The organism is Pseudomonas sp. UBA1879 (assembly GCF_002338065.1).
Lineage (GTDB): Bacteria > Pseudomonadota > Gammaproteobacteria > Pseudomonadales > Pseudomonadaceae > Aquipseudomonas.
In genome coordinates, this window is sequence record NZ_DDHJ01000004.1 from 113809 (window position 1) to 201920 (window position 88112).

The window sequence follows — 88112 nt, forward strand, 5'->3', positions numbered from 1 at the left end:
CAGTGGGGCGGCCTGATGCTGACGTTGGTGATCGCCACGGTCGGTATCGCTGGCGCGCTGCCGCTGGGCGTGATTCTGGCACTGGGGCGTCGTTCCGATCTGCCGGCGATTCGCGTGCTCTGCGTGACCTTCATCGAGTTCTGGCGCGGCGTGCCGCTGATTACCGTGCTGTTCATGTCGTCGGTGATGCTGCCGTTGTTCCTGCCCGAAGGCATGAACTTCGACAAATTGCTGCGCGCGCTGATCGGCGTGATCATGTTCCAGTCGGCCTATGTGGCCGAGGTGGTCCGTGGCGGCATGCAGGCCATTCCGAAAGGCCAATATGAAGCGGCTGCGGCCATGGGCCTGGGCTACTGGCGTCGCATGGGCCTGGTGATTTTGCCGCAAGCCCTGAAGCTGGTGATTCCGGGTCTGGTGAACACGGTGATTGCGCTGTTCAAGGACACCAGCCTGGTGATCATCATCGGTCTGTTCGACCTGCTCAACAGCGTCAAGCAAGCCGCCGCCGATCCGAACTGGCTCGGCATGGCCACCGAGGGCTACGTCTTCGCGGCCTTGGTGTTCTGGATCTTCTGTTTCGGCATGTCCCGCTACTCCATGCACCTGGAGCGTAAGTTGGACACAGGCCACAAGCGTTAGGAGTTATGAGATGAGTGAAGCGATCAAAAAGCCCCTGGGCGCCGAAGGCATGATCCGGATGGAAGGCGTACACAAGTGGTACGGCCAGTTCCACGTGCTGAAAGACATCAACCTGAACGTGCGTCAAGGTGAGCGTATCGTTTTGTGCGGTCCGTCGGGCTCGGGCAAGTCGACCACCATTCGCTGCCTGAACCGTCTGGAAGAGCATCAGCAAGGTCGCATCGTGGTCGATGGCACTGAACTGACGTCGGACCTGAAGCAGATCGAAACCATCCGCCGCGAAGTCGGCATGGTGTTCCAGCACTTCAACCTGTTCCCGCACCTGACCATCTTGCAAAACTGCACCTTGGCGCCGATGTGGGTGCGCAAGATGCCGAAGAAAAAAGCCGAAGAAATCGCCATGCACTACCTGGAGCGCGTGCGCATTCCAGAGCAGGCGCATAAATACCCGGGTCAACTGTCCGGCGGTCAGCAACAGCGTGTGGCCATCGCCCGTGCCCTGTGCATGAAGCCGAAAATCATGCTGTTCGACGAACCGACCTCAGCCCTCGACCCGGAAATGGTGAAAGAGGTGTTGGACACCATGGTCGGCCTGGCGGAAGAAGGCATGACCATGCTCTGCGTGACCCACGAAATGGGCTTTGCCCGCACCGTGGCCAACCGCGTGATCTTCATGGACAAAGGCGAAATCGTCGAACAGGCCGCTCCGAACGACTTCTTCGACAACCCGCAAAGCGACCGTACAAAGCTGTTCCTCAGTCAGATTCTGCACTGAGTTAATAGCGGCTGTACCTAGAAACCCGGGCCCTGTGCCCGGGTTTTTTTATACAGATGGAAAGCCGTAGTCGGCGTTATGGTCTACTACAAATCTGTTTAAAGTGTTCAGTCTCCTGATGTGGCCTTTACTTGTGGTCTGCCAAGAGAGCGGTTTTAACCCAGTGGCGTTGTCTTAGTGATCTTAGTTATTTGTTTTTGAGAAAGCTCCCACCGGATTTGCGGAAACGTCTCGTTGTGGCGCGTTTTATTGATATTTAGTATGTCAAATACTATCTGGATCAATTAGCCCAAGGAGGGTGCTATGAGTAGTGGAATTACGTTGCCGGCGCTGACGGTAAGTGCGGTAGGTCCTGTTTTTTCTTCGAATTCTCTCGGGGGAGCAGCTGCTTTTCCAAATCCCGGTGCCTTCATTGCTTCCATGCATCCTAAGAGGTTGCATAAGTACGGTGAGGGGTATTGGAGGGAAATGATGCTTATGCACTTGGAGGAAGTTAACAGGCAAATCCAAAATGGATGGAAATATGGTCTCACCGCAGAGCTTGCGTTTGATATCTCTAAGATTCCGCTAGCTGATAAATATATGTGCCTGAATCCCCATGCTCTCTCGGCAGACGCAATCAGGGAAGCCATATCGGGATGGGGATTTCGGCGACCGATCTCTGAGGCTCGCGAGCTGTCGGGACGGATCCTTACGCCGTTTTCGGCTTGGTCTCACTACTTAGACGGAAGCGGGGCAGATGTAACGACAAATATAAATCGTTTAGGACTGAGTCTATCAACTACAAAGATCCCAGCTCTCGAAAGTGCGCTTGCTTCTGCGGGGGTTGGCAGTTCACCAATAAATATTCCCCGGACCTCCTATAATACCAAACAAGATTCGTGGATTACTTGGACTTGGTTGGGGCATATTACGCTGAAAATTGAAGGTGTGGTGAACAAGTCGCACGATGGCAGGCTTACATTTAGTGGTATTGCAAGGGCGTATAATGATACTTACGATTTCAATGCAAGCACCCATCGCTCCGAGGTTGGGGAGGCAGCGACAGCTGGTGGTCGCTACCTGGGTGGTGCAAAAGGAAAACCTTATCAGATCGTTATTCAGGGCGAGGCTCCAATATCCATTCAAAGGTAATCTCGGATTTCCTATCAGTTTTGTTTGGGGGATACAATGGCCGATAATAGGTCTGTAAGTGAAAGTCGGATCATCATGTCAATTTTTTTGTTCAGCTTACTGCCCATCGCGCCATGGATAGCTGCTTTTTGGGATGGTTCAGGCGCAGTCTATGTTGATGACGGACCCGCTGCCTTTGTCTTGCTTGCCGTGTCAGCTATAGGAACTTTACTCGCTCAGTCAGCATACTGTGGTGCGATGTGTCTACTTTTTAGAGGTTCGAGCGATCGCAGATTGACGTACGTAGCGGTATTTCTCATCTGCTTGGTGCTTGTATTTTGCGTAGGCTCGTGCCTCCTATGGGCAAAGGTGGGCATGGACGGAGGACTGCTGTTTGGTTTTGCTGCAGGACTTTACGCCATATACTCAGTGAAGTTAGTAAGAGATATGATCCGCTGCTTATCCCCGCGCGGCATGTAGGTATGAGAAACCCTCGGCGTTTCCAATCTTATATTGGTCGCCCATCATCGAACTCACCGCTGGTCTAACCAAGAACCCGGGCCTCGTGCCCGGGTTTTTTGTTGGCTGATGGTGGTACTCAATCCCCTGAGCAACGCTGAATCTGTGGGAGTCAGCTTGCTCACAAAGAGGGCGTTACTTCCAATCCAACTCCCGCGTCTGAAAGCCGGTATTCGTTCGATGGCGGCCCCGAGCAAGCTCGCTCCCACACGTTTATGCATGCCCTCAAATAGGATCATGGGCTTGTTCGCAATCCCCCCAAAACTTGTGTTCTCTGCCGATCTCCACCAGGATTACGGCTTTGCGCAATGCGCTGTTACACATCCTGCCCTCACGAGAATCCCATGACGACCAAGGCGCCACTGGCGAGCGACACGCTGTCCCCTTCCCGAACACCCCATGAAATCGACGAACTGCTGATCGACGCGGAGGCGGATGACGACGAGGTGCAGCAGCACCGGCCTGTCCTGAAACGCCCGTGGTTTCTGCTGTTGGGGTTGGTGCTGGTGGCGTTGAACCTGCGTCCGGCGTTGTCGAGCATGGCCCCGTTGCTCAGTGAGGTGTCGAAGAGTCTGGGGCTGTCGGCGGCCAAAGCCGGTTTGCTGACGACCCTGCCGGTGCTGTGCCTGGGCCTGTTCGCTCCGCTCGCGCCGATACTGGCGCGGCGCTTCGGCAGTGAACGCGTGGTGCTGGGGATTCTGATGACGCTGACCTGCGGCATCCTTCTGCGCAGTTCGTTCGGACAAGTCGGGCTGTTCACTGGCAGCGTCATGGCTGGCGCCAGCATCGGCATTATCGGCGTGCTGCTGCCGGGCATCGTCAAGCGGGACTTTGCCAAACAGGCTGGCACCATGACCGGCGTGTACACCATGGCCTTGTGCCTGGGTGCAGCAATCGCCGCGGGCTCAACGGTGCCGCTGAGTCAGGTGTTTGGAGACGAGCAGGGCGCCAGTTGGACGATGGGCCTCGGGTTCTGGGTCGTGCCAGCGGTGCTCGCCGCAATCCTCTGGTGGCCGCAAACCCGCCACCGTCAGGGGCAGCATCAGTCGGGCTATCGTGTTCGCGGGCTGCTCCGTGATCGGCTGGCACGGCAGGTCACCCTTTACATGGGCCTGCAATCGTCCTTGGCCTACATCGTCTTCGGCTGGTTGCCTTCCATTCTCATCGGTCGGGGTCTGACGCCGACGGAAGCGGGGTTGCTGCTCTCGGGCTCGATCATGGTCCAGTTGCTCAGCTCGCTCACAGCCCCTTGGCTGGCCACGCGTGGCAAGGACCAGCGCCTGGCGATCCTGCTGGTCATGGTACTGACGCTGGGCGGTCTTTACGGCTGCCTTTACGCGCCGCTCAATCAGCTGTGGTTCTGGGCGGTCGTGCTGGGGCTGGGCCAGGGCGGCACGTTCAGCCTTGCATTGACCTTGATTGTGCTGCGCTCCCGGGACGCTCACGTGGCGGCCAATCTGTCGAGCATGGCCCAGGGCTTCGGGTACACGCTGGCTTCGCTCGGTCCGTTCGCGGTCGGCGTGGTGCACGACTGGACCGGTAACTGGAGCGCGGTCGGCTGGATCTTCGGCATCATTGGCGTCGGCGCGATTCTGGCGGGCATGGGCGCCGGGCGCGCGCTGTATGTTGGCGTGACCAGCGAGAAAATCTGACTCGAGGTATTTGCCCGGCGAATGTCCATGGCAAAACGCTGCGCTGCCGCTTATCGTGCAGGCATCTTTTCCCATGGACGAATGCCGTATGAGCGACCTCAGCCCCAGCCAACATAACAGCGCCTTGATTACCCGCTTCTATGAAGCCTTCAATCGTCTCGACGCTGACGCCATGGCCGCGTGTTACACCCAGGACGTGCTGTTCAGCGACCCGGTGTTTGGTGAGCTGCGTGGAAGCGAAGCCGCTGACATGTGGCGCATGCTGACATCGCGGGCCAGGGAGTTCTCGATCCGATTCGACAACGTGCGCGCCGACGAGCGTTCAGGCGGCGCGCATTGGGTGGCGACCTACCTGTTCAGCCAGACGGGCCGGACCGTGATCAACGATATTCAGGCGCGGTTCGTGTTTCGCGACGGCAAGATCTGCGAACACCATGACAACTTCAATCTGTGGCGTTGGTCCCGCCAAGCGTTGGGTGCCAAAGGCGCGCTGCTGGGCTGGACGCCATTCGTGCAGAACGCCATTCGCGCCCAGGCGCAGAAGGGCCTCAAGGCATTTCGATCGGGGCGGTGAGGCTCTGCTAGAATCGCGGCTTCTGCGTTTTCTACCTTCTCTTCCCATGACCGATACCGCTGCCGCCATCGACCCCGTGCCCGAGACCACCACGCCCAAACCGTGGTTCGTGTACCTGGTGCGCGCGGCCAATGGCTCGCTTTACTGCGGCATCAGTGACGACCCCCATAAGCGTTTCGCCAAGCACCAGAGTGGCAAGGGCGCGCGCTTTTTCTTCTCAAGCCCTGCGGTGGCTCTCGTTTATGTCGAGTTCTGTCGTGATAAAGGGGAGGCGCTGCGTCAGGAAAGACTGATCAAAAAGTTGCGCAAGAGCGCCAAGGAAGCGCTTGTTGAAAGTTTTGTCCTGTCGCGGTTTGGGCTTTGCCCCAGCGCTCCGTAGGCTGACGGACGAGGTTGTGTAGGCTGGTCTTTCTCGGCACGTGAGAAAATTCGCATGTGAATTACTTGTTTGATTTTGTCCATATGTGTACTAGCCTGTTCATCAGATTTGATGAGCAGGAGTGACATACATGACCGCCTTGGCAATCACTCGCAATGACGGCGTTGGCGTCGACACGCCCGAAGCCGGGCGCGTAGCACTGACTTTTTTCTTCAACCTCATGGCGCATTGGGAATGTTCTGTAGAAGACCAGCGAACGTTGCTGGGCGCTGTGAGCAACACCACTTTCTACAAGTACAAGCGCACTCCCGACATCCGGTTGCCGCGCGATACGCTGGAGCGCATCTCGTATTTGATGGGCATCCACAAGGCCCTCAGCATCATCTTCAGCAATCAGTTGGAGCGTGCTTATGAGTGGGTTTCAAAACCTAATACGGCGGCACCTTTCAACGGTCAATCCGCGTTGCAATACATGTTGGCTGGCCGGGTGGTGGACATCGCGGACGTGCGTCGGTATCTGGACGGAGTCCGTGGCTGATGAAGCTTCCGCAGACTGTGATTCCGGCATGGGACGCCGCGTTCAGGATGATCAATAGTGCCTTTCCTCCGATCACACTCTTCGAGGATGTGCTGAACCCTGCCGACCTCGAGATGGCGTATGCGCTTGAGGCGATGACCAATGATCGTCTGCTGGATCAGTGCGGCGTTCTGCGCAGAGTCCCTGTCGAGGACCGCGTTTCTGGCCCCGGATCTACCCCTGTGATGGCGGCGTTCACTCATATCGGCAAGGCCAGCCGTTTTACCGATGGGACTTACGGTATCTATTACGCAGCCAATAGCCAGGCGGCCGCTATTGCAGAAACACGCTTTCATCAAGAGCGCTTCCTGGCGGCGACGAATGAACCGGATATCGAGCTGACCTTGCGCACCTACGTGAATCAGGTCGTGAAGCCGGTGCACGACGTGCGCGCGGACTTTCCTGAATTGCATGACCCTGACCCTGCCCGTTACGGAACTTCGCAAGCGTTCGCGAGCGCGTTGCGGGAGGGCGGGTCGTGGGGGATCCTGTACAAGAGCGTGCGCCTTGGCGGGCATGAATGCGTAGCGGCGTTCCGCCCTCCGGCGCTTTCGCTCCCGGCGCAAGGAAAGCATGTTCGATATGTCTGGGATGCCAAAAGCCAGACCATTTCTCATGTGCTCGAAATCAGCCTCCTCTAAATCCGTCTCCAAACTTGGCCTGTTCGTCACTTGTGATCATCAGTGGCAACGCTCAACTTAAGCCACTGTCTGAATTCCATAGCCGGGGTGCGACGTGAAGTCGTCATGCCCGGAGTCAATGCATTCGTCCCTGAGGTCGAAACATGAGTGAGCTGATCCTGCATCATTACCCAACGTCGCTGTTTTCCGAGAAGGCCCGGCTGATGCTGGGTTTCAAGGGACTGTCATGGCGCTCGGTGATCATCCCGGCGATCCTGCCGAAGCCTGACGTCACAGCGCTTACGGGTGGCTATCGCAAGACGCCGGTGTTGCAGGTGGGTGCTGATATTTACTGCGACACCGCGCTGATCGCCCGTCGTCTGGAGGCTGAAAAGTCGTCGCCGAGCTTTTATCCCGAAGGTCAGGCGTTTACCGCAGAAAGTCTGGCGAACTGGGCGGATACCGTGTTGTTCCTGCATTCGGTAAGTCTGGTGTTTCAGCCCGCTTCATTGGCCGTGCGTTTTGCGAAAGTGCCGCCGGAAGCCGTGAAGGCATTCGTGGCAGATCGTTCGACATTCTTCGATGGCGGCAGCGCCACTCGGGTGCCGCTGGAGTTGGCACAGCATCAGTGGCCGACATTGATGGGGCGTCTCGAAACGCAACTGGAGCGCAGCGGCGATTTTCTGCTGGGCGTGCCTTCGATTGCCGATTTCTCGGTCGCACACACCCTATGGTTCCTGAAGCAAACGCCGGTCACTGCGCCGCTGGTGGACGAATACCCTGCCGTGTTGGCGTGGTATCAGCGCGTCATCGCTTTTGGGCATGGGGCGGCAAGTGAGCTTGGCTCGGCAGACGCCATCGAGATTGCACGCAATGCCGAACCCGCTGCGCTGCCTGATGAAGTGTTCAGGGATCCGAACGGCTTCGAACCGGGCCAGCAGGTCAGTGTGTCAGCGGTGGATTACGGGGTGAATCCCGTCCAAGGTGAATTGATGTTTAGCGGAAGTGAGGAACTGATCATCCGTCGCGAAGATGAACGAGCAGGTGTGGTTCACGTTCACTTCCCGCGTTTCGGATTCCGCATCGACAAGCGCTGAGTCACTTCAACGCGGCAAGAATCTCGTCCGGCGAAAACCCCCTGATCAGCGTGCCGTTCACGTCGATCAGGGGAATGCCGCGCCCACCCAGAGCTTCGTAAGCTTTGCGGCCCTCCTTGGATTTCTCGATGTCGTACTCGGTGTAGGGAATGCCCTTGCTGTCCAGAAAGCGCCGCGTCTGTTTGCAGTAGCCGCACCAGTCTGTCGCGTAGAGCACGACCTTGGCCTGCGCCTGAGTCTGACTCGACACCGCCTGAGCCGGATTGACGAAGTGCTCGATCTTGCCCCAGTTCTGGTACACGACGACCACCAGCATGATCAGCACGAACTTCTTGAGGGTACGCCCGAGCATGGCGATCAGCGCCTCTTCAACTGGTCGGTCAACTGCGTCGGCAAGCCTTTGATGATCAGCGTGCCCTTCTCTTCGTCATACTCGATCTTGTCGCCCAGCAGGTGCGCTTCGAAGCTGATCGACAGGCCTTCGGCACGGCCGGTGAAGCGGCGGAATTGATTGAGCGTGCGTTTATCTGCAGGGATTTCCGGCGACAGGCCGTAATCCTTGTTGCGGATGTGTTCGTAGAACGCGCGAGGTCGGTCTTCGTCGATCAGCCCGGAGAGCTCTTCCAGCGCAATCGGCTCGCCCATTTTGCTTTGGCTGCTGGCGTAATCGACCAAGGCTTTGGTTTTCTCCCGGGTGGATTCTTCCGGCAGGTCTTCGCTCTCCACGAAGTCGCTGAAGGCCTTGAGCAGAGTGCGCGTTTCGCCAGGGCCATCGACGCCTTCCTGACAGCCAATGAAGTCGCGGAAGTATTCGGAGACCTTCTTGCCGTTCTTGCCTTTGATGAACGAGATGTACTGCTTGGAAGCCTTGTTGTTCTGCCACTCAGAGATGTTGATGCGTGCGGCCAGGTGCAGTTGGCCCAGGTCGAGATGCCGCGACGGGGTCACATCCAACGCTTCGTTCACGGCCACGCCTTCGCTGTGGTGCAGCAAGGCGATGGCCAGGTATTCGGTCATGCCCTGTTGGTAATGGGCGAACAAGACATGGCCCCCCACCGACAGGTTGGATTCTTCCATGAGCTTTTGCAGATGCTCGACCGCCACGCGACTGAACGCCGTGAAGTCCTTGCCCTCGTCGATGTATTCCTTCAGCCAGCCGCTGAACGGGTGCGCGCCGGATTCGGCATGGAAGAAACCCCAAGCCTTGCCTTGTTTGGCGTTGTAGCTCTCGTTGAGGTCGGCCAGCATGTTCTCGATGGCCTGGGACTCTGCGAGTTCGGAGTCTCGAGCGTGGAGGACTGCGGGCGTGCCGTCGGGTTTTTTGTCGATCAGGTGAACGATGGCATGACGGATCGGCATGAATTTCTCGGCTGCTGAAGTGGAACTGAACGGGTGCAAGCGTGGCCCGTGGGAAAGTCGGCAAGTGTACCGCAGACTGGGACATGAACGCGCTGGCGAGTCCGGAAACACGGCGGCGCGCCCATTAATATGACTTTTTGCGGCTTAACGGCGATAAAGCTGACCAAATGGCTAGGTAGAGGCGGATATTTGCGTGGCTCTGTGCTAGTTTTGCCCGGTCTTGCGCGTCGAAGCGCGCCAAGCACGCAGTTTGTGGGCGTTCGGCCGAACCAAAGGCCGGTTTGGGTATCTACATTTCGCGCCTGTACACACTCTGCAAACCATCTGAATTTGATAGGGAAGGAACACCACCATGGCTCTGACTAAAGACCAATTGATCGCCGATATCGCAGAAGCTATCGACGCGCCAAAAACCACCGCGCGCAACGCTCTCGACCAATTGGGCCAAATCGTCGCTGACCAACTGGAATCCGGTAGTGAAATCACTCTGCCAGGCATTGGCAAACTGAAAATCACCGAGCGTCCAGCTCGCACCGGCCGTAACCCTTCGACTGGCGCTGCCATCGAAATCGCCGCCAAGAAAGTCGTCAAGTTCGTTCCAGCTAAAGTGCTGACCGACTCGATCAACAAGTAAGCGAAAACGCTCCTTGTAGGAAACCGTGTGGCGGAGTGATCCGGACACGGTTTTTTTGTGCCTGTCATTTCGGCACAGGGTTGCAGCCAGCAGCCTTCGCCTCTGCGTCGGAAACCAGCGGGCGAAAGGGCTCCAGGTTCCAGTCAGCCCTGCCGGGGTAATTGCGGATGATGCAGGTCAACTGACTTTCCATGCTGCCTGGCATCTGCTCTTCATCTTTCCATTGAGCGTCCGCACCGCGGTATTGTTGCAGCTCAAGGAAAATGGCTTTCAGGTCGTTGGCTTGATAGGTCTTGCCTCGGGCTGTGGGGATTACCTTCAGCGACCATACCTTTCTACCGGTCGCGTTGTCAGTGAACTGCGACCACGTCGCCGAAGCGATGTACCGACGCGGTACACCACTGCCTTCCCCCAGCCAGACGAACTGATCCGCCGGGTTGTAGCTGAATCGCTGCTCGGGCGGTTTTTTGAAATCGATTCGCAGGACGGGCACGGCATAGCCCTCTTGATACAGCTTCAGCTGAAAGCGCCGGGCGTTGTCGACCCCGCTTTGCTGCACGGTGGCTTTGCCGTTGTCGCCGCGGACGTTGAAGTTTTCCGCGCCGGCTGGCTGGTAAATGAACGCCGCAATGTAGCGCTTCATCTGGCTGCCGTCGCTGTCGGGCAGGTTCTTGAGCATGAATTCGTTGAAGTATTTACGTTCGGCGAAATAGTCAGACGCTGGCGTTGTCGCTCTGGCTTCGTGTGCCGCAATCATGGCATCCCATTGCGCGGGCACCTCAGCGTTCCAGGAGCATTGGCTGGTCTGGATCGGCTGTTGGGGGCCGCCGGGATATTTCTGCCTCCATTGCTCGGCGCTGTTGACGTTTTGCAGCGCGCAGGTGCCGAACGCCCATTCCTCGTTTTTGTTCCGCGTGGAAGGTTGGGCAGGCGGGGCGAAGGATGTGTCGTTGAGGGGCCCGCAGCCATACCAGTTGCGATCGGGACCGGTGAGGCCGTCGAAGGTGTAGATGCAGGTCCAACCCTGATCCAATGCTGGCAGACCGCGTGCCTGAGCGTCCGTGGGCGGGTTGAGGACGAAGCCGGCCGGGTGCGCCAGCACGCTGATGCTCAGGTCTTTGCGGATCCACGTCCAAGAGGTTGCGCCAGTCTGCAGGGCATACGGGCTGTAGGTCCACGGGAGAAACGGTCCGTCATTGACCATCCGCAGGGTCACGCCGCTGCAATAGTAATGGCCGCGGGGCGCGTCCGTGTCAGGTTCCTTGCAATCATTCACGATGCGGTTATAGCTGTCGTTCAGACGTTGAGCGGTTGCTTGGGGGCTAGGGTCAACCACCAGGTCCAGAGCGCAGGCCGCGCTCATGGACACGATGAGTAGCGCAATGACGCAGACGATGCGGCGCATGGCTGGCCTCCCTGGCACACGATGCAAGAAGGTTCCAGATTATGGGTCTGAGAAAAGGCCCGTCTACTGTCAGAAATGACAGTAGAGGAGCAGCGTCACGCTCGCGCCTGAGGCCAGCGCTCGTCCTGCCAAGCCTGTTGCTGTGCCTTATCGTGGAAAGTCCAGGCAACGAAGCGGCTTTGCTTCTGCCCCTGTGACATCTCAACGACGCGGCTTTCAATCGCGCCCGCTTTTTTCAGCGTGCTTTGAATCAGCGGCAGGTTGGACGCCTTGGACACCAGCGTACTGAACCACAACACTTGCGTCGGCACCTGAGCGCTTTCGCTAATCAGCTGCGTTACAAAACGCGCTTCGCCCCCTTCGCACCACAGCTCAGCGGCCTGGCCACCAAAGTTCAACACTGGCAGTTTGCGCTTCGGATCGGCTTTGCCCAGCGCCCGCCATTTGCGTTGGCTGCCGCGCAACGCTTCCTCGGCGGAGGCGTGGAAGGGCGGGTTGCAAAGGCTGATGTCGAAGCGTTCGTCGGCCTGCAACAGCCCGAGCAGGATGTGCTTGCGATTGCCCTGCTGGCGAAGGCTGATGGCTTTATTCAGCGCATTGGCCTTGACGATGGTGCTGGCCGAGGCAAGCGCGACGGTGTCGATATCCGAGCCGACGAAGTGCCAGCCATATTCGCTGTGCCCGATCAGCGAATAGATGCAGTTGGCGCCAGTGCCGACGTCCAGCGCCTTGATCGATGCGCCTCGGGGGATCGTTCCGCCAGTGTGTTCAGCCAAAAGATCAGCCAGGAAATGCAAGTAATCGGCGCGACCGGGAATGGGAGGGCAGAGGTAATCCGCCGGAATGTCCCAATGCGCAATGCCATAGAACGCCTTGAGCAGCGCGCGGTTGAAGACCCGCACGGCGGCAGGGTTGGCGAAGTCGATGCTTTCCTTACCGTAAGGGTTGGTGATGACGAATGTACCCAGCTCGGGGCTGCTCTTGATCAGTCGCGGGAAGTCGTAATGCCCCTGATGGCGATTGCGCGGGTGCAGGCTGGCCTTCTCCCGTGGTTCGGCCAGACTGGCTGACTGAGCGGGTTTGGGCTTCTTGCGGGGTGGTTTGGGGTGCTCGGAGTGGGCCATTACGATTCGGTTCCGGTTGAAACGCAAAACCCTGAAGGCGTGAGCTTGCTCGCGATAACGGGGTGTCAGACAACAATACTGTGGCTGATACGGCGCTATCGCGAGCAAGCTCACGCCTACAGGGTTTGGAGGAGTCAGCCGGCCCGATGATCGGACTGGCTGACTCGGTTATCACAAGCTGGCGATTCGTGCGTGCTGCTCGGCCAGTTTGCCCAGGGCCTGTTCGGCTTCGGTCAGCTTGGCGCGTTCCTTGGCGATGACATCAGGCGGCGCCTTGTCGACGAACGCGGCGTTCGACAGCTTGCCACTTACGCGTTGCACTTCGCTTTGCAGGCGCTGGATTTCCTTGTCCAGACGTGCAAGCTCGGCGCCCTTGTCGATCAGGCCGGCCATAGGCACCAGCACTTCCATCTCGCCAACCAGCGCGGTGGCGGACAGCGGTGCTTCGGCGCCCGCAGCCAGGACGGTGAACGACTCGAGCTTGGCGAGCTTTTTCAGCAGGTGCTCGTTCTCGTTCAAACGACGCTGATCTTCGGCACTGGCGTTTTTAAGGAACAGCTGCAGCGGCTTGCCGGGGCCGATGTTCATCTCGCCACGGATGTTACGCACGCCCAGCATCAGGCCTTTAAGCCATTCGATGTCGCCTTCGGCAGCGACGTCGATGCGCGCCTCGTTCGCCACCGGCCACGGTTGCAGCATGATGGTCTTGCCTTGCACGCCCGCCAGCGGCGCGAGGCGCTGCCAGATTTCTTCGGTGATGAACGGCATGAACGGGTGCGCCAGACGCAGTGCCACTTCCAGCACGCGAACCAGCGTACGACGGGTGCCGCGCTGACGTTCGATGGGTGCGTTCTCATCCCACAGCACCGGCTTGGACAGTTCCAGATACCAGTCGCAATACTGGTTCCAGATGAACTCGTACAACGCTTGCGCAGCGAGGTCGAAACGGAACTGATCCAGCTGGCGGGTCACTTCGGCTTCGGTACGTTGCAGCTGCGAAATGATCCAGCGATCCGGCAGCGACAGCTCGACGTCTTCGCCGTTCTGGCCGCAGTCTTCGCCCTTGTCCAGCACGTAGCGGGCGGCGTTCCAGATCTTGTTGCAGAAGTTGCGATAGCCTTCCACGCGGCCCATGTCGAACTTGATGTCGCGGCCGGTGGACGCCAGCGAGCAGAAGGTGAAGCGCAGGGCATCGGTGCCGTAGCTGGCGATGCCGTCGGCGAATTCGGTGCGAGTCTGCTTCTCGATCTTCTTGGCCAGTTGCGGCTGCATCAGGCCACTGGTGCGCTTTTGCACGAGGGCTTCGAGTTCGATGCCGTCGACGATGTCCAGCGGGTCCAGGACGTTGCCCTTGGACTTGGACATTTTCTGACCCTGACCGTCGCGCACCAGACCGTGCACGTACACGGTCTTGAACGGGATCTGGGGGGTGCCGTCTTCGTTCTTCACCAAATGCATGGTGAGCATGATCATCCGGGCGACCCAGAAGAAAATGATGTCGAAACCGGTGACCAGCACGTCGGTCGGGTGGAAGGTTTTCAGGAATTCGGTCTGCTCGGGCCAGCCCAGGGTCGAGAAGGTCCACAGACCCGAACTGAACCAAGTGTCGAGAACGTCGTTGTCCTGTTGCAGCGCCACCTCTGGACCAAGGTTGTGCTTGGCGCGCACCTCGGCTTCGTCGCGACCGACATAGACTTTGCCCGACTCGTCGTACCAGGCCGGAATGCGATGGCCCCACCAGAGCTGGCGGCTGATGCACCAGTCCTGAATATCGCGCATCCACGAGAAGTACATGTTTTCGTATTGCTTGGGCACGAACGCGATGCGGCCATCTTCGACGGCCGCAATGGCGGGCTCGGCCAGCGGCTTGGTGGAGACGTACCATTGATCGGTCAGCCACGGCTCGATGACGGTGCCGGAGCGGTCGCCTTTCGGCACTTTCAGGGCGTGATCGTCGACGCTGACCAGCAGGCCAGCGGCGTCGAACGCGGCGACGATCTGCTTGCGTGCTTCGAAGCGGTCGAGGCCGGCGTATTCAGCCGGCAGGGCGGTGTCGATGCTGTCGTTCAGGGTGCCATCAAGATTGAACGCCTGAGCGGCGGCCAGCACGTTAGCGTTCTTGTCGAAAATGTTCAGCAGCGGCAGATTGTGGCGCTTGCCGACTTCGTAGTCGTTGAAATCGTGGGCCGGGGTGATCTTCACACAGCCGGTGCCGAATTCAGGGTCGCAGTAGTCGTCCGCGATGATCGGAATGCGACGACCTACCAGCGGCAGCTCGACGAACTTGCCGATCAGGGCCTTGTAACGCTCGTCGTTCGGGTTCACGGCGACGGCGGCGTCACCGAGCATGGTTTCCGGGCGAGTGGTGGCGACGATCAGGTAGTCCAGACCTTCAGCGGTCTTGGCGCCGTCGGCCAGCGGGTAGCGCAGGTTCCACAGGTGGCCTTTCTCGTCATGGTTTTCCACTTCAAGGTCGGAAATCGCGGTGTGCAGCTTGGTGTCCCAGTTGACCAGTCGCTTGCCACGATAGATCAGGCCGTCTTCATGCAGGCGCACGAAGGCTTCTTTAACGGCTTCGGACAGGCCGTCGTCCATGGTGAAGCGCTCACGGCTCCAGTCCACGGACGATCCGAGACGGCGGATCTGACGGCTGATGTTGCCGCCGGACTGATCCTTCCACTCCCAGACTTTTTCGAGGAATTTTTCACGACCCAGATCGTGGCGATTCTGACCCTGAGCTTCGAGCTGACGCTCGACCAGCATCTGGGTGGCGATACCGGCGTGATCGGTGCCCGGCTGCCATAGGGTGTTGCGACCCTGCATGCGGCGGAAACGGATCAGGGCGTCCATGATCGCGTTGTTGAAACCGTGGCCCATGTGCAGGCTGCCGGTGACGTTCGGCGGCGGAATCATGATGGTGTACGAGTCGCCCGCGCCTTGCGGAGCGAAATAGTTTTCGGACTCCCAGGTCTGGTACCAGGAAGTTTCGATGGCGTGCGGCTGGTAGGTCTTGTCCATGCGCGGCGGGAACCTGATCTGCTTTCAGTCGGAAAAGCCGGGAAGTATAGCTTTTCAGAGCAGCTGCAAGCTACAAGTGGGGGAGTTTCAAGCGCATAAGCGAGGGTGACAGGACTGACGCCCGCATGGCTGTGGGAGCGTGGCTTGTCCCGCGATCGGCGACGCCATCGTCGTGAAACCGTCGAACGCAGGGTATTAGATAAACTGGATTGCATGGTTTACGACTGCTGCGCAGCCGATCGCGGGACAAGCCGCGCTCCTACAAACGTCGTCCTGTCAGCTGTTGTACTGACTCAACAACCGCTCCAGCCGCGCTTCAAGACGACGCTTGATTTCGTTCTCGATGTGCGGAGCGAAGTCGTGGATGACGTCTTGCATGATCAATTGCGCGGCGGCGCGCAGTTCACTGTCGAGGTGGAGCAGGTCATCCGGGCTGGGGGTGCGGGTGGGTTCAGGCGGGGGCGCGGCGGGTGTTGGCGATGCAATCGCGGCCACCGGCTCGGCAGTCAGCACCGGAATGTGTTCGGCGCTGGCCTCGTGCTCTTCGGCGGTCACGACCTTCCCGGTCACGACGTCGAACAACAGCGGAATCTGGCTTTCACTGTGGACCGCGTCGGTCAACAGCGGTGGTTGCAGGGAATCGTCGCCGAGCAGCTCGCGGATCGACTCGAGGTCGTCCAGCAGATGCGCGGGGTCTTTCAGGTTTTTTGAAGTGTCCATCGTGTGCTCAAAGACGCTGCAGTCGGTGATCCTGCAGAGGATAGCCCTGTTCACGGTAGAAGCGGAAACTCTCTCGCGCCGCCAGCCGGATGGACGGTTCCTCCACCACGATCTCCGCGATGCGAGCGAAACGTTTGAAGAATTCAGGGATGCGCAGGTCCAGATTGACCAGCAAATCCTGGTGAGGGCCGGGATCGTCGCCGATGCCCAATGCGACTGGGGCGTCGTGATCATCCTCGACCGCGCCGTGGGGCACGAACGTTTCGCCCTTGAAACGCCACAGGCGGGCGTCCAGTTCCGCCCGTTGCTCGGCGTCGCTGCAATGCAGGTAGACCCGATGCCCCAGGCGCCAGGCCTTGTCCGTGAGTTTGCAGGCGAAGTCCAGGCGCGCGAGCGGGTCGGCGCTGGGCAGGATGTAAAAGTCGACTTGGGTCATGAACGTTCCAGAGCATGAGCCCCGCCGAGGCGTTTCGAAAAAGGCATCGGCGAGGTTCGGGGCGCGTTAAACGCCAGCGCGGTCGAGCAGGTATTGAGTCAGCAGTGGCACCGGACGGCCGGTGGCGCCTTTGTCCTTGCCGCCGCTCAGCCAGGCGGTGCCGGCAATATCCAAGTGCGCCCACTCGTACGATTTGGTGAAGCGCGACAGGAAGCAGGCCGCCGTGATGGTGCCGCCTTTCGGGCCGCCGATGTTGGCGATGTCGGCGAACGGGCTGTCCAGTTGCTCCTGGTATTCGTCGAACAGCGGCAGTTGCCAGGCGCGGTCGTCAGCGCGTTTGCCGGCTTCCAGCACCTGATTGATCAGCGCGTCGCTGTTGCCCAGCAGGCCGGACGTATGGCCGCCGAGGGCCACGACGCAGGCGCCGGTCAGGGTAGCGATGTCGATCACAGCCTGTGGCTTGAAGCGTTCGGCGTAGGTCAGTGCGTCGCACAGCACCAGCCGGCCTTCGGCGTCGGTGTTGAGGATTTCGACGGTCTGGCCGCTCATGGTCTTGACGATGTCGCCCGGGCGAGTCGCATTGCCGCTCGGCATGTTCTCGGCTGCGGCGATGATGCACACCAGGTTGATCGGCAGTTGCAGTTGCAGCACAGCGTTCAGCGTACCGAACACACTGGCGGCGCCGCACATGTCGAATTTCATTTCGTCCATGCCCAGCCCCGGCTTCAAGCTGATGCCACCGGTATCGAAAGTGATGCCTTTACCGACCAGCACATAGGGCTTTTCGCTTTTCTTGCCGTTGTTGTATTGCATGACGATCAGGCGCGGCGGTTGAGCGCTGCCTTGGCCCACGGCAAGGAAAGAACCCATGCCCAGGTCGGCGATTTTCTTCTCGTCGAGGACTTCGACCTTCAAGCCTTTATTCGCTTTACCCAGCGCCTTGGCCTGTTCGCCCAGGTAGGTCGGGTGGCAGATGTTTGGCGGCATGTTGCCCAGATCACGAGTGACGGCCACACCGGCGGCAATCGCTTGTGCATGCTTGGCGGCGCGCTCGACATCGGCCACGGTCGCCTTGGCAGTGAGCAACGTGATTTTCTTCAAGGCGCGCGGGTCGGCTTTCTGGCTTTTGAATTTGTCGAACACGTATTCGCCATCGACCAGCGTCTCCACCAGCAGGCGGTTTTTCCCGTAAATGTCGCGGTGCTTGACGTTCAGGTGATCCAGCGCGAAGGCCGCATCGGTGCCGCCCAGGCTTTTGAGGGTGTTCAGCACGCCGCTGACGAGCTTGCGGAATTGACGGTCGCCCAGCTCGGGCTCTTTGCCAGTGCCTACCAGCAGAACGCGGTCGGCCTTGAGGTTGGGCAGGCTGTGCAGCAACAGGCTCTGGCCGACTTTGCCAGCGATGTCACCGCGTTTGAGCACGGCGCTGATGGCGCCGCCGCTCAGGGTATCGATGCTTTGCGCGATATCGCTCAGGGTACGGCCTTCACCGACAGCGACAACCAATGTGGCGGTCTTCAAGGTTTCTGCACTGACGCTCTTAACAACCAATTCCATGTCGGGGTCCCCGAATAAACTGTGGGTTATCGCAAATGAATGCGCGACGCGACGGCTGCCAATGCCTTGCTGCACGGCGCTCGCGACAAAGCCCGCAGTTTGACCCCGCTGACGGACCGATGACAACCCCGTTAACTGCGCCCATGTCAGCTCGGGTTAAGGAAGTATCCGGCGCGCTCAGTGACAGACACGCCCAATCACAGGATAATGCCGCATATTTTTTCGCTGGTTCGCGGTCGCGCGTCCCATGATTGACCCATTTCCTTGTCAGGCTGTCAGAGCGTGACGACCCTGGAGTGTCTGGTTTGATTGTCTTCCGTTACCTGTCCCGAGAAGTGCTGGTTACCTTGAGCGCTGTGAGCGCCGTGTTGTTGGTAATCATCATGAGTGGCCGTTTCATCAAGTACCTGGCCCAGGCCGCCTCTGGTGCGCTTGATCCGGGCGTGCTGTTTTTGATCATGGGTTTCCGCCTGCCCGGGTTCATGCAGTTGATTTTGCCGTTGGGCCTGTTTCTCGGCATTCTCCTGGCCTACGGCCGCCTGTATCTGGAAAGCGAAATGACCGTGCTGGCCGCCACCGGCATGAGCCAGCAGCGCCTGCTGTGGATGACCCTCGCGCCAGCCGCGCTGGTTTCGTTGCTGGTGGCGTGGCTGAGTTTCAGCCTGGCGCCTCAGGGTGCGACCCAGTTCCAGTTGCTGATCAACAAACAGGACGCGATGACCGAGTTCGACACGCTAGTGCCGGGCCGTTTCCAGTTGCTGCGTGACGGCAGTCGCGTGACCTACACCGAGACCATGACCGACGACCGCATCAACCTCGGCGGCGTGTTCATCTCCGAAAAGAAGCTGGAAGAGAAGAAAGACCACGGCATCACCGTGCTGGTAGCAGAGAAGGGCAAGCAGGAAATCAAGCCTGACGGCAGCCGTTACCTGATCCTCACCAACGGCTACCGCTACGACGGCAATCCGGGGCAAGCCGATTATCGCGCGATCAAGTACGACACTTACGGTGCCCTGTTGCCGAAGCCTGATATCAGCGACGAAATCACCGACCGCGACGCGATTCCGACCACCGAGTTGCTCACGGGCGAGAGCAGTCTGCGAAACAAAGCCGAGCTGCAATGGCGCATGTCGCTGCCCATTCTGGTTTTCATCGTCACGCTGATGGCCGTGCCGCTGTCGCGCGTCAATCCGCGTCAGGGCCGCTTCCTCAAACTGTTGCCAGCGATTCTGCTGTACATGGCCTACCTGACCATCCTGATCGCCGCTCGCGGCGCGTTGGAAAAGGGCAAGATTCCCGGACCTCTGGGCCTTTGGTGGGTGCATGCGATCTTCCTCTTCATCGGACTGGGATTGCTGTACTGGGAGCCGTTGCGCTTGAAAATGAAGAGCCACCGCGACGCGTCGGAGGTGGCCCATGTCTAAGCTCGACGGGTACATCGGCAAGAGCGTATTCATGGCTATTCTGGCCGTGCTGGGCATCATTCTCGGTCTGGCCTCGCTGTTCGCGTTCATCGATGAAATGGCCGACATCAGCGACACCTACAGCTTCTGGGACGCGGGCAGCTTCGTGGTCATGACTGCGCCGCGTCGTCTCTACGACATGCTGCCGATGGCGGCGCTGATCGGCTGTCTGATCGGCCTGGGTGCGCTGGCCAGCAGCAGTGAGCTGACCATCATGCGGGCAGCGGGCGTGTCCATCGGCCGCATCGTCTGGGCGGTCATGAAGCCGATGTTGGTGCTGATGGTCGCGGGCTTGTTGATCGGTGAGTACGTTGCGCCGGTCACCGAAGCGTCTGCCCAGGCCGCTCGCTCGTTGGCTCAGGGCACGGGCGATGCGCAGAGCGCGCGTCATGGCCTGTGGCACCGTCAAGGCGACGAGTTCATCCACATCAACACCGTGCAACCCAACGGTTTGCTGTACGGCGTGACCCGCTACCGTTTCGACGATCAGCGTCACATGTTGAGCGCCAGTTTCGCCAAGCAGGCGAACTACAAGAAAGAGTATTGGCAACTCAAGGACGTCTCGACGACGGTATTCCACGAGGGGCGTACCGAGGTCGTGAACACACCGGAAGAGCGCTGGGACATCGCCCTCAGCCCGCAGCTCTTGAGCACGGTGGTGCTGCCGCCTGAATCGCTGTCAATGACCGGACTGTATGGCTATGCACGTTATCTGGCCGATCAGGGCCTGGCGAACGGGCGTTACTGGCTGGCGTTCTACACCAAGATATTCCAGCCGCTGGTGACCGTGGCGCTGGTGTTGATGGCAATTTCCTTCATTTTCGGTCCGCTGCGTTCGGTGACCCTCGGTCAACGGGTGTTCACCGGCGTGCTGGTGGGTTTCACCTTCCGCATCGCACAAGACCTTCTGGGGCCGTCAAGTCTGGTGTTCGGCTTCTCGCCGCTGTTCGCGGTGCTGGTGCCGGCTGGCGTGTGTGCGTTGGCAGGGGTGTGGTTGCTGCGCAGAGCCGGTTGATTGCAGCCTTGCTACTAACAAAGCCGGCCCGAGGGTCGGCTTTTTTGTGGGCAGCACTTCTGACTCGCAACAGGAGCGACCTTGTATTTGATGATGCGCGATCTACCGTTGGAGCCAGCTTGCCGGCGAAAGCGGCGTGTCAGTCGCTTGATATTTAGCTGATTCACCGCATTCGCCAGCAAGCCCGCTCCCACACACGTGAATCATGGTGATGCTCAGGTCTTCTTCTGCTTCGGGATCCGCACCAGTTGCGTTTCGGAATACAGGTCGTGCCAGCTGCGGTTTCGCTTGTCGATCAGGCTCCAGAAGAAGCCCAACCCCAGGCACAGCCATGATGCGATGGCGACCACGAAACGCAGTAGCGCCTGCCACAGACTGATGGCCGTACCGTCGGCGTTCTGCACGCGAATGCCCCACACCTGCATGCCCAGGGTTTGCCCGGCATGGGTCCAGAACGTGGCGAAGAATGTGAAGAGGGTGAACAGCAGCAGGGTCGAGAGCAGCGGGTCGCCGTCCAGTGCACCTGATTCAGACAGTTGACGCAATTTCTCCTCGCCGACAATCCCCATCCAGATCAGCTTATAGATGAAGGTCGTGACCATCAGGAGCGCGACGCACAGCAGCCCGTCATAGCAAATCGCGGCGAAGCGACGGCCCAGACCGGCAGGGGGAAAATCGCCTTGAGGATGCAGCTGAGGTCTGGGCACAAGCAGCGCTCATTCGCCGGGATGTGGCCAGTTTAATGAAACCCAGGCATAAAAAAGCCCCTGATGGTGACATCAGGGGCTTTTTGCTTCGGCGATTCAGGCTTCCGCTTGAACTTCGTCAGCCTGCATGCCTTTCTGGCCTTGCACAGCAACGAAAGTCACTTTCTGGCCTTCTTTCAGGCTTTTGAAACCGTTGCCTTGGATAGCGCGGAAGTGGACGAACAGATCCGGACCGCTCTCTGGAGTGATAAAACCAAAACCCTTCTCGTCGTTAAACCACTTAACGGTACCGCTCTGACGTTGAGACATTTTCTTATTCCTTGGAGCATAAATTAATGACAGTCACTTTCACTTGAAAGAGTACTGGGCTGGTTGCAGGAAGAAGAAACGTAGAGCGGGTGTAGCATTGCTTTTGGCGCTACTGCCCAGGTCACGATCCCAGCGACCTATGCAAACACAGTCGGGAAACTCTACGCTAACTTCCGTAACAAAAACAAGCCCCGGATAAGCCCGGTTTTAGGGGGGGTTCGGCCGTTTTTTAAAAACTTTTACCAAGGGCGGGGGATCGATAGTTTTTACTGTTCGCAGCATTCCATATGTGCGTTTTTTGACAGTTTGGTTGCTGTTTGAAACGCCTCAGACTGCGGCAGCCGAGCAGTGTTTTGCACTGTTGCGGTGCCACAGTTTTTTTGACGAGAGCGTCAGCCTCGGAAGTAACGCGGCGCAACGAAAGGCATTTTGCTGACCAGCAACGGCACTTTCTTTCCGCGAACGATGGCCCAGACCGGCGTCTCAAGGGCGCTGAATGCTGCATCCACATAGCCCATGGCCAGTGGTGCGCCCAGAGTCGGACCAAAACCACCGCTGCACACGCTGCCGATGACCTTATCGTCGGCGTCGACGATTTCAGCGCCTTCGCGAACCGGGGTGCGTTCCTGAGGCAGCAACCCGACCCGCTTGCGAGCTGCACCGCTTTGGTGCTGGGCGAAGATGTGCTCGGCGCCAGGGAAGCCGCCCGCGCGGGCGCCATCGGCACGACGCACTTTGGAAATGGCCCACAGCAGGCTGGCCTGGATCGGTGTGGTGTCGGGGTTCATATCGTGACCGTACAGGCACAGACCCGCTTCAAGGCGCAGCGAATCGCGGGCGCCCAGGCCAATCGGCGCGACTTCGGGTTCGGCCAGCAGGCGACGCGTCAGCGACTCGGCCTGATCGGCAGGGACGGAAATTTCGTAGCCATCCTCGCCGGTGTAGCCCGAGCGGCTGACGTAGCAATCAATGCCGTCGATCTGGACAGTGGTGTACTGCATGAACGTCATCTTCGCCACTTCAGGGGCCAGGCGTGCCAGTGCGGTCACGGCCTGAGGGCCTTGCAGGGCGAGGAGGGCGCGTTCTTCGAACAGCGGCGTGATCGTGCACTGATTACCGATGTGCGTGCGCAAATGCGCCAGGTCTTCGTTCTTGCAGGCCGCATTCACCACCAGCATCAATCGGTCATTGCCCAGATTGGCGACCATCAGGTCGTCGAGGATGCCGCCCGTTTCGTTGGTGAACAGCGCGTAACGCTGCATGCCGACAGGAAGGTCGATGATGTCCACCGGCACCAGCGTTTCGAGTGCCTTGGCGGCATTGGGCCCTTCCAGCAGAATCTGCCCCATGTGCGACACGTCGAACAGCCCGGCCTGGTCGCGGGTGTGCAGGTGTTCTTTCATTACGCCCGCCGGGTACTGCACGGGCATGTCGTAGCCTGCGAATTCGACCATCTTGGCGCCCAGTTCCCGATGCAGGGCGTTGAGCGGCGTTTTCAACAGTTCTGTGGTGGACATCGTTGACTCCTTGAATGCGTTGCCGGGCTCGTGACGCTAACTGCAGTGAGCCCGATGAGTGAGGCTGATATCAGCACTCGATAATGTTCACGGCCAGCCCGCCTCGCGCGGTTTCCTTGTATTTGCTCTTCATGTCGGCGCCGGTCTGGCGCATGGTGCGGATCACTTTATCCAGCGAGACGAAGTGCTGACCGTCACCCCGCAAGGCCATGCGCACGGCATTGATCGCCTTGACCGAACCCATCGCGTTGCGTTCGATGCAGGGCACTTGCACCAGGCCGCCGATGGGGTCGCAGGTCAGGCCGAGGTTGTGTTCCATGCCGATTTCTGCAGCGTTTTCGACTTGATGCACGTTGCCGCCCAGCACCTCGCACAGGGCACCGGCCGCCATGGAACAGGCCACGCCGACCTCGCCCTGACAGCCCACTTCGGCCCCGGAAATCGACGCGTTTTCTTTATAAAGGATGCCGATGGCGGCGGCCGTCAGCAGAAAGCGCACCACGCCGTCTTCGTTGGCACCGGTGATGAAGCGCATGTAGTAATGCAACACGGCCGGGATGATGCCCGCCGCGCCATTGGTAGGGGCCGTTACCACGCGCCCGCCGTTGGCGTTTTCTTCGTTGACCGCGAGGGCGTACAGGTTGACCCAGTCCAGCACGGACAAGGCATCACGCAACGCGGCTTCAGGGCTTTTGCACAATTGTCGGTGCAGCGCCGCCGCACGCCGTTTGACCTTCAGTCCGCCTGGCAAGATGCCTTCGTTGCGGCAACCTGCTTCGACGCAGTCCTGCATGACCTGCCAGATGGTCAGCAAGCCGGCACGGGTCTCGGCTTCCGGCCGCCAGGCGGCTTCGTTGGCGAGCATGACCTGGCTGATCGACAACCCGGTGCTTGCGCAATGGGCCATCAACTCCTTACCGGTCTTGAACGGATACGCCAGCGGCGTGCTGTCCTCGACGATACGGTCAGCGCCCGCCGCATCCTCATCGACCACGAATCCACCGCCGACCGAGTAGTACTCACGGCTGCGAATCTGTAGGCCAGCGCCATCGAAAGCACGGAAGATCATGCCGTTCGGATGGTAGGGCAGGGGTTTGCGAATCATCGCCAAGTGCTGCTTTTCGATGAATTCGATGCTGTGTTCGCCCAGCAGGTTGATGCGGTCGCTGCTGCGAATACGCTGCAGGCGTTCAGCGACGTGCTCGGTGTCGACGGTGTCCGGGTGTTCGCCTTCCAGTCCTAGCAACACAGCTTTGTCACTGCCGTGGCCTTTGCCGGTGGCCCCGAGCGAGCCGTATAGCTCGACCTTGACGCAGGCGGTGGAGGAAAGCAGGTCATCACGGCGCAAGCCCTCGACGAACCGCGCAGCAGCGCGCATCGGGCCCACGGTGTGGGAGCTGGAGGGGCCGATTCCAATCTTGAACAGGTCAAACACGCTCAGGGACATGGTCAGGCTCCGGGAGGATTCTTATTAGAGTGGGGCGCGTTTTGTAGGAGCCGGGTTGCTGGCGTAAGCAGTGTGCCCGACGCATCGGCGGCAGTGACCCACCGCTTTCGCCAGCAAGCCGGCTCCTACAGGTTTGGCGCTCCTATGCAATTGCATCGGAGCGCCTCAGACGCACGTTACGCGTAGTCTTCAATTGATGGGCATGCGCAGACCAGATTGCGGTCGCCGAACACGTTGTCGACGCGACCGACCGGAGGCCAGTACTTGCCTTCGATCAGCGAGGCAACCGGGTATACGGCCTGTTCGCGGCTGTACGGGTGAGTCCACTCGCCCACCAGCTCGGCGGCAGTGTGCGGAGCGTTCTTCAGCGGGTTGTCGTCTTTGTCCAGCGCGCCGCTTTCCACCGCGCGAATTTCTTCGCGGATCTTGATCATGGCGTCGCAGAAGCGATCGAGCTCTTCTTTCGACTCACTTTCAGTCGGCTCGATCATCAGCGTACCCGCGACCGGGAACGACATGGTCGGTGCGTGGAAACCGAAGTCGATCAGGCGCTTGGCAACGTCGTCGACGCTGATGCCGCTGCTGTCTTTCAGCGGACGCAAGTCGAGGATGCATTCGTGCGCCACCAGGCCGCTGGTGCCGGTGTACAGCACAGGGTAGTGCTCTTCCAGGCGGCGCGAGATGTAGTTGGCATTGAGGATCGCCAATTGCGACGCGCGTTTCAGGCCTTCGCCGCCCATCATTCGGATGTACATCCAGGTGATCGGCAAAATGCTCGCGCTGCCGAACGGTGCCGCACAGACTGCGCCTTCCTTGCGCGCCATCTGGCCGTGACCCGGCAGGAACGGCGCCAGGTGCGACTTCACACCGATCGGGCCAACGCCCGGGCCGCCACCACCGTGAGGAATGCAGAACGTCTTGTGCAGGTTCAGGTGGGACACGTCGCCGCCGAACTTGCCCGGCGCGCAGAGGCCGACCATGGCGTTCATGTTGGCGCCGTCGATGTACACCTGACCGCCGTTGTCGTGGACGATGCCGCAGATTTCGCGGATGCCTTCCTCGAACACACCGTGGGTCGATGGGTAGGTGACCATCAGCGCCGCGAGGTTTTCGCGGTGCTCGATGGCCTTGGCGCGCAAGTCTTCGATGTCGACGTTGCCACGGGAATCGCACGCCGTGACGATCACGCGCATGCCGACCATATTGGCGGTGGCCGGGTTGGTGCCGTGGGCCGACGATGGAATCAGGCAGATGTCGCGATGCCCTTCGCCACGGCTGGCGTGGTAGGCGCGGATAGCCAGCAGACCGGCGTATTCACCTTGCGAACCGGCGTTCGGTTGCAGGGAAATCTTGTCGTAACCGGTGGCGGCGCAGAGCATCGCTTCCAGCTCGTCCGTCAGTTGCTGGTAACCGGCGCTCTGTTCGGCCGGGGCGAACGGGTGCAGGTTGCCGAACTCGGCCCAGGTCACCGGGATCATTTCGCTGGCGGCGTTGAGCTTCATGGTGCACGAGCCCAGCGGGATCATGGTGCGGTCCAGCGCCAAGTCCTTGTCGGCCAGGCGACGCAGGTAACGCATCAGCTCGGTTTCGGAGTGATAACGGTTGAACACCGGGTGGCTGAGGATCGGCGACTGACGCTTCAGTTCAGCGGGCAGACGCGCTTCGACGCTGTTGGCCAGCGCGGCGAAATCAGGCAGGGCCTGGCCGTCGGTGGCAAAGAGGGTCCACAGCAGCTCGACGTCGGCTTGCTGGGTGGTTTCGTCCAGCGAAACGCCCAGACGCTCGGCGTCCACTTCGCGCAGGTTCACCTGCTGAGCACGGGCTTTGGCGTGCAGCTTGGCGGTTTTCGCGCCGGTCTTCACTGTCAGGCTGTCGAAAAAGAAAGCTTGCTCGACGTTCAAACCCAGTTCGCTCAAGCCCTTGGCGAAAATCGCGGTCAGGTGATGCACACGGTTGGCGATGCGGGTCAGGCCAACAGGACCGTGGTAGACGGCGTACATGCTGGCGATGTTGGCCAGCAGCACTTGCGCGGTGCAGATGTTGCTCGTGGCCTTTTCGCGACGGATGTGCTGCTCGCGGGTTTGCATCGCCAGACGCAGGGCTGTCTTGCCGAAACGGTCGATGGACACGCCCACCAAACGGCCCGGCATGTCGCGCTTGTAGGCGTCTTTGGTGGAGAAGTAGGCGGCATGCGGACCGCCGAAGCCCAGCGGCACGCCGAAGCGTTGGGCACTGCCGATAGCCACGTCGGCGCCAAATTCGCCCGGTGGGGTCAGCAAGGTCAGGGCCAGCAGGTCGGCGGCGACCGCAACCAAGGCGTTGACCGCATGGAAGCGCTCGACCAATTCGCGGTAGTCGATCACATCGCCATTGCTCGCCGGGTACTGCAGCAGAGCGCCGAAGAACTCGCTGACGTCGCCCAGGTCGCTTTCATCGGCCACGACGACTTCGATCCCCAGTGGCTCGGCGCGGGTCCGCAGCACGTCCAGGGTTTGCGGGTGGCAGTGGGAGGAGGCGAAGAATTTCTGGCGGCCTTTGTTCTTGCTCAGGCGTTTGCAGAACGTCATGGCTTCGGCAGCGGCGGTGGCCTCGTCCAGCATCGAGGCGTTGGCGATTTGCATGCCGGTCAGGTCGCTGATCAGGGTCTGGAAGTTCAGCAGCGCTTCCAGGCGGCCTTGGGAGATTTCAGGCTGATAAGGGGTGTACGCGGTGTACCAAGCCGGGTTTTCCAGCAGGTTGCGCAGGATCGGCGCTGGCGTGTGAGTGTTGTAGTAGCCCTGGCCAATGAACGTTTTGAACAGCTGGTTCTTCTGGGCAATGGCTTTGATGTCAGCCAATGCGTCGGCTTCGCTTTGTCCTGCAGTGGCGCCCAGCACGCTGGTGCCCTTGATCGTCTCTGGAATCACGCTGGCAGTGAGGGCTTCCAGCGAGTCGAAACCCAAGGTCGCGAGCATGGCGTGTTCGTCATCGGCACGTGGGCCGATATGACGGGCGATGAATTCGTTAGCGGTGCTCAATTCGATGCGATCAGTCATTACGCGTTCCTCAGGCTTCGGCGTTGGCTTTGATCAGACGGTCGTAGGCGTCCTGATCCAGCAATTGGCCGACGGCAGCGGCGTCGGAAGGGATAAAGCGGAAGAACCAGCCTTGGCCCAATGGGTCTTCGTTGACCAATTCGGGGTTGGCGTCCAGCGCGGGGTTGGTTTCGACGATTTCGCCGGTCAGTGGCATGTACACGCCGCTGGCGGCTTTGACGGACTCAACGGTCGCGGCTTCTGCGCCACGGTCGTAAGACTGTAGCTCAGGCAGTTGAACGAAGACCACGTCACCCAGCGCGTCCTGTGCGAATGCGGTGATGCCGACTGTGACGCTGCCGTCTGCCTCGGCGCGCAGCCACTCGTGATCTTCAGTGAAACGCAACTCGCTCATGGAAACTCCCCTGAATGAAAACTGCCCGTCGTTGGCGCGGGCATGATAGGAGGCCTGTAGCAAGATCGCGGCCAACCTAGCGCCAGGCCTGTAAATCAAGGGTTTCAACGGTGTTTAAAGATTTTCAGGAGCAGCAGGTGTAGCGAATTCGCTACAAATATGTGGCATTTGAAAACCGTTGCTGGATCAAGGCCTTGCAGAACGCGTTGATGGGCATTATGGAACGAAATCATTCCACCGTTACGAAATCGTTCCGCGGCTTGGGCTACGCTGGCTCCCGCAAGATCGTGCATGGTCATAAAGTCTGTGGCCGAAGCCGTGGTGTGGGAGCCGGCTTGGGGCGGGCCGCGATCGCACGAAAGCGGCATGTAGCCAATAGAGAGGTGAATGACACCACGCCTTCGCCAGCAAGCCGGCTCCCACAGGATTCACGGCCTGCCAGGTGATTCAGATTTTCCCGGGAATCCCGTACTTGCGCAGCCGGTGGGCGATGGCAGTGTGAGACGTGTGCAGGCGCGCCGCGAGTTGTCGGGTCGAGGGGTAGTGGTTGTAGAGCTTTTCCAGCAGCGATTTTTCGAAGTCTTCGACAGCGGCCTCCAGGCTTTCGATCTCGCCATCGCTTTCCCGGGCCACAGAGGTGCCCGCAATGTCCAGATCGCCGATGTCCACCAGCGCGCTTTCGCAAATGGCGGCGGCGCGGAAAATGACGTTCTGCAACTGCCGCACGTTGCCCGGCCAGCGGTTGCCGAGCAGCGCCGGGTAGGTGCCGGGTGCCAGGCGGCAGACGGGACGTTGAATCTGCGTACAGGCCTGTTCCATGAAATAGCGGGCCAGCAGCAGAATGTCCTGACCCCGTTCACGCAGGGGCGGGACTTCCAGATTCAATACGTTCAGGCGATAGAACAGGTCTTCGCGAAACGTACCTTCGGCCACCATTTTTTCCAGATTGCGATGGGTCGCGCTGAGAATGCGCACGTTGACCTGCACTTCCTTGTCACCGCCCACGCGACGGAAGCTGCCATCGTTGAGGAAACGCAGCAATTTGGCCTGCAGATAGGGCGACATTTCGCCGATTTCGTCGAGAAACACCGTGCCCTGGTTCGCCAGTTCCATCAGGCCGGGTTTGCCGCCTCTTTGCGCCCCTGTGAAAGCGCCGGGTGCGTAGCCGAACAGTTCGCTTTCGGCAAGGCTCTCGGGCAGTGCGGCGCAGTTCAAAGCCAGAAACGGCGCGCTGTGCCGGGCGCTCACGGCGTGGCAGGCGCGGGCCACCAGCTCTTTGCCGGTGCCGGTTTCGCCCTGAATCAACAGCGGCGCATCCAGTGCGGCCACTCGCTGGGCGCGGGCCTTGAGGGTGCGGATGGGCGTGGAGTCACCGAGCAAGGCGTCGAAGCCTTCAGCATGATCATGATGCAGTGCTGACAGTCGCTCGCCGATACGGCTCGGCAGATACAGCGTCAGCAGCGCGCCCGCATCGGTGATCGGCGTGGCGTCCAGCAGCAAGGCCTCGCCGTTGAGCGTGACTTCGCGCAATGGCAGGCGAAAGCCGTTTTCAAACAGGGCGGTGTGCAGGGCTGGATCGGAAAACAGGTCGCCCACCGACTCGCCCGCCGGTTCTCGCCCGCATAACGCGATCAGCGCCGGGTTGGCCAGCAGCACATGGCCCGCGCTGTCCAGCGCCAACACCGGGTCGGTCATCGCTGCGAGCAGGGCATCGAGTTGCAGGTGGCGGCGTTGGCCGGGAAGGATATCGACCACAGTGATCGCCTCGACGCCCCGTACCCGAAACAGCCGATCCTTGAGCTCTTCGAGGACTTCGTGGCTCAAGGTCGGCGCGTCGATGTAGACGTTGGGCGGCACCATTTCCACGGCATCCAGGTTCAGGTTTCGCCCGCCCAGAATCGCCAACACTTCCTGAGTGATGCCGACGCGGTCGATGAACGTAACGTGAATGCGCATGGGGAGGGCAAAGGTTCGGGCGGAAGACGGGGGCGATTATGCCAGTAAATGGACGCCTGATCGCGATGGCGTCGATGTGCTCGGCCGCTCTGGGAGTGAGCTTGCTCACGAAGGGGCCTGTGCAAACAGCGCATCAGTGTTGCTCGACCGTGAGTCGTCGTGAGCAAGCTCACTTCCGCAGGAGGCAGTGTTAGTTCAATGGCATGTGCCTGAGTACCTAATTCAAATGTTCAGACGTGACCGCATCGCCTGATTTCATATCGAGCTTGTCGCGAATGTCTTCGAACATGGCGTCGTATTGGCCGTTCATATCATGCCAGTCAGCGTTTTTGGGCAGCCCGTACTTCTCGGCGATGCGTGAGGCTTCGCTGGCGAAGTTGTAGGCCTTGTCCTTGGGAAGGTCGAACGCTTCGTTCAGCGACTGGCCGTTGATCTGGCCTTCCAGCGTGAAGCGCATGCCGGGGCCAGACTCGGTCTCGGCGGGTTCATAGCGCAGATGAAGGTCGTAACCGACGTCGTCCGGCTGCAGGGACGGGTGGACGATATGCAGGTGGCCTGGTTCGAACATGTGACGGCTCCCTCAAGAAATGATGGTCGTAAGGAGCAGACCCCTTGCCGTGGCCGGGGTTCAGCGCTGGCCGGAAGACTCCGTACACGCTGTGGGTGGAGCGACTGGCTCGGGACGCGACCAGATCCAGATGTTCACCAGCACCATCCCAGTGACCGCGAAGTAAATCCACCAGTTGTGTTTCAGCACCACCAGCATGACCACGGCGCATATCAGCATCGTGACGGTCGCGCTGATTTTGGCGCGGCGGGCGATGAGTTTGCCATTGCGCCAGTTGCGCAGCATGGGGCCGAACAGCCGATGATTTTCCAGCCAGGCGCTCAGGCGCGGCGAACTCTTGGTGGCGGCCCAGGCGGCGAGCAGGATGAACTCGGTGGTCGGCAGTCCTGGAATGAAAATCGCGATGATCCCGATGGCAAGGCTCACGTAGGCCAGGATGCCGAAGAGGATGCGGGACAGTTTGCTGCCTGGAGGTGTGCTGATCATGGGTCTCGGGTGCGGCAGGGTGACGATGTGTTTCAAAGGCGCGGCCCTCGAAAGGATGCCCAGCTTACCAGCGCCGGACGTCATACGCTTCGTTTCAGGCAGGTTCGGCTTCAGGAGCCGACGTGTAGGCGTGGCTCAGCAGCACCTTAAAGCGTTCGAACGCCGCAAGGGCGGGTCTGTCGATCTCACGTTCCTGCGCGTCGCTGAACGGTAGATCGGCGAACAGCGCTTTGAGTTCTTGCTGCATGAGGTACTGAGCGCCGGGAAATCGGGTGTAGCTCGGCAGTGCGTTGAACGGCGTACTGGCTTTGACGGCTTTGTCCACTGGCTCGCGCGGAGCAGGGGTGGTCGGGTTCAAACGCTGGAAGCGACGAATCGGGTCATGAAACATGGTGTCTTCCTTGGAAATGTGGCGCTTGTAGACAAGACGAGTGAGGTGCGATGAGCAGTAAAAAAACCGGTCGTGCGGAGGTCATTGTGGGAACCGGCTTGCTGGCGAGAGCGGAGTGTCAGTTGACATCTTCATGACTGAACCACCTATTCGCCAGCAAGCCGGCTCCCACGAATACGATGTCGGTCGCAGATTTTATGACCTATGCATGACCCCTGTGGGAGCCGGCTTGCTGGCGAATGCGGTTTGCCAGCGAGCATAGAATCTCCCACGGATACGACGTCGGTCGCAGATGTTATGACCTATGCATAACCCCTGTGGGAGCCGGCTTGCTGGCGAATGCGGTTTGCCAGTGCGCATCGAATCTCCCACGGATACGACGTCGGTCGCAGATGTTATGACCTATGCATGACCCCTGTGGGAGCCGGCTCGCTGGCGAATGCGGTTTGCCAGCGAGCATAGAATCTCCCTCGGATACGACGTCGGTCGCAGATGTTATGACCTATGCATGACCCCTGTGGGAGCCGGCTCGCTGGCGAATTCGGTTTGCCAGTGAGCATAGAATCTCCCACGGGTACGATGTCGGTCGCAGATGTTATGACCTAGGCATGACCTCCGTGGGAGCCGGCTCGCTGGCGAATGCGGTTTGCCAGCGAGCATAGAATCTCCCAGAAGGCGAGCGACTCGTCAGATATCCCACACCACGTTGATTGCGACGTTACGGCCCGGCTGAGTCAGGCGATCCAGGCTGGCGGGCGCGGTCACGCCTGCTTCACCTACACCGTCGTAGCCGCGCACGTCATCCCACAGCCAGTATTTCTTGTCGGCCAGGTTGTACAGGCCGCCGCTGACCGTCACATCGTCGGTCACTTTGTAGAAACCGGTCAGGTCTAACTTGCCGAACCCTGGGGTTCTGAACTGTTTGGACGTCCCGTCGGGTGCATTGAAGGTCGAGCTGTCCACACGGGTCTTGCGTTTGACCAGCGTCCAGTTCAGCAAGCCGCCGTAATTCTCATGCTCGTAGCCCAGGCCAAACACGCCGGTCAGCGGGTTCACGCTGTTGATCGGCTGACCGGTGTCGTCGTTGCGGCCATGGGCGTAGGCCACCGCGCCTTGGGTGTAGAGGCCTTGCGGCGCGCCGAAGGTGTCCAGGTTCAGACGGCCTTTCAACTCCACGCCCTTGATGGTGGCGTGCTTGATGTTGTTGGACTGGAAAACGGCTTGGTTCGATGAGGCCGGCTGGATGGCGTCTTCATTAATGAAGTCGCGGTATTTGTTGTAGAAAACCGCCACGTCGAACGTCCCCGCATCGAAGCGACCGCGCAGCCCGGTTTCGTAGCTTCGGCTTTTCTCGGGCTCCAGATTCGGGTTTGGCTCGACGATGTAATTGCTCTGGACGTTTTCGAAGCGGCCATACAACGCTTTGGCGCTCGGCGTGCGGAAGCCTTCAGCATACTGACCGAACCAGGTGTAGGCGTCGTTGATGGCGTAGGTCACGCCCAGTTTGGGCGACAGGCGATGCCACTTTTTCTCGCTGTCGTCGAACTGGCGGGCATCCGTCAGATTGACCGCGCGCAGGAATTCCGGGGTCGCATGGGGATCGAGCGTGGTGTAGTCGTAACGCGCGCCGGGCGTGAGGGTCCAGTCGCCCCAGGTGATCTGGTCCTGTGCGAACAGGGCGTAGGTGTTGACGGTAGGGTCCGGGAAGTCGCTGTTCGGCGCGAGCGCGTCCGAGGCGGTCGGGCTAGGCGCGCCGAGGATCCGACAGGTGCCCAGAACCGCCGCGCAGGTCGCGGTGCCGCTGCGGCTGCCGGTGACCTTTTGTTGCTTGATCATGGTGCCGTAGGTCAACAGATGATCGGTGTCAGCGAGGGTGAAAGCCTTGTCGAGCTGAGCGTCGAAGATCCACTGACGTTCTTGATATTGGGTATCGCGGGTGCGCCACACGTCGCGACTGCCCGGCACATAGCGCTCCAGGGTGTCCTGATCGGTCTTGGCAATCTGGTAGTTGAGGCTCCACTTCACGTTGTCGACCAGCAGACTGTCGAGGGCGAAGGTATTTTCCAGGCCGAAGCGCTCGCGGGTGATCACGTCGTTGCCCTCGCGTCCACGGTACAACCCGAAGCCCCGACCTGCGTTGAATGGCCCGCCCACCGCGCTCTTCTGATCGGTGTGGGTATCGTCCTTGTATTTCTCGTAGGTGAACGCCAGCCGGTCGTCATCGCCGTAGTTCCAACCCAGCTTGGCCAGCACATTGGTGGCGCGAACGTCTGCGGGGTTGGCGGCGGTACGGCTCAGGCCTGTCCCGCCGTGCTCACCATAGGACTCGATTTCCCGGCCGTTGCGCTGGCTGACGTGCAACATCGCATCGATATCCCCTCCACGGCCCGCGACCGTCGCCGAGTTCAGCCAGCTGTTGTCCGCCGAGCTGTAGCCGGTTTTGAGGCGCGCGCCGACGTCCTTGCCCGGCTTGATGACGTCTTCGGGGTCCAGGGTGTAATAGCTCACCGCGCCGCCGATGGCACTGCTGCCGTACAACGCCGAAGCCGGGCCACGCAGGATTTCCACGCGTTTGACGATTTCCGGGTCGACGTAATTGCGATGGGTGTTGGCGTACGGACCGGAAAAATAGTTGTCCGGCACTTCGACGCCGTCGACCTGGGTCAGAATCCGGTCCCCATCGATGCCCCGAATGTTGAAGCCACTGGCGCCTGCGCGTTGGCCGACGCCGCCGACGGAAACACCGGGTTCGTAACGCACCAGATCACGAATGCTGTTGACGTTCTGGCGATCCAGCTCGGCGCGGTCGTGTACGGTCACGGTGTTAGGGACCGATGCCACCGACTGCGCCTGCCGGGTCGCACTCACGGTGACCTGTTCCAGCGCCAGTGCGCCCGCGGCGTTGCGCTTCTCAAGCACGACATTATGAGTACCGAGGCTGCGGTAGCTGAGGTTGCTGCCGGCGAGCAGGCGATCCAGCGCTTTTTCCGGGGGCATCGTGCCGATAACGCCCGGCGAGGTGAGGTCCTTCGCCAGATCCGACGACATGCCGACCTGCCAACCCGTGGTCTTGCTGAATGCGTTGAGCGCCGATACCAGCGGCTGCTGTTTGATGGCGAACGCATAGCTGCCCGCGACACGCGCAGGCTGCTCGGCGGCAGCGACAGGCGCCGTATGCAGACCGGCGCTGAACATCGCCACGGTCAGCAGCGAAAGAGTGAAATGGCGGGTAGTCCTGGGCGAGTCGGATGTGACGGGGATGAACGTGGACGGCATCAATAGCGCTCCGTGTCGTGCGTGTCGTTAACGTGTTGGCAAGTAGTTTGGTAATAGGAATCACTTGCATTGGCTATAACGAGACGTACGACACACGGCTATCGCGTAAAAATAATTATTCTCAATTGAGGATCACGACCGCAGGCAGTTCATGCAGCTGGGCCGAGGTGATATGGGCGAGCGAACGCACCACGTCGATCGGATTGTCCAGCCGATAGTTTCCGGTCACGGTCACCTGATCCAGCTGCGTATTGGCATTGACGATCCAGCCGGGGTAGTAACGCCGCAGCTCAGCCAGCACTTCCTTGAGCGGGCAGTTATCAAAAATCAGGCGACCCTGAATCCAGGCCAGGTCTTTGTTTTGATCGACTTTCTCGCGATGACCGAAGCCTTCAGGGCCCACGCGCAAGCTGTCGCCAGCGTTCAGGCTGATGTGAGAATTGCCCCGGGTGGCCTGAACGTTCAGGGCGCCTCGCTCGACTTGAATCTGCGCCACGCCATCCAGATAGCGCACGGCGAATGCTGTGCTGCTGGCACTCATGCGCACCGGACCCGCTTCGACCTCCAGCGGCAGTCCCTTGGCGGTCGGCACTTCGAAGAACGCTTCGCCTTCGTAAAGCCGCGCGACCCGCTGCCGGTCATCCAGCCCACTGGAGAACGCGGATCGGGTATTGAGTAGCACCTTCGACCCGTCGCCAAGCTCCAGCCGCTGGCGCTCTCCCGCCACAGTCAGGTGGTCGGCCTTCAACCGCAACGGCACATCACTGAAGTTGAAAAGCCCGAGTAACACGACCGCCGCAGTGGCCAGCGGCAGCCAATGCGCGCGCAAGCGACGCAGCGCGGAAGGCTTTTCAGGTGTGGCCAGCGCGAGCGCCGCTTCGAGGATTGGCTGGGAATGCCATACCGCCTCGGCCTTGGCGAAAGCTTCGCCATGGGCAGGGTCGGCCGCGAGCCAGTCCTGAAAGCGCGCGCGTTGCTGGGCGTCAGCAGTTTCCAGTGCGATCAGCCAGTTCAAGGCCTGATCCAGGGCGCTGTCGGTCACAGGGCCAGGTGAATGAGAGTCCGTCAAGGGGCGTCCTCGGCTACACGGTATGGAGCGGGAGTGTAGCGAGATGTCGCTCGCTGCCCGCCGATTTCTTATGACATACGGATCTAGCCGCGCTCATCAACGTTCGAGCCGGGCCGCCACCCCGACGCAAATGGCCATGATCAGCTTGAGTTCCTTTTGCACGGTACTGGCCGATACGCCCAATTGCTCGGCGATTGCCAGGTAGCTGCAACCGTTGAGGCGGCTCAGGGTGAAGATTTTCTGTTGGCGTGGCGTGAGCTTCTCAAGGCTGGCATTCAGGCTTTTCAGCAGCCGATTGGCGTGGGCGGCGTCTTCCAGCGCTGCGTCAGGCGCGACCACGTTGTGAAGTTCAGACAGCGGGGCGTCGTCGACGATGGTGCGCGCGTAAACGCGTCGGGCACGCAGATGGTCCAGTGCCAGATTGCGGGCAGTCTGAAACACGAACGGCTCAAGATGATCGATAGCACGCTCGCCCAACGCGCGGGTCACGCGCAGGTAAGTTTCCTGCAACAGGTCTTCGGCGGTGCTCGGGTTGCGAACCATGCGTTGCAAGGTGCGCAGCAGAATCGTTCGCCTTGCCAGGAAAACGTCGTTGAAGCGGGATTGACTCACGGGGATACCCGACCAGAAATTCAGCGAATGATAATGATTGTCATCTACTGTTCAGGTCAAGGGAGTGAGGTACAAAGGTCGTGTAAATCAGAAGTGTCCGCAAATCCTTGTAGGAATGAGCTTGCTCGCGATGGCGTCAGGTCGGACATTGGAACGTTACTGACGTATCGCCATCGCGAGCAAGCTCACTCCTACACTCAAACGCGCCAGCGGCCAGGGAGGTGGCGCAATTGTTACTCCGCGTTCATCAACGCCAGGCAGTTATCCAGCATGCGGTTGGAGAAGCCCCATTCGTTGTCGTACCACGCCAGCACCTTGAGCAAACGACCGCTGACTTTGGTGTGGTTTGCGTCGAAGATCGACGACAGCGGGTTGTGGTTGAAGTCATGGGACACCAATGGCAGCGCGTTATAGCCGAGAATTTTCGACTGTTTGGCCGCTTCTTTCATAATCGAATTGACTTCATCGGCGGTCGCGTCGCGCTTGAGCTGGATGGTCAGGTCCACCAGCGATACGTTGATCACTGGCACCCGAACCGCCATGCCGGTCAACTTGCCTGCCAATTCCGGCAGCACCAGGCCGACGGCTTCGGCAGCACCGGTCTTGCTCGGGATCATCGATTGCGTGGCCGAACGCGCGCGGTACGGGTCGGTGTGGTAGACGTCGATCAGATTCTGGTCGTTGGTGTAGGCGTGAATCGTGGTCATCAGACCGCTCTCGATCCCCAGCTCGCGGTGCAGCACTTGAGCGACTGGCGCGAGGCAGTTGGTGGTGCACGACGCGTTGGAGATGACTTCGTGGGACTGGCGCAATACGTCGTGGTTGACGCCGTACACGACCGTCGCATCTGCACCTTTGGCCGGTGCCGAAATGATGACTTTCTTGGCGCCGGCGGTGATGTGCGCCGCTGCCTTGTTGCGGTCGGTGAACAGCCCGGTGCATTCGAACACCACGTCGATGTTTTCCGATTTCCACGGCAACTCGGCAGGGTTGCGAATGGCGCTGACCGAAATTCGGTCACCATTCACGGTGATGCTTTCTTTGTCGTGCTCAACGGTTGCGTCAAAAGGACCGTGTACCGTGTCGTACTTCAGCAGATGGGCGTTGATCTCGCTGTCGCCCAAGTCGTTGATGGCGACGACCTGCAAATCCTGACGATAACCCTGGGTATAGAGTGCACGTAGGACGTTGCGGCCGATTCGGCCAAAGCCATTGATTGCGATGCGGAGAGTCATACACCCGTCCTCAGTGAATTTGTTGTTGGAATTACAAGATTATTCTCATAAAAATAGAAAACAAGCCTTTTTAGTGGCAGTATTTTGTTTTATCTACAAATAGAAACCCGTCAAGCCGACACAACTGTCTGAAAACTCTAGCCTTTGCTGAAGCGTTTCTCTTGGGCCATGATGCGATAGCCGGTTTTGAAAGCGCCTGAACGGGTGACCCATCCGCTAGCCTGGAGTTCATCACAATGCATCCCCGCGTCCTTGAGGTAACCGAACGGTTGATCGCCCGCAGCCGTGAAACCCGCCAGCGCTATCTGCACATGATCCGGGACGCGGCGAGCGACGGCCCGATGCGCGGTAAATTGCAATGTGCCAACTTCGCCCACGGCGTCGCTGCCTGCGGCACCGAAGACAAAAACAGCCTGCGGATGATGAACGCCGCCAACGTCGCCATCGTTTCTTCTTATAACGACATGCTTTCGGCGCATCAGCCGTACGAGCATTTTCCCGAACAGATCAAAAAAGCCCTGCGCGAAATCGGCTCCGTCGGCCAGTTCGCAGGCGGCGTGCCCGCCATGTGCGACGGCGTCACCCAGGGCGAGCCGGGCATGGAGTTGAGTATCGCCAGCCGGGAAGTCATTGCAATGGCAACGGCCGTCGCGTTGTCGCACAACATGTTCGACGCCGCTTTAATGCTGGGCATCTGCGACAAGATCGTGCCGGGTTTGCTGATGGGGTCGCTGCGTTTCGGCCACTTGCCTACGATTTTTGTGCCGGGCGGGCCGATGGTGTCGGGCATTTCCAACAAGGAAAAAGCCGACGTGCGGCAGCGTTACGCCGAAGGCAAGGCCACCCGCGAAGAGCTGCTGGACTCGGAAATGAAGTCTTACCACGGGCCGGGCACCTGTACCTTTTATGGCACTGCCAACACCAACCAGCTGCTGATGGAAGTCATGGGCCTGCACTTGCCGGGCGCCTCCTTCGTCAATCCCTACACGCCGCTGCGCGATGCCCTGACCCGCGAAGCGGCATTCCAGGTGACGCGTCTGACAAAACAGAGCGGCGATTTCATTCCTCTGGGAGAGATTGTGGACGAGCGTTCGTTGGTCAACTCGATTGTCGCCCTGCACGCGACCGGCGGTTCCACCAACCACACGCTGCACATGCCAGCCATCGCCCAATGCGCAGGCATTCAATTGACGTGGCAAGACATGGCCGACCTTTCGGAAGTGGTGCCGACCCTGAGCCACGTCTACCCGAATGGCAAAGCGGACATCAACCATTTCCAGGCGGCAGGCGGCATGTCGTTCCTGATCCGCGAGTTGCTCGATGCCGGGTTGCTGCACGAAGACGTCAATACCGTGATGGGCCGTGGCCTGCGTCGCTATACCCAGGAGCCGTTCCTCGATGACGGCAAGCTGGTCTGGCGCGATGGGCCGATCAATAGTCTCGACGAAAACATCCTGCGACCCATCGCCCGTCCGTTCTCGCCAGAGGGCGGTCTGCGTGTGATGGAAGGCAACCTGGGGCGCGGCGTGATGAAGGTCTCCGCCGTGGCGCTGGAGCATCAGATCGTCGAAGCGCCGGCCAAGGTCTTCGAAGATCAGCAGGATCTGGCCGACGCTTTCAAGGCGGGGGAGTTGGAGTGCGATTTCGTGGCGGTCATGCGTTTTCAGGGGCCGCGTTCCAACGGCATGCCCGAATTGCACAAAATGACGCCGTTCCTTGGCGTGTTGCAGGACCGGGGCTTCAAAGTCGCGCTGATCACAGACGGGCGCATGTCGGGCGCCTCGGGAAAAATCCCTGCGGCGATTCATGTGTGCCCCGAGGCCGCGGATGGTGGCCCTTTGGCACTTGTGCGAGAGGGGGACCTCGTTCGGGTAGATGGCGTAAAAGGGACGTTGCAAGTTCTGGTCGAACCGGCAGAATTGGCGGCCAGAGAACCGGCAATCGGCCGTTTGTCCCACAACGTGGGCACCGGCCGTGAACTGTTCGGTTTCATGCGCGCGGCCTTTAGCTCGGCAGAGAAAGGCGCCAGCGCCTTTACTTCGAATTTGGAGACGCTCAAGTGACATTGGCGATGGTGGGTGATATCGGCGGCACGAATGCTCGTTTTGCCATTTGGGAAGACGATCAGTTGCACTCGATCCGGGTGTTCCCGACGGTCGATTACGCCAGTCCCGAAAAAGCCTTGCAGGTCTACCTCGAAGACCTCGAATTGCAGCTGGGGGATGTGGGCTCCATCTGTCTGGCGGTCGCGGGGCCTGTGACCGGCGACGATTTTCACTTCACCAACAGCCACTGGAAGATCAATCGACAAGCTTTTTGCGCGACGCTGAAGATTGATCATCTGATCATGGTCAACGATTTTACGGCCATGGCGCTGGGCATGACCCGCCTGCGCGACGACGAATACCTGACCGTGCGCCATGGCAAAGGTGACCCGAAAGGCGCCCGCGTAGTGATCGGCCCTGGCACCGGCCTGGGGGTCGGGACGCTGATCCGCTCTGGCGAAAATCACTGGACGGCAGTGCCGGGGGAGGGCGGTCACGTCAACCTGCCCATCGGCACGGCCCGCGAGGCGCTGCTCTGGACGCGGCTGATGGCCGAGCATGAACACGTCAGTGCTGAAACGATTTTGAGCGGCGCCGGTCTGTTGCTGCTGTATCGGATCAGCTGCGCGCTGGACGGCATCGATCCTGAGCTGAAATCGCCTGCGGCTATCACCTCTGCGGCGCTCAAGGGTGACCCGGTGGCGAGCGCGGTGCTGGAGCAGTTCTGCGTGTTCCTCGGTCGCGTTGCAGGCGATAACGTATTGACCGTGGGTGGACGAGGCGGTGTGTACATCGCGGGCGGCGTCATTCCGCGTTTCGTCGACTTCTTTATGCAGAGCGGCTTTAACAACGCTTTGGCAGACAAAGGGTTGATGAAGGATTACTTCAAGGATGTACCGGTGTGGCTGGTGACGGCCGAGTACCCGGGTCTGATGGGCGCGGGTGTGGCGCTGGACCAGGCGGCAAGCCAGCACCAGCTTTGAGCGGCAAGCTACAGGCCGCAAGAAGGATTGCGTACGGCTTGGTTTTTTTCTTGAAGCTTGAAGCTCCCAGCTCGTAGCTGCTTTTCATAACAATAATTTCAGTGCCGACAAGGACGACCCAAGTGAACACTGTCAGTAAATCGATTCTGGTGGTCGATGACGACCAGGAGATTCGGGAATTGTTGCACGCTTACCTGAGCCGCTCGGGGTTTCAGGTGCGCACGGTGGGCGACGGCGCGGAGTTTCGTCAGGCCTTCAACGATGAGCCCAGCGACCTGTTGATTCTCGACGTCATGTTGCCCGACGAAGACGGCTTCAGCCTGTGCCGTTGGGTTCGGCAGCACCCACGTCAGCCTCACGTGCCGATCATCATGCTCACCGCCAGCTCCGACGAAGCCGACCGGGTCATTGGTCTGGAACTCGGCGCTGACGACTACATGGCCAAACCCTTCAGCCCGCGCGAGCTTCAGGCCCGCATCAAGGCGTTGTTGCGCCGCGCGCAGTTCGGTCAGGAGCGTGCAGGCGGCGAAGTGCTGGTGTTCGATGAGTGGCGACTGGACATGGTCAGCCACCGCCTGTTCCACAGCGATGGCGAAGAGGTCATTCTCTCGGGCGCCGACTTTGCATTGCTCAAATTGTTTCTCGACAACCCCCAGCAGATCCTCGATCGCGACACCATCGGCAACGCCACCCGGGGCCGTGAATTGATGCCGTTGGAGCGCATCGTCGACATGGCGGTGAGCCGTTTGCGCCAGCGTTTGCGCGACACCGGCAAGGCGCCGCGTTTGATTCGTACCGTGCGAGGCAGTGGTTATCTGTTGGCGGCCAACGTGTTGCCACAAGCCAGCAACGGCTACTGACCGCTGATGGTGAACGACAAAAAGCGCCGCCTGCCCGTTCCGCGCTCATTGCTGGGGCGCATGTTGCTGCTGACTTTGCTGGCGGTGTTGTTGGCCCAGACCCTCTCCAGCCTGATCTGGCTCTCGCAACTGCGCGCCACGCAAATGGAGGGGCTGATCACCAGCGCCCGCAGCCTGGGGTTTTCCATGTCCGCGAGCGTCAGCTATTTCCGCTCGTTGCCTGTCGCCTTTCGTCCGCTGGTGCTCGATCAACTGCGCAGCATGGGCGGCACGCGTTTCTTCGTTTCCCTCAATGACCGCCCGCTGGACATGCAAGTGCTGGAGCCCACTGTGCGTAAGACCGCGGTGATCGATGTCGTCGGCCAGGTGCTGCGACAGAACCTCGGCGCAGACCCTGACATTCTGGTGCGCTTCGTGCGACCCGAAGACCTGCGGATTTTCAACAGCGGATTGAGGCTCGATGAACTCCCGCGCTCCTGGGCGCATTACGCGCTGACGCTGGAACCGGTGAATCCGCCTGTGCTGGTGACGCAAATCGAGCTGTCGCCCGGCGAGTGGCTGTACATCGCGTCGCTGCTGCCCGAACCCTACACGATGCTCGAAGAAGAAGGTCTGCCGTCTCAGCAGGTCTGGTTCATCGGCCTGACCAGCGTTTTTCTGCTGGTGTTCATCGGTCTTCTGGTGCATTGGCAAAGCGGGCCGCTCAAACGCCTGGCCCGTGCGGCGCGGGACCTGTCGCTGGGCGCGGACGTCGAGCCGGTGGTCGAAGGTGGCGGCAGCGAGGTCATCGAAGTGACCCGAGCGTTCAACACCATGCGCGATCGCATCAGTCGCTACCTCACTGAGCGGGGGCAATTGTTCAGCGCGATTTCCCACGACTTGCGCACTCCGATCACGCGTCTCAGGTTGCGTGTCGAGCTGCTGGAAGACGAGGTTATGCAAGCGAAATTCACGCGCGATCTGGATGAGTTGGAGCTACTGGTCAAAGGCGCCCTGCAGTGCGTGAAGGACACCGACATTCACGAAAACATCGAGCCGGTCGACCTCAACCACGCGCTGGATTGCCTGATCGAGCCATACCTCGGCGCCAGTGGGGACGGACGGGTGACGGTCGAAGGCCAGGCCATGTCGATGTTTTACGGCAAGCCGCTGGCACTGCGTCGCTGCATGGGCAATTTGATCGATAACGCCATCAAATACGGCGACAAAGCCCATCTGCGCATCGAGGACGACGCCGAGGCATTTGTGCTTCACGTCGATGACGAAGGTCCAGGGGTGCCTGAACAGCGACTGGATCAGGTGTTCGAGCCGCATTTCCGGCTGGCAGGCAAACAGCAGCAGGGTTATGGGCTGGGGCTGGGCATCGCCCGCAACATCGCCCACAGCCATGGGGGCGAGGTGACATTGCAAAACCTTCGCGAAGGCGGTCTGCGCGCGACGTTGTACCTGCCGCGTGGCGTGGAATAGACATCCTGTTGTCTGCTTCAATTTCTGTAGGAGCGTGGCTTGTCCCGCGATCGGCGGGGAACCCGTCGTAGAAACCCGCGCATCGGGTATGCCAGGGACGACGGTAAACGCAGGTTTTGCGGCGACTGCATCGCTGATCGCGGGACAAGCCACGCTCCTACTGCTACGAGTTTCCACCAGAAGATTTGAATGTAACCAGCCTGTGACATTCACGCGTCGCTTCGTTACCGTCCGCTCTAACCCGTTGTTTAGAATCCATGCAGCGCAAGCACCACGACTTGCTCATGCATAACAACAATAAGGTCAAATAGATGAATTCGATCTCACGTCTCGCAGCACTTATTTCTCTCGCCTCGTTGTTCCCTCTGAGCGCTATGGCCGCCGATTCCAAAGGCACTGTCGAAGTGGTCCACTGGTGGACGTCCGGCGGTGAAAAAGCGGCTGTCGATGTGCTTAAAGCCCAAGTTGAAAAAGATGGTTTCACCTGGAAAGACGGCGCCGTTGCAGGCGGCGGCGGTTCGACGGCCATGACCGTTCTCAAGAGCCGCGCCGTGGCAGGTAACCCGCCAGGCGTTGCCCAGATCAAAGGCCCGGACATTCAGGAATGGGCATCCACTGGCCTGCTCGACACGGATGTGTTGAAAGACACCGCCAAAGAAGAAAAGTGGGACAGCCTGCTGGACAAGAAAGTCTCCGACACCGTGAAGTACGACGGTGATTACGTGGCCGTTCCGGTGAACATTCACCGCGTGAACTGGCTATGGATCAACCCTGAAGTCTTCAAGAAAGCCGGTATCGAAAAAGCCCCCACCACCCTCGAAGAGTTCTACGCCGCTGGCGACAAGCTGAAGAAAGCCGGCTTTATCCCGCTGGCCCACGGTGGTCAGCCTTGGCAGGACAGCACCGTCTTCGAAGCGGTCGTTCTGTCCGTGATGGGCGCAGACGGGTACAAGAAAGCGCTCGTCGATCTCGACAACGGCGCGCTGACCGGTCCTGAGATGGTCAAGGCGCTGACTGAACTGAAGAAAGTCGCCACCTACATGGACCCGGACGGCAAAGGCCAGGACTGGAACCTGGAAGCCGCTAAAGTCATCAACGGCAAGGCCGGCATGCAGATCATGGGTGACTGGGCCAAGTCCGAATGGACCGCTGCCAAGAAAGTCGCTGGCAAAGACTACGAGTGCGTTGCTTTCCCGGGCACCGACAAAGCGTTCACCTACAACATCGACTCGCTGGCTGTGTTCAAACAGAAAGACGCGGGTACTGCCGCTGGTCAGAAGGATATCGCCAAGGTCGTGCTGGGTGAAAACTTCCAGAAAGTCTTCAGCATCAACAAAGGCTCGATCCCGGTTCGGACCGACATGCTGGCTGACATGAACAAGTACGGCTTCGACTCCTGCGCGCAGACCGCTGCCAAGGACTTCCTTGCCGATGCCAAGTCGGGCGGTCTGCAACCGAGCATGGCCCACAACATGGCAACCACGCTGGCTGTGCAGGGCGCTTTCTTTGACGTCGTGACCAACTACATCAACGACCCGAAAGCCGATCCGGCTGACGCGGCGAAGAAGTTGGGTGCGGCAATCAAGTCGGCTAAATAGTTCGTATCACCGCTCCCCTGTAGGAGTGGGCTTGCTCGCGATGCGTTTGACCAGACACCAGATTCGTGTCTGACACAGCTGATCGCGAGCAAGCTCACTTCTACAGAGAGCACGGTCGTAATCTTCACTTTTCCGTACTGGATTTTCCCATGAGTTCTGTTGCTGTGTTCAGCAAAGCCTCGCCGTTCGATGCACTGCAGCGCTGGCTACCCAAACTGGTGCTGGCGCCCAGCATGTTCATCGTTCTGGTGGGTTTCTACGGCTATATCCTGTGGACGTTCGTTCTGTCGTTCACCAACTCGACTTTCTTGCCGACCTATAAATTCGTGGGTCTGGCGCAGTACGCGCGGCTGTTCGATAACGACCGCTGGTGGGTGGCAAGCAAAAACCTTGCGGTCTTTGGCGGCATGTTCATCGGCATCAGCCTGGTGATCGGCGTGCTGCTGGCGGTGTTCCTCGATCAGCGCATTCGTCGCGAAGGGTTCATCCGCACCATTTATCTGTACCCGATGGCGCTTTCGATGATCGTCACCGGCACCGCCTGGAAATGGCTGCTTAACCCCGGCATGGGCCTGGACAAGCTACTGCGCGACTGGGGCTGGGAAGGCTTCCGCCTGGACTGGCTGATCGACCAGGATCGCGTGGTCTACTGCCTGGTGATCGCAGCGGTCTGGCAGGCGTCGGGGTTCATCATGGCGATGTTTCTGGCGGGGCTGCGGGGCGTCGATCAATCGATTATCCGGGCAGCGCAGATCGATGGCGCGAGCATGCCGAAGATTTACTGGAAAGTGGTGCTGCCAAGCCTGCGTCCGGTGTTTTTCAGTGCCGTGATGATTCTGGCGCACATCGCGATCAAGAGCTTCGATCTGGTGGCCGCGATGACGGCAGGCGGCCCGGGCTATTCGTCCGACTTGCCGGCCATGTTCATGTATTCGTTCACCTTTAGCCGTGGCCAGATGGGCATGGGCTCGGCCAGTGCGATTCTGATGCTCGGTGCGATTCTCGCGATCCTCGTGCCTTACCTGTATTCCGAGCTGAGGACCAAGCGCAATGACTAGTCTCGCTGCCAAACCTTCCATCAGCCTGAGCCGCATTGCGATTTACGTCGTACTTATCGGCGCCGCGTTGGTTTATCTGGTCCCGCTGGTGGTCATGCTGCTGACCAGCTTCAAATCCCCGGAAGACATCGGCACCGGCAACCTGCTGAGCTGGCCCACTGAAGTCACCGGCATCGGCTGGGTCAAAGCCTGGGCGACGGTCAAAGGCTACTTCCTGAATTCGATTCTGATCACCGTGCCGGCGGTGCTGATTTCTACCGCCATCGGCGCGCTCAACGGCTACGTGCTGTCGATGTGGCGCTTCCGGGGCTCGCAGATGTTCTTCGGCCTGTTGCTGTTCGGCTGCTTCCTGCCGTTCCAGACCGTGCTGCTGCCCGCGTCGTTCACCCTCGGCAAAATGGGTCTGGCCAGCACCACCACCGGCCTTGTCCTCGTTCACGTGGTCTACGGCCTGGCGTTTACCACGCTGTTCTTCCGCAACTACTACGTCAGCGTGCCAGACGCGCTGGTCAAAGCGGCGCGTCTGGACGGTGCCGGGTTCTTCACCATCTTCCGGCGGATCATTCTGCCGATGTCGACCCCGATCATCATGGTCTGCCTGATCTGGCAGTTCACCCAGATCTGGAACGACTTCCTGTTCGGTGTGGTGTTTTCCAGCGGTGATTCGCAGCCCATCACGGTGGCGCTGAACAACCTGGTCAACACCAGCACCGGGGCCAAGGAATACAACGTGGACATGGCGGCGGCGATGATCGCCGGGCTGCCGACCCTGCTGGTCTATGTGGTCGCAGGCAAGTATTTCGTGCGCGGGCTAACGGCCGGCGCAGTCAAGGGGTAATCATGGCAACGCTCGAACTTCGCAATATAAACAAGACTTACGGGGCCGGTCTTCCGGACACCCTGAAGAACATCGAACTGTCGATCAGGGATGGCGAATTCCTGATCCTGGTCGGTCCTTCGGGCTGCGGTAAGTCGACCCTGATGAACTGCATCGCAGGCCTGGAAAACATTACCGGTGGCGCGATCATGATCGGCGACCAGGACGTCAGCGGCATGAGCCCCAAGGACCGTGACATCGCCATGGTGTTTCAGTCCTACGCGCTGTACCCGACCATGAGCGTGCGCGAGAACATTGAGTTCGGCCTGAAAATTCGCAAGATGAGCCAGGCCGACATGGATGCCGAAGTCGCCCGCGTCGCCAAGCTGCTGCAGATCGAACACCTGCTCAATCGCAAGCCGGGCCAGCTCTCAGGTGGTCAGCAACAACGGGTGGCCATGGGCCGCGCGTTGGCGCGTCGACCGAAGATCTACCTCTTCGACGAACCGCTGTCCAACCTCGACGCCAAGCTGCGGGTCGAGATGCGCACTGAAATGAAACTGATGCACCAGCGACTGAAGACCACCACGGTCTACGTGACCCACGATCAGATCGAAGCGATGACCCTGGGCGACAAAGTCGCGGTCATGAAGGACGGCATCATCCAGCAGTTCGGTACCCCGAAGCAGATCTACAACGATCCGGCCAACCTGTTCGTTGCCAGCTTCATTGGTTCGCCGCCGATGAACTTCATCCCGCTGCGCCTGCAACGCAAGGAAGGCCGTCTGGTGGCGCTGCTCGACAGCGGTCAGGCGCGCTGCGAATTGCCGATGAACATCAACGATGCCGGTCTTGAAGACCGTGAGGTGATTCTGGGCCTTCGTCCTGAACAGATCGTGCTAGCGTCCGGTGAAGCGGCGGGGATGCCGACCATTCGCACCGAAGTGCAAGTCACCGAGCCGACCGGCCCTGACACGCTGGTGTTCGTCACTCTCAACGACAGCAAGGTTTGCTGCCGCCTGGCCCCGGATGTCGCGCCCGCCGTGGGCGAAACCCTCACCCTGCAATTCGATCCGTCCAAGGTGTTGTTGTTCGATGCCAAGACCGGCGAACGCCTGGGGGCGCTGGCCGCGCCGCAGATGACTGAAGGCATGGGTAACGTGACGCGGCTCAACCGCAACTGAATTCCGCGCGCAGGAGCACTGCGCTCATGAGCACCTCTGTCGGAGCGGTTTCTGCCGTTAAACGCCCCGGCGGGCACACGAAGCAAGTGGTTACAACGCTGTTTAGCTAATAACAATAAAACGAGGATTTAAGGGATGAAGAAGGTAAAAGGCAAATCGCGCAACCAACTGCAGCTCCTCGGCGGGCTGTCGGTGATGAGCGCGTTGACACTGTCCGGAACGGCCTCCGCCATGGAGCCATTCAAGGCCAGCGAGCACCTGACAGGCGACTGGGGCGGTCTGCGCCAGGAACTGTACGACAAGGGTTATGACTTCCCGATCGAGTACGTGGGTGAGGCGGCGTCCAACCTCAATGGCGGTTACAACGACGACAGAACCGGCCGCTACAGCGACCAGTTCGCGTTTGGCGTGCAAATGGACCTGCAAAAAATCCTCGGTTGGCATGATGCGGAATTCAAGCTGGCAATCACCGAGCGTAGCGGTAACAACATCTCCAACGACCGTATCGGCGACCCGCGCGCGGGCACTCTCAGCTCCTCTCAAGAAGTGTGGGGCCGTGGTCAGACCTGGCGTCTGACGCAGATGTGGTACAAGCAGAAATTCTTCGACGGCGCTCTGGACATCAAAGTCGGTCGATTCGGCGAAGGCGAAGACTTCAACAGCTTCCCTTGCGACTTCCAGAACCTGACGCTCTGCGGCTCGCAGGTCGGTAACTACGTGAACACCTGGTACAACTGGCCAGTCAGCCAGTGGGCCGCTCGCGTGAAGTACAACATCACGCCTGAGTTCTTCGCTCAGATCGGTGTCTACGAGCAGAACCCGTCGAACCTTGAAACCGGCAACGGCTTCAAGCTCAGCGGTAGCGGTTCTCAAGGCACCGTGGTGCCAGTGGAAGTCGTGTGGTCGCCAACGATCAACTCGTTGCCGGGCGAATACCGTCTGGGCTACTACGTCAGTAACCCAAGCGCGCCTGACCTCTACGAAAACACCAATGGCCAACCGCAAGCCATCGCTGGCGGTGACTTCAAGTCTCACGACGACAAGCACGGCTGGTGGGTCGTGGCTCAGCAACAACTGACCAGCCACAACGGCGATCCATCCCGTGGTCTGAGCATCTTCGGCAACCTGACCGTGCATGACAAAGCCACCAACTACGTCGACAACTATCAGCAGATCGGTTTCGTCTACAAAGGCCCGTTCGATGCACGTCCGAAGGATGACATCGGTATCGGTGTCGCGCGTATCCACGTCAACGACGATGCCCAGGACAACCGTCGCCTGGTCAACGCCGTCAACGGCATCGACGACTACGACAACCCGAACTTCCTGCCAATCCAGAAGACCGAATACAACTCGGAAATCTACTACGGCGTACACGTCACCGACTGGCTGACCGTGCGTCCTAACGTGCAGTACGTGAAGAGCCCGGGTGGTGTCGACGACGTCCAGAACGCGCTGGTCGCCGGTATCAAGATTCAATCCAAGTTCTAAACGTTCCAACGATGTGCGGACCGCTCCTCCGCACATCGCTCTCTGATGTGCTTCACAAACGATCAAGGGTCGTGTGTGCTTTACGGGCAGCTTGACTGCCCGTTTTTTTCTTTTCGGTGCGACTGCTTCGTTTTTGTTCTACGCAAACAGCGGCGTTTCATGCTGCCGCGCGGGAGATGTGAGAGGGGGAGGGGCACCTGCAGCCTTCCATGGCCGCACGGCGCTACAGCGACTTAGTGATGTTCACGCGTTGCGCGGAATTTTATATCCGGCCAGCGCTCTTCCATCAGGCTCAGATTGACCCGCGTGGGCGCGAGGTAGGTCAGGTGACCGCCGCCGTCCAGTGCCAGGTTTTCCACGGCCTTGTTCTCGAATTCTTCGAGCTTCTTCTTGTCGCTCGAATCGATCCAGCGGGCAGACCATACCGTGATGGGCTCGTAGGAGCATTCCACCTTGTACTCTTCCTTCAGACGGCTCGCGACCACGTCGAACTGCAGCACACCGACGGCGCCGAGAATGATGTCGTTGCTGCGCTGCGGGAAGAACACCTGGGTCGCGCCTTCTTCGGCCAGTTGCTGCAGACCCTGACGCAGCTGCTTGGATTTCAGCGGGTCACGCAGACGAACGCGACGGAACAGTTCCGGGGCGAAGTGCGGGATGCCGGTGAAGCCCAGGCCTTCGCCTTCGGTGAAGGTGTCGCCGATCTGGATCGTGCCGTGGTTGTGCAGACCGATGATGTCGCCGGCGTAGGCTTCTTCCAGTTGCTCACGCTCGCTGGAGAAGAACGTCAGGGCGTCACCGATGCGCACGTCCTTGCCGGTGCGGACATGGCGCATTTTCATGCCCTTGTCGTACTTGCCCGAACAGATGCGCATGAACGCGATGCGGTCGCGGTGCTTGGGGTCCATGTTCGCCTGAATCTTGAACACGAAGCCCGAGAACTTCTCTTCCACCGGCTCGACGGTGCGCTCGTTGGCCACCCGCGCCAACGGCTTCGGCGCCCAGTCCACCACGGCGTCAAGCACGTGATCGACACCGAAGTTGCCCAGTGCAGTCCCGAAGAACACCGGGGTCAATTGGCCGTCGAGGAATTCCTGCTGGTCGAAGGTGTGGCAAGCGCCCTGCACCAATTCCAGTTGATCGACGAAACGGTCGTACTCGTCGCCCAAGTGAGCGCGAGCTTCGTCGGAGTCCAGCTTCTGGATGATCTTGGTTTCGGTACGCTCATGACCATGACCGGCGGTGTAGACGATGATGTAGTCGTCGGCCAGGTGATAGACACCCTTGAAGTCGCGGTAGCAGCCGATGGGCCAGGTGATCGGCGCAGCCTTGATCTTCAGCACCGCTTCGATTTCGTCCAGCAACTCGATCGGGTCGCGAATGTCGCGGTCCAGCTTGTTGATGAAGCTGACGATGGGCGTGTCGCGCAGACGGCAGACGTCCATCAGGGCGATGGTCCGCGGCTCGACGCCTTTACCACCGTCGAGCACCATCAACGCCGAATCCACTGCGGTCAGAGTGCGGTAGGTGTCTTCCGAGAAGTCTTCGTGGCCCGGGGTGTCGAGCAGGTTGATCATGTGTTCGCGATAGGGGAACTGCATGACCGACGTGGTAATGGAAATACCCCGCTGCTTTTCCATCTCCATCCAGTCGGAGGTGGCATGGCGGTCGGACTTGCGGGACTTCACCGTACCGGCGACGGCAATGGCCTTGCCCATCAGCAGCAGCTTTTCGGTGATGGTGGTCTTACCGGCGTCGGGGTGAGAAATGATGGCGAAAGTGCGGCGTTTCGCGACTTCGGCGGCCTGTCTGGTCATGGGAAATCGCCCGAAAGGTGATTCAAAAAAGGGCGGCGATTATAGCTCAAACGAACGCAATAACCGAACCGTTCAGTCAATCAGGGGTGGCCAAATAGCATCTTGCATGGGAACCTTTGCGGTTCCGGAGACGTCCACTCCCTGGCAACGAAATGCGCCAAGGGATGCAAAATCAGCAAGTTAGCTTGACGAAGCTGCGCTCATGGCTTGTGTTTTCGCCGAGGTTCAACCCTTTCCGGCGACCCACCCGCTGCTCTTCGCGAACGTTCGTCGCTGGCTTGAGCCAGTCCCTCAGTGCGAGGCGTTCGCCGACTGAAATAAGGAGTCCGCCCGTGGCTAATCGCTATGGCAAGGGGCTATTAGGAGGCACGACTGCTGTCGTACTCCTGGCCCTGCTGATCCACTGGATCGGCATCGATACGCTCAAGCAGTACCAGGATGATTTGCTGTTCTACCTGCAAGCCCACGTGATGCTGGTCCTTGCATCGATGCTGGCGGCACTGGTGGTCGGGATCCCGACCGGCATTGTGCTAAGCCGACCGAACATGGTTGGCCGCGCCGAACGTTTCATGCAGATCTTCAACATCGGTAACACCGTTCCCCCTCTTGCAGTGCTGGCCATCGCCCTGGGCGTTCTGGGTATTGGCAGCGGACCTGCGATCTTCGCGCTGTTCCTCGCCTCATTGTTGCCCATCGTGCGCAACACCTACGAAGGTCTGAAAAACGTTCAGGGTTCTCTTAAAGAAGCCGCCACCGGCATCGGCATGACACCGCGTCAGGTGTTGTGGCGCGTCGAGCTGCCCAATGCCGTGCCGATCATCATCGGCGGCGTGCGGGTCGCGTTGGCGATCAACGTCGGGACCGCGCCACTGGCGTTCCTGATCGGCGCCAACAGCCTTGGCAGCCTGATCTTCCCGGGCATCGCCCTGAACAATCAGCCGCAACTGGTGCTGGGGGCCGCCTGTACCGCGCTGCTCGCCCTGTTGCTCGATGGCGCCGTGACCCTGGCGAGTCGTCTTTGGCTGGAACGTGGCCTGGCTCGCTAACGGGCCGCGCAGAGAAAGGAATTCCCATGAAGACGTTATGCACATTAATAGTGGGCGCGGGCCTGTTGCTGGCCGGGTTTACCCAGGCGGCGGAAATGCCGGTGTTGCGCATCGGCGCCCGGGTGTTCACCGAACAGACGATCCTCGCTGAACTGACCGCGCAATACCTGCGTGACAAAGGCTATCAAGTCCAGATCACCGGCGGCCTCGGCAGTAACCTGGCGCGCAGTGCGCAGGAATCCGGCCAGCTCGACATGCTCTGGGAATACACCGGCGTGTCGCTGGTGGCCTACAACCATGTCGACGAAAAGCTCGACAGCGAGCAGACCTACCAGCGGGTCAAGGAACTGGACGCGAAGAAGGGCCTGGTGTGGCTGTCGCCGTCGAAATTCAACAACACCTATGCGCTGGCCCTGCCGGACAAAGTGGCGCAGCAATATCCGCAGGTGACCAATGTCTCGGGCCTGACGGAGGTGCTTAAAGATGAAGCGAAGGAGGGGCATATCGTCGCGCTCGACACTGAGTTCGCCAACCGTTCCGACGGTCTGGTGGGGCTGGTCAAGCACTACGACATGAACTTGAGCCGAGAAAACACGCGCCAAATGGACGCGGGTCTGGTTTACACCGCGCTGAAAAACGGGCAGGTGTTCGCCGGTCTGGTGTACACCACCGATGGGCGGTTGAACGCCTTCAAGCTCAAAGTGTTGGATGACGACAAGCACTACTTCCCTGACTACACCGCTGCGCCGGTGGTGCGCAAAGCGTTCCTGGATCAGCACCCGCAACTGGCTGAACAGCTCAAGCCCCTGGCCGCGCTGTTGGATAACCAGACCATGATCGACCTGAACGCGCGCATCGACGTCAATCATGAAAGCCCTACGGTCGTGGCGGCCGATTTCCTGCGCACGCACCCGATCAATCCTTCTGCTGAAAGCGTGCCGATCAAGCAGACGCCCGTCGAGCAACAGGAGAAGAAACTATGAGCTTCTGGAGCGCGTTTTCCCATCTGGACTGGAATCAAGTGTTTCACCTGACCCTGCAACACATCACCCTCGTCGGCATCGCAGTGACCCTGGCCATTCTGGTGGGCGTGCCATTGGGCGTGTTCATGACCCGCTTTCCGGCCCTCGCCGGTCCCCTTCAAGCCAGTGCCACGGTGCTGCTGACCGTGCCGTCGATCGCGCTGTTCGGCCTGCTGCTGCCGTTCTATTCCAAGTTTGGCCAGGGCCTTGGCCCGTTGCCTGCGATCACGGCGGTGTTCCTGTACTCACTGCTGCCCATCATGCGCAACACCTACCTGGCGCTGACCGGTGTCGAGCCTGGCATTCGCGAAGCAGCACGCGGCATCGGCATGACCTTCGGCCAACGCTTGCGCATGGTCGAACTGCCGATTGCCGTGCCGGTGATCCTGGCCGGTGTGCGCACCGCCGTGGTCATGAACATCGGCGTCATGACCATCGCCGCCACCATCGGCGCCGGGGGGCTCGGCGTACTCATCCTCGCTTCCATCAGCCGCAGCGACATGTCGATGCTGATCGTCGGCGCTGTACTGGTCAGCATTCTGGCCATCTTCGCTGACCTGCTTCTGCAATGGCTGCAACGCTCGCTGACTCCAAAAGGATTGCTCAAATGACTGCCAAGACCATGATCGAACTGCAAGACCTCACCAAGACTTTCCAGAGCAACGGCAAGGAAGTGAAGGCCGTCGATGCCGTGAGCCTGACCGTCAACGAAGGCGAGATCTGTGTATTCCTGGGTCCTTCCGGCTGCGGCAAGAGCACGACGCTGAAAATGATCAACCGCCTGATCACGCCGACGTCTGGCAAAGTGTTGATCAATGGCGAAGACACGACGCAACTGGATGAAGTCACCCTGCGTCGCAACATTGGTTATGTGATTCAACAGATCGGCCTGTTCCCTAACATGACCATCGAAGAAAACATCGTGGTCGTGCCCAAGCTGCTGGGCTGGGACAAACAGAAATGTCACGACCGCGCCCGCGAGCTGATGAGCATGATCAAGCTGGAGCCGAAGCAGTATTTGCATCGCTATCCGCGTGAATTGTCGGGGGGGCAGCAACAGCGCATCGGCGTGATCCGAGCGCTGGCGGCCGACGCGCCGTTGCTGTTGATGGATGAGCCGTTCGGTGCGGTCGACCCAATCAACCGCGAGATGATCCAGAACGAATTCTTCGAGATGCAACGTGCGCTGAACAAGACCGTAATCATGGTCAGCCACGACATTGATGAAGCCATCAAGCTAGGCGACAAGATCGCCATCTTCCGTGCCGGTAAACTGCTGCAGATCGATCATCCGGACACCTTGCTGGCGCACCCGGCGGACGAGTTCGTCAGCAATTTCGTTGGCCAGGACAGCACCCTCAAGCGCCTGCTGTTGGTGAAAGCCGAAGACGCCGCCGACAACGCGCCCAGCGTCAGCCCGGAAACGCCGGTGGCCGAGGCCCTGGAAGCGATGGACGAAAACGACCGCCGCTACGTGGTCGTCACCGACGCTGCGAACAAAGCGCTGGGCTACGTGCGCCGCCGCGACCTGCACCGCCAGACAGGCACCTGCGAGCAATACCTGCGTCCGTTCAACGCCACCGCTGCCTACGACGAACACCTGCGCATCCTGCTGTCGCGCATGTACGAGTTCAACCGCGCCTGGCTGCCGGTGCTGGATGCCGAAAACGTGTTCCTCGGCGAAGTGACTCAGGAGTCGATTGCGGCGTACTTGAGTTCGGGGCAATCCCGAGGCAAGAAAACCAGCATCGTGTCACCAGCGGAAGCGGCCGAACAAGCGGCGAGCTAGGGCTTATGCAGCCTTCCGGTTTGCTGGCGGTGGCGTATTCAAGAGCGCTGCCGTCGGCAAGCCGGACTGCTTCAGCTAGCGTACGTTCTCTCGCGGCGCATTCATTCGTGGGACGCTCCCTCAGAAGGGGTTACAGGCCTGTTTGAACACATCGTCCCAACTTGCTCGAGGCCGGACTGGCTCAAGATTCCAGGTAGGCTTGTTGCGAGTCTTGACCCTTTTGCCGTCGACTTCCCCGCTCCATTCCAAGTGACAGACGAACTGCTGATACATGCTGCCGTTATCAGGGTTCCATTCCTTGTCATTCCCGTATTTGGCGTATAGCTCGGCGTAGGCCGCTGCCTGTTGGTCTTTGGTGATCTTCCTGCCGCACTCGGTTGGCGTGATCATCAGCGAGTAGGGGTTATCGGGAATGTTAGGGTCTTCACGCCGCTCCCATTTGGCACTTTTGATATAGCGGGTGCATTCGTTTTCAACCTTTGGCGTAGGCGCGGCACGGTGCTGATCGCTTTCGTTATAGGTGAATATGGCTTGGGCAGCATTTGATGTCGGCATATCGACCCTGATCACGGGTACCCATTTTCCGGTTTTCTGAAAGTAACGTTTTTGATCGCCTCGCGCTTTCTCCAGGCCAGCATTTGCGTCTTTGGCATTGGGCGTGTAGATGAACGCGAGGATGGGCAACTCCTTATCCTGATCGTCTCGCCAGTCTGGCGTCCTCAATTCGGTTTGAGTGTTGATGGTGTGCCCCGTACTGGACTTGTCATCCTGCAATTCCTTGCGCGCTCTGATGCCTTCCCGGAAGGCCTCGGCGGCATCCGGCCGGTCTTTTATCTCGAATCCGCATTGGCTTTTATGCGCGTTCACCCACTGTGAGGTCCCGGCACCCTGGCTTTTGTAGTCGGCCAACCATTCTTTGGCAGTGTCGATGGGATTGTTAGGGTCGTTGTTGACGTAGGTATTTTGGCAGGCCGCTTCTTTCTTCCCGGTTTTGGCGTTGTCGCCGCAACCTGCGTCACGGCGGTCGTCGGTCCATGCATCGATGGGAAAGAAGCACAGTGTCTCGATCTTCATCTCGTCCTTATCGATGAAGTCATTGGGTTTGAGGACAAACCCGTTGGTCTTCAGCAAGCCGAGGTCCTGGTATTTGGAGTCTTTGCGCAGGAAAGAAAACGACACCCCTCCGCTCTTGTGCGAGGCAGGGCTGGGGTCCCAGGGTTCGAACTCCTTTCCGCTGTCCGTGCCTCGTACCCTGAGGCCCGAGCACTGGTCCAGCGGTCGCCCTTTGCCGCAATCGTCCAGCGTACGGCTGTAGTAGTAATTCATCTGCCAGGCCACATCGGTGCCGATACCGGCATGGGCAAATGAAGCAGCAAGCAAGATGGGGACTGATAAAGAGCAAGCCGCTATTTTCAAGTGAACACTGCGCATGACGATATCCCTCGTTCCAGTCTCGATGAGGCTGGGAGTGGTCAATAGGAGGTCTGCGTTGCGCAATGCGAGGTCAGGTTATAGAGGGGGGGAGGGGGCAACAACTGTCAGAAATGACAGGTTTTCAGGCTCAATCGGATTAAGGAAAAGGTCGTTTATCGCGCGGGCGATTTGCAGGCGCAGGACGTGGTCGAACGCTTGAGCAACGGCCGTTGGCGTGGAGTGAGAACGATGCCCGGGAACATCAGCCTGTCACATTGGTCGGTTACCACAGAGCGATGGAACGAGCGTGCGTGCCCGTTTGGCAAAAACGGGCAGAAACGCGACATTTTTTGTTGATCTCCAGCCCTTCTGGTCCTAAAGTTCGCGCCGAACGTCCATGCTGGAAACGATCCATCCGGCTCAAGTACTGACGACGAGACAGCAAGGCCAACCGGAGAGACATGACCGGATGGCCTTTTTGCTTTCGGTCAACGGCCTTGGGAAGTAGGCGAACCAAAGTGGGGATACGGAGGACGTTCATGAGCTGATAGCTCGCACCCATTGTTTTTTACCGTTTGCCAACAGGAGTCCCCGCATGTCGATTCAGGTCGAAGACTATTTCGAAAAAAGCACCTTCGAGAAAATGAAGGCGTTTGCCGACAAGCAAGAAACCCCGTTCGTGCTCATCGACACCGCCATGATCAGTCAGGCCTACGATGACCTGCGTGCCGGTTTCGAATTCGCCAAGGTTTACTACGCAGTCAAGGCCAACCCGGCCGTCGAAATCATCGACCTGCTCAAAGAGAAAGGTTCGAGCTTCGACATCGCTTCGATCTATGAGCTGGACAAAGTGCTGGGCCGTGGCGTTGGCCCGGATCGCATCAGCTACGGCAACACCATCAAGAAATCCAAGGACATTCGCTACTTCTACGAGAAGGGCGTGCGTCTGTACGCCACCGACTCCGAAGCCGACCTGCGCAACATCGCCAAGGCCGCGCCGGGTGCGAAAGTCTATGTGCGCATTCTGACCGAAGGTTCGACCACCGCTGACTGGCCTTTGTCGCGCAAATTCGGCTGCCAGACCGACATGGCCATGGACCTGCTGATCCTGGCCCGTGACCTGGGTCTGGTGCCGTACGGCATCTCTTTCCACGTGGGTTCGCAACAGCGCGACATCAGTGTGTGGGATGCTGCCATCGCCAAGGTGAAGGTGATCTTCGAGCGTCTGAAAGAAGAAGACGGCATCGAACTCAAACTGATCAACATGGGCGGCGGCTTCCCGGCCAACTACATCACCCGCACCAACAGCCTGGAAACCTACGCCGAAGAAATCATCCGCTTCCTCAAGGAAGACTTCGGTGATGACCTGCCGGAAATCATTCTGGAACCGGGCCGTTCGTTGATCGCCAACGCCGGTATCCTGGTCAGCGAAGTCGTGCTGGTTGCGCGTAAGTCGCGTACGGCCGTCGAGCGTTGGGTCTACACCGATGTGGGCAAGTTCTCCGGCCTGATCGAAACCATGGACGAAGCCATCAAGTTCCCGATCTGGACCGAGAAGAAAGGCGAAGTCGAAGAAGTCGTGATCGCGGGCCCCACCTGTGACAGCGCCGATATCATGTACGAGAACTACAAGTACGGCCTGCCGCTGAACCTGGCCATCGGTGATCGCCTCTACTGGCTGTCCACCGGCGCCTACACCACCAGCTACAGCGCTGTTGAATTCAATGGCTTCCCGCCGCTGAAATCGTTCTACATCTAAGCATCAGCGGGCATCAGAAAACGGCATTCCTCGGAGTGCCGTTTTTTTTGCCTCAAAAGCTGAAGCGCAAGATATGAGCGAACGTGTAATCCACCAAGCGTTGAGCTTCGCGCGCCGAACTGGCCGCAGCATGACACGACACCATCATGCGCCGAGGGGGCTGATTGGCCTTGAGTGCCTGAATCCCCCGAATGGTGGCGTTCAACAGGCCGGCAAGGCGCGAACAATAAGCCCCCATGTTGGCCGCCGACAGTAGCGCGGTGTTGTACGCGCGCCGATGCCATTCGAGGCTGCTGCGCGCCGACGCCAGACTGCTCTCGTCTTTCAATGCGCTGTTCAACGTCTCCGGAACGTGGTTGGACGTTCCTCGGATCATCAAGCCTTTACGCTTCGCGTATTCATACGTCCTCACGTTCATGAAATCCATGAAACGGGGAATGGTCTGCGTCGCGCATTCACTGATGCGATCACATTCCGCCTGCTGCCGTTTGAATGCCTGCTCGTGGCGCGACAGGTCGGCCGTGAGTTGCCTGATCCGGCTGTCGAACGGGTTGCTGTTCAACAAAGCGATCACTTCGGTCAGTGTCTTCTTGATGTCCTGATGGATCGAGCGAATCTGTGTCGCACTGGTGCGCCAAAGCGGGCTGCCCTGTCGCGCCGTGGCCACGACCGACTCCATCGCGGGCTCTCGGTATTTGCCGTATTCGGACTGTGGCACGAGATCCAATTTGATCTTGAAGGCTTCAATGTATTGAGGAAGTTTTTCCAGATAGCCGATATTGAATCCGAGATAGCCGACGTCGTCGTATTCGATGAGATGCGTAGTCATGCGTTGCCCTCCATGGCATTACAAAGGTTTATTGATGACCGTAGTCCCTGCGGAATTCCCGGTCGGCGTCTTTGAACACTTTAAGTAGCGTATCGGCGTCGCGCTTGATGTGTCCCCAGGGCTCGGCCACCAGATTGAATGCGTTCATCAAGCGACGCAGGGCCAGTGCACTGTCAATTTTGCCGGCTTCTTGAACCGAGTGGGTCAGGTAAAGATGCAAGTCATTCCACACGATCACCAGGTTCTGAGTGGCAATGTCCGCATCGAAAATGACCTGCCCCAGGTCGTGAAGGTCATGACGCACACGCTGCAGCGAGGCGTGAATGCGGTTTTTCTGTTCCAGCAGACGGATGCTCCGTTGCTGCTCCTGGCGCAATGCATGGAGCTGTTTGCGTACGTTGTCCGCTTGAACGCCGTAATAAATGCCCATGCCAATCAGGGGGAAACTTGCGCTGACTGACTTTCTGACCAGCGTCTGGTATTCGCGCCGCTTGGCTTCGATATCAATGGCGCGTTTATTGATGACGTTGTTAAGTGACTGGATGTCCGCTGGCAAGCGGCTGGTGTCAATGCTCCGTATCTTGAGCTGCACGTCGGGCATCAATGTGGTCGACAACTCGCGTGCGAAAGCGTCCAGGCGCCTCTTGAGTGCTTCCGTCGCGCTCCGGCGTTGCAGGACAAGCGCGGCGACTTGTTGAACGTAGTGCAGAAAATCCGCCTGTTCTTCCGCAACCTGAGCCTCGGCAGGCTTCGCCCTGATCTCGGCGTACAGTTGTCGGGCAGCATTTCCATACACCTGCATCTGATCGGCGAATACCCACAACTCACTGCCGACGTTCATCAGATCGGTACGAAGCGGATTCCATTGCGCCGCGTGCAGGTGAATGCGATGGAAACTCGCCTGAAAATCCCTGGCCTCAAGGTTCGCGCCGGCACCTTTTTCATAGCCCAGATACCAGATGACATCTTTGAGTGCGGTTGGAAGCGCAAGACCGTGACTCTCATAACGCTTCAAATCGATCAGTTGCTCTTTTGTCAGAATGAGTCCTGGAGCGCGAATGGCTTCTTCTGCAGTCCCGGCCGCAGCGGAGATCAATGTGCCGGGTAAACGTTGAGCCCGTTCAAGTTTTTCATCGCGAAGGGGCGCGTCATCCCATCCGTAGGATGATGTCATGTCGTTGATCCTTTAATGAGACGAAGTAGGTAGAGGAGAAGGGCTATGTGAGCCACTACCTCGATAGAAAAGAGGCCGGGACTGCCATCCTGTGTAGGTCCCGACCGGATCTGTTCAGCGATTCACATGAGCGTCAGCCGATGACTTTCAGATGTTTCGCCAGAGACAGGGCGTCGACAACGAATTGCCCAATGGCGTCGACATCATCAGCGCGGACGGTTTTATGGGTGTTCAGGAAAGCACGTTTGGCCTCGACGAACTTTTGGAACTCGGAAATATACTGCGCTCGGTGATCATCGAAGGTATGGCAAGCAGCGATGAGCTCTTTTCTCAGCGAGACCAGACGCAACTCGTCGGTCTTTTCATAAGTGCTGTCGATCAGATCGTCGATCTGTTTGCGAAGGGTATTGCGAGCCTCAACCAGACCCAGGTAGTTGATCAGGTTTTCGGCCTTTTCAAGAATCTGATGCGCCAGATCGATTGCACCTTCAACGGCGATCAGCTGAGGCGGAGTCATGCCTAGCTTGACCAGTTCCTGAGCAGTCAGCGCAGTGTCTTTGGCCAGCGCCGAGAAGCCTTTTGCTTCAATGACCGCCATGGCATCCGTCAACGCTTTGCGCTTTTCTTCCAGCGCGTCCTGACGTGCTTTGATCCCTTGCACTTCTGCGGGTAAACGACGTTCATCGGCTTCAAGTTGCTTGATGTAATTCTGCATGGCGGCGCGATCGATCGGGCTGGTCAGGGCGGGAATCACCTGACCCAGTTCCCCCTCTTTGTTGCTCACGATACCGACAATGGTTTGCAGGCGATGAACGATATCTTCGATGATTTCTTCTATGTCAGACGCCGGCGCGCTTTGGAGCTCTTTTTGAAGCTCCCGAACTGTGCCGATATTGATACTCAAGAGTGTATCCAGCGAATGCACCGTTTCCCGAAGTTTGGTATGACCGGTGCGTAGCGCGCGATCCTGATCAGCGATTCGTTTGTGCAGAGACGGCAAGTATTGTGTCTGGATAAACAGTCGCTTGACTTCGATCGCGGCATCGTTTGCTTGAGCGCGTGCCGTTTGAAGTACTTGAATGTCCAGGTCAGGATAATCGACGCTGGTTGGGAATTGAGTAATATTCGTCATGTTTAAACTCCGTATTCTTCTCTGAATTCGCGGTCGGCTTCGGCAAACACGCGTTCTAATTTTTTGGCATCCACTGCAATGGTTTTCCACGGCGTGACCACGAGGCTGAATTGATTGCGGAACCTGCGCATTGACAGTCCATCGTGAATGCCATCGACCTCGGCAGCAGAAGCCGAAATGAACGAGCTGAGGGAGTTCCAGACGCTGATCAGATTCTGGGTGGCGATGTCGGCGTCGATAACAATGAGGTCGAGGTTTTGGAAGTCCATTCGAACGCGCCCCAGCGAAGCGAGAATCCGGTTCTTTTGCGCCATCAGCGCAATGTCCTTTTCCTGCTCATCGGTCAGTCTGTTGCGTTCCTTGCGGATCTTTTCAGCTTGAACGCTGGAATAAATCACCATGACCAGATTGCCCGTGACGGCCCCGATGGCCTGCTTCACCAGCTCCTTGTATTCTTTATTCTTTTCTTCGATGGCCAGCGCGCGGTTATCGATTTTGACCTGCAGTGCCTTGATTTCACTGCCCAGCGTGTTGTTGTCGATGAGCGACAGTTTGAGCTTGATGGCAGGGCCTACCTGTTCGGCCAATTGGCGGCCGAACGCATCCAGACGCGCTTTGATTCGCAGCGCTTCGGCCTCCTGGTCTTTGACTCTGGTGAGAATCTCATTCAGGTAAAAACCCAAATCAGCTTTATCGACCGCTTCAATGTCGGGGAATTTTTCCCCACGCCGCAGCTCCACTTTGCGCAGGTCTTCGAGGGTTTTGATGTTGTATTTGTCGACCAGGCCCAAGGCTGCGATGTCTTCAAACACTTCATTCATACTGATGCCATAGCGCTCCATGGAGCCTGCAAATATCACCAGTTTGGTGTTGACAGCCAGCATGTCGTTGCGCAGCGGATTCCACAGCCGTGCGTGGCCGTTGATAAGTTTGAACGTCTGTTGGAAATCAACCGCTTCCAGGCCGCGGCCTGCGCCCCTTTCATAGCCCAGATAGGCAATGACATCTTTGATCGTGGTCGGCAAAGCCAACCCGGCGATTTCATACTTCTTGAGGTTTTTGACCTGCTCTTTGGTCAGGATCAGCCCGGTATCCCGAGCATCACTTTCTGGGGTCGCGACCGATGAGCCAAACAGTCTTGCAGGATCGTTCGCTGCGGTGGTTACCAGATTTTCCATATTTTGAGACATATCATTAGTCCTTTAATGATGTCGTACTGTTTTCTGAAGTTATTTAAAACTTCAGATGCAGAGCAGTTGGGTTATCTGCACGAGACTGAGAGTAAGAGGTGCTTTTGAAGGCGTCAAAGTGGAAAATTAGTCAGGCGCTGTAGGAAGTTTCTAGTGAATAAGAAAGATATGTTCGTTCGCCCGCAAAATAGGCGGTAAAGAGGGGCGGCGATGATAGTTTTGAGTTGCATGCGGCAAAGTGAACTTACAAATGTCGGCTACAAGGCTTTTACTTGTTCACGGTATTCCGCTGCATCTTGTGCATTTCCCAGTGCTGCAGCGCGCTGGTAATAATCCAGTGCCAAGGCGCGAACCTGCGGATGCGTCGCTTGCAGCAGGGTCCTGCGGCTCACGCGCAGGAAATTGAGGTTGCCGATGTGCAGGGCTTTCGTCAGCCAAACGACGGCGTCATCGATACGGCCATGATCGGCGAGCACCAAGGCATGGCTGAATTGACCGCGAAAGTCACCCGCCTCGGCAGAGCGGCGATACCAGTCGTGCGCGGCCTGCACGTCCTGGTCGCAACTCACGCCGTCTTCCAGATAGCGGCCCAGCAGGTTCATGGATTTGGCGTGGCCGAGTTGCGCGGCTTTGCGATAGCAGGCCAGCGCGCGGGCCTGGTCTTTATTGACGCCACGGCCGGTTGCCAGCAGGTTGCCATAGTTGTAGAAGCCCCAGTCGAGCTCGGCCTGCGCTGCCTGCCGATAGTATTCGGCGGCCTTGCTGGTCTCGGGTTCGCAGCCCCAGCCGTGTTCGTGACAACGCCCGGCCATGTTGGCAGCCATTGCATGGCCATTGCGTGCGGCGATCTGAAACCAGGTCAGGGCCAGGGCCGCGTCTTGCTCGATGCCCGTGCCGTCGAGCAGGATCTGGCCCAGCAACGCCTGGGCCTCCACGATGTTGGCCTGAGCGGCAATGAGGATTGCTCGCGCCGCGCTCGCGGGATTGTCCTGAAGCATGTCGCGCAACTGTTGAGCATCGACAACATCTTCCCGTCGCAGTGTCCAGGTCATGAATCAGACCTCGACCCATTGGCGCAGCAGGTTGTGGTAGGTACCGGTCAGCTGAATCAAGGACGGGTGATCGGGTACGTCGCGGCTCAGTTGCTGGATGGCCGCGTCCATTTCGAACAGTAAAGTGCGATGACCGTCGTCGCGCACCAGGCTTTGGGTCCAGAAGAAGGAGGCGAATCGCGCGCCACGGGTGACCGCATTGACCTTGTGCAGGCTGGTGGCGGGGTAGAGCAGCATGTCGCCTGCGGGCAATTTGACCGAGCGGGTGCCGAAGGTGTCTTGAATGACCAGCTCGCCACCGTCGTAGTCGTCGGGGTCGCTGAAAAACAGCGTCGAGGACAGATCGGTGCGCACGCGCTCAATACTGCCTTTGGCCTGGCGCACCGCATTGTCGATGTGAAAGTCGAAGCTGCCGCCGCCGCTGTAGCAGTTCACCAAGGGCGGAAACACCTTATGGGGCAGCGCCGCGGACATGAATAACGGGTTCTGCCACAGCCGCTCCAGCATTGCGGCGCCAATTTCCTTCGTCAGCGGATGACCTTCGGGCAACTGCAGATTGTGCTTGGCCTTGGCCGACTGATGCCCGGCGGTGATCTTGCCGTCCGCCCATTCGGTCTGCTCCAGAGCCTCGCGAATGCGCAGCACTTCCTCACGGGTGAAAACGCCGGGAATGTGTAGAAGCATGGCGGTAAGCCCTGAAGCGAAAAAAGGTAGCGAATGGTAGTGATTCTTATTGGCTGTGTAAAACCCCTGGGTACGCATAGGCGCGTGAGCGTGAAAATTTGGTGAAGCGAAAATGTAAAGATTGTAAGTTTTATGCGAATACAAATGATTCCCAACTATATTCCGGCGCCTTAACACGCCTTGGGGAAGGAACATGTCGCGCCAATCACACACTTCATCCGTACAGCCTCAGCGCTCCATTGCAGGCGCAGTCGGCGTCGCTATCGCGGCGATGTCGGCCAGTCATCTGGTTCACGCCGCTGAAGCCACCTCGGACAACACCTTGAACCTCGGCGCCACTACCATCGACGGCGAGCAGGTCGATACCGCTTACAAGGCTGAAGAGTCGGCGTCCAAAAAGTACACCGCGCCCCTGCGCGACACGCCGAAAAGCGTCACGGTGATCCCGCAGCAAGTGATTCGCGACACCGCCGCCACCAGCCTGGCGGATGCGTTGCGTACCACCCCAGGCATCACGTTCGGCGCTGGCGAAGGCGGCAACCCGAACGCCGATCGCCCGATCATTCGCGGCTTCAACGCTGAAAGCGATGTCTTCATTGATGGCATGCGCGACGTGGCGGCGCAAAGCCGCGAGATTTTCAATGTCGAATCTGTCGAGATCAGCAAGGGCCCAGGCTCCGCGTTCACCGGCGCAGGTTCTACGGGTGGCAGCCTGAACCTGATCACCAAAGGTGCGCACTTGGGCGATGCCTATAACGGCGGTTACACCTTCGGCTCGGACCAGACGCAACGCTACACGCTGGACGTCAACCAGCAGATGACTGATACCTCAGCCGTGCGCCTGAACCTGATGAAGCACGACGCCAACGTCGCAGGCCGTAACGATGTGGACGTCAGCCGCTGGGGCTTTGCGCCATCTTTTGCTTTTGGTCTGGGAACGGACACGCGGGTCAAACTCGATTATTACCATTTGTCCACGGACGATATGCCTGACTACGGCATCCCGTTGACCAGCACGCCGGGGCGCAGCAAATACATCGTCGACAAGCCCGCTCACGTCAACGAGAACAACTTCTATGGCCTGACCGGTCGCGATTACCGTAAGAGTGTCAATGACAGCGGCACGTTCCGGGTCGAGCATGACCTCAATGACAATCTGACCCTGTCCAACAGCTTGCGCATGTCCCGCTCGACACTCGATTACATCGTCACCAACCCGGACGACAGCCGTGGCAACGTCGCCAACGGTCTTGTGTCGCGCTCGGCCAAGAGCCGCAACTCGACCTCCAGCGGCTTCGTCAATCAGACTGACCTGCAAGCGAAATTCAACACCGGTTGGGTCGAACACAGCCTGGTCACCGGCGTCGAGTTTTCGTACCAGGACACGCACAACCGCGCCTACAACGTGCTGTCTGCGACGGGAGGCACTATCGGTTCCACGTGTAATGCGGCGCTGCTCAGGTCCGCAGACTGTACAAGTCTCTACGACCCGAGCCCGAAAGACCCGTGGAATGGCACCATCACCGACAGTCAGGCGTTCACTGACACAGACACCAAGACCAGCGCCGCCTACGTGTTCGACACCTTGAAATTCAACGATCAATGGTCGCTGAACCTTGGGCTGCGCTATGACGACTATGAGGTGAAGTCCAGCGGCTACAGCACCGGTGGCCGCGGCTCGGTCGCGGGGCCGTTCAAACGCGAGAACACCAGCCAGCTCTGGAACTATCAAGTCGGTTTGACCTACAAGCCATTACCCAATGGCAGCATTTACGCGGCCTGGTCGACCTCCAGCAACCCGTCGGGCGAAACCAGCGGGAACGGCGGCCTGGAGCTCGCGGCCAACAACACCGATCTCGATCCGGAAAAGAACCGCAACTACGAGATCGGCACCAAGTGGGACTTCTTCGATGACAACCTGTCGCTGACGGCAGCATTGTTCCGTACCGAGAAGACCAATGCCCGGATCACTGACCCTGACAACGCCACGTTTCAGGTGCTCGATGGCGAGCAACGTGTGGATGGCCTTGAGCTGACCTACGCCGGCAACCTCACCAGCAAGTGGAAGGTGTACGGCGGTTACACCTACATGGAGAGTGAAATCGTCAAGGCCACCAACAAGGCAGACGAAGGCAATCACATGCCAAGCACGCCGCGTAACAACTTCAACTTCTGGTCCACGTACGAACTCGTTCCAAAGCTGACCGTCGGTGCGGGCGCGACCTTCGTCGATTCCCGTTTCGGCAACGAAGCCAACTCGGTCGAGGTCCCGTCCTACTGGCGCTACGACGCCATGGCGACCTATGCCCTGACCAAGAACGTCGATCTACAGCTGAACGTGCAGAACCTGACCGACAAACGCTACTACGACCAGGTGTTCACTACCCACTACGCGCACATGGCCGCAGGCCGGACAGCGTTGATGAGTGCCAGCTTCCACTATTAATAGAGAAGCTGAATCCGAAGCCCCAACTGCCTCTGGCGGGTGGGGTTTTTGTGTGGGACTGGCCCTGTGCAATCCGCGGTTCTGTAGGAGTGAGCTTGCTCGCGATGGCGGTGTGTCAGTGATGTCCTATGTGTCATTCAGACTTCCATCGCGAGCAAGCTCACTCCTACAGACGGACTTGCAACCACACAAAACATCCGCCACGGATGAGAATGCATGCCATTTCGGCGCATAATGCGCGTCGCTGCGGGTTATCGAGGTGAGTGAGGGTGTTGAAGAAGGTCTTGTTTCAAGTGCATTGGTTCTTCGGGATCACAGCGGGTCTGGTGTTGGCGCTGATGGGCATCACCGGGGCGCTGTATTCCTTTCAGGAGGAAATCATCGATGCGCTCAATCCCGACACGCTATTCGTGCAGCCGGCAGAGCATCGCCTGTCGCTGGCTGAAATGGTCAGTAAGGTCGAAGCCCAGGGCCATGACACGGTCTCGATGTTTCGTATCGAAACCGAGGGCAATCGCGTCGCTCAGGTCTGGTTCAAGCCGGCGCCGGGTGAGCGTCGCGGCGTGATGCGCAACTTCGACCCTTACACCGGCGAGTTCAAGGACGACGCGGTAGGTCAGGGGTTCTTTGCCTTTGTCCTCAACCTGCATCGCTTCTTGGCCGCGGGTGAATACGGCAAGCAAGTCACGGCGGCGTGCACCCTGATTCTGGTGTTCTTCTGCCTGTCAGGTCTGTACTTGCGCTGGCCGCGTCAGGCGTTGAACTGGCGCGTGTGGCTGACGCTGGACTGGGCGAAAAAGGGACGCAGTTTCAACTGGGACCTGCACTCGGTGTTCGGCACTTGGTGCCTGATCATCTACCTGCTGCTGGCAATCACCGGCCTGAACTGGTCGTATGACTGGGTCAGCAACGGCTTGAACACACTCATCGGTGACCCTCCCATCGCGGGCGAACAACGTCGGGGTGGCGGTGGACCTCGCCCTGGGCCTGGCCCGAAAGACGTGGCGCGGGTTGATGCTCAAGCGCAAGATTACGACGCCATCTGGAACACGATTCAGCAAGCTGCTGGCCCGGACCTCAAGGCTTATAACCTGCGCATGCCCCAAGGGCCGGGGCAGATGGCGACCGTCTTCTACCTGCTCAAGACAGCACCGCACCCCCGCGCGCTGAATCAGATGACCCTCGACCCGGTGAACGGCGAGCTCAAGGCCAACACGCGCTACACCGACAAGGGCTATGGCGCGCAGCTGCTGGTCAGCAATTACGCGTTGCACACGGGCAGTTATTGGGGGTTGACCGGCCGCCTCGTCATTACTGTCGCGGCGCTGATGATGCCGCTGTTTTTCGTCACCGGCTGGTTGCTGTACCTGGACCGTCGTCGCAAGAAGCGCGATATCCGCAACGCCCGAGGTGAAGTTGCAGTGTCGACTGCGAGCGCTCAGGGCAGTCAAGGCCCAGCGTGGTTGATCGGCTTTGCCAGCCAGAGCGGTTTCGCCGAGCAACTGGCGTGGCAGACCGCGGGGCAATTGCAGTCGGCGGGCTTGCCGGTGCGCGTGGAGCGTCTGGCGGACGTCACCGAGCAGGACCTGAACCAGAGCCAGAATGCGCTGTTCGTGGTCAGCACCTTCGGCGATGGCGAAGCGCCCGACAGCGCCCGGGGGTTCGAACGCAAGTTGCTGGGCCGCCCACTGGCGCTGGACAACCTCAGTTATGCGGTGCTCGGCCTGGGCGATCGTCAGTACCAACAGTTCTGTGGTTTCGCCCAGCGCCTGCACGGCTGGTTGACCGAACGCGGCGGCCATTCCTTATTTGCCCCGGTCGAAGTGGACGCTGGCGACAGCGCTGCCCTGCAGCATTGGCAGCAACAGCTGGGCGAACTGACTGGCACGACACCCGCCAGCCCGTGGCAGGCCGCGGCTTATGAAAACTGGACGTTGAGCCAGCGCCAGTGGCTGAACGAAGGCAGCGTCGGCTCGAAAGTGTTCTTGCTCGGGCTCACATCTGAAAGCCCGGTGCACTGGGAGGCGGGCGATCTGGTCGAAGTCTTGCCCCGCAACGCGCCACAGGCAGTCGAACAGTTTCTCGTCGGGTTGGGCATCGCGACCGAAACCCCCGTCGTGATCGATGGCTTGAACGAAACCCTCGGCCAGGCGCTCAGCCGTCGTCAGTTGCCGACCAGTCGCAGTCATTTGGTGGGTCTGCACGCGCAAGCATTGGTCGATGCGTTGGTGCCGTTGGCCATGCGCGAATATTCCATCGCGTCGATTCCCGACGACGGCTTACTGCAACTGATCGTACGCCAGGAATTACACCCCGATGGCAGCTTGGGACTGGGCTCCGGGTGGCTCACTGAACACGCCGCCCTTGGCGGCGCGATCAGCCTGCGGGTGCGTCGCAACAGCAGCTTCCATCTGCCTGCAGACCCTGGGCCAATGATTTTGATCGGCAACGGCACCGGGTTGGCCGGCCTGCGCAGCTTGCTCAAGGCGCGCATCGCGCAAGGCGAAACGCGCAACTGGCTGCTGTTCGGCGAGCGCAATCTGGCCCACGACTTCCACTGCGGCGCTGAGCTGAACGGCTGGTTGGCGTCGGGGGGCCTTGCGCGGCTGGACGTGGCGTTTTCCCGGGATCAGACCCAGAAAGTCTACGTGCAGGACCGGTTGCTCGAAGCGGGCGATGAGTTGCAACGCTGGCTGGCAGAAGGGGCGTCGATCTATATCTGCGGCAGCCTGGAAGGCATGGCAACCGGGGTCGACGGTACCTTGAACGCGTTGCTGGGCGAGCAGGGCGTTCAGGCGTTGATCGAGCAAGGTCGCTATCGGCGGGATGTGTATTAAAGGCAGCGTCGTATCGGCATGGGGGTTCTGTATTGGAGCAGAATCCTTATCGCTTATCCGGGGCTGTCACGCGTCGGGCGTCCTGGCTTTGCCGTGGGCCGCCAGCCGCTCCAGCGCCGCCTTCAATTTCGGATCACGGATGCCCTCAGCGGTCTCGCTGATGGTCTCGGCGGCGGCTATCGAAAGATCCCGACAAGGCCCCGTCGCCGCCCGATGAATCGTCGCGGGGCGAACGCGTACTTCCAGGCGCGTCAGGTTGGCGAACTCGCTGAACAACACCAACTGCCGCACCAGGCGCTTCTGCTGATACCGCAAGCGCGTCGCCCAGTGGCCATCCGTGACCACCAATAGCAACCTGCCCTCACGCCACGACGCCACATGGCAATGTTCCCGGGCGGCCGGTTGCAATTGGCTTTCCAGCAGCCGCTGTAGGTGCGCCAGGCGTTGAGCGTGGTTGAAGATGGCTTTGAGTGGCCTGGCTTCGCGCAAAAGAACAGCCGGGGCGCGAGCCTGCAAGGGACGAAATGCCATGGACGTTGCCTGTGGATGCGAGGTCGGCATGTTATCAGAAAGCGCTGAACGGCCCTGAGCGCGACGGCACAGCCCCGCGACTGGGTGGCCGATTCATGAAGAAACATTAATCAAACTTCTGCCTGGAACGGGTTGAAGTCCGAAGAAATGCCCCTATTGTACTTCTGCCCCGTAACATTGCTGTGCCAGCATCGTGGAATAACGCCACTTTCCTCACCACCATTTCCGGGTAGAATGCTCGTTCGCATGCGGCCATGAGGGCCGCACGGGCGACTCACGGGGCCGCCCTCCATCTCTATGTGTGGAAGATCCTGTCGATATGTTTGCACCTTTGTTGAAAAAACTTTTCGGAAGCAAAAACGAGCGCGAAGTGAAGCGCATGCTCAAGACGGTCCAGGTCGTCAACAGCTTCGAAGAGCAAATGGTGGCCCTTTCGGACGAGCAGCTGCGCGCCAAGACCGAAGAGTTCAAGGCCCGCTTCGCCAAAGGTGAGACCCTCGATAAGCTCCTGCCTGAAGCCTTCGCGGTCTGCCGCGAGGCCGGTAAACGCATCATGGGGATGCGTCACTTCGACGTTCAGCTGATCGGCGGCATGACGCTGCATGAAGGCATGATCGCCGAGATGCGGACCGGTGAAGGTAAAACCCTGGTAGCGACCCTTGCCGTGTACCTCAACGCGCTGTCCGGCAAGGGCGTGCACGTTGTGACCGTGAACGACTACCTGGCCCGTCGCGACGCCAACTGGATGCGTCCGCTGTACGAATTCCTCGGCCTGACCGTCGGCGTCGTCACCCCGTTCCAGCCGCCTGAAGAAAAGCGTGCGGCCTACAACTCCGACATCACCTACGGCACCAACAACGAATTCGGCTTCGATTACCTGCGCGACAACATGGCATTCAGCCTGGAAGACAAATTCCAGCGCGAGCTGAATTTCGCCGTGATCGACGAAGTGGACTCGATCCTCATCGACGAAGCCCGTACCCCGCTGATCATCTCCGGCCAGGCCGAAGACAGCTCCAAGCTCTACACCGAAATCAACAAGCTGATCCCTAAACTCGAGCAGCACATCGAGGAAGTGGAAGGCCAGGTGACCAAACAGGGCCACTACACCATCGACGAGAAGTCCCGTCAGGTGGAGTTGAACGAGTCCGGTCACCAGTTCATCGAAGAAATGCTCACCGAAGTTGGTCTGCTGGCTGAGGGCGAAAGCCTCTACTCGGCGCATAACCTCGGCCTGCTGACCCACGTTTACGCCGGTCTGCGCGCACACAAACTGTTCCATCGCAACGTCGAATACATCGTCCAGGACGGCGGCATCCTGCTGGTCGACGAACACACTGGCCGGACCATGCCGGGTCGTCGTCTGTCCGAAGGCCTGCACCAGGCCATCGAAGCGAAAGAGCACCTGAACATTCAGGCCGAAAGCCAGACGTTGGCCTCGACCACGTTCCAGAACTACTTCCGTCTGTACAACAAACTGTCCGGCATGACCGGTACGGCCGACACCGAAGCGTTCGAATTCCACCAGATCTACGCCCTGGCCGTGATGGTCATCCCGCCGAACAAACCGCTGGCGCGTAAAGACTTCAACGACTTGGTCTACCTGACCGCCGAAGAGAAATACGCGGCGATCATCACCGACATCAAGGCGTGCCTGGCTGAACAGCGTCCGGTACTGGTGGGTACGGCGACCATCGAAACCTCGGAACACATGTCCAACCTTCTGCGCAAGGAAGGCATCGATCACAAGGTTCTGAACGCCAAATTCCACGAAAAAGAAGCGGAAATCATTGCGCAGGCCGGTCGTCCGGGGGCGCTGACCATCGCCACCAACATGGCCGGTCGCGGTACTGACATCCTGCTGGGCGGGAACTGGGAAGTTGAGGTCGCGAGCCTCGAAGACCCGACCCCGGAGCAAGTCGCGCAGATCAAGGCCGACTGGCAGAAGCGTCACCAACAGGTGATTCAGGCGGGCGGCCTGCATGTGATTGCGTCCGAGCGTCATGAATCCCGTCGTATCGACAACCAGTTGCGCGGTCGCGCCGGTCGTCAGGGCGATACCGGTTCCAGCCGTTTCTACCTGTCGCTGGAAGACAGCCTGATGCGCATCTTCGCCTCTGACCGGGTGAAGAATTTCATGAAAGCGCTGGGCATGCAGTCCGGCGAGGCCATCGAACACCGCATGGTGACCAACGCCATCGAGAAGGCACAACGTAAAGTCGAAGGCCGCAACTTCGACATTCGTAAGCAATTGCTGGAATTCGACGACGTCTCCAACGAACAGCGCAAAGTGATCTACCACATGCGCAACAGCCTGCTGGCTGCGGCGAACATTGGTGACACCATCGCCGAATTCCGCGAAGAAGTGCTCGACGCCACCATCAGCGCGCACATTCCGCCGCAATCGCTGCCAGAGCAGTGGGACGTGGCCGGTCTGGAAGCGGCGTTGAACAGCGACTTCGGCGTGAAGCTGCCCATTCAGCAGTGGCTCGACGAAGACGACAATCTGCACGAAGAGAACCTGCGTCCGAAACTGCTGGAAGCCATCCTCTCGGCTTACAGCGAGAAGGAAGACCAGGCCAGTGCCGAAGCGTTGCGCACCTTCGAGAAGCAGATCCTGCTGCGCGTTCTCGACGATCTGTGGAAAGACCACCTGTCGACCATGGACCACCTGCGCCACGGTATCCACTTGCGCGGCTACGCTCAGAAAAACCCGAAACAGGAATACAAGCGCGAGTCCTTCACCCTGTTCCAGGAACTGCTGGATTCGATCAAACGCGACACCATTCGCGTGCTGTCCCACGTTCAAGTGCGCCGCGAAGACCCGGCCGAGGAAGAGGCGCGCCTGCGTCGCGAAGCCGAAGAGCTGGCGCAACGCATGCAGTTCCAGCACGCCGAAGCGCCAGGGCTGGATCAGCCGGTCGCGCTGGTGGGTGAAGAGGGTGACGACGTGGCGGTTGCTGCCGCTGCCCTGTCGCCGGTTCGCAATGATCAGAAACTGGGCCGCAACGAGCTGTGCTGGTGTGGTTCGGGCAAGAAATTTAAGCACTGCCACGGCCAAATTAACTAAGTAGCGGCCGGGCTGTAGCCTTGACGTAACACCACGCCGCGACCGGCCCAGCCGTCGCGGCGTTTTTCAATCGATTGAGTCGTCTCCGGCCACGCTGGGCGGAATGACATTTTTCAAGGAGCGCATTTCATGGCTGTTGGTCTCGGTCCTCTGCCGACATTGCACCCGGTTCCCGGTTTCGAACTCGGCATCGCCTCTGCCGGCATCAAGCGCCCTGGGCGCAAGGACGTGGTCGTCATGCGCTGCGCCGAAGGCTCCAGCGTCGCAGGCGTATTCACCCTGAACGCGTTTTGCGCTGCGCCGGTGATCCTGTCCAAGCAACGTGTGGGCGGTGCCGTGCGCTACTTGCTGACCAACACCGGTAATGCCAACGCGGGCACCGGTGAGCCGGGCCTGCGCGCTGCCGAGCGCACCACCGCCAAACTGGCGGAAATCACGGGTGTGGATGCCAGCGCCGTGCTGCCGTTTTCGACTGGCGTGATCGGCGAGCCGCTGCCCGTGGAAAAGATCGAAGGCGCATTGCAAGCTGCGCTGGACGACCTGTCGGTGGATAACTGGGCGGCGGCGGCCACCGGCATCATGACCACCGACACCCTGCCAAAAGGCGCCAGCCGTCAGTTTCAGATCGATGGCGTGACCGTCACCGTAACCGGCATCAGCAAGGGCGCGGGCATGATCCGCCCGAACATGGCGACCATGCTCGGCTACATCGCCACTGACGCCAAAGTGTCCCAGAGCGTGTTGCAGGATCTGGTGCGCGACGGGGCGAACAAGTCGTTCAACCGCATCACCATCGACGGCGACACCTCGACCAACGACTGCTGCATGCTGATCGCCACCGGACAGGCCAACCTGCCGGAAGTCACCGAAGCCAAGGGTCCGCTGTTCGACGCGCTGAAAAAGGCCGTATTCGAGGTCTGCATGGACGTGGCGCAGGCCATCGTCCGTGACGGCGAAGGTGCAACCAAGTTCGTGACTGTGGAAGTCAACGGCGGCGGGACCCATCAGGAGTGCCTGGACGTCGGCTACACCGTCGCCCATTCGCCGCTGATCAAAACCGCCTTGTTCGCCTCTGACCCGAACTGGGGTCGCATCCTGGCCGCCGTGGGCCGTGCTGGCGTACCGAACCTCGACGTAAGCAAGATCGACGTGTTCCTGAGCGGCGTGTGCATCGCCAGCCAGGGCGCCCGCGCCACCACCTACACCGAAGAGCAAGGCTCGGCGGTGATGGCCGAAGAGGAAATCACCATCCGCATCGAGTTGGGCCGTGGTGAGTGCAGCGAAACGATCTGGACCACCGACCTGTCCCACGAATACGTGAAGATCAACGCGGAATACCGCACCTGATTGTCAGGTAGACAAACGCTGCCGATCCGTCGCAACGCGGTACTTCGGTCTGGCGCTGTGATTGTAGGAGCCGGCTTGCTGGCGAATGCGGTGAGCCAGTGATGGATGAGTTGACTGACAGACCGCATTCGCCAGCAAGCCGGCTCCCACAGGAGAGTCAGAGGTGCCAATAGAGCATCGCCAGGATGTGGCCGCGTGGCAGCCGAATGATTTAGAGGAAGCTTTAACGTGAAACGCATCCATGTAGCCGCCGCGGTCATTCGCGGCACCGACGGCAAGATTCTCATTGCCCGGCGCGCTGACACGCAGCACCAGGGCGGCTTGTGGGAGTTTCCAGGAGGCAAGGTCGAACCCGACGAAACGGTCGAAGCGGCGTTGTCCCGTGAGTTGAAAGAAGAGCTGAGCATCGTGGTCGCCAAGGCGCGGCCATTGATCAAGATCAAGCACGACTACCCGGACAAGCAGGTGCTGCTGGATGTCTGGGAAGTCTCGTCCTTCGCCGGAGAACCCCATGGCGCCGAAGGCCAGCCGCTGGCGTGGGTGTCCAACCGGGAATTGGCCCATTACGAATTCCCGGCGGCCAATCGACCTATCGTGGCGGCCGCTCGCTTGCCGGGCGAATACCTGATCACGCCAGATGCATTGGAAACACCTCAGTTGCTCAAAGGCATGCAGAAAGCAATTGCGGACGGCATCAAGCTGATTCAACTGCGCGCGCCGAATGGCTACGACCCTAAATACCGCGACGTGGCCGTGGACGCGGTGGGCTTGTGTGCTGGCAAAGCGCAATTGATGCTCAAAGGCCCGCTGGAATGGCTGGGCGACTTTCCAGCCGCCGGCTGGCACCTGACCAGCGCGCAACTGCGCAAATACGCGAGCAAGGGCCGGCCATTCCCGGAAGAGCGCTGGCTGGCGGCGTCGTGCCACAACGCCGAAGAGCTGTCGCTGGCCGAGCAGATGGGCGTGGATTTCGTCACCCTGTCTCCCGTTCAGCCCACGCAAACCCACCCCGACGCTCAGCCCTTGGGGTGGGAACAGGCACGAGCCTTGATCGAAGGCTTCAGCAAGCCGGTTTATCTGCTGGGCGGCGTGGGCCCGGCAGAGCGGCAACAGGCGTGGGAACGCGGCGCGCAGGGTGTGGCGGGGATCCGGGCGTTTTGGCCGAAAGGGTTTGAATGAGCCTGATCGTTGGCCTGCGTTAATATGCCGGCTTGACCCGTCTCCTGCGGGAGCCGGCGTGCTGGCGAAGGCGTCAGGTCAGAGACAGAAACGTTGACTGACATACCCCTTTCGCCAGCAAGACGGCTCCCACAAAGGATCGCGTTCATCCCGGCGAGAGTGCGTCAATCCGGCTTTTTGGCAGGCTGCCACAAAATCTCCGCCACCCCCTGACGTCGCGCGATGATCCGCGCCGCGACGAACAGCAGATCCGACAACCGATTGATATACGCCAACCCCACCCCGGCCAGCGGTTCGACTGCGTTCAAATGCTGACAACGCCGTTCGGCACTGCGCGCCAGGCTGCGGCATACGTGGGCTTGGGCGATCAGCGCTGAGCCGCCGGGCAGGATGAAATTCTCCAGCGGCCCCACTTCCTCGTTCCATTGATCGATCGCCGCTTCCAGACGCTCGATTTCCGCTGCGTTCAACGCCTGATATTCCGGCATCGCCAGTTCACCGCCGAGGTCGAACAACCGATGCTGACAGGGTGCCAACACGTCAATGACGCCCTGAAGCGCTGGCGTGGTTTGCAGACTTTCGTCAAGCCACGCCAGCAACACCCCGAGCTGGCTGTTCAGCGTATCGACCTCGCCGATCGCCTCGATGCGCGGGTGATCCTTCGGCACCCGTCGGCCATCGCCGAGGCCGGTTTCGCCCTGGTCGCCGGTGCGTGTGTAAATCTTCGACAAGCGAAATCCCATGGTCTTACTCCCGGTCGTTCTGACCAATGATCTGAGGGGCGGGCACGTCCAGCGAATTGCCCACCAGCGGCAGGCGCAGGGTGAAGCAGGTGCCCTGGCCGAGTGTGGAGTGCACCTCCATCTGCCCCTTGTGATTGTTGGTGATGATGAAATACGACACTGACAGGCCAAGCCCTGTGCCTTGGCCGACTTCCTTGGTGGTGAAGAACGGCTCGAAGATGCGCTTGCGTACGCTCTCCGGCATGCCAACGCCATTGTCCTCGACCTGGATTTCCGCCCAAGGCGGATTCAGGCGGGTGCGTAGAACAATGCGTCCGGGCTCGGTGTCGTGTTCACGCTGGTGAATGGCCTGCGCAGCGTTTTTCAGCAAGTTGAGCAGCACCTGTTCCAACTCGTTGGCGGTGCCCGGCACGGGGCCGAGGTTTGGATCGAACTGGCGCAGGATGTTCTGGCCCTTGAAGTCGAAGCCGATGGTCAGGTCGAAGTCGTTGCTGGCAATTTCCACCGCCTGATCGATCAAGGCGGGCAGGTCGCACGGCGCCATCTGCCGATTGCTGCGGCGACTGAAGCTCAGCATGTGGCTGACGATTTTCGCCGCCCGCGCCCCAGCCTGCTGAATGCCGTCCAGCAATTGCGGCACTTCCCGCGCGCTGAGGTACTGATTCACCGCCGCCAGCTCGATGCCCTCTTGCTCGGCCTGCTCCAGATTCTTCGGCAGCTCGGGAGACAGGCGCCGACGGATGTTCTGCACGTTGTGCATGATCGCGCCAAGTGGGTTGTTGATTTCATGGGCCATGCCTGCCGCCAGACCGCCCACCGAGAGCATTTTCTCGGACTGCACCATCATGTCTTCCAGCGACAGACGCTGGGTGATGTCGTCGATCCGGATCACCACGCCGCGCCCGGCACCCCCGGTGAGCGGGTAAAACGTCAACGCAAAATGCCGCGTAAGGTCGCCTTTGACCCAAGTGACGCGCTCGATCTTGGTCACGGTATGGCGTTCGACGGTCTGTTTGATCTGCGGCAAAAACGCCTTCATTGGCGGGAACGCCAGAAAGATCGGCTGGTTGAGGGCTTCGTCCAGCGGCGTACCAGAGAGGGCGCCCGCTTCCTGATTCCACTGCGTAACGTACAGCTGTTCGTCCAGGGCGATGAGCGCTGAGGGCATGGAGTCGATGATGCTGTTCAGATAATTCTGAAAGCCGGTGAGTTTTTTCTCGATTTTGCTGCGAACCTGGACTTCGAGCTCCAGCTTGCGGTTGGTATGTCGGGTTTCTTCGGCCAGCCCCTGCGCCTGATCGTAGGCCTCTTGGGAGTCGTCGCGGGCGCGTTTGAGCTGCTGTTCGCGAGCCTCCATACGCGACAGCATCGTGTTGAAGGCTTCAGCCAACGAACCGATTTCGTCCTGATTGCCGGGCTCGGCGCGCAACGCGTAGTTCTCTTCCCGGGTGACTCGCCGAGAGAGGTCTTCGAGTTGATAGATCGGCTCGGTGATGAAGCGACGAATCTGCCGCGCCACGCCCGCCCACAGCAGAATGCTGAAGATCAGAATCCCCAGACTCGCGGTCAACGTGCCAGTGTAGAACGCGGTCGGCAACTCGCTGCTCGCCACCAGCAACAGATGGCCCGGCGCCTGACCCTGCTTGGGGATGGGGATGACCTGCGTATTGCGGAACTCGGTGATGCGCCAGCTTTCGAGGTTGCGATAGTGATCGGGCAGGTGCAGTTTGTCGCCCTGTTGCACTTGGGACAGCCGGTTGCCGTTGCTGTCGTAGACTGCCGCAGCGCGTAACGGGCCGTAGTTTTTCAGCTCTCTGAGCAGCGCCTGGGCGTTATGAGGCGAAGACAACGCCTGCTCGGACAGGCCAGGGTTGCTGATCAGCCGGCCAATGGTCTGCAGCGCTTGAGGGGCCATGGCTTCTTGAGAAATGTAATAGGCCGCGCTGATGAAGGTCAGGTTGGCGACCAGCAACACGGTGGTCAGCAGAACCAGCAGGGCCGCCAGCAGTTTCTGGCCGACTGGCAGGTTTTCGAGGCGCTGGCGCAATGGCATGGGGCAGGGTCATCGGCAGATAAGGAACAGGCAGGTTAGCGCTGTTCAGCGCCGTAGCAAACAACAGATGAACGCTTAGTCGCCGGGCAGACCTCTGGACGCCAGATGGCGTACCAGTCGCTGGCGAAGGGTGTTTAACAGAGGCGCCTCGCAGCCGTGCTGCATGGCTGCGTTACACACAAACCCCAGCAGATAGCTGATTTCGGTGCGTCGCCCTTGTGCGACGTCCTGATGCATCGACGAATAATTAGCCGCCGTTGCTTCGATCACACGACGCACTTCGTCGTGCAAGCCTTCGGTCGCTTGGGGCTGGCCGCAGGCTTTCAACACGCCCACCAGTTCGTCGCACAGCGCGCTCACTTCTTCGGCGCGGGCTTGCAACGCGCCATTGCGGCAGTCGTGCAGCACGGTCAAGGGGTTGATCGCACAGTTCAGCGCCAGTTTGCGCCACAAGCGTTGCAGGATGTCCGAGGTCCACTCGTAGGGAATGTCGGCGTTGGTCAGCGCGTCGAGCCATGGGGGCGCCAGGCTTTCTTGCGCGTCCCCCAGCCAGTTGAAGCCTCGCCCGGCGAACACCACGCTGAAATCGTCATCGCGAAACGCGCCTTCCGTGCTGGAAATAAAGATGCAGCGTGCATCGGGCAGCCGCTCTGCCACTGCTTGCTGGCTGCCGAGGCCGTTTTGCAACAGCAACACTTCGGCACCGGGGACGAGGCGGGTGGCGACGCTGGCCACGGCGCGCTCTGCGTCGTACGCCTTGCACGCCACCAGCAGGCGGTGGATGGGCTCCGGATCGTTCAGGGTTTGAGCGGGAATCTGCAAACGCTGGCGCAAGCCTTGCGCGCTGAACGTCAGTCCGCCCTTGGCGTGATAGGTCTGCAGACGTGCCGCATCCCGCAGTATCAAACGCACCGGCTGTCCTGCACGAAACAGCCGTGTGGCCCACAGCGTGCCGAGGCTGCCCGCGCCGAGGATGTGCCAGAGTGTCTGGCGCGTATCGGCCATAGGGACGTCCATTGATTCGTTCAACGCTGCACTTCCACAGATGTAAAAACCAAACGGCAGCGCAAGCGCGCATGAACGTGGGAAAAGTCTCGTTATAATGACCGGGCTTTCATACCGTCAAGTCAGGCGTGCTCCATCGACATGTCGAGCCGCGCCGCATCAATTGGAGAATTCACATGCCCTCGTTCGACGTAGTGTCCGAACTGGATAAGCACGAAGTCACGAATGCCGTCGACGGCGCGATCAAGGAACTGGATCGTCGCTTCGACCTGAAAGGCAAAGGCAGCTTCGAGTTCAAGGAAAAGGAGCTCACCGTCAACCTGACCGCCGAGGCCGAGTTTCAGCTGGAAGCGATGATCCAGATCCTCAAACTGTCCCTGGTCAAGCGCAAGATCGACGTGCAATGCCTGGAAGTCAAAGATGCCTACGCCTCCGGCAAGGTGATGAAACAGGAAGCCACGCTCAAGGAGGGTATCGACAAGGAGCTGGCGAAGAAGATCGTCGCTCACATCAAGGAAGCCAAGCTCAAGGTGCAGGCTGCCATTCAAGGCGAGCAGGTGCGTGTCACCGGCAAGAAACGTGATGATTTGCAAGAAGCCATCGCAGCCCTGCGTGGACACGAATTCGGCATGCCGCTGCAGTTCAACAACTTCCGCGATTGACCCCTCCCACTGCATTTTCGGACAGCGCAGGAACCTGAACGGGTTGAGCACGTCCGATTGCAGGTCACGTGAAACGATGGCGCTGCAAGGTGTCCTCGTTTCTGTGTTTCGTTTTACGCCCACAAGGAGCAATCAATGGATCTGGATTTGAATGGCCAGGTGGATCATCTGGTGAAGGCTTCCCAAGCCTGGATTCCCATGGTCATGCAGTACGGCAGCCGGGTGCTGCTGGCCGTCGTCGTGTTGCTGGTGGGGTGGTGGCTGATCAACAAACTGACGGCCAAGATCGGCGCACTGCTCGCGCTGCGTCATGTGGACCTGGCGTTGCAAGGCTTCATCAGCAGCCTGGGCAACATCATTCTGAAAATCCTGCTGATCGTCAGCGTGGCGTCGATGATTGGGGTCGAAACCACCTCGTTCGTGGCCGCCATCGGTGCCGCCGGTCTGGCTATCGGTCTGGCCCTGCAAGGCAGCCTGGCCAACTTCGCGGGCGGGGTATTGATTCTGCTGTTTCGTCCGTTTCGCATCGGTGACTGGATCGAAGCGCAAGGGGTCGCAGGCACCGTGGACAGCATTCAGATCTTCCACACGATCATCCGCACCGGCGACAACAAGACCGTGATCCTGCCCAATGGCAACTTGTCCAACGGCATCATCACCAACACCAACCGTCAGCCGACACGCAAAATCACCTTCGATGTGGGCATCGACTACGACGCCGACCTCAAGCAAGCGTTGGGCGTGTTGATGGAAATGGCCGATGACCCGCGCGTCCTGCAAGACCCGGCGCCTCAGGCCGTGGTTGCAGCGCTGGGCGACAGCTCGATCACCGTTTCGCTGCGGGTCTGGACCAAAACCGGGGACTTCGGTGAAGTGTCGAACCGCTTCAATGCCGAAATCCGCGACCGCCTGCGCGCCGCCAACATCGACATCCCGTTCCCGCAACGGGTGATTCGTGTGGTGCAGGATCAGCCGGAAGCGACTGCTCAGCGTTGAGTTATAACGCCGAAACGCAAAAGCCCCGACTCGTGAGAGATCGGGGCTTTTTGTTTGTGCGTGTGTGGGGTTGAACCTATGGGAGCCGGCTTGCTGGCGAAGGCGTCAGTTCAGATGCATCAAGGTGTCTGAGCCAGTGCTTTCGCCAGCAAGCCGGCTCCCACAGGTCTGTGTCCGCTCCTGCTCGTCACGGCCTGTCGCTTGCAGGCGTCTCCACAGCCTTCGGTTCCTCATCCGGCTTTTCCTTGCGCAGCTCTTGCCCCCAATGCAGCGCAATCATGATCAGGGTCGGGACGCCCATCACAGCCGTGACAAGGAAGAAATTGTGATAACCCAGTTTCTCGACCATCACCCCTGAATAGCCGCCGATCAGTCGCGGCAGCAGCAGCATGATCGAGCTGAGGAGGGCGTACTGAGTGGCCGAGAACTTCAGGTTTGTCAGGCTCGAGAGGTACGCCACGAACGCCGAAGTTGCGAGGCCGGAGCTGAAGTTGTCCAGCGAGATCGTGACGATCAGCATCTTCAGGTTCGGGCCCATGTCGGCCAGCATCAGGAACAGCAGGTTGGTCGCGGCCGAGGTCGCGCCGCCGATGAACAGGATCGGCAGGATGCCGAAACGTACGATGGCCAGGCCGCCGAATGCTGCGCCCACCAGCGTCATCACCAGACCGAAAATCTTGCTGACGCTGGCGATCTGATCCTTGGTGAAGCCCTGGTCGATGTAGAACACGTTGGCCATGACGCCCATCACGGTGTCGGACATGCGATAGGTGGCGATCAGGCCGAGCAGCAGAAACGCCTGCCAGCGATAACGCAGAATGAAATCGTTGATCGGCGTCAGCACCGGCGCCAAGCCGCGACGGCCCATCGACGACAGGCATGCGGCCGTCAACAGGGTGTAAAGGATCGCGCGCAAGAACGCTCGGTCTTCCATCAGCAGGCTTTTCCAGGTGGCGTCCTTGAACAGCACGCTGGCGAAATCGGTGTTGTACAACTGGGTGAACATCGCCGGAACCGACACCAGCAGAATGATCAGCACGAACACCGAGGCCAGTTGATGGGCGAAGCCGTAGCGGGCGGCGGAGAGCTGGGTGCGCAGCGGCACGGCAGGCTCGCGCATGATCAGCGTGGTGATCAGCGCAGGCAGCATCAGCAGGCCGAACAGCACGTAGGTGCCGGTCCAGGCCGAGTGTTTGTAGGCGAACCCGGTGGAGCCGAAGCCTTCCGCGAAGTACAGCGCGCCTGCCGTGGCGAGCAGGGCGGCGACGCGGTAGCCCGCCATGTAACTGGCGGCCAGCGTGGCTTGCTGACTTTCGGAGGCGATTTCAAGCCGATAGGCATCGATGGCGATGTCTTGGGTGGCCGATGAAAACGCCACCAGCACCGCAATCGCGATCAGCCAGGAAAGATGCTGTTGCGGATCGCAAAACCCCATGCCGATCAGGCCGAGGGTGACGAGTGCTTGAGAAAGTACCAGCCAGGAGCGCCGACGCCCCAGCTTGCCGAGCAGCGGCAGGCGCCATTGATCAAGCAGCGGCGACCACACCCACTTGAACGCGTAGGCCAGCCCGATCAGGCTCGCATAGCCAATGGTTTCACGGGCGACACCGGCTTCACGCAGCCAGACCGACAAGGTCGAGAACACCAGCATGTAGGGCATGCCGGCCGCGAAGCCGAGCAACAACAGCACGAATGTCGAGGGGCTGGCATAGACGGCGAGCGCGGCGCGCCAGGTTTTGCGGGGCATGGGCTGGAATCTGCCTCAGGTTACGTAAACAAAGCGCGCACTCTAACCGTTGTCCTCTGTCGGACGCCAGCCATGACGCTCCATATCCACACGATTGTTACGGATGGTCACGCCCTCGGCCCGCAAACGCGCCCGCTGCTCTTCGCCCGAAACGGTTCCGGCCACCAGACTGAGCTTTCCGCCAGCGCCGATCACCCGATGCCAGGGCAGGGTGCTGCCGTCTGGCAACTGGCTCAAGGTTCGCCCCACGAAACGTGCCGCTCGTCCCAAACCCGCCAGTTCGCCCAGTTGGCCATAACTGACCACTTTGCCTTCCGGCACTTGATGCAGCGTGAGGTAGAGCGCCGTGCGCCGGGCTTCCAGGGACGACATGCCCGTGGGGTCCATGAAAGGAGAAAGAGGTTCGATCACGTATTCGTTCCTGTTTAAAAGACCAGTTGGATTTTTCGCAAAGGAACTCAGGAAATTTCCTACGGTCAGTGATACCTGTGCCGGCGGTCCACGGATTGCCTCGATGTTTTCCTGAGGGATAATGCCCGATTTCCCGCCAACCAGAGCCCAGTCGTCGCTTATGTTGCCCAGAACCCTGCTGTGCCTCGCCATTACCAGCGTTTCCACCCCACTGCTCGCCGATACCGTCTGGTTGAAGAACGGTGACAAACTGACCGGGACCATCAAGGTCTTCGACGGTGGGAAACTGCTGCTCAATACCAAATATGCAGGCGATATTCCGCTGGACTGGAAAGAAGTCAAGACGCTGGAAAGCGATCAGCACCTGCTCGTCAAGCAGGATGCCCAGACCGGTGAGATTTCCAAGGCGCTGCACGCCGCTGATGACGGCAAGGTCACACTGGCCAACGGCGACGCCCCGAAGACCGTGGACCTGGCGAGCATCCAGCAGATCATGAAGCCCAAACCGGTGGTCACCGACCTGGTCTGGAAGGGCAATATCGACGCCGCGCTCGACTTCCAGCGTGCCGACAAAGACACCGACGACTACAACATCGATTTCAAGACCACTGCAAGCCACGGTCGCTGGCGTCACAACGCCAAGGGCGAGTACAACCGTGAAACCCAGGACGAAGTCACCACGACCAACAACTGGAACGCCGAGTACTCCCTTGACCGGTTCATCACGGACAAATGGTTCTGGGATGGTCGCGTGACGTACAAGCACGACAGCATCGAAGACCTGCGTAATCAGCGCACGGTGGGTACCGGCCCGGGTTACCAGTTCTGGGATGACGAATTGGGCGCGTTCAAACTCGGTACGCTGCTCAACCGCACTGACTACGAATATTCCAACGGCGAGAAGGACAATTTCTACTCGATCTCCGGGACGTGGGACTACAACCGTTACCTGATCGGCAAGAAGGTTGAATTCTTCACCAACGGCGAATTGGGCAAACCTATCAGTGGCGTCGCGGATTACAGCCTCGATACCGAAGTGGGCCTGCGCTACAAGGTCACGGAATGGGCGTCGCTCAACCTCAAGGCCGAGAAAAACATCATCAGCGGTTCCGATGACGGCGATCTGGACAAGACCCGTTACACCGCTGGCTTCGGTGTGGCCTGGTAAACGCTTCTTTATATAAGCCTGAAAAAGGGCGGTCGCGATTCATCTGGTCGCCGCCCACTTTGTAGGAGCCGGCTGGCGAGTGCGATTAAGCAGTCGACTCCGAGGTGTCTGGCCTACCGCCTGCGCCAGCAAGCCGGCTCCCTCAGGTACAGCGTTCGGTCAGCCACCTCAAAAAAATTTACGCAAAACCCCTGCAAAATCGTCACGCCTCCCCAATCTGGCACCCTTTAGCGATAACGATTATCGTGTGGCTCATTCGCTGCGCGTCGTCGCGCGGTCGTCGTATTTTTCGATCCAGGAGCCAAACTATGAGTGCCAAAGCCAATCGGGAGGCGCGAGCCTTATTGCTCAAGGAGTATCGCGGCGTGCTGTCGACGCATTCCAAGTCGATGCCCGGTTATCCGTTCGGTTCCGTGGTGCCGTATTGCCTGGACGACCAAGGCCGTCCGCTGATCCTCATCAGCCGCATCGCTCAACACACCCACAACCTGCAACTCGACCCCAAGTGCTCGATGATCGTGGGCGAGCGCGAAGCTGAGGACGTTCAGTCCGTGGGCCGCGTAACGGTCATGGCCGAGGGGCGCAAAATCACCGACGAGGCCGCCATCGAAGCGGCCGCGCAGCGTTATTACCGCTACTTCCCCGAGTCGGAAAGCTACCACCGCGCTCACGATTTCGACTTCTGGGTGCTGCACCCGGTGCGCTACCGCTACATCGGCGGCTTTGGTGCGATTCACTGGCTGGACGACATTGCGTTGGCCAACCCCTTTGCGGGCGCGGCGGAAACCGGCATGGTCGATCACATGAACGAAGATCACGCCAAAGCCATCGCCCACTACGTCGAGTTGGCGAATTTGCCCCAGGCCGAACCTGCCGTTCTGGTGGGCATAGACAGTGAAGGCATGCACCTGCGAATCGGTCAGAGCCTGCACTGGCTGGCCTTCGCCGAGCCGTGTAATACGCCGACACAAGTGCGCCAGGCCTTGGTTCATCTGGCCCACGCCGAAAAATGGCCGACCGTTGAAGCGGCCGACGCTTGAATTAACGACTTTGCGACTTCACCTAGTGTCTACTGGAAGCCTTCTTCCGTTGAGGACACTATTTGATGCGTGCTTTTCTACTGCTTTTGTTGCTTTTTCCGGTGCTCGAGCTGTTCGTGCTGGTGAAAGTCGGGATGTCGATCGGCTTTCTGCCGACCTTCCTGCTGGTCGTTGCCGGTTCCATGCTGGGGATATTCGTGGTTCGCGTTGCGGGCCTCGCGACGGCCATGCGCGCTCGCGAAAGCCTGGCGCGGGGCGAGCTGCCGGCACAGCAAATGATGGACGGGCTGATGATGACGGTCGGCGGCGGCCTGCTGGTCTTGCCGGGTTTTATCAGCGATGCGCTGGGTCTGATCTGCCTGCTGCCGTTCACCCGCCGAGTGCTGGCGAACAAAGTGCGACAGCGTGCCGAGGCCTCGGCCTCACGTCAGCGGGCGTTCGCCGATGACCTGCGATCGGCCGGTTCGACGCATCCTGGCGCCAGCCGTCCGGGTGCCCGTCCGCCAGAGGTGATCGAAGGTGAGGTCATCGAGGGCGAGTATGAGCCTGTCGATAAAAAGTGATATTTGCCTACAACGCCACGGCACCTTCGGGTGCCGTGTTCGTTTCGCCCCTTCAAAACGTAAAAAAAATCTTCGCTCAGCCTTGTAATCAGCTTGCTCGCCCTTATGTATGGGTCACCGCAAGGTTTCTGGCGCATTTCGTCAGACCGTATTCTGCGGTTCGCCTGCGAACCGCAACCGGCAAGCCCGGATGTTTTAACCACCTGGTGCCAACACCGGGCGTTCAAAAACCATAATTAGGAGATCGACAATGAAGCTTCGTCCTCTGCATGACCGCGTCGTAATCCGTCGCAGCGAAGAAGAAACCAAGACTGCTGGCGGTATCGTTCTGCCGGGTTCGGCTGCCGAGAAACCAAACCGTGGCGAAATCATCGCCGTCGGTACCGGCCGCATCCTGGACAACGGTGAAGTACGTGCGCTGGCCGTGAAAGTGGGTGACAAAGTGGTGTTCGGCCCTTACTCCGGCAGCAACACTGTGAAAGTAGACGGCGAAGACCTGCTGGTGATGAGCGAGAACGAAATTCTCGCGGTCGTCGAAGGCTGAGTTGATACCCCGCATTTCCCGTTACTACAAAGTATTTAAGGAATAACGATCATGGCTGCTAAAGAAGTTAAATTCGGCGACGCTGGCCGTAAAAAGATGCTGGCTGGTGTGAACGTCCTGGCCGACGCCGTTAAAGCGACCCTGGGCCCGAAAGGCCGTAACGTCATTATCGAGAAAAGCTTCGGCGCGCCGCTGATCACCAAAGACGGTGTATCGGTCGCCAAAGAAATCGAACTGAAAGATCGTTTCGAAAACATGGGCGCGCAGCTGGTCAAAGACGTTGCCTCCCGTGCTAACGATGACGCCGGTGACGGCACCACCACTGCAACCGTTCTGGCTCAAGCCATCGTCAACGAAGGCCTGAAAGCCGTCGCTGCCGGCATGAACCCGATGGACCTCAAGCGCGGCATCGACAAGGCCACCATCGCCATCGTTGCCCAGCTCAAAGCCCTGTCCAAGCCGTGCACCGACACCAAAGCCATCGCGCAGGTCGGCACCATCTCGGCCAACTCTGACAATTCCATCGGCGACATCATTGCCGAAGCCATGGAAAAAGTGACCAAAGACGGCGTCATCACCGTTGAGGAAGGTTCGGGTCTGGAGAACGAACTGTCGGTCGTCGAAGGTATGCAATTCGACCGTGGCTACCTGTCCCCGTACTTCATCAACAAGCCGGACACCATGGTGGCCGAACTGGACAGCCCGCTGCTGCTGCTGGTCGACAAGAAGATCTCCAACATCCGCGAAATGCTGCCGGTTCTGGAAGCCGTCGCGAAAGCTGGCCGTCCGCTGCTGATCGTGGCTGAAGACGTTGAAGGCGAAGCGCTGGCGACCCTGGTCGTGAACAACATGCGTGGCATCGTTAAAGTCGCTGCCGTCAAGGCACCGGGCTTCGGCGACCGTCGCAAGGCGATGCTGCAGGACATCGCGGTCCTGACTGGCGGTACCGTGATCTCCGAAGAAATCGGTCTCAGCCTGGAAAGCACTACCCTGGAACACCTGGGTAATGCCAAGCGCGTCGTGCTGAACAAAGAAAACACCACCATCATCGACGGTGCTGGCGTTAAAACCGATATCGATGGCCGTATCGCTCAGATCCGTCAGCAAATCGGTGACACCTCGTCGGATTACGACAAAGAGAAGCTGCAAGAGCGTCTGGCCAAGCTGTCGGGCGGCGTTGCGGTGATCAAGGTCGGCGCAGGTTCCGAAGTCGAAATGAAAGAGAAGAAAGCCCGCGTTGAAGACGCCCTGCACGCTACTCGCGCAGCCGTCGAAGAAGGCGTGGTGCCTGGCGGCGGCGTAGCGCTGGTTCGCTCGCTGCAAGCCATCTCCGAGCTGCGCGGCGACAACGCTGATCAGAACGTCGGTATCGCGCTGCTGCGTCGTGCTGTTGAAGCGCCACTGCGTCAGATCGTTGCCAACTCCGGCGACGAGCCAAGCGTTGTGGTCGACAAGGTCAAGCAGGGTTCCGGTAACTTCGGTTACAACGCTGCTTCCGGCGAATACGGCGACATGATCGAAATGGGTATCCTGGACCCGGCCAAAGTGACTCGCTCTGCACTGCAAGCGGCGTCCTCGATTGCCAGTCTGATGATCACTACCGAAGCGATGATCGCTGACGTGGCAGAAGACAAGCCTGCAGCTGGCGGCGGCATGCCAGACATGGGCGGCATGGGTGGCAT

The 88112-nt window shown here is 59.5% G+C and carries 74 protein-coding genes (1 of these 74 running past the window's edge); 38 read left to right on the forward strand and 36 right to left on the reverse strand.

What is annotated here, in order from left to right:
• The 9 genes from B3N48_RS03710 to B3N48_RS03750 all read left to right on the forward strand — a co-directional run.
• Nucleotides 1-639 carry the 3' portion of an amino acid ABC transporter permease gene (locus tag B3N48_RS03710; RefSeq protein ID WP_296179557.1) on the forward strand. The gene continues 459 nt to the left of window position 1, outside the view, so the window shows 639 of its 1098 coding nt (coding positions 460-1098); its start codon lies off the left edge, out of view; the stop codon is at nucleotides 637-639.
• A 10-nt stretch (nucleotides 640-649) separates the two neighbouring features.
• Nucleotides 650-1414, forward strand: coding sequence for an amino acid ABC transporter ATP-binding protein (locus B3N48_RS03715; protein ID WP_296179560.1), 765 nt, complete (start codon nucleotides 650-652; stop codon nucleotides 1412-1414).
• Between the two features lie 303 nt (nucleotides 1415-1717).
• Nucleotides 1718-2548, forward strand: coding sequence for a lipid II-degrading bacteriocin (locus B3N48_RS03720; protein ID WP_296179562.1), 831 nt, complete (start codon nucleotides 1718-1720; stop codon nucleotides 2546-2548).
• Nucleotides 2549-3390: 842 nt separating this feature from the next.
• A complete protein-coding gene (locus tag B3N48_RS03725; RefSeq protein WP_296179564.1) occupies nucleotides 3391-4698 on the forward strand; it encodes a CynX/NimT family MFS transporter in 1308 nt (435 codons plus the stop codon).
• Nucleotides 4699-4786: 88 nt separating this feature from the next.
• Nucleotides 4787-5272 (forward strand): nuclear transport factor 2 family protein, encoded by a 486-nt coding sequence (locus B3N48_RS03730; RefSeq protein WP_296179567.1) that lies wholly within the window; start codon nucleotides 4787-4789, stop codon nucleotides 5270-5272.
• Between the two features lie 46 nt (nucleotides 5273-5318).
• Complete coding sequence (locus B3N48_RS03735) at nucleotides 5319-5651, forward strand: GIY-YIG nuclease family protein (protein WP_296179569.1); 333 nt, start codon at nucleotides 5319-5321, stop codon at nucleotides 5649-5651.
• Between the two features lie 130 nt (nucleotides 5652-5781).
• Complete coding sequence (locus B3N48_RS03740; RefSeq protein WP_296179570.1) at nucleotides 5782-6189, forward strand: MbcA/ParS/Xre antitoxin family protein; 408 nt, start codon at nucleotides 5782-5784, stop codon at nucleotides 6187-6189.
• On the forward strand, nucleotides 6189-6869 hold the full coding sequence (locus B3N48_RS03745) for an RES family NAD+ phosphorylase (RefSeq protein ID WP_296179575.1): 681 nt from the start codon (nucleotides 6189-6191) through the stop codon (nucleotides 6867-6869). Before B3N48_RS03740 ends, B3N48_RS03745 begins: the two co-directional genes overlap by 1 nt.
• Before the next feature lie 143 nt (nucleotides 6870-7012).
• Nucleotides 7013-7945: a glutathione S-transferase family protein gene (locus B3N48_RS03750; RefSeq protein WP_296179578.1), complete on the forward strand. Its 933-nt coding sequence runs from the start codon at nucleotides 7013-7015 to the stop codon at nucleotides 7943-7945.
• A 1-nt stretch (nucleotide 7946) separates the two neighbouring features.
• Here B3N48_RS03750 and B3N48_RS03755 read toward each other — a convergent pair whose 3' ends face one another.
• Entirely contained in the window at nucleotides 7947-8297 is a 351-nt protein-coding gene (locus tag B3N48_RS03755) for a glutaredoxin family protein (RefSeq protein ID WP_296179580.1), read from the reverse strand.
• Between the two features lie 5 nt (nucleotides 8298-8302).
• Nucleotides 8303-9304, reverse strand: a complete 1002-nt coding sequence (gene yejK, locus B3N48_RS03760) for a nucleoid-associated protein YejK (protein ID WP_296179583.1) — start codon at nucleotides 9302-9304, stop codon at nucleotides 8303-8305.
• Between the two features lie 352 nt (nucleotides 9305-9656).
• On the opposite strand from yejK, the gene B3N48_RS03765 reads away from it, so the two are divergent.
• Complete coding sequence (locus tag B3N48_RS03765) at nucleotides 9657-9938, forward strand: HU family DNA-binding protein (RefSeq protein WP_296179586.1); 282 nt, start codon at nucleotides 9657-9659, stop codon at nucleotides 9936-9938.
• Between the two features lie 64 nt (nucleotides 9939-10002).
• Here B3N48_RS03765 and B3N48_RS03770 read toward each other — a convergent pair whose 3' ends face one another.
• The 6 genes from B3N48_RS03770 to B3N48_RS03795 all read right to left on the reverse strand — a co-directional run bounded on the left by B3N48_RS03770 (nucleotide 10003) and on the right by B3N48_RS03795 (nucleotide 18198).
• Complete coding sequence (locus B3N48_RS03770) at nucleotides 10003-11343, reverse strand: DUF2599 domain-containing protein (RefSeq protein ID WP_296179588.1); 1341 nt, start codon at nucleotides 11341-11343, stop codon at nucleotides 10003-10005.
• A 95-nt stretch (nucleotides 11344-11438) separates the two neighbouring features.
• Nucleotides 11439-12467 carry a 23S rRNA (adenine(1618)-N(6))-methyltransferase RlmF gene (rlmF, locus tag B3N48_RS03775; protein WP_296179589.1) on the reverse strand — a complete coding sequence of 343 codons (1029 nt, stop codon included), beginning with the start codon at nucleotides 12465-12467 and terminating at the stop codon, nucleotides 11439-11441.
• A 171-nt stretch (nucleotides 12468-12638) separates the two neighbouring features.
• Entirely contained in the window at nucleotides 12639-15485 is a 2847-nt protein-coding gene (locus tag B3N48_RS03780) for a valine--tRNA ligase (protein WP_296179591.1), read from the reverse strand.
• 276 nt (nucleotides 15486-15761) lie between these two features.
• On the reverse strand, nucleotides 15762-16205 hold the full coding sequence (locus B3N48_RS03785; protein WP_296179593.1) for a DNA polymerase III subunit chi: 444 nt from the start codon (nucleotides 16203-16205) through the stop codon (nucleotides 15762-15764).
• Between the two features lie 7 nt (nucleotides 16206-16212).
• Nucleotides 16213-16641, reverse strand: coding sequence for a DNA polymerase III subunit chi (locus B3N48_RS03790; RefSeq protein ID WP_296179595.1), 429 nt, complete (start codon nucleotides 16639-16641; stop codon nucleotides 16213-16215).
• A 66-nt stretch (nucleotides 16642-16707) separates the two neighbouring features.
• Nucleotides 16708-18198, reverse strand: coding sequence for a leucyl aminopeptidase (locus B3N48_RS03795; protein ID WP_296179599.1), 1491 nt, complete (start codon nucleotides 18196-18198; stop codon nucleotides 16708-16710).
• A 305-nt stretch (nucleotides 18199-18503) separates the two neighbouring features.
• Between B3N48_RS03795 and lptF the strand changes: the two genes are divergently transcribed.
• On the forward strand, nucleotides 18504-19622 hold the full coding sequence (lptF, locus tag B3N48_RS03800; RefSeq protein ID WP_296181569.1) for an LPS export ABC transporter permease LptF: 1119 nt from the start codon (nucleotides 18504-18506) through the stop codon (nucleotides 19620-19622).
• Complete coding sequence (gene lptG / locus B3N48_RS03805; protein WP_296179601.1) at nucleotides 19615-20676, forward strand: LPS export ABC transporter permease LptG; 1062 nt, start codon at nucleotides 19615-19617, stop codon at nucleotides 20674-20676. Before lptF ends, lptG begins: the two co-directional genes overlap by 8 nt.
• 215 nt (nucleotides 20677-20891) lie before the next feature.
• On the opposite strand, the gene B3N48_RS03810 is transcribed toward lptG, so the two are convergent.
• From B3N48_RS03810 to gap, 14 genes are all read right to left on the reverse strand, one after another.
• Nucleotides 20892-21383, reverse strand: coding sequence for an RDD family protein (locus B3N48_RS03810; RefSeq protein ID WP_296179603.1), 492 nt, complete (start codon nucleotides 21381-21383; stop codon nucleotides 20892-20894).
• 96 nt (nucleotides 21384-21479) lie between these two features.
• Entirely contained in the window at nucleotides 21480-21692 is a 213-nt protein-coding gene (locus tag B3N48_RS03815) for a cold-shock protein (RefSeq protein WP_003175786.1), read from the reverse strand.
• Nucleotides 21693-22084: 392 nt separating this feature from the next.
• The gene (gene gcvT / locus B3N48_RS03820) at nucleotides 22085-23209 is read right to left on the reverse strand and encodes a glycine cleavage system aminomethyltransferase GcvT (protein WP_296179684.1); all 1125 of its coding nucleotides are present in this window, start codon (nucleotides 23207-23209) and stop codon (nucleotides 22085-22087) included.
• A 70-nt stretch (nucleotides 23210-23279) separates the two neighbouring features.
• On the reverse strand, nucleotides 23280-24656 hold the full coding sequence (locus B3N48_RS03825; RefSeq protein WP_296179687.1) for an L-serine ammonia-lyase: 1377 nt from the start codon (nucleotides 24654-24656) through the stop codon (nucleotides 23280-23282).
• A gap of 176 nt (nucleotides 24657-24832) precedes the next feature.
• Nucleotides 24833-27691: an aminomethyl-transferring glycine dehydrogenase gene (gcvP, locus tag B3N48_RS03830; protein WP_296179689.1), complete on the reverse strand. Its 2859-nt coding sequence runs from the start codon at nucleotides 27689-27691 to the stop codon at nucleotides 24833-24835.
• Nucleotides 27692-27701: 10 nt separating this feature from the next.
• Nucleotides 27702-28085 (reverse strand): glycine cleavage system protein GcvH, encoded by a 384-nt coding sequence (gene gcvH / locus B3N48_RS03835; protein WP_296179693.1) that lies wholly within the window; start codon nucleotides 28083-28085, stop codon nucleotides 27702-27704.
• 447 nt (nucleotides 28086-28532) lie between these two features.
• Nucleotides 28533-30041 carry a sigma-54-dependent transcriptional regulator gene (locus tag B3N48_RS03840; RefSeq protein WP_296179694.1) on the reverse strand — a complete coding sequence of 503 codons (1509 nt, stop codon included), beginning with the start codon at nucleotides 30039-30041 and terminating at the stop codon, nucleotides 28533-28535.
• 217 nt (nucleotides 30042-30258) lie between these two features.
• Nucleotides 30259-30609: a DUF5064 family protein gene (locus B3N48_RS03845; protein ID WP_296179696.1), complete on the reverse strand. Its 351-nt coding sequence runs from the start codon at nucleotides 30607-30609 to the stop codon at nucleotides 30259-30261.
• Nucleotides 30610-30669: 60 nt separating this feature from the next.
• Nucleotides 30670-31095 (reverse strand): YbaN family protein, encoded by a 426-nt coding sequence (locus tag B3N48_RS03850; protein WP_296179698.1) that lies wholly within the window; start codon nucleotides 31093-31095, stop codon nucleotides 30670-30672.
• Between the two features lie 94 nt (nucleotides 31096-31189).
• On the reverse strand, nucleotides 31190-31486 hold the full coding sequence (locus B3N48_RS03855) for a hypothetical protein (RefSeq protein ID WP_296179699.1): 297 nt from the start codon (nucleotides 31484-31486) through the stop codon (nucleotides 31190-31192).
• A 687-nt stretch (nucleotides 31487-32173) separates the two neighbouring features.
• A complete protein-coding gene (locus B3N48_RS03860; protein ID WP_296179703.1) occupies nucleotides 32174-34762 on the reverse strand; it encodes a TonB-dependent receptor in 2589 nt (862 codons plus the stop codon).
• Between the two features lie 121 nt (nucleotides 34763-34883).
• Nucleotides 34884-35831 carry a FecR family protein gene (locus B3N48_RS03865; RefSeq protein WP_296179706.1) on the reverse strand — a complete coding sequence of 316 codons (948 nt, stop codon included), beginning with the start codon at nucleotides 35829-35831 and terminating at the stop codon, nucleotides 34884-34886.
• Between the two features lie 96 nt (nucleotides 35832-35927).
• On the reverse strand, nucleotides 35928-36443 hold the full coding sequence (locus B3N48_RS03870) for an RNA polymerase sigma factor (protein ID WP_296179710.1): 516 nt from the start codon (nucleotides 36441-36443) through the stop codon (nucleotides 35928-35930).
• A gap of 233 nt (nucleotides 36444-36676) precedes the next feature.
• Complete coding sequence (gene gap, locus B3N48_RS03875; protein ID WP_296179712.1) at nucleotides 36677-37678, reverse strand: type I glyceraldehyde-3-phosphate dehydrogenase; 1002 nt, start codon at nucleotides 37676-37678, stop codon at nucleotides 36677-36679.
• A 236-nt stretch (nucleotides 37679-37914) separates the two neighbouring features.
• Here gap and edd point away from each other — a divergent pair, with 236 nt between their 5' ends.
• From edd to B3N48_RS03920, 9 genes are all read left to right on the forward strand, one after another.
• Nucleotides 37915-39741, forward strand: coding sequence for a phosphogluconate dehydratase (gene edd, locus B3N48_RS03880; protein ID WP_296179715.1), 1827 nt, complete (start codon nucleotides 37915-37917; stop codon nucleotides 39739-39741).
• Complete coding sequence (locus B3N48_RS03885; protein ID WP_296179717.1) at nucleotides 39738-40706, forward strand: glucokinase; 969 nt, start codon at nucleotides 39738-39740, stop codon at nucleotides 40704-40706. The genes edd and B3N48_RS03885 overlap by 4 nt, the downstream gene beginning before the upstream one ends.
• Nucleotides 40707-40828: 122 nt before the next feature.
• A complete protein-coding gene (locus B3N48_RS03890) occupies nucleotides 40829-41566 on the forward strand; it encodes a response regulator (protein ID WP_296179720.1) in 738 nt (245 codons plus the stop codon).
• A 6-nt stretch (nucleotides 41567-41572) separates the two neighbouring features.
• Complete coding sequence (locus tag B3N48_RS03895) at nucleotides 41573-43033, forward strand: ATP-binding protein (protein WP_296179723.1); 1461 nt, start codon at nucleotides 41573-41575, stop codon at nucleotides 43031-43033.
• 311 nt (nucleotides 43034-43344) lie between these two features.
• The gene (locus tag B3N48_RS03900; protein ID WP_296179728.1) at nucleotides 43345-44631 is read left to right on the forward strand and encodes an ABC transporter substrate-binding protein; all 1287 of its coding nucleotides are present in this window, start codon (nucleotides 43345-43347) and stop codon (nucleotides 44629-44631) included.
• Nucleotides 44632-44780: 149 nt separating this feature from the next.
• Entirely contained in the window at nucleotides 44781-45689 is a 909-nt protein-coding gene (locus tag B3N48_RS03905) for a carbohydrate ABC transporter permease (RefSeq protein WP_296179731.1), read from the forward strand.
• Nucleotides 45682-46527, forward strand: coding sequence for a carbohydrate ABC transporter permease (locus B3N48_RS03910; RefSeq protein WP_296179734.1), 846 nt, complete (start codon nucleotides 45682-45684; stop codon nucleotides 46525-46527). Before B3N48_RS03905 ends, B3N48_RS03910 begins: the two co-directional genes overlap by 8 nt.
• A 2-nt stretch (nucleotides 46528-46529) precedes the next feature.
• The gene (locus B3N48_RS03915; protein WP_296179735.1) at nucleotides 46530-47690 is read left to right on the forward strand and encodes an ABC transporter ATP-binding protein; all 1161 of its coding nucleotides are present in this window, start codon (nucleotides 46530-46532) and stop codon (nucleotides 47688-47690) included.
• A 135-nt stretch (nucleotides 47691-47825) separates the two neighbouring features.
• Nucleotides 47826-49181, forward strand: coding sequence for a carbohydrate porin (locus B3N48_RS03920; protein ID WP_296179737.1), 1356 nt, complete (start codon nucleotides 47826-47828; stop codon nucleotides 49179-49181).
• A gap of 233 nt (nucleotides 49182-49414) precedes the next feature.
• On the opposite strand, the gene B3N48_RS03925 is transcribed toward B3N48_RS03920, so the two are convergent.
• Nucleotides 49415-50998, reverse strand: a complete 1584-nt coding sequence (locus B3N48_RS03925) for a peptide chain release factor 3 (protein ID WP_296179739.1) — start codon at nucleotides 50996-50998, stop codon at nucleotides 49415-49417.
• A 332-nt stretch (nucleotides 50999-51330) separates the two neighbouring features.
• Between B3N48_RS03925 and B3N48_RS03930 the strand changes: the two genes are divergently transcribed.
• The 4 genes from B3N48_RS03930 to B3N48_RS03945 are packed head-to-tail and all read left to right on the forward strand — an operon-like array spanning nucleotide 51331 to nucleotide 54855.
• Nucleotides 51331-52044, forward strand: coding sequence for an ABC transporter permease (locus B3N48_RS03930; protein ID WP_296179741.1), 714 nt, complete (start codon nucleotides 51331-51333; stop codon nucleotides 52042-52044).
• 26 nt (nucleotides 52045-52070) lie between these two features.
• On the forward strand, nucleotides 52071-53027 hold the full coding sequence (locus B3N48_RS03935; RefSeq protein ID WP_414704192.1) for a glycine betaine ABC transporter substrate-binding protein: 957 nt from the start codon (nucleotides 52071-52073) through the stop codon (nucleotides 53025-53027).
• Complete coding sequence (locus B3N48_RS03940; protein ID WP_296179743.1) at nucleotides 53024-53677, forward strand: ABC transporter permease; 654 nt, start codon at nucleotides 53024-53026, stop codon at nucleotides 53675-53677. The genes B3N48_RS03935 and B3N48_RS03940 overlap by 4 nt, the downstream gene beginning before the upstream one ends.
• Nucleotides 53678-53688: 11 nt before the next feature.
• A complete protein-coding gene (locus B3N48_RS03945; protein ID WP_296181572.1) occupies nucleotides 53689-54855 on the forward strand; it encodes a betaine/proline/choline family ABC transporter ATP-binding protein in 1167 nt (388 codons plus the stop codon).
• 120 nt (nucleotides 54856-54975) lie between these two features.
• On the opposite strand, the gene B3N48_RS03950 is transcribed toward B3N48_RS03945, so the two are convergent.
• Nucleotides 54976-56331, reverse strand: a complete 1356-nt coding sequence (locus B3N48_RS03950; RefSeq protein ID WP_296179745.1) for a DUF2599 domain-containing protein — start codon at nucleotides 56329-56331, stop codon at nucleotides 54976-54978.
• A 532-nt stretch (nucleotides 56332-56863) separates the two neighbouring features.
• On the opposite strand from B3N48_RS03950, the gene B3N48_RS03955 reads away from it, so the two are divergent.
• Nucleotides 56864-58027, forward strand: a complete 1164-nt coding sequence (locus B3N48_RS03955) for a type III PLP-dependent enzyme (protein ID WP_296179747.1) — start codon at nucleotides 56864-56866, stop codon at nucleotides 58025-58027.
• 52 nt (nucleotides 58028-58079) lie between these two features.
• On the opposite strand, the gene B3N48_RS03960 is transcribed toward B3N48_RS03955, so the two are convergent.
• The 6 genes from B3N48_RS03960 to B3N48_RS03985 form a co-directional block, all read right to left on the reverse strand.
• Nucleotides 58080-58856: a hypothetical protein gene (locus B3N48_RS03960; RefSeq protein WP_296179749.1), complete on the reverse strand. Its 777-nt coding sequence runs from the start codon at nucleotides 58854-58856 to the stop codon at nucleotides 58080-58082.
• Between the two features lie 28 nt (nucleotides 58857-58884).
• Nucleotides 58885-60030: an alpha-xenorhabdolysin family binary toxin subunit A gene (locus B3N48_RS03965; RefSeq protein WP_296179751.1), complete on the reverse strand. Its 1146-nt coding sequence runs from the start codon at nucleotides 60028-60030 to the stop codon at nucleotides 58885-58887.
• Between the two features lie 133 nt (nucleotides 60031-60163).
• Entirely contained in the window at nucleotides 60164-61162 is a 999-nt protein-coding gene (locus B3N48_RS03970; protein ID WP_296179754.1) for an alpha-xenorhabdolysin family binary toxin subunit B, read from the reverse strand.
• A gap of 2 nt (nucleotides 61163-61164) precedes the next feature.
• Nucleotides 61165-62352 (reverse strand): alpha-xenorhabdolysin family binary toxin subunit A, encoded by a 1188-nt coding sequence (locus B3N48_RS03975; RefSeq protein WP_296179756.1) that lies wholly within the window; start codon nucleotides 62350-62352, stop codon nucleotides 61165-61167.
• Nucleotides 62353-62609: 257 nt separating this feature from the next.
• Nucleotides 62610-63404, reverse strand: a complete 795-nt coding sequence (locus B3N48_RS03980; RefSeq protein WP_296179759.1) for a tetratricopeptide repeat protein — start codon at nucleotides 63402-63404, stop codon at nucleotides 62610-62612.
• Between the two features lie 3 nt (nucleotides 63405-63407).
• A complete protein-coding gene (locus B3N48_RS03985) occupies nucleotides 63408-64088 on the reverse strand; it encodes a Fe2+-dependent dioxygenase (protein WP_296179762.1) in 681 nt (226 codons plus the stop codon).
• Between the two features lie 193 nt (nucleotides 64089-64281).
• Between B3N48_RS03985 and B3N48_RS03990 the strand changes: the two genes are divergently transcribed.
• On the forward strand, nucleotides 64282-66534 hold the full coding sequence (locus B3N48_RS03990; protein ID WP_296179765.1) for a TonB-dependent receptor: 2253 nt from the start codon (nucleotides 64282-64284) through the stop codon (nucleotides 66532-66534).
• A gap of 272 nt (nucleotides 66535-66806) precedes the next feature.
• Nucleotides 66807-69371, forward strand: coding sequence for a sulfite reductase flavoprotein subunit alpha (locus B3N48_RS03995; RefSeq protein WP_296181575.1), 2565 nt, complete (start codon nucleotides 66807-66809; stop codon nucleotides 69369-69371).
• Between the two features lie 66 nt (nucleotides 69372-69437).
• Here B3N48_RS03995 and B3N48_RS04000 read toward each other — a convergent pair whose 3' ends face one another.
• The gene (locus B3N48_RS04000) at nucleotides 69438-69902 is read right to left on the reverse strand and encodes a DUF721 domain-containing protein (protein ID WP_296179767.1); all 465 of its coding nucleotides are present in this window, start codon (nucleotides 69900-69902) and stop codon (nucleotides 69438-69440) included.
• Nucleotides 69903-70221: 319 nt separating this feature from the next.
• On the opposite strand from B3N48_RS04000, the gene secA reads away from it, so the two are divergent.
• The 3 genes from secA (at nucleotide 70222) to B3N48_RS04015 (ending at nucleotide 75498) form a co-directional block, all read left to right on the forward strand.
• Nucleotides 70222-72972, forward strand: coding sequence for a preprotein translocase subunit SecA (gene secA, locus B3N48_RS04005; RefSeq protein WP_296179768.1), 2751 nt, complete (start codon nucleotides 70222-70224; stop codon nucleotides 72970-72972).
• Nucleotides 72973-73101: 129 nt separating this feature from the next.
• A complete protein-coding gene (gene argJ / locus B3N48_RS04010) occupies nucleotides 73102-74319 on the forward strand; it encodes a bifunctional glutamate N-acetyltransferase/amino-acid acetyltransferase ArgJ (protein ID WP_296179771.1) in 1218 nt (405 codons plus the stop codon).
• A 228-nt stretch (nucleotides 74320-74547) separates the two neighbouring features.
• Nucleotides 74548-75498 (forward strand): Nudix family hydrolase, encoded by a 951-nt coding sequence (locus B3N48_RS04015; RefSeq protein WP_296179774.1) that lies wholly within the window; start codon nucleotides 74548-74550, stop codon nucleotides 75496-75498.
• A gap of 164 nt (nucleotides 75499-75662) precedes the next feature.
• Here the strand turns inward: B3N48_RS04015 and B3N48_RS04020 are convergent, their stop codons facing one another.
• From B3N48_RS04020 to B3N48_RS04030, 3 genes are all read right to left on the reverse strand, one after another.
• Nucleotides 75663-76241, reverse strand: coding sequence for a cob(I)yrinic acid a,c-diamide adenosyltransferase (locus tag B3N48_RS04020; RefSeq protein WP_296179777.1), 579 nt, complete (start codon nucleotides 76239-76241; stop codon nucleotides 75663-75665).
• A gap of 4 nt (nucleotides 76242-76245) precedes the next feature.
• Nucleotides 76246-78294 (reverse strand): sensor histidine kinase, encoded by a 2049-nt coding sequence (locus B3N48_RS04025; protein ID WP_296179780.1) that lies wholly within the window; start codon nucleotides 78292-78294, stop codon nucleotides 76246-76248.
• A gap of 75 nt (nucleotides 78295-78369) precedes the next feature.
• On the reverse strand, nucleotides 78370-79299 hold the full coding sequence (locus B3N48_RS04030; protein ID WP_296179782.1) for a putative 2-dehydropantoate 2-reductase: 930 nt from the start codon (nucleotides 79297-79299) through the stop codon (nucleotides 78370-78372).
• A gap of 176 nt (nucleotides 79300-79475) precedes the next feature.
• Here B3N48_RS04030 and B3N48_RS04035 point away from each other — a divergent pair, with 176 nt between their 5' ends.
• Together B3N48_RS04035 and B3N48_RS04040 are read left to right on the forward strand one after the other, a co-directional pair.
• Nucleotides 79476-79961: a YajQ family cyclic di-GMP-binding protein gene (locus tag B3N48_RS04035; RefSeq protein ID WP_296179785.1), complete on the forward strand. Its 486-nt coding sequence runs from the start codon at nucleotides 79476-79478 to the stop codon at nucleotides 79959-79961.
• A 141-nt stretch (nucleotides 79962-80102) separates the two neighbouring features.
• Nucleotides 80103-80957, forward strand: a complete 855-nt coding sequence (locus B3N48_RS04040; protein ID WP_296181577.1) for a mechanosensitive ion channel family protein — start codon at nucleotides 80103-80105, stop codon at nucleotides 80955-80957.
• Between the two features lie 187 nt (nucleotides 80958-81144).
• On the opposite strand, the gene B3N48_RS04045 is transcribed toward B3N48_RS04040, so the two are convergent.
• A complete protein-coding gene (locus B3N48_RS04045) occupies nucleotides 81145-82704 on the reverse strand; it encodes an AmpG family muropeptide MFS transporter (protein ID WP_296179787.1) in 1560 nt (519 codons plus the stop codon).
• 42 nt (nucleotides 82705-82746) lie between these two features.
• Nucleotides 82747-83091 carry an MGMT family protein gene (locus tag B3N48_RS04050; RefSeq protein ID WP_296181580.1) on the reverse strand — a complete coding sequence of 115 codons (345 nt, stop codon included), beginning with the start codon at nucleotides 83089-83091 and terminating at the stop codon, nucleotides 82747-82749.
• A gap of 184 nt (nucleotides 83092-83275) precedes the next feature.
• Between B3N48_RS04050 and B3N48_RS04055 the strand changes: the two genes are divergently transcribed.
• The 5 genes from B3N48_RS04055 to groL all read left to right on the forward strand — a co-directional run.
• Nucleotides 83276-84283: a DUF481 domain-containing protein gene (locus tag B3N48_RS04055; RefSeq protein WP_296179790.1), complete on the forward strand. Its 1008-nt coding sequence runs from the start codon at nucleotides 83276-83278 to the stop codon at nucleotides 84281-84283.
• 308 nt (nucleotides 84284-84591) lie between these two features.
• A complete protein-coding gene (locus B3N48_RS04060; protein WP_296179795.1) occupies nucleotides 84592-85323 on the forward strand; it encodes a HugZ family protein in 732 nt (243 codons plus the stop codon).
• 65 nt (nucleotides 85324-85388) lie between these two features.
• On the forward strand, nucleotides 85389-85886 hold the full coding sequence (locus B3N48_RS04065; protein WP_296179799.1) for an FxsA family protein: 498 nt from the start codon (nucleotides 85389-85391) through the stop codon (nucleotides 85884-85886).
• 250 nt (nucleotides 85887-86136) lie between these two features.
• The gene (locus B3N48_RS04070; RefSeq protein ID WP_296179801.1) at nucleotides 86137-86430 is read left to right on the forward strand and encodes a co-chaperone GroES; all 294 of its coding nucleotides are present in this window, start codon (nucleotides 86137-86139) and stop codon (nucleotides 86428-86430) included.
• A 51-nt stretch (nucleotides 86431-86481) separates the two neighbouring features.
• The coding region (groL, locus tag B3N48_RS04075; protein WP_296179804.1) for a chaperonin GroEL at nucleotides 86482-88112 on the forward strand (1631 nt) is incomplete at its 3' end.

What these genes read in the sequence shown, in the direction of transcription:
- B3N48_RS03715 (WP_296179560.1), top strand. Translation starts at nt 650, where the DNA reads ATGAGTGAAGCGATCAAAAAGCCCCTGGGCGCCGAAGGCATGATCCGG.
- B3N48_RS03720 (WP_296179562.1), top strand. Translation starts at nt 1,718, where the DNA reads ATGAGTAGTGGAATTACGTTGCCGGCGCTGACGGTAAGTGCGGTAGGT.
- B3N48_RS03725 (WP_296179564.1), top strand. Translation starts at nt 3,391, where the DNA reads ATGACGACCAAGGCGCCACTGGCGAGCGACACGCTGTCCCCTTCCCGA.
- B3N48_RS03730 (WP_296179567.1), top strand. Translation starts at nt 4,787, where the DNA reads ATGAGCGACCTCAGCCCCAGCCAACATAACAGCGCCTTGATTACCCGC.
- B3N48_RS03735 (WP_296179569.1), top strand. Translation starts at nt 5,319, where the DNA reads ATGACCGATACCGCTGCCGCCATCGACCCCGTGCCCGAGACCACCACG.
- B3N48_RS03740 (WP_296179570.1), top strand. Translation starts at nt 5,782, where the DNA reads ATGACCGCCTTGGCAATCACTCGCAATGACGGCGTTGGCGTCGACACG.
- B3N48_RS03745 (WP_296179575.1), top strand. Translation starts at nt 6,189, where the DNA reads ATGAAGCTTCCGCAGACTGTGATTCCGGCATGGGACGCCGCGTTCAGG.
- B3N48_RS03750 (WP_296179578.1), top strand. Translation starts at nt 7,013, where the DNA reads ATGAGTGAGCTGATCCTGCATCATTACCCAACGTCGCTGTTTTCCGAG.
- B3N48_RS03755 (WP_296179580.1), bottom strand. Translation starts at nt 8,297, where the DNA reads ATGCTCGGGCGTACCCTCAAGAAGTTCGTGCTGATCATGCTGGTGGTC.
- yejK (WP_296179583.1), bottom strand. Translation starts at nt 9,304, where the DNA reads ATGCCGATCCGTCATGCCATCGTTCACCTGATCGACAAAAAACCCGAC.
- B3N48_RS03765 (WP_296179586.1), top strand. Translation starts at nt 9,657, where the DNA reads ATGGCTCTGACTAAAGACCAATTGATCGCCGATATCGCAGAAGCTATC.
- B3N48_RS03770 (WP_296179588.1), bottom strand. Translation starts at nt 11,343, where the DNA reads ATGCGCCGCATCGTCTGCGTCATTGCGCTACTCATCGTGTCCATGAGC.
- rlmF (WP_296179589.1), bottom strand. Translation starts at nt 12,467, where the DNA reads ATGGCCCACTCCGAGCACCCCAAACCACCCCGCAAGAAGCCCAAACCC.
- B3N48_RS03780 (WP_296179591.1), bottom strand. Translation starts at nt 15,485, where the DNA reads ATGGACAAGACCTACCAGCCGCACGCCATCGAAACTTCCTGGTACCAG.
- B3N48_RS03785 (WP_296179593.1), bottom strand. Translation starts at nt 16,205, where the DNA reads ATGGACACTTCAAAAAACCTGAAAGACCCCGCGCATCTGCTGGACGAC.
- B3N48_RS03790 (WP_296179595.1), bottom strand. Translation starts at nt 16,641, where the DNA reads ATGACCCAAGTCGACTTTTACATCCTGCCCAGCGCCGACCCGCTCGCG.
- B3N48_RS03795 (WP_296179599.1), bottom strand. Translation starts at nt 18,198, where the DNA reads ATGGAATTGGTTGTTAAGAGCGTCAGTGCAGAAACCTTGAAGACCGCC.
- lptG (WP_296179601.1), top strand. Translation starts at nt 19,615, where the DNA reads ATGTCTAAGCTCGACGGGTACATCGGCAAGAGCGTATTCATGGCTATT.
- B3N48_RS03815 (WP_003175786.1), bottom strand. Translation starts at nt 21,692, where the DNA reads ATGTCTCAACGTCAGAGCGGTACCGTTAAGTGGTTTAACGACGAGAAG.
- gcvT (WP_296179684.1), bottom strand. Translation starts at nt 23,209, where the DNA reads ATGTCCACCACAGAACTGTTGAAAACGCCGCTCAACGCCCTGCATCGG.
- B3N48_RS03825 (WP_296179687.1), bottom strand. Translation starts at nt 24,656, where the DNA reads ATGTCCCTGAGCGTGTTTGACCTGTTCAAGATTGGAATCGGCCCCTCC.
- gcvP (WP_296179689.1), bottom strand. Translation starts at nt 27,691, where the DNA reads ATGACTGATCGCATCGAATTGAGCACCGCTAACGAATTCATCGCCCGT.
- gcvH (WP_296179693.1), bottom strand. Translation starts at nt 28,085, where the DNA reads ATGAGCGAGTTGCGTTTCACTGAAGATCACGAGTGGCTGCGCGCCGAG.
- B3N48_RS03840 (WP_296179694.1), bottom strand. Translation starts at nt 30,041, where the DNA reads ATGCGCATTCACGTTACGTTCATCGACCGCGTCGGCATCACTCAGGAA.
- B3N48_RS03845 (WP_296179696.1), bottom strand. Translation starts at nt 30,609, where the DNA reads ATGTTCGAACCAGGCCACCTGCATATCGTCCACCCGTCCCTGCAGCCG.
- B3N48_RS03850 (WP_296179698.1), bottom strand. Translation starts at nt 31,095, where the DNA reads ATGATCAGCACACCTCCAGGCAGCAAACTGTCCCGCATCCTCTTCGGC.
- B3N48_RS03855 (WP_296179699.1), bottom strand. Translation starts at nt 31,486, where the DNA reads ATGTTTCATGACCCGATTCGTCGCTTCCAGCGTTTGAACCCGACCACC.
- B3N48_RS03860 (WP_296179703.1), bottom strand. Translation starts at nt 34,762, where the DNA reads ATGCCGTCCACGTTCATCCCCGTCACATCCGACTCGCCCAGGACTACC.
- gap (WP_296179712.1), bottom strand. Translation starts at nt 37,678, where the DNA reads ATGACTCTCCGCATCGCAATCAATGGCTTTGGCCGAATCGGCCGCAAC.
- edd (WP_296179715.1), top strand. Translation starts at nt 37,915, where the DNA reads ATGCATCCCCGCGTCCTTGAGGTAACCGAACGGTTGATCGCCCGCAGC.
- B3N48_RS03895 (WP_296179723.1), top strand. Translation starts at nt 41,573, where the DNA reads ATGGTGAACGACAAAAAGCGCCGCCTGCCCGTTCCGCGCTCATTGCTG.
- B3N48_RS03900 (WP_296179728.1), top strand. Translation starts at nt 43,345, where the DNA reads ATGAATTCGATCTCACGTCTCGCAGCACTTATTTCTCTCGCCTCGTTG.
- B3N48_RS03905 (WP_296179731.1), top strand. Translation starts at nt 44,781, where the DNA reads ATGAGTTCTGTTGCTGTGTTCAGCAAAGCCTCGCCGTTCGATGCACTG.
- B3N48_RS03910 (WP_296179734.1), top strand. Translation starts at nt 45,682, where the DNA reads ATGACTAGTCTCGCTGCCAAACCTTCCATCAGCCTGAGCCGCATTGCG.
- B3N48_RS03915 (WP_296179735.1), top strand. Translation starts at nt 46,530, where the DNA reads ATGGCAACGCTCGAACTTCGCAATATAAACAAGACTTACGGGGCCGGT.
- B3N48_RS03920 (WP_296179737.1), top strand. Translation starts at nt 47,826, where the DNA reads ATGAAGAAGGTAAAAGGCAAATCGCGCAACCAACTGCAGCTCCTCGGC.
- B3N48_RS03925 (WP_296179739.1), bottom strand. Translation starts at nt 50,998, where the DNA reads ATGACCAGACAGGCCGCCGAAGTCGCGAAACGCCGCACTTTCGCCATC.
- B3N48_RS03935 (WP_414704192.1), top strand. Translation starts at nt 52,071, where the DNA reads ATGAAGACGTTATGCACATTAATAGTGGGCGCGGGCCTGTTGCTGGCC.
- B3N48_RS03940 (WP_296179743.1), top strand. Translation starts at nt 53,024, where the DNA reads ATGAGCTTCTGGAGCGCGTTTTCCCATCTGGACTGGAATCAAGTGTTT.
- B3N48_RS03945 (WP_296181572.1), top strand. Translation starts at nt 53,689, where the DNA reads ATGATCGAACTGCAAGACCTCACCAAGACTTTCCAGAGCAACGGCAAG.
- B3N48_RS03955 (WP_296179747.1), top strand. Translation starts at nt 56,864, where the DNA reads ATGTCGATTCAGGTCGAAGACTATTTCGAAAAAAGCACCTTCGAGAAA.
- B3N48_RS03960 (WP_296179749.1), bottom strand. Translation starts at nt 58,856, where the DNA reads ATGACTACGCATCTCATCGAATACGACGACGTCGGCTATCTCGGATTC.
- B3N48_RS03965 (WP_296179751.1), bottom strand. Translation starts at nt 60,030, where the DNA reads ATGACATCATCCTACGGATGGGATGACGCGCCCCTTCGCGATGAAAAA.
- B3N48_RS03970 (WP_296179754.1), bottom strand. Translation starts at nt 61,162, where the DNA reads ATGACGAATATTACTCAATTCCCAACCAGCGTCGATTATCCTGACCTG.
- B3N48_RS03975 (WP_296179756.1), bottom strand. Translation starts at nt 62,352, where the DNA reads ATGTCTCAAAATATGGAAAATCTGGTAACCACCGCAGCGAACGATCCT.
- B3N48_RS03980 (WP_296179759.1), bottom strand. Translation starts at nt 63,404, where the DNA reads ATGACCTGGACACTGCGACGGGAAGATGTTGTCGATGCTCAACAGTTG.
- B3N48_RS03985 (WP_296179762.1), bottom strand. Translation starts at nt 64,088, where the DNA reads ATGCTTCTACACATTCCCGGCGTTTTCACCCGTGAGGAAGTGCTGCGC.
- B3N48_RS03990 (WP_296179765.1), top strand. Translation starts at nt 64,282, where the DNA reads ATGTCGCGCCAATCACACACTTCATCCGTACAGCCTCAGCGCTCCATT.
- B3N48_RS04000 (WP_296179767.1), bottom strand. Translation starts at nt 69,902, where the DNA reads ATGGCATTTCGTCCCTTGCAGGCTCGCGCCCCGGCTGTTCTTTTGCGC.
- secA (WP_296179768.1), top strand. Translation starts at nt 70,222, where the DNA reads ATGTTTGCACCTTTGTTGAAAAAACTTTTCGGAAGCAAAAACGAGCGC.
- argJ (WP_296179771.1), top strand. Translation starts at nt 73,102, where the DNA reads ATGGCTGTTGGTCTCGGTCCTCTGCCGACATTGCACCCGGTTCCCGGT.
- B3N48_RS04020 (WP_296179777.1), bottom strand. Translation starts at nt 76,241, where the DNA reads ATGGGATTTCGCTTGTCGAAGATTTACACACGCACCGGCGACCAGGGC.
- B3N48_RS04025 (WP_296179780.1), bottom strand. Translation starts at nt 78,294, where the DNA reads ATGCCATTGCGCCAGCGCCTCGAAAACCTGCCAGTCGGCCAGAAACTG.
- B3N48_RS04030 (WP_296179782.1), bottom strand. Translation starts at nt 79,299, where the DNA reads ATGGCCGATACGCGCCAGACACTCTGGCACATCCTCGGCGCGGGCAGC.
- B3N48_RS04035 (WP_296179785.1), top strand. Translation starts at nt 79,476, where the DNA reads ATGCCCTCGTTCGACGTAGTGTCCGAACTGGATAAGCACGAAGTCACG.
- B3N48_RS04045 (WP_296179787.1), bottom strand. Translation starts at nt 82,704, where the DNA reads ATGCCCCGCAAAACCTGGCGCGCCGCGCTCGCCGTCTATGCCAGCCCC.
- B3N48_RS04050 (WP_296181580.1), bottom strand. Translation starts at nt 83,091, where the DNA reads ATGGACCCCACGGGCATGTCGTCCCTGGAAGCCCGGCGCACGGCGCTC.
- B3N48_RS04055 (WP_296179790.1), top strand. Translation starts at nt 83,276, where the DNA reads ATGTTGCCCAGAACCCTGCTGTGCCTCGCCATTACCAGCGTTTCCACC.
- B3N48_RS04060 (WP_296179795.1), top strand. Translation starts at nt 84,592, where the DNA reads ATGAGTGCCAAAGCCAATCGGGAGGCGCGAGCCTTATTGCTCAAGGAG.
- B3N48_RS04065 (WP_296179799.1), top strand. Translation starts at nt 85,389, where the DNA reads ATGCGTGCTTTTCTACTGCTTTTGTTGCTTTTTCCGGTGCTCGAGCTG.
- B3N48_RS04070 (WP_296179801.1), top strand. Translation starts at nt 86,137, where the DNA reads ATGAAGCTTCGTCCTCTGCATGACCGCGTCGTAATCCGTCGCAGCGAA.